The organism is Alphaproteobacteria bacterium, assembly GCA_019635875.1.
Lineage (GTDB): Bacteria > Pseudomonadota > Alphaproteobacteria > Reyranellales > Reyranellaceae > JAFAZJ01.
This window is the reverse complement of record JAHBYP010000006.1, coordinates 1-109,621: the sequence shown is the minus strand read 5'-3', so window position 1 is coordinate 109,621 and position 109,621 is coordinate 1. Positions and strand designations below refer to the sequence as shown.

The 109,621-nt window shown below is 69.0% G+C and carries 118 protein-coding genes, 1 other RNA gene and 2 pseudogenes (1 of these 121 cut by a window edge); 63 read left to right on the top strand and 58 right to left on the bottom strand.

From position 1 onward, the window contains the following. From KF889_21480 to folP, 4 genes are all read left to right on the top strand, one after another. Positions 1-1,804 carry the 3' portion of a hypothetical protein gene (locus KF889_21480; protein MBX3502022.1) on the top strand. The gene continues 2 nt to the left of window position 1, outside the view, so the window shows 1,804 of its 1,806 coding nt (coding positions 3-1,806); only part of the start codon is in view: it crosses the left edge, with 1 base visible at position 1; it ends in the stop codon at positions 1,802-1,804. A 51-nt stretch (positions 1,805-1,855) separates the two neighbouring features. Next, positions 1,856-2,986 carry a TonB family protein gene (locus KF889_21475; protein ID MBX3502021.1) on the top strand — a complete coding sequence of 377 codons (1,131 nt, stop codon included), beginning with the start codon at positions 1,856-1,858 and terminating at the stop codon, positions 2,984-2,986. Positions 2,987-3,012: 26 nt separating this feature from the next. Beyond that, a complete protein-coding gene (locus tag KF889_21470) occupies positions 3,013-3,438 on the top strand; it encodes an OsmC family protein (GenBank protein ID MBX3502020.1) in 426 nt (141 codons plus the stop codon). An 85-nt stretch (positions 3,439-3,523) separates the two neighbouring features. Then, on the top strand, positions 3,524-4,330 hold the full coding sequence (gene folP, locus KF889_21465) for a dihydropteroate synthase (GenBank protein ID MBX3502019.1): 807 nt from the start codon (positions 3,524-3,526) through the stop codon (positions 4,328-4,330). Positions 4,331-4,422: 92 nt separating this feature from the next. Here the strand turns inward: folP and KF889_21460 are convergent, their stop codons facing one another. Both KF889_21460 and KF889_21455 read right to left on the bottom strand, forming a co-directional pair. Next, entirely contained in the window at positions 4,423-5,793 is a 1,371-nt protein-coding gene (locus tag KF889_21460) for a phosphoglucosamine mutase (protein MBX3502018.1), read from the bottom strand. A gap of 330 nt (positions 5,794-6,123) precedes the next feature. Continuing rightward, positions 6,124-7,002, bottom strand: a complete 879-nt coding sequence (locus tag KF889_21455) for a helix-turn-helix transcriptional regulator (protein ID MBX3502017.1) — start codon at positions 7,000-7,002, stop codon at positions 6,124-6,126. Positions 7,003-7,160: 158 nt separating this feature from the next. On the opposite strand from KF889_21455, the gene KF889_21450 reads away from it, so the two are divergent. Further along, positions 7,161-8,210: an aldo/keto reductase gene (locus KF889_21450; GenBank protein MBX3502016.1), complete on the top strand. Its 1,050-nt coding sequence runs from the start codon at positions 7,161-7,163 to the stop codon at positions 8,208-8,210. A gap of 236 nt (positions 8,211-8,446) precedes the next feature. On the opposite strand, the gene KF889_21445 is transcribed toward KF889_21450, so the two are convergent. Beyond that, a complete protein-coding gene (locus KF889_21445; GenBank protein ID MBX3502015.1) occupies positions 8,447-8,869 on the bottom strand; it encodes a hydantoinase B/oxoprolinase family protein in 423 nt (140 codons plus the stop codon). A gap of 88 nt (positions 8,870-8,957) precedes the next feature. On the opposite strand from KF889_21445, the gene thiD reads away from it, so the two are divergent. Beyond that, the gene (thiD, locus tag KF889_21440) at positions 8,958-9,770 is read left to right on the top strand and encodes a bifunctional hydroxymethylpyrimidine kinase/phosphomethylpyrimidine kinase (protein MBX3502014.1); all 813 of its coding nucleotides are present in this window, start codon (positions 8,958-8,960) and stop codon (positions 9,768-9,770) included. Between the two features lie 176 nt (positions 9,771-9,946). Here thiD and ftsH read toward each other — a convergent pair whose 3' ends face one another. From ftsH to KF889_21385, 11 genes are all read right to left on the bottom strand, one after another. Then, the gene (ftsH, locus tag KF889_21435; protein MBX3502013.1) at positions 9,947-11,896 is read right to left on the bottom strand and encodes an ATP-dependent zinc metalloprotease FtsH; all 1,950 of its coding nucleotides are present in this window, start codon (positions 11,894-11,896) and stop codon (positions 9,947-9,949) included. A 35-nt stretch (positions 11,897-11,931) separates the two neighbouring features. Next, a complete protein-coding gene (tilS, locus tag KF889_21430; GenBank protein MBX3502012.1) occupies positions 11,932-13,539 on the bottom strand; it encodes a tRNA lysidine(34) synthetase TilS in 1,608 nt (535 codons plus the stop codon). A 79-nt stretch (positions 13,540-13,618) separates the two neighbouring features. Next, complete coding sequence (gene ybgF / locus KF889_21425) at positions 13,619-14,395, bottom strand: tol-pal system protein YbgF (protein MBX3502011.1); 777 nt, start codon at positions 14,393-14,395, stop codon at positions 13,619-13,621. Positions 14,396-14,624: 229 nt separating this feature from the next. After that, on the bottom strand, positions 14,625-15,080 hold the full coding sequence (pal, locus tag KF889_21420) for a peptidoglycan-associated lipoprotein Pal (GenBank protein MBX3502010.1): 456 nt from the start codon (positions 15,078-15,080) through the stop codon (positions 14,625-14,627). A 197-nt stretch (positions 15,081-15,277) separates the two neighbouring features. Further along, positions 15,278-16,612 carry a Tol-Pal system protein TolB gene (tolB, locus tag KF889_21415; GenBank protein MBX3502009.1) on the bottom strand — a complete coding sequence of 445 codons (1,335 nt, stop codon included), beginning with the start codon at positions 16,610-16,612 and terminating at the stop codon, positions 15,278-15,280. A 124-nt stretch (positions 16,613-16,736) separates the two neighbouring features. Beyond that, the gene (locus KF889_21410; GenBank protein MBX3502008.1) at positions 16,737-17,807 is read right to left on the bottom strand and encodes a hypothetical protein; all 1,071 of its coding nucleotides are present in this window, start codon (positions 17,805-17,807) and stop codon (positions 16,737-16,739) included. A 22-nt stretch (positions 17,808-17,829) separates the two neighbouring features. Then, positions 17,830-18,375, bottom strand: a complete 546-nt coding sequence (gene tolR / locus KF889_21405; protein ID MBX3502007.1) for a protein TolR — start codon at positions 18,373-18,375, stop codon at positions 17,830-17,832. Next, entirely contained in the window at positions 18,375-19,178 is an 804-nt protein-coding gene (gene tolQ, locus KF889_21400) for a protein TolQ (GenBank protein ID MBX3502006.1), read from the bottom strand. Before tolQ ends, tolR begins: the two co-directional genes overlap by 1 nt. Before the next feature lie 96 nt (positions 19,179-19,274). After that, the gene (ybgC, locus tag KF889_21395; protein MBX3502005.1) at positions 19,275-19,712 is read right to left on the bottom strand and encodes a tol-pal system-associated acyl-CoA thioesterase; all 438 of its coding nucleotides are present in this window, start codon (positions 19,710-19,712) and stop codon (positions 19,275-19,277) included. A gap of 154 nt (positions 19,713-19,866) precedes the next feature. Continuing rightward, the gene (ruvB, locus tag KF889_21390) at positions 19,867-20,919 is read right to left on the bottom strand and encodes a Holliday junction branch migration DNA helicase RuvB (protein MBX3502004.1); all 1,053 of its coding nucleotides are present in this window, start codon (positions 20,917-20,919) and stop codon (positions 19,867-19,869) included. Positions 20,920-21,004: 85 nt separating this feature from the next. Beyond that, complete coding sequence (locus tag KF889_21385; GenBank protein MBX3502003.1) at positions 21,005-21,910, bottom strand: LysR family transcriptional regulator; 906 nt, start codon at positions 21,908-21,910, stop codon at positions 21,005-21,007. Positions 21,911-22,015: 105 nt separating this feature from the next. Here KF889_21385 and KF889_21380 point away from each other — a divergent pair, with 105 nt between their 5' ends. Continuing rightward, the gene (locus tag KF889_21380) at positions 22,016-23,185 is read left to right on the top strand and encodes a hypothetical protein (GenBank protein MBX3502002.1); all 1,170 of its coding nucleotides are present in this window, start codon (positions 22,016-22,018) and stop codon (positions 23,183-23,185) included. 5 nt (positions 23,186-23,190) lie between these two features. Here KF889_21380 and ruvA read toward each other — a convergent pair whose 3' ends face one another. From ruvA to KF889_21365, 3 genes are read right to left on the bottom strand one after another with little or no spacing between them, the layout of a single operon-like run. Then, complete coding sequence (gene ruvA, locus KF889_21375) at positions 23,191-23,808, bottom strand: Holliday junction branch migration protein RuvA (GenBank protein ID MBX3502001.1); 618 nt, start codon at positions 23,806-23,808, stop codon at positions 23,191-23,193. Beyond that, positions 23,805-24,431, bottom strand: a complete 627-nt coding sequence (gene ruvC / locus KF889_21370) for a crossover junction endodeoxyribonuclease RuvC (GenBank protein MBX3502000.1) — start codon at positions 24,429-24,431, stop codon at positions 23,805-23,807. Before ruvC ends, ruvA begins: the two co-directional genes overlap by 4 nt. 9 nt (positions 24,432-24,440) lie before the next feature. After that, positions 24,441-25,199: a YebC/PmpR family DNA-binding transcriptional regulator gene (locus KF889_21365; GenBank protein ID MBX3501999.1), complete on the bottom strand. Its 759-nt coding sequence runs from the start codon at positions 25,197-25,199 to the stop codon at positions 24,441-24,443. A 64-nt stretch (positions 25,200-25,263) separates the two neighbouring features. Between KF889_21365 and KF889_21360 the strand changes: the two genes are divergently transcribed. Both KF889_21360 and KF889_21355 read left to right on the top strand, forming a co-directional pair. After that, positions 25,264-25,896 (top strand): DJ-1/PfpI family protein, encoded by a 633-nt coding sequence (locus KF889_21360; GenBank protein ID MBX3501998.1) that lies wholly within the window; start codon positions 25,264-25,266, stop codon positions 25,894-25,896. Then, entirely contained in the window at positions 25,893-26,873 is a 981-nt protein-coding gene (locus KF889_21355; protein MBX3501997.1) for an NADPH:quinone reductase, read from the top strand. The genes KF889_21360 and KF889_21355 overlap by 4 nt, the downstream gene beginning before the upstream one ends. A 295-nt stretch (positions 26,874-27,168) precedes the next feature. Here the strand turns inward: KF889_21355 and KF889_21350 are convergent, their stop codons facing one another. Next, entirely contained in the window at positions 27,169-27,987 is an 819-nt protein-coding gene (locus KF889_21350; protein ID MBX3501996.1) for a YmdB family metallophosphoesterase, read from the bottom strand. 82 nt (positions 27,988-28,069) lie between these two features. Between KF889_21350 and KF889_21345 the strand changes: the two genes are divergently transcribed. After that, positions 28,070-29,224 (top strand): aromatic ring-hydroxylating dioxygenase subunit alpha, encoded by a 1,155-nt coding sequence (locus KF889_21345; GenBank protein MBX3501995.1) that lies wholly within the window; start codon positions 28,070-28,072, stop codon positions 29,222-29,224. Here KF889_21345 and KF889_21340 read toward each other — a convergent pair whose 3' ends face one another. The 7 genes from KF889_21340 to KF889_21310 form a co-directional block, all read right to left on the bottom strand. After that, positions 29,225-29,749 carry a hypothetical protein gene (locus KF889_21340; GenBank protein ID MBX3501994.1) on the bottom strand — a complete coding sequence of 175 codons (525 nt, stop codon included), beginning with the start codon at positions 29,747-29,749 and terminating at the stop codon, positions 29,225-29,227. After that, entirely contained in the window at positions 29,746-30,618 is an 873-nt protein-coding gene (locus tag KF889_21335) for a methyltransferase domain-containing protein (GenBank protein ID MBX3501993.1), read from the bottom strand. The genes KF889_21340 and KF889_21335 overlap by 4 nt, the downstream gene beginning before the upstream one ends. Continuing rightward, positions 30,615-31,199: a glutathione S-transferase family protein gene (locus KF889_21330; protein ID MBX3501992.1), complete on the bottom strand. Its 585-nt coding sequence runs from the start codon at positions 31,197-31,199 to the stop codon at positions 30,615-30,617. Before KF889_21330 ends, KF889_21335 begins: the two co-directional genes overlap by 4 nt. A gap of 96 nt (positions 31,200-31,295) precedes the next feature. Further along, positions 31,296-32,318 (bottom strand): ATP-grasp domain-containing protein, encoded by a 1,023-nt coding sequence (locus KF889_21325; protein MBX3501991.1) that lies wholly within the window; start codon positions 32,316-32,318, stop codon positions 31,296-31,298. Positions 32,319-32,508: 190 nt separating this feature from the next. Continuing rightward, positions 32,509-33,537, bottom strand: coding sequence for a putative zinc-binding metallopeptidase (locus KF889_21320; protein ID MBX3501990.1), 1,029 nt, complete (start codon positions 33,535-33,537; stop codon positions 32,509-32,511). A gap of 10 nt (positions 33,538-33,547) precedes the next feature. After that, the gene (locus tag KF889_21315; GenBank protein MBX3501989.1) at positions 33,548-33,961 is read right to left on the bottom strand and encodes a hypothetical protein; all 414 of its coding nucleotides are present in this window, start codon (positions 33,959-33,961) and stop codon (positions 33,548-33,550) included. A 20-nt stretch (positions 33,962-33,981) separates the two neighbouring features. Further along, on the bottom strand, positions 33,982-34,872 hold the full coding sequence (locus KF889_21310; GenBank protein ID MBX3501988.1) for a TauD/TfdA family dioxygenase: 891 nt from the start codon (positions 34,870-34,872) through the stop codon (positions 33,982-33,984). 105 nt (positions 34,873-34,977) lie between these two features. Between KF889_21310 and KF889_21305 the strand changes: the two genes are divergently transcribed. Further along, on the top strand, positions 34,978-35,544 hold the full coding sequence (locus KF889_21305; protein MBX3501987.1) for a TIGR00645 family protein: 567 nt from the start codon (positions 34,978-34,980) through the stop codon (positions 35,542-35,544). A gap of 85 nt (positions 35,545-35,629) precedes the next feature. Here the strand turns inward: KF889_21305 and KF889_21300 are convergent, their stop codons facing one another. From KF889_21300 to KF889_21270, 7 genes are all read right to left on the bottom strand, one after another. Continuing rightward, a complete protein-coding gene (locus KF889_21300; protein MBX3501986.1) occupies positions 35,630-35,959 on the bottom strand; it encodes an NIPSNAP family protein in 330 nt (109 codons plus the stop codon). A gap of 73 nt (positions 35,960-36,032) precedes the next feature. Further along, on the bottom strand, positions 36,033-36,431 hold the full coding sequence (locus KF889_21295; protein ID MBX3501985.1) for a DUF302 domain-containing protein: 399 nt from the start codon (positions 36,429-36,431) through the stop codon (positions 36,033-36,035). A gap of 143 nt (positions 36,432-36,574) precedes the next feature. Then, positions 36,575-37,621 carry an amidohydrolase family protein gene (locus tag KF889_21290; protein MBX3501984.1) on the bottom strand — a complete coding sequence of 349 codons (1,047 nt, stop codon included), beginning with the start codon at positions 37,619-37,621 and terminating at the stop codon, positions 36,575-36,577. Between the two features lie 141 nt (positions 37,622-37,762). Further along, the gene (locus KF889_21285; protein ID MBX3501983.1) at positions 37,763-38,365 is read right to left on the bottom strand and encodes a 5-formyltetrahydrofolate cyclo-ligase; all 603 of its coding nucleotides are present in this window, start codon (positions 38,363-38,365) and stop codon (positions 37,763-37,765) included. Between the two features lie 23 nt (positions 38,366-38,388). Continuing rightward, positions 38,389-38,548: non-coding RNA, 6S RNA (gene ssrS / locus KF889_21280), on the bottom strand. A gap of 68 nt (positions 38,549-38,616) precedes the next feature. Then, a complete protein-coding gene (locus tag KF889_21275; protein MBX3501982.1) occupies positions 38,617-39,012 on the bottom strand; it encodes a cell division protein ZapA in 396 nt (131 codons plus the stop codon). A gap of 78 nt (positions 39,013-39,090) precedes the next feature. Then, positions 39,091-39,345, bottom strand: a complete 255-nt coding sequence (locus KF889_21270) for a hypothetical protein (protein ID MBX3501981.1) — start codon at positions 39,343-39,345, stop codon at positions 39,091-39,093. Positions 39,346-39,677: 332 nt separating this feature from the next. Between KF889_21270 and tkt the strand changes: the two genes are divergently transcribed. The 8 genes from tkt to KF889_21230 all read left to right on the top strand — a co-directional run bounded on the left by tkt (position 39,678) and on the right by KF889_21230 (position 47,034). Then, the gene (gene tkt / locus KF889_21265) at positions 39,678-41,699 is read left to right on the top strand and encodes a transketolase (protein MBX3501980.1); all 2,022 of its coding nucleotides are present in this window, start codon (positions 39,678-39,680) and stop codon (positions 41,697-41,699) included. A gap of 24 nt (positions 41,700-41,723) precedes the next feature. Then, on the top strand, positions 41,724-42,731 hold the full coding sequence (gene gap / locus KF889_21260; protein ID MBX3501979.1) for a type I glyceraldehyde-3-phosphate dehydrogenase: 1,008 nt from the start codon (positions 41,724-41,726) through the stop codon (positions 42,729-42,731). 87 nt (positions 42,732-42,818) lie between these two features. Then, positions 42,819-43,343, top strand: coding sequence for a hypothetical protein (locus KF889_21255; GenBank protein MBX3501978.1), 525 nt, complete (start codon positions 42,819-42,821; stop codon positions 43,341-43,343). 5 nt (positions 43,344-43,348) lie between these two features. Then, positions 43,349-43,825 (top strand): ureidoglycolate lyase, encoded by a 477-nt coding sequence (locus KF889_21250; GenBank protein MBX3501977.1) that lies wholly within the window; start codon positions 43,349-43,351, stop codon positions 43,823-43,825. A 56-nt stretch (positions 43,826-43,881) separates the two neighbouring features. Next, on the top strand, positions 43,882-44,805 hold the full coding sequence (locus KF889_21245; protein ID MBX3501976.1) for an allantoinase PuuE: 924 nt from the start codon (positions 43,882-43,884) through the stop codon (positions 44,803-44,805). Between the two features lie 212 nt (positions 44,806-45,017). Next, positions 45,018-45,938 (top strand): class I fructose-bisphosphate aldolase, encoded by a 921-nt coding sequence (locus tag KF889_21240; GenBank protein MBX3501975.1) that lies wholly within the window; start codon positions 45,018-45,020, stop codon positions 45,936-45,938. Next, positions 45,935-46,582: a thiamine phosphate synthase gene (gene thiE, locus KF889_21235; protein ID MBX3501974.1), complete on the top strand. Its 648-nt coding sequence runs from the start codon at positions 45,935-45,937 to the stop codon at positions 46,580-46,582. The genes KF889_21240 and thiE overlap by 4 nt, the downstream gene beginning before the upstream one ends. Beyond that, entirely contained in the window at positions 46,579-47,034 is a 456-nt protein-coding gene (locus KF889_21230) for an OmpA family protein (GenBank protein ID MBX3501973.1), read from the top strand. Before thiE ends, KF889_21230 begins: the two co-directional genes overlap by 4 nt. Positions 47,035-47,098: 64 nt before the next feature. On the opposite strand, the gene genX is transcribed toward KF889_21230, so the two are convergent. Further along, positions 47,099-48,154: an EF-P lysine aminoacylase GenX gene (genX, locus tag KF889_21225; protein MBX3501972.1), complete on the bottom strand. Its 1,056-nt coding sequence runs from the start codon at positions 48,152-48,154 to the stop codon at positions 47,099-47,101. A gap of 85 nt (positions 48,155-48,239) precedes the next feature. Between genX and KF889_21220 the strand changes: the two genes are divergently transcribed. The 10 genes and pseudogenes from KF889_21220 to KF889_21175 all read left to right on the top strand — a co-directional run bounded on the left by KF889_21220 (position 48,240) and on the right by KF889_21175 (position 58,487). Next, positions 48,240-48,644 carry an MmcQ/YjbR family DNA-binding protein gene (locus tag KF889_21220; protein MBX3501971.1) on the top strand — a complete coding sequence of 135 codons (405 nt, stop codon included), beginning with the start codon at positions 48,240-48,242 and terminating at the stop codon, positions 48,642-48,644. A 122-nt stretch (positions 48,645-48,766) separates the two neighbouring features. Continuing rightward, the gene (locus KF889_21215) at positions 48,767-50,128 is read left to right on the top strand and encodes a phosphatidylserine/phosphatidylglycerophosphate/cardiolipin synthase family protein (GenBank protein MBX3501970.1); all 1,362 of its coding nucleotides are present in this window, start codon (positions 48,767-48,769) and stop codon (positions 50,126-50,128) included. Between the two features lie 37 nt (positions 50,129-50,165). Continuing rightward, entirely contained in the window at positions 50,166-50,747 is a 582-nt protein-coding gene (locus KF889_21210; protein MBX3501969.1) for a malonic semialdehyde reductase, read from the top strand. Positions 50,748-50,774: 27 nt separating this feature from the next. After that, positions 50,775-51,602 carry an intradiol ring-cleavage dioxygenase gene (locus tag KF889_21205; GenBank protein ID MBX3501968.1) on the top strand — a complete coding sequence of 276 codons (828 nt, stop codon included), beginning with the start codon at positions 50,775-50,777 and terminating at the stop codon, positions 51,600-51,602. Between the two features lie 46 nt (positions 51,603-51,648). Then, the gene (locus tag KF889_21200; protein MBX3501967.1) at positions 51,649-52,590 is read left to right on the top strand and encodes an ABC transporter substrate-binding protein; all 942 of its coding nucleotides are present in this window, start codon (positions 51,649-51,651) and stop codon (positions 52,588-52,590) included. A gap of 148 nt (positions 52,591-52,738) precedes the next feature. Then, on the top strand, positions 52,739-53,308 hold the full coding sequence (efp, locus tag KF889_21195) for an elongation factor P (protein ID MBX3501966.1): 570 nt from the start codon (positions 52,739-52,741) through the stop codon (positions 53,306-53,308). 92 nt (positions 53,309-53,400) lie between these two features. Beyond that, a complete protein-coding gene (locus KF889_21190) occupies positions 53,401-54,312 on the top strand; it encodes an inositol monophosphatase (GenBank protein ID MBX3501965.1) in 912 nt (303 codons plus the stop codon). Between the two features lie 110 nt (positions 54,313-54,422). Further along, positions 54,423-55,568, top strand: coding sequence for a hypothetical protein (locus tag KF889_21185; protein MBX3501964.1), 1,146 nt, complete (start codon positions 54,423-54,425; stop codon positions 55,566-55,568). 75 nt (positions 55,569-55,643) lie between these two features. Further along, positions 55,644-56,759: pseudogene (locus KF889_21180) on the top strand (flagellar motor protein MotA). 93 nt (positions 56,760-56,852) lie between these two features. Then, positions 56,853-58,487, top strand: a complete 1,635-nt coding sequence (locus tag KF889_21175; protein ID MBX3501963.1) for an OmpA family protein — start codon at positions 56,853-56,855, stop codon at positions 58,485-58,487. 131 nt (positions 58,488-58,618) lie between these two features. Here the strand turns inward: KF889_21175 and KF889_21170 are convergent, their stop codons facing one another. The 5 genes from KF889_21170 to KF889_21150 all read right to left on the bottom strand — a co-directional run bounded on the left by KF889_21170 (position 58,619) and on the right by KF889_21150 (position 62,116). Continuing rightward, positions 58,619-59,029, bottom strand: a complete 411-nt coding sequence (locus KF889_21170) for a PaaI family thioesterase (protein MBX3501962.1) — start codon at positions 59,027-59,029, stop codon at positions 58,619-58,621. A 152-nt stretch (positions 59,030-59,181) separates the two neighbouring features. After that, complete coding sequence (locus tag KF889_21165; GenBank protein ID MBX3501961.1) at positions 59,182-60,960, bottom strand: ATP-binding cassette domain-containing protein; 1,779 nt, start codon at positions 60,958-60,960, stop codon at positions 59,182-59,184. Positions 60,961-60,967: 7 nt separating this feature from the next. Beyond that, on the bottom strand, positions 60,968-61,288 hold the full coding sequence (gene cyaY / locus KF889_21160; GenBank protein ID MBX3501960.1) for an iron donor protein CyaY: 321 nt from the start codon (positions 61,286-61,288) through the stop codon (positions 60,968-60,970). Between the two features lie 150 nt (positions 61,289-61,438). After that, positions 61,439-61,804 carry a hypothetical protein gene (locus tag KF889_21155; protein MBX3501959.1) on the bottom strand — a complete coding sequence of 122 codons (366 nt, stop codon included), beginning with the start codon at positions 61,802-61,804 and terminating at the stop codon, positions 61,439-61,441. Between the two features lie 57 nt (positions 61,805-61,861). After that, positions 61,862-62,116 carry an addiction module antitoxin gene (locus KF889_21150; GenBank protein MBX3501958.1) on the bottom strand — a complete coding sequence of 85 codons (255 nt, stop codon included), beginning with the start codon at positions 62,114-62,116 and terminating at the stop codon, positions 61,862-61,864. Between the two features lie 528 nt (positions 62,117-62,644). On the opposite strand from KF889_21150, the gene KF889_21145 reads away from it, so the two are divergent. From KF889_21145 to KF889_21100, 10 genes and pseudogenes are all read left to right on the top strand, one after another. Continuing rightward, positions 62,645-63,034, top strand: a complete 390-nt coding sequence (locus KF889_21145; GenBank protein MBX3501957.1) for an MAPEG family protein — start codon at positions 62,645-62,647, stop codon at positions 63,032-63,034. A gap of 133 nt (positions 63,035-63,167) precedes the next feature. Then, positions 63,168-63,407 carry a 50S ribosomal protein L31 gene (gene rpmE, locus KF889_21140; GenBank protein MBX3501956.1) on the top strand — a complete coding sequence of 80 codons (240 nt, stop codon included), beginning with the start codon at positions 63,168-63,170 and terminating at the stop codon, positions 63,405-63,407. Between the two features lie 84 nt (positions 63,408-63,491). After that, positions 63,492-64,349 (top strand): annotated as a pseudogene (locus KF889_21135) (GNAT family N-acetyltransferase). Positions 64,350-64,455: 106 nt separating this feature from the next. Next, positions 64,456-65,457 carry a GNAT family N-acetyltransferase gene (locus tag KF889_21130; GenBank protein MBX3501955.1) on the top strand — a complete coding sequence of 334 codons (1,002 nt, stop codon included), beginning with the start codon at positions 64,456-64,458 and terminating at the stop codon, positions 65,455-65,457. A 474-nt stretch (positions 65,458-65,931) separates the two neighbouring features. Next, positions 65,932-66,315, top strand: coding sequence for a hypothetical protein (locus tag KF889_21125; GenBank protein MBX3501954.1), 384 nt, complete (start codon positions 65,932-65,934; stop codon positions 66,313-66,315). Positions 66,316-66,376: 61 nt separating this feature from the next. After that, on the top strand, positions 66,377-66,766 hold the full coding sequence (locus tag KF889_21120) for a hypothetical protein (GenBank protein ID MBX3501953.1): 390 nt from the start codon (positions 66,377-66,379) through the stop codon (positions 66,764-66,766). A 162-nt stretch (positions 66,767-66,928) separates the two neighbouring features. After that, on the top strand, positions 66,929-67,090 hold the full coding sequence (locus tag KF889_21115; protein ID MBX3501952.1) for a DUF3309 domain-containing protein: 162 nt from the start codon (positions 66,929-66,931) through the stop codon (positions 67,088-67,090). A 200-nt stretch (positions 67,091-67,290) separates the two neighbouring features. Further along, a complete protein-coding gene (locus KF889_21110; GenBank protein ID MBX3501951.1) occupies positions 67,291-67,995 on the top strand; it encodes an SOS response-associated peptidase family protein in 705 nt (234 codons plus the stop codon). Positions 67,996-68,078: 83 nt separating this feature from the next. Further along, on the top strand, positions 68,079-68,390 hold the full coding sequence (locus KF889_21105) for a c-type cytochrome (protein MBX3501950.1): 312 nt from the start codon (positions 68,079-68,081) through the stop codon (positions 68,388-68,390). 171 nt (positions 68,391-68,561) lie between these two features. After that, positions 68,562-69,023, top strand: coding sequence for a hypothetical protein (locus KF889_21100; GenBank protein ID MBX3501949.1), 462 nt, complete (start codon positions 68,562-68,564; stop codon positions 69,021-69,023). 50 nt (positions 69,024-69,073) lie between these two features. On the opposite strand, the gene KF889_21095 is transcribed toward KF889_21100, so the two are convergent. The 3 genes from KF889_21095 to KF889_21085 all read right to left on the bottom strand — a co-directional run bounded on the left by KF889_21095 (position 69,074) and on the right by KF889_21085 (position 71,976). Then, positions 69,074-70,063, bottom strand: a complete 990-nt coding sequence (locus tag KF889_21095; protein MBX3501948.1) for an isopenicillin N synthase family oxygenase — start codon at positions 70,061-70,063, stop codon at positions 69,074-69,076. A gap of 146 nt (positions 70,064-70,209) precedes the next feature. Then, positions 70,210-71,193, bottom strand: coding sequence for a tripartite tricarboxylate transporter substrate binding protein (locus KF889_21090; protein ID MBX3501947.1), 984 nt, complete (start codon positions 71,191-71,193; stop codon positions 70,210-70,212). Between the two features lie 78 nt (positions 71,194-71,271). Continuing rightward, the gene (locus KF889_21085) at positions 71,272-71,976 is read right to left on the bottom strand and encodes a hypothetical protein (GenBank protein MBX3501946.1); all 705 of its coding nucleotides are present in this window, start codon (positions 71,974-71,976) and stop codon (positions 71,272-71,274) included. 209 nt (positions 71,977-72,185) lie between these two features. Between KF889_21085 and KF889_21080 the strand changes: the two genes are divergently transcribed. From KF889_21080 to KF889_21060, 5 genes are all read left to right on the top strand, one after another. Further along, on the top strand, positions 72,186-72,638 hold the full coding sequence (locus KF889_21080) for an Hsp20 family protein (GenBank protein MBX3501945.1): 453 nt from the start codon (positions 72,186-72,188) through the stop codon (positions 72,636-72,638). Positions 72,639-72,779: 141 nt separating this feature from the next. Next, a complete protein-coding gene (locus KF889_21075; protein MBX3501944.1) occupies positions 72,780-73,364 on the top strand; it encodes a hypothetical protein in 585 nt (194 codons plus the stop codon). A 9-nt stretch (positions 73,365-73,373) separates the two neighbouring features. Next, entirely contained in the window at positions 73,374-73,964 is a 591-nt protein-coding gene (locus KF889_21070; protein MBX3501943.1) for a hypothetical protein, read from the top strand. 92 nt (positions 73,965-74,056) lie between these two features. After that, complete coding sequence (locus KF889_21065; GenBank protein ID MBX3501942.1) at positions 74,057-75,109, top strand: alcohol dehydrogenase catalytic domain-containing protein; 1,053 nt, start codon at positions 74,057-74,059, stop codon at positions 75,107-75,109. Between the two features lie 446 nt (positions 75,110-75,555). Beyond that, positions 75,556-76,227 (top strand): DUF2974 domain-containing protein, encoded by a 672-nt coding sequence (locus KF889_21060; GenBank protein ID MBX3501941.1) that lies wholly within the window; start codon positions 75,556-75,558, stop codon positions 76,225-76,227. Between the two features lie 19 nt (positions 76,228-76,246). Here the strand turns inward: KF889_21060 and KF889_21055 are convergent, their stop codons facing one another. The 5 genes from KF889_21055 to KF889_21035 form a co-directional block, all read right to left on the bottom strand. Beyond that, positions 76,247-76,657, bottom strand: a complete 411-nt coding sequence (locus KF889_21055) for a DUF2000 family protein (protein MBX3501940.1) — start codon at positions 76,655-76,657, stop codon at positions 76,247-76,249. A gap of 206 nt (positions 76,658-76,863) precedes the next feature. Next, complete coding sequence (locus tag KF889_21050) at positions 76,864-77,484, bottom strand: 2'-5' RNA ligase family protein (GenBank protein ID MBX3501939.1); 621 nt, start codon at positions 77,482-77,484, stop codon at positions 76,864-76,866. Beyond that, the gene (locus tag KF889_21045; GenBank protein ID MBX3501938.1) at positions 77,484-78,239 is read right to left on the bottom strand and encodes a DUF169 domain-containing protein; all 756 of its coding nucleotides are present in this window, start codon (positions 78,237-78,239) and stop codon (positions 77,484-77,486) included. The genes KF889_21050 and KF889_21045 overlap by 1 nt, the downstream gene beginning before the upstream one ends. Before the next feature lie 115 nt (positions 78,240-78,354). After that, positions 78,355-79,143, bottom strand: a complete 789-nt coding sequence (locus KF889_21040; protein MBX3501937.1) for an alpha/beta hydrolase — start codon at positions 79,141-79,143, stop codon at positions 78,355-78,357. 154 nt (positions 79,144-79,297) lie between these two features. Further along, entirely contained in the window at positions 79,298-80,590 is a 1,293-nt protein-coding gene (locus KF889_21035; protein ID MBX3501936.1) for an O-acetylhomoserine aminocarboxypropyltransferase, read from the bottom strand. 171 nt (positions 80,591-80,761) lie between these two features. Between KF889_21035 and KF889_21030 the strand changes: the two genes are divergently transcribed. Further along, on the top strand, positions 80,762-81,337 hold the full coding sequence (locus tag KF889_21030) for a hypothetical protein (protein MBX3501935.1): 576 nt from the start codon (positions 80,762-80,764) through the stop codon (positions 81,335-81,337). A 36-nt stretch (positions 81,338-81,373) separates the two neighbouring features. Here the strand turns inward: KF889_21030 and KF889_21025 are convergent, their stop codons facing one another. Both KF889_21025 and KF889_21020 read right to left on the bottom strand, forming a co-directional pair. Further along, complete coding sequence (locus KF889_21025) at positions 81,374-82,159, bottom strand: 3-hydroxybutyrate dehydrogenase (protein ID MBX3501934.1); 786 nt, start codon at positions 82,157-82,159, stop codon at positions 81,374-81,376. A 50-nt stretch (positions 82,160-82,209) separates the two neighbouring features. Continuing rightward, positions 82,210-82,398 carry a DUF1192 domain-containing protein gene (locus tag KF889_21020; protein MBX3501933.1) on the bottom strand — a complete coding sequence of 63 codons (189 nt, stop codon included), beginning with the start codon at positions 82,396-82,398 and terminating at the stop codon, positions 82,210-82,212. 106 nt (positions 82,399-82,504) lie between these two features. On the opposite strand from KF889_21020, the gene KF889_21015 reads away from it, so the two are divergent. Then, entirely contained in the window at positions 82,505-83,476 is a 972-nt protein-coding gene (locus tag KF889_21015) for an NAD(P)H-quinone oxidoreductase (GenBank protein ID MBX3501932.1), read from the top strand. Positions 83,477-83,551: 75 nt separating this feature from the next. On the opposite strand, the gene KF889_21010 is transcribed toward KF889_21015, so the two are convergent. Beyond that, positions 83,552-84,292, bottom strand: coding sequence for a sulfite exporter TauE/SafE family protein (locus KF889_21010; protein MBX3501931.1), 741 nt, complete (start codon positions 84,290-84,292; stop codon positions 83,552-83,554). 74 nt (positions 84,293-84,366) lie between these two features. Here KF889_21010 and KF889_21005 point away from each other — a divergent pair, with 74 nt between their 5' ends. Both KF889_21005 and KF889_21000 read left to right on the top strand, forming a co-directional pair. After that, positions 84,367-85,251 carry a LysR family transcriptional regulator gene (locus KF889_21005; GenBank protein MBX3501930.1) on the top strand — a complete coding sequence of 295 codons (885 nt, stop codon included), beginning with the start codon at positions 84,367-84,369 and terminating at the stop codon, positions 85,249-85,251. A gap of 336 nt (positions 85,252-85,587) precedes the next feature. After that, complete coding sequence (locus tag KF889_21000) at positions 85,588-86,352, top strand: DUF1013 domain-containing protein (GenBank protein ID MBX3501929.1); 765 nt, start codon at positions 85,588-85,590, stop codon at positions 86,350-86,352. Between the two features lie 82 nt (positions 86,353-86,434). Here KF889_21000 and KF889_20995 read toward each other — a convergent pair whose 3' ends face one another. Then, positions 86,435-86,677, bottom strand: coding sequence for a hypothetical protein (locus KF889_20995; GenBank protein MBX3501928.1), 243 nt, complete (start codon positions 86,675-86,677; stop codon positions 86,435-86,437). A 380-nt stretch (positions 86,678-87,057) separates the two neighbouring features. On the opposite strand from KF889_20995, the gene KF889_20990 reads away from it, so the two are divergent. The 5 genes from KF889_20990 to KF889_20970 all read left to right on the top strand — a co-directional run bounded on the left by KF889_20990 (position 87,058) and on the right by KF889_20970 (position 92,502). Next, on the top strand, positions 87,058-89,139 hold the full coding sequence (locus KF889_20990) for an elongation factor G (GenBank protein ID MBX3501927.1): 2,082 nt from the start codon (positions 87,058-87,060) through the stop codon (positions 89,137-89,139). Positions 89,140-89,526: 387 nt separating this feature from the next. After that, positions 89,527-89,676, top strand: coding sequence for a hypothetical protein (locus KF889_20985; GenBank protein MBX3501926.1), 150 nt, complete (start codon positions 89,527-89,529; stop codon positions 89,674-89,676). Between the two features lie 91 nt (positions 89,677-89,767). Beyond that, complete coding sequence (locus KF889_20980; GenBank protein MBX3501925.1) at positions 89,768-90,295, top strand: DUF962 domain-containing protein; 528 nt, start codon at positions 89,768-89,770, stop codon at positions 90,293-90,295. A 78-nt stretch (positions 90,296-90,373) separates the two neighbouring features. Then, positions 90,374-91,309 carry a protein-methionine-sulfoxide reductase catalytic subunit MsrP gene (gene msrP, locus KF889_20975; protein MBX3501924.1) on the top strand — a complete coding sequence of 312 codons (936 nt, stop codon included), beginning with the start codon at positions 90,374-90,376 and terminating at the stop codon, positions 91,307-91,309. 221 nt (positions 91,310-91,530) lie between these two features. Further along, a complete protein-coding gene (locus KF889_20970; GenBank protein MBX3501923.1) occupies positions 91,531-92,502 on the top strand; it encodes a tripartite tricarboxylate transporter substrate binding protein in 972 nt (323 codons plus the stop codon). Between the two features lie 68 nt (positions 92,503-92,570). Here KF889_20970 and KF889_20965 read toward each other — a convergent pair whose 3' ends face one another. Then, positions 92,571-93,281: a DUF899 domain-containing protein gene (locus KF889_20965; GenBank protein MBX3501922.1), complete on the bottom strand. Its 711-nt coding sequence runs from the start codon at positions 93,279-93,281 to the stop codon at positions 92,571-92,573. Next, positions 93,278-93,520, bottom strand: coding sequence for a hypothetical protein (locus tag KF889_20960; protein MBX3501921.1), 243 nt, complete (start codon positions 93,518-93,520; stop codon positions 93,278-93,280). Before KF889_20960 ends, KF889_20965 begins: the two co-directional genes overlap by 4 nt. A 77-nt stretch (positions 93,521-93,597) precedes the next feature. Here KF889_20960 and KF889_20955 point away from each other — a divergent pair, with 77 nt between their 5' ends. From KF889_20955 to KF889_20925, 7 genes are all read left to right on the top strand, one after another. Continuing rightward, on the top strand, positions 93,598-94,818 hold the full coding sequence (locus KF889_20955; GenBank protein ID MBX3501920.1) for a helix-turn-helix domain-containing protein: 1,221 nt from the start codon (positions 93,598-93,600) through the stop codon (positions 94,816-94,818). A gap of 99 nt (positions 94,819-94,917) precedes the next feature. Next, a complete protein-coding gene (locus KF889_20950; protein MBX3501919.1) occupies positions 94,918-95,553 on the top strand; it encodes a PQQ-binding-like beta-propeller repeat protein in 636 nt (211 codons plus the stop codon). A 176-nt stretch (positions 95,554-95,729) separates the two neighbouring features. Continuing rightward, positions 95,730-96,458, top strand: coding sequence for a hypothetical protein (locus KF889_20945; GenBank protein ID MBX3501918.1), 729 nt, complete (start codon positions 95,730-95,732; stop codon positions 96,456-96,458). A 111-nt stretch (positions 96,459-96,569) separates the two neighbouring features. Beyond that, positions 96,570-97,331 (top strand): enoyl-CoA hydratase/isomerase family protein, encoded by a 762-nt coding sequence (locus KF889_20940; protein MBX3501917.1) that lies wholly within the window; start codon positions 96,570-96,572, stop codon positions 97,329-97,331. A gap of 2 nt (positions 97,332-97,333) precedes the next feature. Continuing rightward, positions 97,334-97,669, top strand: a complete 336-nt coding sequence (locus tag KF889_20935; GenBank protein ID MBX3501916.1) for a hypothetical protein — start codon at positions 97,334-97,336, stop codon at positions 97,667-97,669. 89 nt (positions 97,670-97,758) lie between these two features. After that, on the top strand, positions 97,759-98,925 hold the full coding sequence (locus tag KF889_20930; GenBank protein MBX3501915.1) for an acyl-CoA dehydrogenase family protein: 1,167 nt from the start codon (positions 97,759-97,761) through the stop codon (positions 98,923-98,925). 85 nt (positions 98,926-99,010) lie between these two features. Continuing rightward, complete coding sequence (locus KF889_20925) at positions 99,011-100,132, top strand: CoA transferase (GenBank protein MBX3501914.1); 1,122 nt, start codon at positions 99,011-99,013, stop codon at positions 100,130-100,132. A 34-nt stretch (positions 100,133-100,166) separates the two neighbouring features. On the opposite strand, the gene ligD is transcribed toward KF889_20925, so the two are convergent. Beyond that, positions 100,167-102,764: a DNA ligase D gene (gene ligD / locus KF889_20920; GenBank protein MBX3501913.1), complete on the bottom strand. Its 2,598-nt coding sequence runs from the start codon at positions 102,762-102,764 to the stop codon at positions 100,167-100,169. A gap of 172 nt (positions 102,765-102,936) precedes the next feature. On the opposite strand from ligD, the gene KF889_20915 reads away from it, so the two are divergent. Next, positions 102,937-103,593 (top strand): hypothetical protein, encoded by a 657-nt coding sequence (locus KF889_20915; protein ID MBX3501912.1) that lies wholly within the window; start codon positions 102,937-102,939, stop codon positions 103,591-103,593. Between the two features lie 366 nt (positions 103,594-103,959). On the opposite strand, the gene KF889_20910 is transcribed toward KF889_20915, so the two are convergent. Both KF889_20910 and trxB read right to left on the bottom strand, forming a co-directional pair. Further along, positions 103,960-104,850, bottom strand: coding sequence for a LysR family transcriptional regulator (locus KF889_20910; GenBank protein ID MBX3501911.1), 891 nt, complete (start codon positions 104,848-104,850; stop codon positions 103,960-103,962). 86 nt (positions 104,851-104,936) lie between these two features. After that, on the bottom strand, positions 104,937-105,908 hold the full coding sequence (gene trxB, locus KF889_20905; protein ID MBX3501910.1) for a thioredoxin-disulfide reductase: 972 nt from the start codon (positions 105,906-105,908) through the stop codon (positions 104,937-104,939). Positions 105,909-106,164: 256 nt separating this feature from the next. Here trxB and KF889_20900 point away from each other — a divergent pair, with 256 nt between their 5' ends. Both KF889_20900 and KF889_20895 read left to right on the top strand, forming a co-directional pair. Beyond that, positions 106,165-106,644 carry an Lrp/AsnC family transcriptional regulator gene (locus KF889_20900; protein ID MBX3501909.1) on the top strand — a complete coding sequence of 160 codons (480 nt, stop codon included), beginning with the start codon at positions 106,165-106,167 and terminating at the stop codon, positions 106,642-106,644. A 9-nt stretch (positions 106,645-106,653) separates the two neighbouring features. Continuing rightward, entirely contained in the window at positions 106,654-106,959 is a 306-nt protein-coding gene (locus KF889_20895; protein MBX3501908.1) for a hypothetical protein, read from the top strand. On the opposite strand, the gene KF889_20890 is transcribed toward KF889_20895, so the two are convergent. From KF889_20890 to greA, 3 genes are all read right to left on the bottom strand, one after another. Next, positions 106,960-107,754 carry an enoyl-CoA hydratase/isomerase family protein gene (locus tag KF889_20890; GenBank protein MBX3501907.1) on the bottom strand — a complete coding sequence of 265 codons (795 nt, stop codon included), beginning with the start codon at positions 107,752-107,754 and terminating at the stop codon, positions 106,960-106,962. 11 nt (positions 107,755-107,765) lie between these two features. Next, a complete protein-coding gene (locus tag KF889_20885; protein MBX3501906.1) occupies positions 107,766-108,944 on the bottom strand; it encodes a CoA transferase in 1,179 nt (392 codons plus the stop codon). 62 nt (positions 108,945-109,006) lie between these two features. Further along, on the bottom strand, positions 109,007-109,480 hold the full coding sequence (greA, locus tag KF889_20880) for a transcription elongation factor GreA (protein MBX3501905.1): 474 nt from the start codon (positions 109,478-109,480) through the stop codon (positions 109,007-109,009). Positions 109,481-109,621: the final 141 nt, after the last annotated feature.

Below are 109,621 nucleotides of genomic sequence, written 5' to 3'. Positions count from 1 at the left end.
GCGCTGCAGTCCATTCGCGTCGATCATCGCCGCTCTCGCACTCCTGACGCTGGCGGCCTGCGCGCATCTGCCAAGCACCGCCTACAGCGAGGACCACGCCGCCGCCTTCGCCGCCAACGAGCCGTGGAAGCTGTCGCCCGCCGCACCGCTGCCCACCGTCATCCGCGCCCACGGCGTCGAGCCGCTTGATCCCGCCGCGCGCCGGCCGCTGCTCGAGCAGGTGGTCGACCAGCTGCGCAGGACCGATCCCTGGCAACGCCTGCACGGCGTCACCTACCGGCTGTCGCAACGCAATGCGCTCGATCCCGGCTGGCTGATCCAGACTCCCGATCGCTGGGGCAGGAGCGCCGCCGATCTGCCGGTGTACCAGCCGGGCTGCGCCGGCTGCCTGCCCGACATCGATCTGCCGCTGTGCGAGAGCGACGCCGACTGCGCCGGCGGCGGCCAGTGCCGCAAGCTCGCCATGCTCGACGCCTCGCCCGTGCATGCCGGCAAGCGCGCCTGCCTGGGCCATTCCGACGCCATGGCCGACCGCCTCTACCAGGTGATCGCCGGGGCGCGTGCGCGCGTCGACATCGCGACCCTGCAATGGATCCCCGACCGCCGCTTCCTCGCCGCCCTGCGCAACGCCGTCACGACGCTGGCGCGACGCGGCGAGCGCGTGAGCGTGCGCGTGATGGTCGGCCAGTATCCGCCGCTCGAGACCAATGCGCGCGCGCTGCTCGACGAGCTCGTGCGCGATCTCGACGAGGTCGAGGGCTCGCGGCTCGACGTGCATGTCGCGGCGATGCGCAGCTGCACCGGACAGCCGACCTGCGGCACCTTCTCCTGGCCGCACGCCAAGATCATCGCCGTCGACGGCCGCGTCGCGATCACCGGCGGCCACAATCTGTGGACGCGCGACTACCTCCTCGACCAGCCGACCCACGACCTGTCGATGCAGGTGCGTGGACCGGCGGCGGCCGACGCGACCGCGTTCCTCGATGGCCTGTGGCAATTCACCTGCCGGCGCAAGGGGCTGCCGAGCGAGCCGATCGCCGTGCACAGCTACGATTCGCAGGCCAGGCGCTTCGCCCGCGATTGCGCGGCGCCGCGCATCCTGCCGCGCTTCGAGCGCCTGGCGCAGTCGGGCAACGTGCCGATCCTGTCGGTCGGCCGGCTGGGCGCCGGCATCACCCCCGCCTTCGCCAACCAGAGCGACCTGGCGCGCGACCTGCTGCTGGGCGCGGCGCGGCGCTCCATCGTCATCGTCCAGCAGGATCTCGGCTTCACCTTCGCCCAACCGCGGCCGGTCTGGCCCGAGAGCACCCTGGAGCGCATCGCCGACTTCCTGCTGGGGCAGAAGGGCGACGTCCATATCGTGCTGAGCAACCTCGACGCCGTCGGCAAGAGCGGCGCGACCTACAGCAATCGCGTGCCGCTGGAGGTGACGGCGCGGCGCCTGCGCGACGTGGTGCGCCGGCGCGGCCAGATGCCGGACGGCGATCTCGACGCGATGCTGTGCCGCCGGCTGCACATCGCGCCCTTCCGTTTCGGGCCCGACGCGACCTGGCCCGGCAACGTGCCGGTCGGCAACCACGCCAAGTTCTGGATGGTCGACGGGCGCTACTTCTACATCGGCTCGGACAATTTCTACCCGGTCGATCTCCAGGAGCACGGCTTCATCGTCGATTCCCGCGCTGCCGCCGCCGAGCTGCGCCGCCAGTACTGGGACAAGCTGTGGCGCTGGTCGGCGCCGGCGGCGATCTCGGGCGCCGGCGCACCCCGCTGCGTCTTCACCGGGCCCGTGACAACGCGCCGCTAAGCCGAGGCGCAACGCCCTGTTTTTGGCCCCCGGGACGGCCTATCTTGGGCCATGGCCTCCGCCTCCCAGGAGCGGGTCGACCCGGTCATGTCGCTGGCGCCCGCGCCGGCCGCCGACGAGACGCCGCTGAGTCCCGCCCTGTCTTCCGCCGACGGCCCTGGCGCCGCGCCGGCGGGTGTCGACGCGGTCGAGGTCGGGGCCGCGTCCGCCGCGCCCACTGCGCCCTCGGGCTTCCCCGTCCTGGGACTGATCGCCGCCGTCGGCGCACATGCCCTGGTCGCGGCCGCCTTCTACGCCCTGATGCTGCACGAGCCGCCGCAGGAGGCGAAGGCGCCCGTCGACCTGTTCGAGATCGTGCTGGCCGAGGACATGGCGGGCCGCGCCGACGGCACCGCCCTGCAGGCACCCGATGGCGCCCCCATGCCCGACGTGATCCAGGATCCCGACGCGCGCGCGCCGACCCAGCCGGCCGACGAGCCGACCAACGACCCGGTGAGCGCGCCGCACCGGCCGACCCAGCCGCCGTCCTTCGACGCCATGCCGACGCCCCCGGCCTCACCCTCGGTGCCGGATACCGCCGATGCCTGGACGCCGCGCGTCAGTCCCGCGCTCATGCTGCCGCTGGCCGCCACCGAGCCGCAGGCGGCAGACCTGGCAACCCAGCCCAAGACTGAGACGGCCAAGCCTGCTCCAGCCCCGAAGCCGGCCGCGGCTCCGGCCAAGCCGCCGGCGCCGGCACCGACTCCCCCCGCGCCGCCACTCTCGACGCGGGCCGCCGCGCCGCCAGTGCCGCCCCGCCCCTCGATGCAGCGCTCCGTCGATCTGCGCGAAGTCGCGGGCCTGGCTCCCAGCCGAGCCGCAGCGGCCGGCTCCTCCAGCGGCAGCGCGCTGGAGGCCAACTACGCCAGCCTGCTGTTCCGCGCCATCGACCGGGTGCGCTTCTACCCGATCGGCGCGCGCGACCGCGGCGAGGAGGGACGCGTCGTCCTGCGCGTCACCATCGCCGCCGACGGCCGCCTGCTCGATGCCTTCATCGTCCGCGGCAGCGGCTTCCCCGATCTCGACGCCGCGACCATCGAGATGGCTCGCCGCGCCGCGCCCTATCCGCCGCTGCCGCGCGCGCTGGGCGCCGAGCGCGCCTCCTTCAACGTGCCGGTGAACTTCGGCATCCGCCGGCTCTGATCGTCCCTCCCTCCGAGAGTCTCCGCATGGCTACCACCGCCCGCATCACCTGGGTCCAGGACGCGCTGTTCGTCGGCGAGTCGGGCAGCGGCCACAGCATCACCATGGACGGCTCGCCCGATGTCGGCGGCCGCAACCTCGCGGCGAGGCCGATGGAGATGGTGCTGATCGGCATGGGCGGCTGCACCGCCATCGACGTCGCCTCGATGCTGCGCAAGCAGCGTCAGGACGTGCGCGACATCATCGTCGAGCTCGAGGCCGAGCGCGCCGAGGATCATCCAAAGGTCTTCACCTCGGTGAAGGTGATCTACCGCGTGCGCGGCAGGAAGCTGAACCGCGCCCTGGTCGAACGGGCGGTGTCGCTGAGCGACGAGAAATACTGCTCGGCCACGGCGATGATCCGCCAATCGGCCAACGTCACGCACGAGCTCGTGCTGGAAGAGGTCGCCTGAGGGCGCCGCGCCGATGACCGCAGCGCCGCACCGCTCCTATCCGCCCTTCGCCGGCGTCTCGGCGCACGCGGACCGGCCGTGGGTGATGGGCGTGATCAACGCGACGCCCGACTCCTTCTCCGACGGCGGCCTGCGGCTCGACCCGGCGCGCGCCATCGCCGACGCGCTGCGGATGGTCGAGGACGGCGCCGACTTCATCGATGTCGGCGGCGAGTCGACGCGGCCGGGCGCCGACGAGGTTTCGATCGACGAGGAGATCGGCCGCATCCTGCCGATCGTCGGCGGCCTGGCGCGGCAGGCGGTGCCGGTCTCGATCGACACGCGCCGCGCCGCGGTGATGGCCGCCGCCATCGACGCCGGCGCGCGCATCGTCAACGACACCTCCGCGCTGCGCGACGATCGCGACTCGCTGCGCCTGGTCGCCGAACGGCGCTGCGGCGTGATCCTGATGCATCGCCGCGGCACGGCGGCCGACCGCTATCGCGGCCCGGCCTATGCCGAGGTGGTGGCCGACGTGCGCGACTTCCTCGCCGGCCGCGTTGCCGACTGCCTCGAGGCCGGCGTCGCGCCGAGGAACATCGCCATCGATCCCGGAATCGGCTTCGGCAAGCTGCCGCCCGGTCGCTACGATCCCGACCAGAATCTGCGGCTGATCGCCGGCATTCCCGCCCTTCTGGCGCTGGGCCATCCGGTGATGATCGGCGCCTCGCGCAAGCAATTCGTCGGCCACATCAGCGGCGAGCCTGATCCGGCCCGCCGGCTGGGTGGTTCGCTGGCGCTGGCGCTGGAGGCGGCGCGCCGCGGCGCGGCGATCCTGCGCGTGCACGACGTGCGCGAGACGGTCCAGGCACTGAAGGCCGTCGCCGCGCTCGCCGCGGCCGACGACGCGTAGGGGGTGAAGCCCTGTCATCCCGAGCGCAGCGAGGGATCCAGGCCGGCCGTAGATCCCTCGCTGCGCTCGGGATGACAGGACGACTTCGGCACCTACTCCGCGGCGACCGGTGCGGCGGCGGTGATGGTCTCGCACAGGCCGGTGACCGTGCGCTCGACCTGCTGGGCGTCGTCGCCCTCGGCCATGACGCGGATCAGGGGCTCGGTGCCCGACGGCCGCACCAGCACGCGCCCGCCTTCGCCCAGCGCGGCGTCGGCCTCGAGGATGGCGCGCACGACCGGCGAGAGATCGAGCACGCGCCGCGCGCTGGCGCCCGGCGGCAGGCGCACGTTGCGCAAGAGCTGCGGCACCGGATCGAAGCGGCGGCAGACCTCCGACACCGGCTTCTGCGCGCGGATCACCGCGGCCAGCACCTGCAGCGCCGCCACCAGCCCGTCGCCGGTGGTCATGATGTCGGTCATGATCAGGTGGCCCGACTGCTCGCCGCCGAAATTGTAGCCGGCCACGCGCATGCGCTCGAGCACGTAGCGGTCGCCGACCGATGTGCGCTCGAGCCGCAGCCCGCGGCCGCCGAGGAAGCGCTCCAGCCCGAGATTGGACATCACCGTGCTGACCACGCCGCCGCCGGTCAGCTTGCCCTCGTCGTGCCAGGTCGCCGCGATGGTCGCCATGATCTGGTCGCCGTCGACCAGCGCGCCGCGCTCGTCGATCAGCACCAGGCGATCGGCGTCGCCGTCGAGCGCGATGCCGAGATGCGCGCCGTGCTCGCGCACCGCCTCGATCGCCGCCTGCGGATGGGTCGAGCCGCAACCGTCGTTGATGTTCAGGCCGTCCGGCGCGACGCCGAGCGCGATCACCGTGGCGCCCAGCTCCATCAGCACGCGCGGCGCCACGCGATAGGCCGCGCCATGGGCGCAGTCGACGACGATCCTCAGCCCGTCGAGCGTCAGGCCGCGCGGCACGGTCGACTTCACCGCCTCGATGTAGCGGCCGCCGGCGTCGTCGATGCGCCGCGCGCGGCCGACCAGCTCCGACGATGCGCGATGCGTCGCCGGATCGGCCTCCATGATGGCCTCGATCTCGCTCTCGATCGCGTCGCTGAGCTTGAAGCCGTCGGGGCCGAAGAATTTCACGCCGTTGTCGTGGAAGGGATTGTGCGAGGCCGAGATCACCACGCCGAGGTCCGCCCGCATCGAGCGCGTCAGGTGGCCGACGGCCGGCGTCGGCAGCGGGCCGACCAGCAGCACGTCCATGCCGATCGACAGGAAGCCGGCGGTCAGCGCCTGCTCGATCATGTAGCCGCTCAGACGCGTGTCCTTGCCGATCAGCACGATGTGGCGGTGATCGCCGCGCACGAAGCGCGCGCCGGCCGCCATGCCCAGGCGCAGCGCCGTCTCCACTGTCATCGGCTCGAAATTGGCGCGCCCGCGCACGCCGTCGGTCCCGAATAGCTTTCGCCCCATGGCCCGCACGGTACGCCAGCCGGCGCGGCAAGCCAATGCGGCATCTGGAGCCGCAACCGCGTTTGTCCTAACTTTGCCGATCCGTTGATTCTGGTGGCTTGCGGCGAAGTCGAGGATGCCCCTCAGCTCGCCGCGTAGCTCGGCCTCGATCTGCCCGCGCTTGGGGTCGGGCCTGAGGACGACATCGCCGATCAGGGAGCGGATCGCTGCGGCCGCGGTCTCGCCGCCGTCCGGTTCGTCCAACACTTCCGCGAAGGTTGACACGGCTGAGGCGACGGCATCGACCTCGCTGTCGCGGCCACCGCCGACAACTCTGACACGCCCGACCCATCACGGGCACGTCGTGAGCGCGCGGTACTTTGACGGATTGATACCAACCACCGCCCGAAACGTGCGCGTGAAGTGGCTCGGACTCATGAAGCCGATGCTGAGCGCTACCTCGATCATCGAGATGCGCTCGGTTTCCAGCAGATGCATGGCGCGGCAGATGCGGCGTTCATTGACGTAGGCGAGCGGTGTGCGGCCGGTAGAGACGCGGAAGGCACGGTGGAAGTAGCCAGCAGAGACGCCGACCAATGCCGCAAGTTCGGCGATACGGATTTCGCCGTCGAGATGTTCTTCGACATAGTCGGCGACGCGGCGCAGCCGCCACGCTGGCAGCCGCCAAGCGTGCGTGCGGTCCTCCAATACCGAGGTGCGGCCGTACCGGCGCACAAGGTAGTGGGCGAGCGTCCATGACATCTCATCGCAGTAGGTCGGGTCGAGTATGCCATCGGCGTGGAACAGATGCGTGCACTCGCGCAGCATACCGGCCAGGAAGCGATCGGGTGCGTTGGTGAAGGCGCTCGCTTCAAGCGACCTGGCTGCGGGTCCGCGCAACGCGTCGTCGTCGAACAGGGCAGGGTCGAGGGCGATCGATGCCCACTCGCTTTCGATGCCGCGCATCTTGAGTTGGCGCGGGCAATGCGCCGGCACGAAGGAAACGGCGCCGGCGCGGTCGGGACCGGCGAAGCGATGGCCACAGGCAGCAGCCACTTCCTGGTGCTGTGCGCCACCCTTGAGCGTCACCAACATTAGATGCTGAGGCGTGCAGAACGTGCCCTCGGCCGCCTCGGTGTAGGGCCGGCTCGCCGTGTCGAAGCTGCCGCTCGACCAGGTGAAGCGGCGCCAGTTGCTCGCGACTGGCTCGACCCTGCGTTCGTAGGCCACGGTCTGGCTCATCCTTCAGGAAATAGCGACGTCGGCCCGCCATGTCAGCACCGGGACCAATCACAAGGTCAGGATCGAGCAAGCCTGGTCAGGATCCGGCGCGCGGGCAGCCCCGGCTCGGCCTAGATGAAGAACTCTCCATCGACGAGGGAGCAGCCATGCCACATCCTTCGAGCACCCGCCGCCGCACCATGATCGCCGGAGCCCTTGGCCTCGGCGTGCTGGGCGCACTTCCGGCTCGCGCCCAGCAGACCCCGGCGCGTCCGCCGGCCGACATCCTGACACGCCCCGTCCCGCCCACCGGCGAGACACTGCCGGCCATCGGTTTGGGCACCTTCCTGACCTTCGACGCCATTCCGGGCCAGAAACGCGACCACTTGCGCGAAGTCATGAGCCGCTATTGGGCGGGCGGCGCGCGCGTGATCGATACTTCGCCCCTCTACGGCACAGCAGAGCTCACGGTTGGCGACTATGCGACGGCGCTCGGCATCTCCGACCAGCTGTTCATTGCCAACAAGATCTGGGCGACCGGCGACTACCTCGCCGACGAAAGCCATCTGCTGCAGAGCCTGCGGCTTTCGGAGGGCCGGCTGTGGCGCGAGCGCATCGACCTCATGCAATGCCACAGCCTGGTAAACGTGGACTTCGTGGTGCCCTATCTGCGAGCCTGGAAGAAGGAAGGGCGCATCCGCTTCCTGGGGGTCACCCACTTCGAGAACCGGTACCATGCTCCGCTCAGCGACTGGATCGAGCGTGGCCATCTCGACTTCGTGCAGATTAACTACTCGATCTTCAATCGCAGTGCCGAGGATCGCATCCTGCGCGCCGCCGCCGCCCGCGGCATTGCCGTGCTGACTAACATGCCGTTCGAGAAGGCGCGGCTGTTCAAGATCGTCGAGGGAAGGCAGCTGCCTGACTTCGCTCGCGAGATCAGCGTCGAGAACTGGGCGCAGTTCTTCCTTAAATGGGTGGTCTCGCATCCAGCGGTGACCTGCGCGCTGCCTTCGACGGCCGATCCCCAGCATGCAGCGCAGAACGTGAGCGCTTTGCGTGGGCCGTTGCCTGACTCGGCGATGCGCCAGCGCATGGTGCGCCACATGGAGAGCATTCCGGGCTTCGATCGCCTGGCGGAGATGCAATGGTATCCAGGCAAGCGCTATCCCGGCATCATCGGCCGCGCACAGGCGCAGCTGCGCGCCCGTACGTAGCGACCGAGCAGCGGCCCGATGGCCGCGCCGGCGTCTCGGTCGTCGAGCCCACGGGCCGCACCGCCTCACGCCGCGCCATCAGCGGCGCCCGAGGCGAGGACTAGCGGGATGACGCCCTCGAACGCGCGCTGAGGCCGCGCTCGTGCGCTGGCAGCAGGGGCACCGCGTGCCTGACGAGCACGGCGCGCACGCCTATGCTGAGTCTGTGCAGCCGGCCGGCACGCATATCAGCCTCTTTACAGGGGCGACAATGACGGCGGGCGGTGGAATGAATTCTTGAGCGCGCGCCGCCGTTCGGTTGCCGCCATGTCGACCGTGTCGTCGGCCGTCAGCACGACGCCGTATTCGTCGGCGGCGTCGTTGCGGTCGTAGTAGGCGCGGCGCACGTCCTGAGCGACAAGCGCCGGCTCGCGCTTGAACGGATCGCCGTAGCCGCCGCCCGGCGTGCGCACCTTGATGACGTCGCCTGCCTCGAGAACGATGTCCTGGTCCTTCGACGTGTGCGGTGGCCGGTAGAGTTCGCCTGAGCACATCATGATCTCGACTTCGTTGAAGCGCGCATCGCGGCCGCCCAGCGCACCGGGCGGACCGCAGCGGCCGTGATCCATGACGAAGGAGGCGCGGGCCTGGCCGCGGCGCAACCGGATGGCGTACTGCACGCCGAAGCCGCCGCGTCAGGCCAATACGGCATCGGCACTGGATTTCGCCCGGCCGATGGCCCATGACAGCCGCCGGAGGATCTCGCTGATGAAGGGACGCGTGCTGATCATCGCCGGCTCGGATTCCGGCGGCGGCGCCGGCATTCAGGCCGACATCAAGGCGGTCACGGCGCTCGACGGCTTCGCCATGACGGCGATCACCGCGCTGACGGCGCAGAACACGCTGGGCGTGCACGGCGTGCTCGGCGTCGAGCCGGCATTCGTGGCGCAGCAGATGGAAGTCGTGCTGAGCGACCTCGGCGCCGACGCCCTGAAGACCGGCATGCTGGCCTCGCCCGAAATCATCGTGACCGTGGCCGAAGCGATCGCGCGCCATGCGCCCGAGCGACCGCTGGTGGTCGACCCGGTCATGGTCGCCAAGGGCGGCCATCGCCTGCTGCAGGAAGCGGCCGAGCGCACGCTGGTCGCCCAGCTGCTGCCGCTCGCCACCGTGGTGACGCCCAACACGCCGGAGGCCGAGGTCCTCGTCGGCTTTCCCATCAGGAACGAGGGGGACATGCGCTCAGCCGGCGCCGCGCTGATCGCCATGGGTCCGCGCGCGGCGCTGCTGAAGGGCGGCCATATGGACCGGGGCGGCAGCGAGGTCGTCGACCTGCTGGTCACGTCGGATGGCGTGCAGCGCTTCGCCCATCCGCGCATCGCCACCCAGCATACCCACGGCACCGGCTGCACGCTGGCCTCGGCGATCGCCTGCGGCCTGGCGCAGGGCATGACGCTGGCCGACGCGGTGGCCCGCGCACGCGACTTCGTGCGCCGCGCCATCGAGACCGCGCCCGGCTTCGGCGCCGGCCACGGTCCGCTCAACCACGCCGTCACGCTCGATCCGCACTGGCGGCGCTGAAGCCTTCTTGTCGTCGCGAGCGCAGCGAGGGATCCAGGCCAACCCTGGATCCCTCGCTGCGCTCGGGATGACAGACATGACTCGGAAAGAAAAGCGGCGCCGGATGCTCTCCGGCGCCGCTTGCGTTCGATCGCGCTACCGCGAGGTCCTTCGCTGCGCTCAGGACGACAGGTGCGTCACGCCCCCGCCTGGGGCGCCGGATCGCCGGCGTCGCGCGGCGGCGTCGGGCCGCTGCTCGGCACGGAGGCGCGGCGCGGCTTGGCCCCGGACGCGCTGCTGGACGAGCTGGGATCGTCGCGCACGATCTTCTCGCCGCGCAGCAGGGAGTTGACCTCCTCGCCGGAGAGCGACTCGTACTCGAGCAGCCCCTTGGCCAGCATCTCGAGATCGTCGGCGCGCTCGGTGAGGATGGTGCGCGCCTTGGTCTCGGCCTCCTCGATCAGGCGGCGCACCTCGTCGTCGATGATCTGCGCCGTGGCCTCCGAGATGTTCTGCGTCTGCGTCACCGAGTGGCCGAGGAAGACCTCCTGCTCGTTGGCCTGGTAGCGCACGCGGCCCAGCTTGTCGGACATGCCGTAGGCGGTGATCATCGCCCGCGCCATCTGCGTGGCCTGCTGGATGTCGGAGGCGGCGCCGGTGGTGACGTTCTCCTCGCCGAAGATGATCTGCTCGGCGACGCGGCCGCCGAACATGATCGCCAGCCGCGATTCCATGAACAGCTTGCTGTAGCTGAGCGAGTCGCGCTCCGGCAGCTGCATGGTCACGCCCAGCGCGCGGCCGCGCGGGATGATCGTCACCTTGTGCAGCGGATCGGCCTTGGGCACGTTGAGCGCGATGATGGCATGGCCGGCCTCGTGGTAGGCGGTCAGCCGCTTCTCCTCCTCGGTCATCGCCATCGAGCGGCGCTCGGTGCCCATCAGCACCTTGTCCTTGGCGTATTCGAGGTCGATCATCGTCACCAGGCGCTTGCCCAGGCGCGCCGCGCGCAACGCCGCCTCGTTGACCAGGTTGGCGAGATCGGCGCCGGAGAAACCGGGCGTGCCGCGCGCCACCACGCGAGGATCGACGTCGGGCGCGATCGGCACCTTGCGCAGATGGACCTTCAGGATCTTCTCGCGGCCGCCGATGTCGGGGTTGGGCACGATGACCTGGCGGTCGAAGCGGCCGGGGCGCAGCAGCGCCGGATCGAGCACGTCGGGCCGGTTGGTGGCGGCGATCAGGATCACGCCCTCGTTGGCTTCGAAGCCGTCCATCTCGACAAGCAGCTGGTTCAGCGTCTGCTCGCGCTCGTCGTTGCCGCCACCGAGGCCGGCGCCGCGATGACGGCCGACGGCGTCGATCTCGTCGATGAAGATGATGCAGGGCGCGTTCTTCTTGGCCTGCTCGAACATGTCGCGCACGCGCGAGGCGCCGACGCCGACGAACATCTCGACGAAGTCGGAGCCCGAGATGGTGAAGAACGGCACGTTGGCTTCGCCGGCGATGGCGCGCGCCAGCAAGGTCTTGCCGGTGCCCGGCGGACCGACCAGCAGGCAGCCCTTGGGGATCTTGCCGCCCAGGCGCTGGAACTTCTGCGGATCCTTCAGGAAGTCGACGATCTCCTCGAGCTCGCCCTTGGCCTCGTCGATGCCGGCGACGTCGTCGAAGGTGACGCGGCCGTGCTTCTCGGTCAGCAGCCGTGCGCGGCTCTTGCCGAAGCCCATCGCGCCGCCGCGGCCATTGCCCTGCATCTGACGCATGAAGAAGATGTAGACGCCGACGAGAATCAGCAGCGGCAGCCAGTTCACCAGCATGCCGCCGAGATTGACCGTCTCCTCGGCCGGGCCGGCGTCGATGCGGTCGACCTTGCCCTCGAGGCGCTCGATCAGGCGGCCATCGGTCGGCGCGTAGCTCGTGAACCCGCCCGAGCCGCGCGCGGCGTCGCGGAAGCTGCCGGTGATGGTGGCACCGTTCTGGCCGCTCAGGATCTTGACCGAGGCGACCTGTCCGGCGTCGACCGCCTTGAGGAACTCGGAATAGGAGATCTGCGACATGCCGCTGCGGCCCACACCGCCCTGGAAGACGGTGTAGAGCAGCACCAGCAGCAGCGCGATCACGACCCAAAGGGCCGCATTGCGATTGAACATGGGTTCGACGTTCGTCCTTGGTTCGGGATGTCCCGCTATCGCCTCACTAATTGGGCTTCGTCGGCGGCAAAACAAGGAAAAAACGGTGCGCCCAGGAGCGGCCGGCGGGGGCGAAATACCGCAACCGGCAGGAACCGGGACAGCGCGATCGGCGCCACCGCCGCGTTCTCGCCGCCGCCCGGCAGGACCGGCTGCACCAGGCTGGCCGCGGCGCCGCGCAGCACCAGGGGCACCACCCGCTCATCCCAGCGCACGGCCGGGGAGCCGGCGAGGATCAACGACAGCCCCTTGGTGGCCGGCCAGGCGGCCTCGGCGGCCAGCCGCCAGCGCGCCACGTCGGGCTCCGGCAGCGGGATCAGGGGATAGGCGTTGGCGATCACCGAGGGCAACTGGGCGCGCCGCAGATTCTGGCTCACCGACAGCGGGTAGAGCCGCAGGATCGCCTCCGTCTGCCAGCCCCTGCCCGGCACGCCGTGCCGGCCGGTCCACTCGTCGGTCAATACGCCGCGGCCGCCGGCAGGGATACGCTCGCCGACCAGGAAGCGGCCATCCCATTCGACCGAGGAATCACCCCGCCAGTCGGCGTGGTCCTGGATCGAGGCCGCCTCGCGCACCACCAACCACTGGTTGCCGCGCCAGACGATGCGACAGCCGCCCACCGTCGTGCCGGGCGGCGGCTCGGCCGGCGTCTTGCCGGACGCCTTGCCAGACGACTTGGGCGTGCGCGCGCGCAGGTGGTGGAGCGCCGCGGCCAGGCGCTCGGCGCGAGGCTCGTGCTCGCCGCCCGACACCGTGGCGACGATGCGCGACAGCGCCCGCGCCGCCACCGCCTTGGGCAGGCTGCGCAACGCCTGGGGCTCGACATAGACCGCGCCCAGCGGATGCGGCTGGGCCAGCTCGACCAGCGCCTCGGCCACGGCCCGCTCGCTGGCCACGCGCTTCGCCGCCGCCTGGTCGACCCGGCGCAGCAGCGATTCGCGCGGCGACGGCAGGCCTTCGAGCCGCAGCCGCGCACGGCGATAGGCCGGATCCTGGTTGGTCGGATCGTCGATCCACGGCTGGCGCCGCGCCTTGAGCGTCGCCGACAGGCGGGCGCGCGGCACCGGCAGCAGCGGGCGCAGCACGCGCACCTCGGGGAACTCGACGCAGGCCGACATGCCGGCCAGCCCGTCGGGGCCGCTGTCGCGCTCCTGGCGCAGCACATAGGTCTCGGCCTGGTCGTCGGCCTGGTGCGCCAGCAGCAGGTGCAGCACGCCCTGCTCGCCGCACCAGTCGCGCAGGATGCGATAGCGCCGCGCGCGCGCCGCCTCCTGCAGGCCGGAGCTCGGCCGGCGCTGCCAGCGCAGCCGGAAGACATGGGCCTCGATGCCGCACGACGTCAGGGTCAGGCGCACCTGCTCGGCTTCCGCGGCGCTTTCGTGACGCAACGCATGGTCGACGACCAGCGCCACCAGCTCGCCGCCGCGCTGGCGCACCCATTCGCGCGCGAGCAGCGCCAGCGCCAGCGAGTCGCGCCCGCCCGAGACCGCCACGGCCAGGCGCGGGCGGCCCTCGAACGGCTCGAACGGCCGCATCAGCGCGGCGAACTCGACCGCGCCGACAGGCGGCTCGTCGTCGTCGATCCTGGTCTTTCCCCCGGCCATCGCCGCATCATGCGGGACGGATGCTCCGGCGCCAAGGCTAGCGTTGCCTTCCCCCCTGCGGGGGAAGGCAAGACTCAGATCACCCGCACTGGCTGCGCTGACGTTCGGCGGCGACGCGGCGCTTGATGATCTCGGCCGAGTTGGGGAAGAGCTGGCCGAGCTGGGCGTAGACCGTGCAGGCCTGCTGGGGCTTGCCCTGGGCCTGCAGCGACATGCCGAGCTTCAGCAGGCTGTCGGGCGCCTTGGGGCTGCGCGGGTAGGACTTGTAGGAGACGGCGAAGGCCGAGGCCGCGCCGTTGAAGTCCCTGCGCGCGTAGTAGGTCTCGCCCAGCCAGTAGTGCGCGTTGCCGATCAGGGCGTGCTGGGGATAGCGCTGGATGAAGCCGCGCAGCGCGCGCTCGGCGCCGGCATAGTCGTTGCGTCCCATCAGGTCGAGCGCCTCGTTGTAGGCGGTTTCCGGGCCGCCCATCGCCGGTGGCTTGAGCGGCACGCCCGCCGGCGGCGCCGCGCCGGCCTGCGGGCCGGGAGGCGCCAGGTTGCGGGGAGCGCCGGGCTCAGCGCCCGGCGGCTGGCTTGCCGCCGGGCGTGCGGCGGGGGGGCGGGCGCCGCCCTTGCCACTCTCGACCTGCTGCAGGCGGAAATCGTAGTCGGCCTGCATCTTCTCGATCGCCTGGTTGAGCTGCTGGATCTGGTGCTGCAGCCGCTCGATCTGCCCGGTCTGCTGGGTGATCGTGCGCTCCATCTCGTTGAGCCGGTCGTCGTAATACTGGCCACGGCTGCCCTGTGCCGCGGCCGGGCCGGCGACGCCGACCATCAGCGGCAGGGCGAGCACGCCTGCCGCAAGCCACCTCGACATCCGATCGCTCCGTCGCGAGAGGCCGCGCCCGGGGGATCGGCGCGCCGTATCGATGCCCGAACTATCCATGTCAGGACGCTCGCAGGCAACTGCGCCGAAAGCGTGGCGCGGGGCTGCCCATCTCGTGGCCCTGCCGTTCGGGCCGCGTCGCTGGAGCGGCGCGGTCCCAGGACGAACAACGCCGGCTGGCGCGAGCCAGCCGGCGTGATACGTGCCCGCCGTTTGTCGGCTACTGCAGGGCGGTGACGCCGCGGCGGTTGCGCGACCACGCGCCTTCGTCGGAGCCGACCACCTCGGGCCGCTCCTTGCCGTAGCTGATGGTCTTCATGCGCGTGGGCGGCACGCCCTGGGCGGCGAGGTAGCTTTGCACCGTCTGGGCACGGCGGGCGCCCAGCGCCAGGTTGTATTCGCGCGTGCCGCGCTCGTCGGCGTGGCCTTCCACGGTAATGGCGTAGTTGGTGTACTGCCTCAGCCAGCCGGCCTGCTTGTTCAGCGTGTCGCGGCCATCGGGGCGAAGCTGCGAGCTGTCGAGGTCGAAGAACACGCGATCGCCGACCACCTGCTGGAATTCGGCGACCGAACCGGGCGCCGCGCGGCCCGTGGCCGTGGTGTCGGGCTGATCGGCCGAGCTGCACGCGGCGGCAAGCAGGATGACGCCGAGGGCGCCGAACATCTTCAGTCGCATTGTCTTCTCTCCTTCGCGACAGCGGGGGTGCCGCCGCGTCATTTCAACTCAGGACGGTCAGTTGCAATGGGCAACCGTCATACCCAGAGCTTCCTCGTACTACGCACTACGCGCCACACCCCGTTGAACTGCATCTAGACTGGGGCGGGTTCCGTTTCAAGGCGCCACGACTTCGCCATAATTGCCGCGATCCCGCCCTATTGCGGAATCAATGGTGACCAGGCGGGGTCCGAGGCGTCGCCTGCGGTCGGTACCGGCCGCAGGTTCTGGCCGGTGATGTCGACCATGTGCAGGCGCACGGCGCCGGCCTGGCCACGCGCGTTGGGCGCCTGGCGGAAGAACATCAGGTAGCGGCCATTGGGTGCCCAGGTCGGGCCCTCGTCGAGATAGGAAGTGGCCAGCACGCGCTCGCCGCTGCCGTCGGGACGCATGACGCCGATCGAGAAGCTGCCGCCATCCTGCTTGGTGAAGGCGATGTAGTCGCCGCGCGGCGACCACACCGGCGTGGTGTAGCGCCCGGTGCCGAAGCTGATGCGCGTGGGCTCGCCGCCGCCGGCGCTCATGACGTAGATCTGCTGGCTGCCGCCGCGATCGGAGTTGAAGACGATCTTGTCGCCCTCGGGCGAGAAGCTCGGCGAGGTGTCGATCGCCGGATGATTGGTCAGCCGGTTGATCGAGCGCGAACGCACGTCCATGACGTAGATGTCGGAGTTGCCGTCGCGCTCAAGGCTCATCACCACGCGGTTGCCGTCGGGCGAGAAGCGCGGCGCGAAGGTCATGCCGGGGAAGTTGCCCAGGAGCTCCTGACGCGCGCTGTCGACGTTCATGATGTACACGCGCGGCTGTCCGCCCTGGTAGGACATGTAGACGATCTCCTGCAGCGTCGGCGAGAAGCGCGGCGTCAGCACGAGCGTGCGGCCATCGGTGAGGAAGCGGTTGTTGGCGCCGTCCTGGTCCATGATCGCCAGGCGTTTGACGCGCGCATTGCCCGGGCCGCTTTCGGCGACGTAGACGACGCGCGTATCGAAGAATCCCTCCTCGCCGGTGATGGTCTTGAAGATCTGATCGGCGATGATGTGCGCAACGCGGCGCCAGTGCTGCGGTTGCGTGAAGTAGCTCAGCCCCGCGGCCTGGGTGCCGGCGGCGACGTCCCACAGGCGGAACGCGACCTGCAGGCGACCATCGGCGGTGGTGTTGGCCGAGCCGACGACCAGCGCGTCGGCGCCGATCTGTCGCCAGTCGGCGAAGCGCGGCGCGCGGTTGGGATCGGTGATCCGCTCGATGAAGGCGCCCCGGTCGATGATGCGGAACAGACCGGAGCGCTCGAGGTCGGCGGCGATCACCTGCGAGATCTGCGCGCCGGCCGGATCGCCGACGAAGTCGGCGATGGCGATCGGCATCGGCGGTGGATTGGCGCCGGGCGTGATGCGCAGGCGCAACTCGGCGGCGGCCGGCACGGCGATCAGCAGCGCCAGCATCGCCGTCAGCAGGGTGCGAAGCGTCGTTCGGGGGCTCATCGCGCTCCTCATCATCTCAGGTCGCATTGTCTTCAAGACTAGCCTCTGTCATCCCGAGCGCAGCGAGGGATCCTTGTGCTGCTGGAAGATCCCTCGCTGCGCTCGGGATGACAGAGGGATCAATAGCGCCACACACGCTTCAGAAAAACCGCGGATCGAAGGTGAAGCGGAAGGTCTTCCACGTCTCGTACTTCTCGGGCGGCAGCGGCCAGGGCTGGCAGCGCGGGTTGAGCGTCGCGCGCAGCGCGGCGTTCGCGGCGGCGGCGTAGAAACTGTCGCGCATGCGCCCCTGCTCGACGATCCTGGCCTCGATGACGCGCCCGTCGCGGCCGATCGAGCCCGTGATCTCGATGGCGAGCTTGTCGGCGTCCTTGCCGCCCAGCGGCGGGTTCCAGCACGGGCGGATCTTCTGGATCACCGCCCATTCCTCGCTCTGCGTCAGCTTGGGCGCGTTGACGGCGGCCGTCTGCGGCCCGCGCGCTGCCTGCTGCGTCGGCTTGGATTGCGGGTCCGACTTGCCGATCGGCGCATTGCGCCGGTCGATGGTGGGCGTGGGCGGCGCCGGCTTCTTCGAGGCGTCGGCGAGGATGTCGTCGAGCGTCTGCGCCTTGGGCTTCGGCTTGGGCTGAGGCGGCGGCGGCTTGGGCGGCGCCGGAGGCTTGGGCGGCTCGGGCGGCTTGGGCGGTTCCGGCGGCTTGGGTGGCTGCAGCGGCGCCTTGGGCGGATCCGGCTTGGGCTCGGGCTTGGGCGGCTCCGGTGGCTTGGGCTTCAGCGGCTCGGCGTCGGCCACCTTGGGCGGCTCGGGCGGCTTGGGCGGTTCCGGCGGCTTGGGCGTCTCGACCTTGGGGAACACCGGCGGCGGCGGCGGCGGTGGCGGCGGCGGCAGCGCGTCGGCGAGGTCCGGCTTGGGCGGCGCGGGTGGCGGCGGCGCCGGCGCCGGCTCCGGCGACTTCATCGGCGGCGCCGGCTTGGCCTCGTCCTTCTCCGGCAGGCTCTTGTCCTGCGGCGTGGGCGGCGCGACCTTCGGCGCGGCGCTGTGCTTGCCGATCTCCGAGGCGTCGATGATCTCGACCTCGGGAGGAGAATCGTCGCGCGGCTTGGTCAGGCCCGGCAGCCCGAAGATCGCCAGCGCCAGCACGACGACATGCAGGCTCGCCGACACGATGGCCGGTGCTCCGATATCGCCGCCGCTGCTGCCGCGTCCGTTCATCGCCGGGCCTCACCTCGCGCGATCACTTCTTGGCCGGTGCCGGTGCCGGTGCCGGTGCCGGTGCCGGCGGCCTGGCCGGTGCTGCCGCAGGCGGTGCGCCGGCGGCCGGCGCGCCCGATGGCGGCGTCGACAGGTCGCCGACCAGGCCGGCCTTGGGGAAGCCGGCGGCGCGCAGCATGCCCAGCACCTCCATCACCTTGCCGTAGTTGATCGCCTTGTCGCCGCGCACGAAGACGCGCTGGTCGGGCTTCTCCTTCTGCACCGCGCGCAGCTTGGCGACGAGCTCCTCGCCGTTGAACTGGCTCTCGCCGAGATAGATGTCGCCCTTGGCGTCGACCGTGACCACCAGCGGCTCGTCCTGGCCGGTGATCGGATCGGCGCTGGTCTTGGGCAGGTCGACCGGCACGCCGACATTCATCAGCGGCGCCGCCACCATGAAGATGATCAGCAGCACCAGCATGACGTCGACGAAGGGCGTGACGTTGATCTCCGACATCGGCGTGTACATGCGCCGGCGCATCTTGCTGCCGCGCATGCCGCCATTGCCGCCGGACATCGAGATCGCCATCAGGCGGCCTCCTCGAGCTGGCGCGAGAGGATGGTGCCGAACTCGACGGCAAAATTCTCGAGTCGTTGGCCGAAACGCCCGATGTCGCTGCTGATCTTGTTGTAGGCGAGCACCGCGGGGATCGCCGCCACGAGTCCCAGCGCAGTGGCGAACAGCGCCTCGGCGATGCCCGGCGCCACGACGGCGAGCGAGGTGTTCTTGGAGATCGCGATGCCCTGGAAGGCGGTCATGATGCCCCACACCGTGCCGAACAGGCCGACGAAGGGCGCCGCCGCGCCGGTCGAGGCGAGGAACGTCATGCGCTTCTCGATCGCCTCCATCTCGCGCTGCACGGTGACGGTCATCACCTGCTCGATGCGCGCGCGCAGGTTGGCGCGCGTCGCGCCCGATTGCGCCAGCCCCTTCGACAGGGTCCGGCGCCACTCGCGCATCGCCGAGGCGAAGACCGAAGCCAGCGGATCATTGGGCTTGGTGCCGACGCGGTCGTAGAGATCGTCGAGAGACACGCCGGACCAGAAGGTGTTCTCGAAATTGTCGGCCTTCTTGCGCAGCGCGCGCAGCCGCATCGTCTTCTCGAAGATGATCGCCCAGCACCACACCGAGGCCAGCAGCAGCATCACGATCACGATCTGTACGACGACGTGGGCGTTGATGAACATGCCGACGAAGCTGACATCGATCGCCTGCCCGCCGAACGCGGTGACGGCGCCGCCGGTGCCGGGCGGAGGAGCGAGCGGTGCCGAGGGTACGGGCGCAGGCGCGGGTGCCGGGGCCACCTGCGCAAGAAAGATCACCGGATCCATGCGATCTCCAAGAGGGATAGAGGGGTTAGCGTCAGAATATGGCACCTTGGCGGCGTCGCCCGTTGCATTTCGGCAACACCGCCTTGTTTTTGTTGATCAATCCGGCGTCACTTCGCCGCTGCGGGACGTGATCGCTCGCTCGCCCAGCGCCGTGCGCGCATCCGACGGCAGACGAACCGGACGGCCCGCCGCGTTCATGCAGACGAGAGTCAGGGTCGAATCGGTCAACATCGTGTCGCCGCGCTTTACTTGCTGGCGCAAATCGACCGACGCGCCGCGCAGAACCTCGACTGTCGTTACCACCTGCAGCGCCTCGTCGAGCCGTCCCGGCGCGATGTACTCGATGGCAAGCCGCTTCACCGCCCAGTTAATTCCGATCTCCGATCTCATCGCCGCAAGATCGTGCCCGAGCTCGCGCAGGAACTCGGTGCGCCCGCGCTCCATGAAGCGCAGGTAGTTGGCGTGATAGACGATGCCGGCGGCGTCGGTGTCCTCGTAGTACACGCGCAGCGGAAGGACGTGGGCACGGGTCATGATGAACACTGCTCCCTTCCCCCGGAGGAGGAAGGTGCCCGAAGGGCGGAAGGGGGATGTCGAAGACGAACAGAGGAGGCCGTCTTCAACATCCCCCTTCCGTCGCGCTGACGCGCGCCACCTTCCCCCTCCGGGGGAAGGGAAGGAGCCGAGATCACGACCCGTTCTCGCCGTCGAGCAGGTCGAGCTGGGCGCGCGTCGATTTGGGCACCGGCAGGCCGATATGCTTCCAGCCGCCTTCGGCCAGCATGCGTCCGCGCGGCGTGCGCATCAGCAGGCCGAGCTGCATCAGGTAGGGCTCGATCACGTCCTCGATGACGTCGCGTTCCTCCGACAGCGCCGCCGACAGGGTCTCCACGCCCACCGGCCCGCCGCCGTATTTCTCGGCGATGCAGCCGAGGTAGCGGCGGTCCATCAGGTCGAGGCCCAGCGCATCGACCTCGAGCCGCTTCAGCGCCGCGTCGGCGATCGTCGCGGTGACGAGGCCGTGGTCGGCGACCGAGGCGAAGTCGCGCACGCGACGCAGCAGGCGGTTGGCGACGCGCGGCGTGCCGCGGCTGCGCTTGGCGATCTCGGCCGCGCCGTCGTCGGTCATCTCGATCCTCAGCACGCGCGCGGCACGGCGCACGATCGTCTCGAGCTCCTCGGCGGTGTAGAAATCCATGCGCATGGGAATGCCGAAGCGCTCGCGCAGCGGCGTCGTCATCAGGCCCGAGCGCGTGGTGGCGCCGACCAGGGTGAACGGCGGCAGGTCGATGCGCACCGAGCGCGCCGCCGGCCCCTCGCCGATCATGATGTCGAGCTGGAAGTCCTCCATCGCCGAATAGAGGATCTCCTCGACGGCGGGATTGAGGCGATGAATCTCGTCGATGAAGAAGACGTCGCCGCGCTCGAGGTTGGTCAGCATCGAGGCGAGGTCGCCGGCCTTGGCGATCACCGGCCCCGAGGTGGCGCGGAAGCCCGCGCCCATCTCCTTGGCGACGATCTGCGACAGCGTCGTCTTGCCCAGGCCCGGCGGGCCGTGGAACAGCGTGTGGTCGAGCGGCTCGCCGCGCGCGCGGGCGGCCGAGATGAACACCTTGAGGTTCTCGCGCACCTGCTTCTGGCCGACGAAATCGTCGAGCGCCTGCGGCCTGAGCTTCAGCTCGGCGGCATCCTCCTCGCCCTTCGCGCGGGAGATCAGGCGGTCGGAATCCTTGGCGGTCATCGGCTGCGGTCTTTATCGACGCGATTGGCTCCGCGGCAGGCGGAACGGAGGGTTGGCGTTGTTTAGCATGCGCGGCCACCGGGGCCTAGCCCGCCGCCTGCGCCCACGCCAGGAATGTCTTGATCGAGCGCGCTTTCGGATGGTCAGCGCGATACGCGACATAAAAGCCATACCCCGGCAGGGTGACGTCGGTGAGCTGATACAGTTTGCCGTCGCGCAGTTCGCGGCCGACCAGCACGTCGCTGCAGATCGCCACGCCCTGCCCGGCCAGGACGGCTTCGATAGCGTGAAGTTCTTCACGGAAGCTCAGGCCCGCCGAACCGGCCAGGGCGGGCACGTCATGGCCGAGCTTGCGCGCCGCCTGCTCCCACTGCCGCCAGCTCGGCGCATCGATCGCCGTCGGCGGCCATTCGGCCTCGATCAGCGGAAAGCGCGCGAGATCGCGCGGAGCCAGGGGCTTCTTTAGACGGCCCGTCAATGAGGGGCTGGCGACGACGCGAAAGGTGTCGCGCACGAGCTCGACGCTGGTGGCGTCAGCGGGCTTCTCCCGCGCATAGCGAATGGCGATGTCCGTTTCGCCCGCCCTGAGGTTGAGGACGGCGTCGGTGCCGACGATGTCGAGACGCAGACCGGGATGCGATTGCCGCCAGGTCGGCAGGCGCGGCACCAGCCAGCGCGCGGCGAAGGCGTTGGTCGTGGTGATGCGCAGGCGTCCGGTCGCCGCGCCCGACCGAATCGCCGTCAACGTCTCGCTGAAGAGATCGAGGCCGTCGCGCACGACCGGGAACAGCTGCTCGCCGGCCCATGTAAGCGACATGGGGCGCGGCTCGCGGCGAAAGAGCGGCTGCCCGCAGTAACGTTCGAGCGACCGAATCTGATGACTGATCGCCGTCGGCGTGACGCCGAGCTCGGCCGCTGCCGCCTTGAAGCTCAGAAGCCGCGCGGCGGCCTCGAAGGCCCGCAAACCAGGTAGTGGTGGCAACGGCCTCATGGCTCGACTCTAGATGAACAGGATCGCACCGCACCTGAATTCTACGAATTTGCCGCGTACCGCCGGATGATCGGAGAGTTGACCCGCCATGGGAGGCGGTAAGTCATGCCGGACAGCTGGATGAGCGCACATGAAGTCGACCAAGTCGATCGCCTGGTCGAACAGCTCGGCCGCCTGCGGCCGCTGATCGAGAAGCATCGCGGTTCCTTCGACGAGGCGCGGCGACTGCCGAAGCGGGTGTTCGAGGCCCTGTGCGACATCGGCGCGTTCCGGCTCTTCCTGCCAAGGGCATTGGGCGGACTGGAACTGTCGCCGCACGGGTTCATGCGCGTCGTCGAGGCCGCGAGCGAGCTCGACGGATCGGTTGGTTGGCTGGTCGGCAACGGTGGCGGCATGAGCCGGGTTGGCGGCTATCTCGCGCCGGAAGTCGCCGGTGACTGGTTCGCAGACCGGCGGGCCTTTGTCGCTTCGTCGACAGGAGCGGTCGGCGAAGCCGTGCCGGTCGACGGCGGGTATCGCGTCACCGGGCGCTGGCCGTTCGGCAGCGGAATTCACCACGCGACCTGGGCGATGGGTCTGTGCGCCGTGGCGCCGGCGGCCACTTCGTCTGAACTGGTCTGCTGCCATCTCCCTGCCGGGAGCGTATCCATCGTCGACAACTGGTTCGTTTCGGGCATGCGTGGCACCGGCAGCTGCGATTTCGAGGCGCGCGACGTTTTCGTCCCTGCCGCCCATGCGCACCGCTTCATGGATCCGCCGCCGACTCAATCAAATGTCCTCTACCGGTTGCCGGTGGCATCGATCTATCCGCTGACCGTTTCGGTTGTGCCGTTGGGCATCGCTCGCGCGACAATCTCCAGCTTCATTGGGCTGGCGGCCACGACGTCGCGCAGGGGCATGTCGGCCGCCTTGCGCGATCGCGAGATCGTCCAAGCCGAGGTCGGTCGTGCCGAAGCGCTCCATCACGCAGCGCGCGCTTTTCTGGTCGAGGCCATCACCGAGCTGATGATGGCCACCGACATGGGCGGCGACCGGCTGATCCGTGCGCGCGCCCTTTTTCGGGCAGCCTGCGCCCATGCGGCGGAAAGCGCCGTGCGCATTGTCGACATGCTGTCGACCGTGTCGGGGAGCATCTCGATCTTCGAGAGTGCGCCATTGGAGCGCTGCGCGCGCGACGTCCATGCCGCCGTGAAGCACGTCGCGATGTCGCCGAACAATTATGTCATAGCCGGACGGATCTGCATGGGCTTGGACGCCGGCGTGGCGCGGTTCTAGGTCGGCTAGCGTGCGAGTTCCCTGAGGCCCTCGCGGATCAGCGCGTCGATCCTGGCGTCGGCGCCCAGGCGGGCCGAGACGCGGGCGATGGCGCCGAAGGCTTCCATGCGCTTGTAGCCGAGGTTGACCAGGGCGGAGATCGCGTCCTCGTTGGCGGAGGGCACAGCGGCCGGTGCGTCGGCCTTCGGTGCGGTGGATGCGCGCGCGCCGGGTATGGCGCCCCATTGCGTCGCCTTGTCCTTGAGCTCGGTGGCGAGCCGCGCGGCGAGCTTGGGGCCGACGCCCGATGCGCGGTTCAGCGAGGCCTTGTCCTGCGCCACGATCGCCGAGGCGAGCTCGTCGGGTGCGAGCGTGGAGAGAAGTGAGAGTGCGACCTTGGCGCCGACGCCCTGCACCGTGGTGAGGATACGGAACCAGTCGCGCTCGGCGGCGGCGATGAAGCCGTAGAGCAGGATCGCGTCCTCGCGCACCACGGTCTCGACCAGGAGCCGCGCCTCGACGCCCGGCGACAGCTCGCGCAGGGTACGCGCCGAGGCGTGCACGACATAGCCCACGCCGTTGACGTCGACGACGCAGGAATCTTCGTCGACCTGCTCGATGCTGCCGCGCAATCTGCCGATCATCTCTTGGTCGCCCTCGCCAGCATGGCGCGCTCCCACTCGGCCTGCGATCCGCGCACGCCGCTCTTGCCGCGGCCCGCGCCGACGCGACCGCCGCGCACGGCGCCGATCTCGCCGCCCTCGGCGCCGGCCTGCACCTTGCCCTCAACCCATTTGTGGCCGGTGCGGCGGTGATGGGCGTGGCAGATCGCGACGGCCAGCGCATCGGCGGCGTCGGCGGTGGCGGTGACGCCGGGCAGCAGGCGCGACACCATCAGCTCGACCTGCTGCTTCTCGGCGTGGCCGACGCCGACCACGGATTTCTTGATGTGGTTGGCGCCGTACTCGATCACCGCCAGCCCCAGCTTGGCCGGCGCCATCAGCACCGCGCCGCGCGCCTGGCCGAGCTTGAGCGTCGAGTTCGGGTTCTTGTTGACGAAGGTCTCCTCGACCGCGGCCTCGCTCGGTTGCCACTCGCGGATCACGTCGCTGACGCCATCGAAGAGCTGGCACAGTCGCTCGGCCAGCGACAGCGCCTCGTCGGAGCGCACGACACCGCAGGCGATGAAGCGCAGATGGCTGCCCTCCGACTCGATCACGCCCCAGCCGGTGTTGCGCAGCCCGGGATCGAGGCCGATCAGGCGCATGCGGTGTCCCTACCCCGCCAGGCTCGCCATGGTGGCGTCGGACATCTCGAAATTGGCGTAGACGTTCTGCACGTCGTCGTTGTCCTCGAGCTGCTCGATCAGCTTGAAGAGGGTCTGCGCCTGCTCGCCCTCGATCGGCGCCGTGGTCTTGGGCCGCCAGACGATCCTGGCGCTGCTCGGCTGGCCCAGCGACTTCTCGAGCGCCTCGCGCACAGCGGCGAAATCGTCCTGGGCGCAGACGATCTCGTGGTAGCCCTCCTCGCCCTCGACACTCTGCACGTCGTCGGCGCCGGCCTCGATCGCCTTCTCCATCACCTCGTCGGCGCTGCCGACCGAACGCGGAAAGCGGAACTCGCCGACGCGGTCGAACATGAAGGAGACGCTGTTGCTCTCGCCCATGTTGCCGCCGTACTTGGTGAAGGTCGAGCGCACGTCGGACGCGGTGCGGTTGCGGTTGTCGGTCAGCGCCTCGACGATCACCGCGACGCCGCCCGGGCCGTAGCCCTCGTAGCGCATCTCGACGTAGTCGGCCTCGCCGCCAACGCCCGAGGCGCGCTTGATGGCGCGCTCGATCGTGTCACGCGTCATGTTGCCGGCGCGCGCGGCGATCACGGCGGCGCGCAGCCGCGGATTAGCCGCCGGATCGGGCAGTCCCTGCTTGGCCGCCGTGGTGATCTCGCGCAGCAGCTTGGTGAAGATCTTCGCCCGCTTGGCGTCCTGCGCGCCCTTGCGGTGCATGATGTTCTTGAACTGTGAATGGCCAGCCATGGTTCGGGGGATGCGTTGCCTGGTTGGTTGCCTGTCGGCGCTTTCTAGCATATCGGAGGCGGCCATGCGCATCGCCTTCCTGTTCTACGACGACATGACCACGCTCGACGCCGTCGGGCCGTGGGAGGTGCTGGCCCGTCTGCCCGGCGCCCAGGCCGTCACCGCCAGCCGCGACGGCGGGCCGATCCGCACCGATACCGGCCTGGTGTTCGACAAGACCGCAAAGTTCGCCGATATCGCCGCGGCCGACGTGATGGTCGTGCCGGGCACCGGCAATTTCGCGCAGCTCGGCGATCCGGCCGCGATCGACTGGGCGCGCCGCCTGCATGCGACGACGACGTGGACCACCTCGGTCTGCACCGGCGCGATGATCCTGGGCGCGGCAGGCATCCTGCAGGGCAAGCGCGCCGCGACCCACTGGGCAGCCGCCAGGGCCCTGACCAAGCACGGCGCGACCTACGCGCCCGAGCGCGTGGTGATCGAGGGCAAGGTGATCACCGCCGCCGGCGTTTCCTCCGGCATCGACATGGCGCTGTCCCTGGCCGCCCGTCTCGTCGATGAGCCGACGGCGCGCGCCCTGCAGCTCGCCATCGAGTACGATCCGCAGCCGCCTTTCGACAGCGGCAACGCGGTCAGCGCGGATGAAGCAACGCGAGCCAAGGCGCTGGCCCTGCTCGCCGCGGGAGCGCAGCGATGAAGGCGTGCTGGTACGAGCGCAATGGGCCGGCCGACGAGGTGCTGGTGGTCGGCGACATGGCCGATCCGTCACCGGGACCCGGCGAGGTCGTGGTGCGCATGAGGAGCTCGGCGGTCAATCCGTCCGACGTGAAGAGCCGCATGGGCTTGCGCGCCAGGATGACGCTGAAGCGCCAGGTGCCGCACAGCGACGGCGCCGGCGAGGTCGTCGCGGTCGGCGCGGGCGTGCCGGCATCGCGCATCGGCGAGCGGGTGTGGGTGTTCAACGCGGCCTATCTGCGCGCAGGCGGAACGGCGGCCGAGCTCTGCGCGCTGCCGGCAGAGTTCGCAGTGCCGTTGCCCCAGGGACTCGACGATGCGCAGGGCGCCTGCCTGGGCATTCCCGTGATGACCGCGCATCGCTGCCTGTTCGCCGACTTCTCGCCCACCGGGCAGACGGTGCTGGTGTCGGGCGGCGCCGGTGTCGTCGGGCACTACGCCGTGCAGCTCGCGCGCTGGGCCGGCGCCGAGGTGATCGCCACGGTGAGCGGCGAGGCCAAGGCGGCGCATGCGCGGGCCGCGGGCGCGCATCACGTGATCAATTATCGCGGCGAGAATGTCGCGGAGCGGGTCAATGAGATCACGCGCGGTCGTGGGCTGGACCGCATCGTCGAGGTCGAGCTGGGCGAGAACCTGGCGAACGATCTGGCAATGCTGAAGCCCGAGGGCGTGCTCGCCTATTACGGCTCGAAGACGCCGACCGCCGAGCTGCCGTTCTATGCCTCGATCGTGAAGAACGTCGTCCTGCGGCCGGTGCTGGTCTACACCATCACGCCGCAGCAGCGCGCGCAGTGCTTCCGCGACATAGAGCGCTGGGTGGCGGACAGCCACGCGCTGTTCAACATCGCCGCGCGACTGCCGCTGGCGAGGACCGCCGAGGCCCATCGCACCGTCGAGGACGGCAGCAAGATCGGCCACGTCGTGGTGGATATCCCCTAGGTTTGTCCACAGCCGGGCTGCGGAAAAAAAAGGGCGGGGGTCGGAGACCCCCGCCTAAAAAACGTCGGAACCTTGGTTCCGACGCCCCCTCTAACCGGGAAATTCGGCGAACGGATTTAAGAAAAAACCGTTCAATAACAAGGACTTTTGAATCTTTTTCGGAAGCCGTCAACAAGAGTCTGGTTCATACCGGATGTAGTGATAAGGCCACCCCATCACCCACAACCGGTGGAGAATCTGGAACGAATCGGCACCGAAGTGCCCGCTCATTTCACGATGCCAGCCTAAGCCCCGATCATGGCGCCCCGATGACGGTCGCCGGCAGCCGCCCACCGATGCGGATCGGCTGGATCGAACGGGCCAGGCCCGAACTGTCGTCGCTCTCGATCAGCACGCCGCACAGCGTGCCCTCGCCCTCCGCCGGCGCCAAACGCTCGCCCGGGATCTTGCGGATGAAGCGCTGCACGGCGATCTCCTTCTTCATGCCGATCACCGAGTCGTAGTCGCCGCACATGCCGGCGTCGGTCTGGTAGGCCGTACCGCCAGGCAGAATCCAGGAATCGGCCGTCGGGATATGGCTGTGCGTGCCGATCACCGCCGAGACGCGGCCGTCGAGGAAGTGGCCGATCGACTGCTTCTCGCTGGTCGCCTCGCCATGGACGTCGACCAGGATGAAATCCGCCGTGCCCTTCAGCCGGTGCCTGGCCAGCTCGGCGTCGAGCGCGCGGAAAGGATCGTCGAGTGCGTCCATGAACAGCCGGCACATGACGTTGATCACCAGCACCTTCTGGCGCCGGGCCGCGTCGTAGACGTTGGAACCCCAGCCCGGCGTGCCCGGCGGATAGTTGATCGGCCGCAGCAGGCGCTTGTCCTGCGCGATATGCGCCATGACCTCCTTCTGGTCCCAGGAATGGTTGCCGCCGGTGATCACGTCGACGCCGGCGGCATGCAGATCGGCGCAGATCCTCGCCGTGATGCCGAAGCCGGCGGCCGCGTTCTCGCCGTTGACCACGACGAAGTCGAGGCCGAGCGCCTGGCGCAGCCGCGGCACCTCGCGCAGCACCACGTCGCGCCCGCTGCGCCCGACGATATCGCCGCAGAACAACACCTTCATCACGCCACCTGCCCTTCCGTACCAGCCATATTGCCCCGCCGGGGCGGGCTGCGTCATCATGCGGCCATCAGAGGAGAGTGCCATGGACGTCGCGACCGAACGCCGGCTGGGCGACCAGATCGCCGCTCTGCTCGCGGCCAACACGACGATGATGGCGGACAGCGAGTACCGCCAGCCGGTGGCGCACTACATCGACGCCGGGCACCTGCAGCGCGAGCGCGACCTCCTGTTCCGCCGCCAGCCGCTGATCGTCGCCGCCTCTTCCGAGCTGGCGCGCGCCGGCGATTTCCGCACCGTCGACATCGACGGCGTCTCCGCCCTGATCGTGCGCCAGGCCGATGGAAGCCTGGCCGCCTTCCACAATGTCTGCCGCCACCGCGGCTGCCGCGTCGTCGACGAGGAGGCCGGCCACAAGGCCACGTTCACCTGCAAGTTCCATTCCTGGGTCTACGGCGGCGACGGCAGCCTGCGTCATATCCCGCAGCAGGAAGCCTTCGCCGGCATCGACCGCTCGAGTCGCGCGCTGGTGAGGCTGCCCGTCGCCGAGCGCCATGGCCTGGTGTGGCTCGGCCCGATCGAGGGCGGCGCGGTCGATATCGAGGCCTTTCTCGGGCCGATGAACGCGGTGCTGGCCGAGATGAAGATCGCCGAGGGCGGCGTGTTCCGCTTCGAAAGGTATCCCGAACAGCTCAACTGGAAGCTCGTGGTCGACACCTTCCTCGAGCTCTATCACGTGCCGCACCTGCACAACAAAACCGTAGGCCGTTTCATCGAGGGCCGCGGCGGCATCTACGAGCAGCTCGGCCGGCATGGCCGCTTCATCGCGCCGCGCAAGAGCTACGAGGCGGTACGCCATCTGCCCGCCGATCAGCGTCAGTTCGGCGACCACATCGTCGGCATCCACCGCGTCTTCCCCAACGCCATTGTCGTGTGGCAGCGCGACCACGTCGAGTTCTGGACCGCCGTGCCCGACGGCGCCGATCCCAATCGCTGCGTCGTGCGCACCTGGCTGATCAGCCCCGAGCGCGAGGTGCGCCCGGCCGATCGCGAGAAATGGGAGAAGAACTGGCAGATCCTGCGCGGCACCGTGCAGGTCGAGGACTTCCCGATGGCGCGCACCATCCAGCAGGGCTTCCACAGCGGCGCGCAGGACCACGTGGTCTTCGGCCGCAACGAGCCGGGGCTGCACGACTTCCATGCCTCGCTGGTCAAGGCGATGGCCAACGGCGCGCGCTGATCAGTCGGGCTTCATCGTTTCCAGCGCCCGCCGCAGCGCTGCCTCACGCTGCTGAAACACGCGCGTCACCGCCTTGGCCGAAACGACAACGAAGTATTGCTTCTGTAAGCCTACCCGAGTCAGGAACTCGACCGGCTCACCGGCCGCTTGCGAACTGAATTCGATGGCGTACCACCGGGTGCGCCCGATAGCGACCAGCCCATGGCGACGCACCGTCATCCCGACCCGCAGCGCGACGCCATGCTGCATCATCTGACCGATGGCAGTGAGATCGCTGGCCGAGAGCCCCGGTCGCAGCGCGCGCATCGCCGCGATCATCGTGAGCCCGTCGCTGTCGGCGAAGCCATCGTGCTGCGCGCCGTACAATAGCCATGGGAACGGCGACGCTGCCGTGATCTCCGCCTCGGTCATCCGGCGAAACCCGGGTGGCAGATCGAACGACAACGCGCCGTCAAACAAGCGCGCAGGTTCTGCCGCCGCAGGCATTGCCACGAGCAGCAGCAGGAATAGCAGAACGCGCCTCATGTCGGGACCGATGATCTCTCGAGCCAGAAGCCCGGTCCGGCGTACCAGACGCGCGGGCGACCGCCGGTCGGCGGCTCGCCGCGATGCAGCGCCGTGATCGGTGTCTTGTTGCTCGTCAGCCCGTCGAGCGCGGTCTGCAGCCTGCCCTCGGCCGCCGTGTCGCGGTTGCCGGCGCAGGGATAGATCCCGACGCCACACACCGACGACGCGGCGAACGATGCGCCGCGCCGCTCGACGCGCAGCATGATGCCCCAGCCGTAGCGGCCGGTCAGCGGCATCACCAGCACGCCGCCGTCGGCGAGACGGTCGAGCCACAGCTTCGCGGGATGGGTCGAGCCGGCGCAGACGACGATGCAATCGACATCGAAGCCGGGATCGTGCGTGCAGCCGTCGCCGTGCACCAGTGTGACCTGCGGCCACGGTTCGAGATTGGCGCGCGCAAGTTCGGTGAGGTCGGCCTCGTACTCGACGGCGACGACGCGGCCCGTCGGTCCGACCGTCTCGGCGAGGATGGCGCTGTAGTAGCCGGTGCCTGCCGCGACATGCAGCACGCGCGCGCCCGCCTTCAATCCGAGCCGGTCGAACGCCCGCGCCCACAGGCTGGGCTGCCCGTTGTTGATGCCGCGCGACGCGTCGATGGTGACCAGCACGTCGCGACAAAGATGCGCGGGATCTGCGTCGGGCGAAGTGAAGACCTCGTTGCCGTTCCTGTGCGGCACGATGATTCGCCATGGCCCGGGGCCGAGGAACCGCTCGCGCGGCACCGAGGCGAAGGCCGTCGTCAGCTCGGGCGTGTGGGTGATCGGGCCAAGCCGTGCGAGCTCGTCGGCATAGACGCGGCGGGCAACGGCTGCATCGGCCTCCGTCACGGCGGCAGCTCGTAGCCGACCGCCGATTCGACTTCGATCGTCTTCCTCACCGCCGGCCGCGCCATCATGCGATCGTAGTGCGCGACGAGGTTGGGAAACGCGCCGGGCTCGGGGTTGAGCGAGTTGCGGAAGCGCCAGAACAGGCGGAAGAGATGGATGTCGGCGATCGAGAAGCGATCGCCCAGCGCCCAGCTGCGATCGCCCAGCCGCCTGTCGACGACGGCGTAGACGGTGCGCGCGTGCTCCAGGCCCTGGCGGCGCGCGGGGTGCACGGTCGCGGCGATGAACGACATCCACGACACCGCCTGCGCCTCGGCCTCGAGGTCGTCCTTGGGCAGCAGGTTCGCCTCGGGGAAGCGCCTGGCGAGATAGAACAGGATCGCCGCGACCTCGGTCAGCGGCATTCCGTCGACCAGCAGGGTCGGCACCTTGCCCTCGGGATTGATCGCCAGATACTCCGGCGTGCGGTTGGTCTTCTGGCGCAGCGAGATCACCTGGGTCTCGAACGGCGCGCCGACCTCGTGCAGCGCTATGTGCGGCGCCATCGAACTGGTGCCCGGGCAGAAATAGAGCGTGAGCATGGTTGCTCCTGAAGTCATCCCTGTCATCCCGAGCGTAGCGAGGGATCCAGGGCTGTCATAGATCCCTCGCTACGCTCGGGATGACAGGAGACTGGGTCAGCCCACCGCGATACCGCGACGCATGCCGAGCGCGACGATGCGCTGCAGCAGCACCGGATACGCCATGCCGCCGTGCAGTGCCGCCTCGGCGAATTCCTCGCCGAGCGCGATCTCGGGGTTGGGGTTGGCCTCGATGAAGTACGGCACGCCCTCGGCGCTCAGCCGGAAGTCGATGCGCACGTAGCCGTCGAGCACCAGCACGCGGCAGATGCGCTTGACGATGCGCTGGATGCGCAGCGTCTGCTCGGGCGTCAGGTCCTTGGCCGGTCCCTGCACGATGCCGCGGCGCTGCTGGTACTTGGGATCGAACTTCACCTTGGCGGTGGCGATGTTGATGGCGCCGGCCGGCAGGTCGCCGAACTCCATCTCCCACACCGGCAGCACGTGCAGGCGGCCGGCGCCGCCCAGCACGCCGACATAGAGCTCGCGGCCCTCGATGTACTGCTCGGCGATGGCGTCGGTGCCGATGCGCTCGTGGATGAAGGCGACGCGCTCGGCCAGCTTCTCGTCGCTGTCGACCACCGAGGCCTGGGCGATGCCGACCGAGGCGTCCTCGCTCAGGCTCTTGACGATCAGCGGCAGCTGCAGCCGCTTGGGCCGCTTGACCTTGCGATTGCGCGGGAAGACGGCGAAGGCCGGCACCGGGATGCGATGATAGGTCAGCAGCTTCTTCGACAGGTCCTTGCCGCGCGCGATCATCAGGCCGCGCGGGTTGCAACCGGTATAGGGCACGCGTGCCAGCTCGAGATACGAGGCGACGTTCTGGTCGTAGGCGGTCTCGCCGTGGAACTGCTCCAGCAGGTTGAAGACGACGTGCGGCTTGAACGAGTCGGTGGCCTCGCGGATCGGCCGCAGCTCGTGCTGCACGCCCAGCGCCTGCACATCGTGGCCGGCCGCGCGCAGCGTGCTGACGACATCGTACTCGGTCTTCCACGGCGCCGTTTCCCGGTCGATGCCGTCGAGCTTCTCCGGCGGTACCAGGTCGGGGTGCATCAGAACGATGATGCGCAGGCGTTTCATGATCCGCCCCTACCTTCCCCCGCTCCGCGGGGGAAGGTGTCCGAAGGGCGGATGGGAGTGGCGGTATGGCGGTCAGCCGCATCCGGTGGAGTTGTGGCACCCCGGGGCCGTCCGCGGCCCCTGTCCACCCCCATCCGGCGCTTCGCGCCAACTTCCCCCGCCAGCGGGGGAAGGTATGTCTCGGTCGTCGTCACATCGCGATCCATTCGCGGCGGGAGGGGCTGTAGAGCGAGTGCACGGCACGCGCAGTGAGCAGCACGGTGAAGTCGGTCTTGAGCTGGCGCTTGGAGCCCACCGCGCGCAGCCTGAGCTCGCGGCAGCGATCGATCATGGCGTCGAGCACGGCGTCGAGCGTGAGCTGGTACTCGCCGGTCCATTTGGCGACCAGCTGGCGGATCTCGGCGCGGTGGTGGCGGATGAAGCTCGACGCCGCCTCGGAGCGCGCGTGCCGGGGATCGCTCGAGAAGATGCGCGTGAGGTCGCGGTCGTAGGTCTTGGGCGTGTCGACGACATAGAGCGCCTGCTTGTTGCGGTAGTGCTCCTCCAGCGTGCGCGTGTTGCGGCTCAGCGGCTCGACCTTGAGCCGCTTGGTCAGGATCGGCCGTTCGTCGGCGATCATCGTCATCAGCTCGTCGACGTATTCCAGCTTCCTGAGCGCCGGCCAGTCGGCGTAGCGCCGCCGCCAGTCCGAGCGCGGCCGCAGCCACACCGCGAAGGTCTCGGCGAAATCCTCATCGGGATGGCTCTGCGCGTACCACAGGCGCAGATGCTGGACGTAGTTCTTGCTCGCCGGATTGGGCCGGTAATATTTCGGGTAGCGCGTGGTCGAGGGCCCGAACAGCTCCTGCCAGCGGCGGCGGCGGTTGAGCTGGTAGGCGTGGCGCACGACGTGGCCCGCCTCGTGGCGCAGGATCTTCATGCACTCCGGGATGGTGCCGCCCTCGACGTCGATGATCTTGCGCCGCTCCAGCCGCATCAGACGGGGATGGGCGAGGTAGAACGGGATGGCGATGCCCGGCGTGGTGTCCGGGCTGAACCACTCGTCGGAGATCCAGGCATGCGGCCTGATGCCGATGCCGCGCTGCTCGAGCTCGCCGTGCAGCTCGTTCAGGCAGTACTCCAGCCAGGTGCCTTCGATACGGACCTTGAGGTCCTTGAGGCGGAGCTTCAGCAGCTCATCGTCGGGCAGGCGCGCCCAGGGAAAATGACGACGAGCCACCCCAGCGATCCTACTTCGCCTGCCGTTCCCAGCGCTCGGTCTCCGACATGAAGACGCCGGCGCTGACCGGTGTGAGGTTGTAGTTCACCACCATCGGCGGCGAGCGACTGGCGCAACGCGCTCCGTTGTCCTCGCAGCTGCGGGTGATGTTGAGATGCAGGCCGGCGCCGCTGGCGCTGTAGCTGCCGTGGTGCTGCAGGCCGTTGGTCAGGTTGTGGAAGAAGAATCCGCCGCCCGGTTCGAAGCGCATCATCACCGTCTGGCGCGGTTCCTGCCGCTCCCACTTCCATGAGCCGACGATGAACGCGCCCGGCGAGGCGAAGCTGCCGTCAGGGAAGTTCAGGGCCTGCGCCGCCGCCGGCGCCGGCAGGGCAAGCGGCCACAGCGCCAGCAGGGCGAGAACGACGAAGCGGACGGAGCGCATGGCGATGCTCCTGCGACTCGTCACGGGCCCGGCTGCGCCAGCGTCGGCGCGCTGTCGGCGTTGGTGGTACGGTGCAGGTCGCGCACCTTGGTGGCGTCGTAACGCCGCGCACGATGCATCGTCGCGCGATTGTCCCACATCACCAGGTCGTGCGGCCGCCAGACATGGGTGTAGACGAACTGGCGCTGCGTGGCGTGCTCGGTCAGGTCGCGAATCAGCGCGCGCGCCTCGGGCACCGGCCAGCCCTCGATGCCGCCGATATGCGCCGAGAGATAGAGCGACAGCCGGCCGCTCGACTCGTGACGGCGCACCAGGCGCTGGCGCACCGGCGCCCACTTCACCCGCTCCTCCTCGGTAAAGTCGGTGAAGCCCAGGATGCCGCGCGAGAAGATCTGGCTGTGCACCGTCACCATGTCGCGCACCAGCTCCCTGGTCTCCTGGTCGAGCGCGTCCCACGCCGCGCGCATGTCGGCAAACTCGGTGTCGCCGCCGCTTTCGGGAATCACCCGCGCCGACAGCGCCGAATACTTCGCCGGCGTCGCCTTGAACGAGGAATCGGAGTGCCAGAGCATGTTGCCGAGGCTGAACAGCCGCTTGCGGTCGTCGCGCGCCAAGACGTTGCCGTGCTTGTCGAGGTTGGAGATGTCGTTGACGTCCATGCTCAGCCGGCGATCCTCGGCCCTGGCGATGTCGCCGGTCGCCGTCTCCATCGGCCCGAAATTGCGGCTGAAGGCGAGCTGCTGCTCGTCGTCGATGTCCTGGCCGCGGAACACCAGCACGGCGTAACGGTCCATGCCGGCGGAAACCGCCGCGACCTCTTCGGGCGTCAGCTTCCTGCGCAGGTCGATGCCTCGGACTTCACCGGCGAAGTCCGGGCGGGCGGGGTCGCGGGGAATGATGCTGAGCGTCATATCCCAAGGCTCGCGCGTTCATGGCCCGAAGACAAGCCACTCGCGCCTTGAAATTGCCCGCGCCGCCCCTGATGTTGCGCCGCAACCAACCCCTCGACGGACTCCATGGCCGACCCGCAACACGACCGCCCCCGCCTCGCCATCCTGCCGGCGCTGATCTTCAGCTCGCGCTGGCTGCAGCTGCCGCTCTATCTCGGGCTGATCGTCGCCCAGGGCGTCTACGTGTTCCTGTTCGTCAAGGAACTGTGGCACCTGGTGGCCACGGCAATGACCATCAACGAGCAGCAGATCATGCTGGTCGTGCTGGGCCTGATCGACGTGGTGATGATCTCCAACCTGCTGATCATGGTGATCGTCGGCGGCTATGAGACCTTCGTCTCGCGCCTGCGGCTGCAGGGTCATCCCGACCAGCCGGAATGGCTGAGCCACGTCAACGCCAGCGTGCTGAAGATCAAGCTGGCGATGGCGATCATCGGCATCTCCTCGATCCATCTGCTGCGCACCTTCATCGAGGCCGGCGCCCTGGGCGGGCCCAAGGCGAACTTCACCGAGCAGGCGGTGATGTGGCAGACGCTGATCCACCTCGCCTTCATCGCCTCGGCGATCGGCATCGCCTATGTCGACCGGCTGACCTACACCCCGCCGGCCGCAGGCAAGGTGACGGGGCACTGAGCTGGGCTTCTCCGTCATTCTGAGCGCAGCGAGGAGTCTCCTCGCTATAGGAGATCCCTCGCTTAACTCGGGATGACCCTTCGGGTCACTTCACCGATGAGAAGCTGGTCGGCGCCAGGAACTGGTTGCTGACATTGGCGACGATCGCGCCGTCCTTCTCGGTCTCGGCGCGCTTGGCGAGCCACTCCGGATCGGACGCGAACTTGTTCCACCTGGTTTCTCGGTCCGCCAGCGAATCCCACTCCAGCAGGTAGAAGAGATCCTGGTTGGATTCGCCCACCAGCACTGTCCAGAAGCCGGCCTGCCTGATGCCGTGCTTCTCCCACAGCTTCAGCGTGATGGTGTCGAAGCGCTTCAGCAGCGCCGGCAGGCGGCCGGGCACGCAGCGATAGACGCGCAGCTCGTAGATGCTCATGGCGATGATCCCTCGACCGTTGTTGCGGCGAACGGCGCGCACTTCACCACCACATCCGGCACGACGGAAGCGCTTACTTGAGCGCCACCGCGATCAGGCCGCCCACCGCCCCCAGCGGCTTGGCCTGCTCCTCGCTCAGCCCGTGGCGTTGCTTCAGCATCGCGGGATCGTTGTAGCCGGCCCAGACCGTGCCGGCGGCGTCCTGCCAGACGAGGATCTTGAGCGGCAGGTCGATGGCCAGCGACGGCCTGGCCTGCATCAGGGGCGTGCCGCCCTTGGGATTGCCGAGCACGATCAGCTGCGTCGGCCGCATCTCGAGGCCGGCCTTCTTCGCCTCGCCCGAATGGTCGATGCGCGCGAAGATCGTCAGCCCGCGCGCCTTGGCGGCCGCCTCGATCCTGCTCACCGAGTCGGCGACGCTGTGCTGGCTGGGCACGGCGACGATGCCGTTCTCCGACGCGACCGCCGCCAGCGGCGCGAGCAGCAGCGCGAAAAGCAGAGAGATTCTCGGCATCGTCACCTCCCTCGTCGAGGAGGCGATGCCAGCCCGCCGGCGGCCGCACGATCAACTCAAGCCGGTTCACCATCGCGGCACCGGCCTCGCGACGCTGGCCGTCAGTCGAGACGATAGACGCGGGCGGCGGTGCCGCTGAAAAGCGCCGTCTTCTCGGCCGCCGAGGCGCCCGAAGCGAGGCGCTTGAAGGCGTTCCACAGCACGGCGTAGCCAGTCGATACCTTGTCGACCGGAAAATTGCTCTCGAACATGCAGCGAGCCTCGCCGAATCGATCGATGCAGTATTCGATCCACGGGCTCCAGTCGTCAGCGATGTCGCGCGAGGTCGGCGGCACCGGGCGGTCGTAATGGTCGAGGACGCCGACCTTCATGCCCAGCCCGCCGAGCTTCACGGTGACGTTCTGGCACTTTGCCAGCTCGGCGATGTCCTTGCGCCATTGCGCATAAACCTCTGCGGTCCGCCCGGCGTAGGGCCCGATGCCGAGCGGTCCGCCGCAGTGGTTGAGGATGATCGAGGTATCGGGAAAGGCGCGCGCCAGGTCGGTCACCTCGGACAGTTGCGGATGGTACTGCCAGGCCTCGAACGAGACGCCGAGCGGCGCCAGCTGGGCGAAGCCTTCACGGAAGGCCTTGTCGGCGTAGAGGCCCTTGGGCGGGTTGGTGTGGCTGTTGCGGATCTGCGGGCTTTCGTCCCAGCCGGCGGCGTGGCGGATGCCGCGGAAGCGGCCATTGCCGGCGGTGATCTGCGCCTCCAGCACCGCGCGCGCTCCGGCGCCCAGGGTGAGATCGGCATGGCTGACGATGGCGGCGCAGGCACGGGTGTCGCCGTAGATGCCGCTGGCGCTCATCGCCGCCACGCCGTTGGCGAACTCGGTCTCGCCGACCGGACGCATCTCGCGCGGGCCGTCCTTGCGGTAGTAGGCCATGCAGTCGACGAACACGGTGGCGACGACATTGTGGCCCGAGCCGGTGTCGGCCAGCAGCTCGTCGAGCAGGTAGCGGTGGTTGGCGCGATCCCACAGGTGGTGGTGCGGATCGACGATCGGCAGGTCAGGCTCGAGGATCTCTTCCCTGGCCTGCTTGGACAGCCACTCGTCGAGCGGCGCCACGACGTTGCCCAGCGGCGCGGCGGGTTTGCCTGATGCCATGCGCGTCTCTCCCACGATCCTTCGCGTTGGCAACTTAGAGCGCATCCCGCCTGGACGAAATGACTCTGTCACTCCGAGCACAGCGAGGAATCCAGTGATTGCATCTGGATTCTTCGCTGCGCTCGGAATGACGGGAGCGCTTCAGGCGAAGGCGAGCAGCGCACGCTCCGTCAACAGGAAGTCCAGCCTTGCATCATTGGGACCTGTCGGCACGCGCGCGACGCGCTGGACCTCGAAGGCGACGCCGATCGCCGTGATGGCGCGGCGTGCGCGCAGGTGCGCCAGCGTGCGATCGAAATAGCCGCCGCCATAGCCCAGCCGGAAGCCGGCGGGATCGACGGCCAGCAGCGGCACGATCAGCGCATCGGGCTCGATGACGGGCGCTGCGGCCGGCGGCTGCGAGGTGCCCACCGGTCCGCGTTCCAGCGGATCGCCCGGCCGCCAGGCATGGAAGGTCAGCGGCTCGCCGCGCCGGGGCGTGCGCGGCAGGCTGAGCGCATGGCCATCGTCGTGCAGGGCCTGCAGCAGCGGGCGGATGTCGATCTCCTCGCCCATCGGCCAGAAGGCGGAGATCGCCGGCACCGTGCCGATACCCTCGCGCGCCGGCACCGGCCGCTCGCGCCGCCAGATGCGCACCAGTGCCGCACGCGCCTGCGCGCGCACATCGTCGGCGATCGCCGCTCGCCGGGCGATCATGTCGACACGCAGGTCGCGCTTGAGCTGGAGGAGAGGTTCGTCGGTCATTGCCCGCGACGAGCAAGGGGTGGGGCGGCGCCACGGTGGCCGTGAAGGCCCGGCTTAACCTCTGTGGCCTGCAAACGCAGGTGGGCGCCGTGTGGTCGAGACCAGGGTCAAGACCAGGAACAGCTCCCTAGAGGAGAGCATTGGCCCCAGGGTTCTTGCGGCCCACGCACCGCGCAGCACTCCGCCCCGTTGCCAATGTAGGGACGAAGGCGCGGCGCGACAACGTCTTCCGCGAGCGCCCGCCCTCCCGATCAGGCGGCGGCAACCTTGCGGGCGAGCCCCTCGATGCGCGTCTCGAGGCCGGAGAACAGATCCTCCAGCCGCACCTCCGGCTCGGCCGCGGCGCGCCGGCTCGCCTCGGCGCGCACGCTGGCGAGCTCCTCGCGCAGCACCTGAAGCTCGCCGCGGGCGCGTGCGGCTTCCATCTCGGCCTGCTCGACGCGGCCCGCGACCTCGCGCGCCTTGTCGGCCATCATCAGGGCACCGAGCACCAGCAGCTTGATCTCCGGTGCGCCGGCGATCTGCTTGCGCAGGTCGATCACGCATTCGTCGAGGTCGGCGGCGAGCGCCAGAAGGCGCTCTTCCTCGCCCTCGGCGCAGGCGATCTCGTACTGGCGATTATTGATACGGACGGACACGTGCGGCATGGCCGGCACTCACATTCGTTCTTGGAGGGGGTCGATCGTTGTTATTGGTCGCCAGTGTGGAGCAGGCGACGGAGACGGTCAACGCTGGTCGGCCGTCAGGAGATTGCGGATATGCGTCATCGCCCGTTCGAGCCGTGCCTCGACATCGGAGGCGACGCGCTTGAGCTCTTCGTGCTGGCTTTCGAGCGCAGAGAGCTTGGCCGCCAGTTCGTCGGCCCGCGCGGTCTCCTCGCGCAGGCGCTGCTCGATCATCTTCTCGAGCCGGCTGAGCGCGTTGTTGACCTTGCCCTTGGCCTCGTCGATGCCCTTGGCTTCGTCGAGCTTCGTCGTCATCGGCAATTCTTTCTCGTGGGGCTCGCCCGGGGCCTGTTGCAGCATTGGCCTAGAATGGGCGCATGCAGCGATACCGTCAATATCTCGCGGGCTATGAGCAATCCACACGCAATATCTGGTCGTCTTCCACAAAACCGTCATTGAACCACTGATTCAGACAAGTACGCCGAAAGCGCTTGCGCCTCAAGGGGCTGGCGGCCGCCGGCGATCGTTTCGCGTCGCCGGGCAAGCGGCACATGGCGCGCATTGACGCCGCGCGGACCCCTCGGCATGGTGCGCGCCCTCAGGCAAACCGGCCGATTCCCGCCCTCGCGCCCGCAGAAATCCCGATCATGACCGTTTCGACCGCCGCTGCTCCGACATCAGCCGTCATCGCCCACAATGACATGGCGAACGCCATCCGGGCGCTGGCGATGGACGCGGTGCAGCAGGCCGATTCGGGCCATCCCGGCATGCCGATGGGCATGGCCGACGTGGCCACGGTGCTGTTCTCGAAGTTCCTGAAATTCGACGCCGCTGATCCCAGCTGGCCCGACCGCGACCGTTTCGTGCTGTCGGCCGGCCACGGCTCGATGCTGCTGTATTCCCTGCTCCATCTCACCGGCTACCCCGACATGCCCCTGGAGGAGCTCAAGCACTTCCGCCAGGTCGGCTCGCGCACCGCCGGCCATCCGGAATACGGCCATGCCGCCGGCATCGAGACCACGACCGGCCCGCTCGGCCAGGGGCTGGGCAACGCCGTGGGCATGGCGATCGCCGAGCGCTCGCTGGCGGCGCATTTCGGCGACGCCGTGGTCGATCACTACACGTGGGCCATCGCGGGTGATGGCTGCCTGATGGAAGGCATCGGCCAGGAGGCGATCACGCTGGCCGGCCATCTCGGGCTGGGCCGCCTGATCGTGCTGTTCGACGACAACGGCATCTCGATCGACGGCGCGACGTCGCTGTCGACCTCGGAAGATCACCTGATGCGCTTCTCCGCCGCCGGCTGGCACGTGCAGCGCGTCGACGGCCACGACCCGGATCAAATCGAGCGGGCGATGACCCTCGCCAAGGCCGTCGCCGACAAGCCCTCGATGATCGCCTGCCGCACCGTGATCGGCTACGGCGCGCCGAAGAAGGCCGGCACCGCCGCCACGCACGGCGCGCCTCTGGGCAAGGAGGAGATCGAGGGCGCGCGCGCCAAGCTCGGCTGGCCGCATCCGCCGTTCGTGATCCCCGACAATATCCTCGCCGCCTGGCGCGCGCTGGGTACGCGCGGCGCCGCCGCGCACAAGGCCTGGCAGGCGCGCCTCGGCGCGCTGGCCGCGGCCGACCGGCTGGAATGGGATCGAAGGCAGTCCGGCGCGCTGCCCGCCGCGCTCGACGGCGCGCTGGCCACGTTCAAGGCCAAGGTCTCGAGCGAGAAGCCGTCCTGGGCGACGCGCAAGTCGAGCCAGGAAGTGCTCGAGGTGATCAACCCGCTGCTGCCCGAGACCATCGGCGGCTCGGCCGACCTCACCGGCTCGAACAACACCCGCACCGCCACGCTGAAGCCGCTGCAGAAGGGCCAGTGGGACGGCCGTTACGTCTTCTACGGCATCCGCGAGCATGCCATGGCCGCGGCGATGAACGGCATCGCCCTGCATGGCGGCGTGATCCCCTATGGCGGCACCTTCCTGGTCTTCACCGACTATTGCCGGCCCTCGATCCGGCTGTCGGCGCTGATGGGCCTGCGCGTAATTTACGTCATGACGCACGACTCGATCGGCCTGGGCGAGGATGGCCCGACGCACCAGCCGGTCGAGCATCTCGCCGCCCTGCGCGCGATCCCCAACCTGCAGGTGTTCCGCCCCGCCGACGTGGTCGAGACGGCGGAATGCTGGGAACTGGCATTGCGTTCGCCGGAGACGCCCAGCGTCATCGCGCTGACGCGACAGAACGTGCCGACGATCTGCGGTGGCATCGCCGAGAACCGCTCGGCCAGGGGCGCCTATATCCTCGCCGGCTCGGCCGCCGACTCCGCGCGCCTGATCGCCTCGGGCTCGGAAGTCGCGCTGGCGCTCGCCGCGCGCGAGCTGCTGGCCAGCGACGGGATCAGCGCCGCCGTGGTCTCGATGCCGTCCTGGGAGCTCTTCGCGCAGCAGTCCGAGGAGTATCGCGTCGAGATCCTCGGTCGGCACGGCACGGTGCGCGTCGCGTGCGAGGCGGCAACATCGTTCGGCTGGGAGCGTTGGCTGGGCAGGCGCGGCCGCTTCGTCGGCATGAGCGGCTTCGGCGCCTCGGGCAAGGCGGCCGATCTCTACAAGCACTTCGGCATCACGCCGGAAGCCATCGCCTCAGCGGCGCGCGACGCGCTCGCCGCCAGGGCCTGACTGAAGCAAGACGGAGGGATTACCATGGCAGTCCGTGTCGGCATCAACGGCTTCGGCCGCATCGGCCGCAACATCCTGCGCGCCATCATCGAGTCGGGCCGCAAGGACATCGAGGTCGTCGGCGTCAACGATCTGGGCCCGGTCGAGACCAACGCCCACCTCTTCCGCTTCGACTCGGTGCACGGCCGCTTCCCGGGCGACGTCAAGGTCGAGGGCGACACGATCGATGTCGGGCGCGGCAAGATCAAGGTCACGGCCGAGCGCGACCCCTCGAAGCTGCCGTGGAAGGAGCTCGGTGTCGAAATCGCCATGGAGTCGACCGGCATCTTTACGGCGAAGGACAAGGCCTCGGCGCACCTGACCGCCGGCGCCAGGCGCGTGCTGATCTCGGCGCCGGGCGAGAATTCCGACCTGACGGTGGTCTACGGCGTCAACCACGACAAGCTGACCAGGGACCACGTCATCGTCTCCAACGCCTCGTGCACGACGAACTGCCTGGCCCCGGTCGCCAAGGTCCTCAACGACGCCATCGGCATCGAGAAGGGCTTCATGACGACGATCCACGCCTATACCGGCGACCAGCCGACGCTCGACACGATGCACAAGGACCTCTACCGCGCGCGCGCCGCCAACCTGTCGATGATTCCGACCTCGACCGGCGCGGCGAAGGCCGTCGGCCTGGTGCTGCCCGAGCTCAACGGCAAGCTCGACGGCGTGGCGATCCGTGTGCCCACCCCCAACGTATCGGTCGTCGACTTCAAGTTCGTGGCCAAGAAGAAGACCGACGCCAAGGAGGTCAACGAGGCGATCAAGCGCGCCGCCGCCAACCAGCTCAAGGGTATCCTCGGCTGGACCGACGCGCCCAACGTCTCGGTCGACTTCAACCACGATCCGCATTCTTCGGTCTTCCACATCGACCAGACCAAGGTGATGGACGGCACGCTGGTGCGCGTCATGAGCTGGTACGACAACGAGTGGGGCTTCTCCAACCGCATGAGCGACACCGCCGTCGCCATGGGCAAGCTGGGCTGAGGCGCAGCAAGTCCTACCTTCCCCGGAGGGGGGAAGGGCAAAAGCATCCCCCTTCCCCTTGCGCCGAAACCGCTCCATCGTAGGCGCATGAAGAGCAAGCAGCCCGCCCGCGCCAAGGCCGCTGCGGCAGCTAAGCCGCGCGTGGTGGTGTCCAACACATCGCAGCGCGTCGCGATCACGGCATGGCGCGGCGAGGCGCCGCGCCGCACGGTGATCGTGGTGCACGGCTGGAAGCACGTCTCGGCGGCGCTGCAGGCGGCGGGCGAGGCCAGGGCGAACATCACCCTGATCAGCCCGGCCGGCGCCTCCTATACGCATGGCGCGGCGTTCTGGGCGGCGATCGTCAAGCGCGCGCAGGCGCTGTTCCCGACCGCCGACGCCGAGATCGTGCTCGATTGCGACGGCGCGCCGGGCCATGCGCTGGCAGCCTTCCGCGTCGGGCTGAAGACCGTCGCCTTCGCCGGCAACGCGGCGGCCGCCGCGAGGCTGATGGACATCGCCCAGCGCCACGATGCGCGGCTGATCGAGCGGCCGCCGACCCATCTCGACCTGATCCACAGCCGCGATCCACTGGCCGCCTGCCAGGCCTTGCTCGCCGGCCGCGAGGGCTGAAGCCCATGCGGCTGCTCGCACGCCCGCTGACAGCCGAGGCGTTCGCGCCCTACGGCGAGGTGCTGACACCGCCCAAGGATCCGGGCCGCGCCTATTTCGAGAGCGCGCTCGCCAACAGTCGCGCGAATGCGCGGCCCAGCGTCTCGCTCTCGCATCGCGTGCCGCTCGAGCGGCCGGTGCTGGAGAGCGATCTGCTGGAGCGCCACGAATTCTCCTCGCAGACCTTCGTGCCGCTCGACGTGTCGCGCTGGCTGGTCGTGGTCTGCCCGCATGCCCCAGGCGGCGGACCCGACGCGGCGAAGGCCATCGCCTTCGTCGCCGGCCCCGGCCAGGGCGTGACCTATCGCGCCGACACCTGGCATCACGGGCTCACCGTGCTCGACCGCGCCGCGCGCTTCGCCATCTTCATGTGGCGCGACGGCGGGCCGACCGACGAGGAATTCGTCAGGGTGCCGCCGTTCACCGTCACGGTGGATGAGTGAGCCCGAGCGCATGAAGATGCCGGCGGGACGCCGGCGCTCCCAAGGAGGAGAGCCCGATGGCCTGGGAATCGAAGCGCGACTTCATCGGTTACGCTGGCAAGCCGCCCAACCCGCAATGGCCCAACGGGGCGCGGCTGGCGATCAACTTCGTCGTCAACTTCGAGGAGGGCTCGGAAGCCTCGATGCAGGACGGCGAGGGCTACACCGAGACGGCGCTGACCGAAGCCAGCACCTCGGCCTCCGACGTGCGCGGCCGCGACCTCGGCGGCGAGGCCATGTTCGAGTACGGCAGCCGCGTCGGCTTCTGGCGCCTGCATCGCCTGTTCCAGGAGCGCAGCCTGCCGATCACCGTCTATGGCTGCGGGCTGGCGCTGGAGCGCAACCCGCCAGCGGCGGCCGCAATCCGGGAGGCCGGCTACGACGTGTGCAGCCATGGCTGGCGCTGGGTGAAGCACTTCCTGCTGAGCGAGGCGGAGGAGCGCGAGCACATCCGCAAGGCCGTCGAGTCGATCGCGCGCATGACCGGCGAGCGGCCCTATGGCTGGTATTCGCGCTACGCGCCCAGCGTCAACACGCGGCGCCTGCTGGTCGAGGAAGGCGGCTTCCTCTACGACTCCGAGACCTACAACGACGAGCTGCCCTACTGGACCACGGTCACGGAAAAGCCACACCTGGTGATCCCCTACTCGATCACCAACAACGATACCAAGCTGCTGGGCAATATCGGCGCCACATCGGAGTGGCTGGCCTACATCCAGGGCGCCTTCGACCTGCTCTACGCCGAGGGCGCGACGGCGCCCAAGATGATGAATGTCGGCCTGCACATGCGCATCATGGGCCACCCGGCGCGCGCCTGGGCGCTGCAGCGCTTCCTCGACCACGTGATGAAGCACAAGGACGTCTGGGTGGCACGCCGCGTCGACATCGCGCGCCACTGGATCAAGACCCATCCCTATCCGGGCAAGGGGCTGAACGAATGATCCTCCCTTCCCCCGGAGGTGGAAGGTGGCGCGAAGCGACGGAAGGGGGATGTCGAAGACGGACTCCTGCGTTCGTCTTCGACATCCCCCATCCGCCCTGCGGGCACCTTCCCCCTCCGGGGGAAGGGAACGGACCCCGCGTTTACAAGCAAGTCGGCCCTCGCTAGAAACGCCGCGACCGGCGCCCCCGCAGGCGCCCCAGGAGGGAAGCCGTGAAGATCACCCGTACCGTCAAAAAGATCCTCGACAACTACGAGAGCGACAATCCCGGCACCAAGGGCAACCTCGCGCGCATGCTGATGCACGGCAAGCTGGGCGGCTCGGGCAGGATGGTGATCCTGCCCGTCGACCAGGGCTTCGAGCATGGCCCGGCGCGTTCCTTCGCGCCCAACCCCGACGCCTACGACCCGCACTACCACTACCAGCTCGCGGTCGACGCGGGGCTCAACGCCTATGCGGCACCACTGGGGCCGCTCGAGGCCGGCGCCGACTCCTTCGCCGGCGCGATCCCGACCATCCTCAAGGTCAACAGCGCCAACTCGCTGTCGACCAACAAGGACCAGGCGGTCACCGCCTCGGTGAAGGACGCGCTGCGAATCGGCTGCTCGGCGATCGGCTTCACCATCTATCCCGGCTCGGAAGACCAGTATGAGATGATGGAGGAGATCCGCGAGATGGCCGCCGAGGCCAAGTCATACGGCCTCGCCGTCGTCATGTGGTCCTATCCGCGCGGCGGCAAGCTCGACAAGGCGGGCGAGACCGCGCTCGACGTCTGCGCCTACGCCGCTCACATCGCCGCGCTGCTCGGCGCGCACATCATCAAGGTCAAGCCGCCGACCGACGTGCTGTGGCAGCCCGAGGCCAAGGCCGCCTACGAGAAGGCCAAGGTCGACGGCTCGACGCTCGCCAAGCGCATCGAGCACGTGATGAAGGCGACCTTCAACGGAAGGCGCATCGTCGTGTTCTCCGGCGGCGAGGCCAAGGATCTCGACGGCCTCTACAACGAGATCCGTGGATTGCGCGACGGCGGCGCCAACGGCTCGATCATCGGCCGCAACACCTTCCAGCGCCCGCGCGCCGAGGCGATCGACATGCTCGATAAGATCATCGCCATCTACCAGGGCAAGATGTGAGCAACCAGGCGCAGCGCTGCCGGCTCTACCTGATCACGCCACCGGCGCTGCCGCATCCGCAGATCTTCGCCGACGAGCTGCGCGCGGCGCTCGAGGGCGGCGACGTGGCGGTGCTGCAGCTGAGACTGAAGGATGTCGGCGACGACCACATCGCGCGCGCCGCCGACGTGCTGCGGCCGATCTGCCAGCTGCGCGACGTGGCGCTGATCATGAACGACCGGCCCGACCTGGCGCTGAAGCTCGACTGCGACGGCGTGCATGTCGGCCAGGAGGATACGCCCTACGCCGAGGCGCGCCGGCTGCTGGGGCCCGATCGCATCGTCGGCGTCACCTGCAAGGCCTCGCGCCACCTGGCGATGGAGGCCGCCGAGGCCGGCGCCGACTACGTCGCCTTCGGCGCCTTCTTCACCTCGTCGACCAAGAGCGCCACGACGCCGGCGCCGCTCGACATCCTCGAGTGGTGGGACGAGATGATGACCGTGCCGTCGGTCGCCATCGGCGGCATCACCACGGAGAATTGCCGCCCCCTGGTCGAGGCCGGGGCCGATTTTCTCGCTGTCGCCAACGGCGTGTGGGGTCATCCCGAGGGGCCGACCGCTGCGGTGCGGGCCTTCGAAACGATCTTCGGCGAGCTGGCGCGGTGAGCGCCGTGCGCGCGCCGCTGCTGCTGCTGTGCGCGCTGGCGACGGGATGCATCGCCGGCGATTCCGGCGAGGCGGGATCGTCGCGCCTGCTGCTCAGCCGCGTCACCTTCGATCGCACCAGCGCGCTGGGCTATCGCGCGCATGTCGAGACGGCGCATCGCTTCGCGCGTGACGTCGCGCTGCTGCGCGGCGAGAGCCGCGGCCGGCCGGTGATGATCGAGTGCCATACCGACGCCAAGGGCAGCCCGCAATTCAATCAGGGCCTGAGCCAGCGCCGTGCCCGCACCATGCGCGACATCCTGATCAACGCCGGCATCGATCCGGGGCGGCTGCGCACCGGCACGCCCGGCGCCACGCGGCTGGGCACGCCGGCCGGCGCCACGACTGTCAGCGCGCGCCCAGGCGACATGCCGCTGACGCACAACAGGTACTGCGATCTGTACGTGATCTGACTGGGAGCGCCGGCGTCCCGTCGGCTCTTCTCATGATGCCGGCGGGACGCCGGCGCTCCCATGATCACCGCGCCACCGGCAGCCACAGCACGTCCTCGATGCGCTCGGCGCCGAGGCAGAGCATTGCCAGGCGATCGAAGCCCAGCGCGATGCCTGCGCAGTCCGGCAGGCCGTGCTCCAGCGCGGCGAGGAAGTCCTCGTCGATCGGATAGCGCTCGCCATAGAGCGCCTGCTTCAGGGCCATGTCCGCCTCGAAGCGCTCGCGCTGCTGGGCGGCGTCGGTGAGCTCGCCGAAGGCGTTGGCCAGCTCCACGCCGCAGGCATAGAGCTCGAAGCGCTCGGCCAGGCGCGGATCGTCGGGCCTGGGCCGCGACAGCGCCGCCATCGACACCGGGTAGTCGCACAGGATAGTCGGCCGGCCGAAGCCCAGCCTGCCCTCGACGCGCTCCAGCATGACGCGGAAGAACACGTCCTCCCAGGTGTCGCCGTCCGACGTGCGGATGCCGATCGAGCGCGCGGCGCGCGACAGCAGCGCGACGTCGGGCGCGTGCGGATCGGGCGCCGTGGCCAAGAGGTCGATGCCGGCATATTGGTGGAAGGCCTCAGCCACGCTCAGCCGCTCGAACGGGCCGCTGACGTCGCATCCCGCGCCGCGCCATGCCAGGCGCCCTGTGCCGGCGGCCCTGGTCGCCGCGCGAAGCAGCGTCTCGCAATCGTCCATCAGGTCGCGATAGGTCGCGCCGGCACGGTACCATTCGAGCATGGTGAACTCTGGATGGTGCAGGTCCGAGCGCTCGCCGTTGCGAAAGACGCGGGCGAACTGGAACAGGCGCGGCACGCCGCCGGCCAGCAGCTTCTTCATCGCGAATTCGGGCGAGGTGTGGAGATAGAGCTTCCTGCGCGAATCGTCGGGACCGACCAGCTCGCTGGCGAAGGCGCGCAGGTGCACCTCCATGCCGGGGGAGACCTGCAGGACCGGCGTCTCGATCTCGACGAAACCCTCTCCCGCGAACCAGGCGCGCAGGGCCGCCAGGATGCGGCCGCGTGCCAGCAGCGCGGGCAGCCTGCGCCCCAGCCGGTCGGGCCGCCAATCCGGCGCGCCTGCGATATCCGCACTCATGGTCGCGAGGCTAGCACGCCGCGCTCGACGGCAGGTGCGAATCGAACCATTCTCCCGCCGGTTCTCGCCAGACGGATGGCATGGAATGGACGGCGCGACGATCGATCGCTTCTGCCGCAGGCTGCCCAGGGCCACGCGCGTGGTGCAGTGGGAAGGCGTCATCGTCTTCAAGGTCGGCGGCAGGATGTTCTGCATGCTGCCACCGCGCGAGAAGAAGCGACGCGAGGCGTGGTTCAAGGCCGACGACGCGCACTACGACTCGCTGAAGGAGGCGCCCGGCTTCCGGCCCTGCCCCTATCTCGCGCGCGCCCGCTGGGTGGCGGTGGAGCATCCCGAGAAGCTCGAGGAGGAGATGCTGAAGGCCTATCTGCGCCGCGCCCACCAGGTCATCGCCGCCAGGCTGCCGCGCAAGACGCAGCTGTCGCTCGGCTTCGCCCCGCCGCCGCGGCCGACGACGAAGCGACGCTCCGCCTTCGACGAGCCGTTCTAGAACATGGTCCCGACAGGTCGAGCCGCCACTGTCATCCCGAGCGCAGCGAGGGATCTTGAGACCAGCGAAAGATCCCTCGCGATGTTCGGGATGACAGCAGAGCATTTCGAGCACGGAATTCCATGAGCCACGTCCCCTTCGTCGAGTCGGGCTCCTACCCCGTCCGCCCCGGCAATGCGCTGCGTCCGCTGATCGACGGCACGCCGGTGTTCCGCCGCATCTGCGAGGCGGTCGAGAGCGCGCGGCACAGCGTGTGGATCTGCGCCGCCTTCGCCACCATCGACTTCCGCATGCCCGACGCGCGCGGCTCGTTCTTCGACGTGCTCGATCGCGCCGCCGCGCGCGGCCTCGACGTGCGGGTGATCTTCTGGCGGCCCAACAGCCACGAGGGCAATGCTACCGCCTTCCGCGGCACGGCGCTCGACCGCGAGTTCCTGGGCGCGCGCGGCACAGGCTGGCGCATCCGCTGGGATCGCACGCACGACGCCTATTGCCAGCACCAGAAGAGCTGGCTGATCGACGCCGGCCACGACCGCGAGATCGCGTTCGTCGGCGGCGTCAACATGACCCTGCGCGGCGAGTCCGTGCCGGGCCATCCCGGGCCCGGCGAGCGCCACGATCTCTATCTCGAGATCGCCGGCCCCGCTTCCACCGACGTGCACCACAATTTTGTGCAGCGCTGGAACGAGGCCAGCGAGCGCGACGTCGAGGACGGCCATTGGGGCCATACCGGCGACGACCAGCTGCCCTTTCCGACCAGGCTCTCGCCGCCGCGCGGCACGGCGCCGGTGCAGATCCAGCGCACTGTCCATGCCGGCCGCTATCGCGACGGCACCGCGACGCCGGGCGGACGGGTCTTCGACATCGCCGGCGGCGAGCGCTCGATCCTCGACCAGTACCTGCGCGCCATCGATGCCGCCCGGCGCACGATCTACATCGAGAACCAGTCGGTGCCGATCGTCGCCGTGGCCGGACGGCTCGAGGCGGCGCTGCAACGCGGCGTCGATGTCGTCATGCTGGTGCCGGCCGAGGTCGAGCCCTTCGTGCGCGAAGCGCGCCGGCGCGGCGAGCGGCAGGCGCTGTTTCAGCAGCTGGGCGTGCTCGATCGCTACGTGAACTTCCGCATGGCCGGCATCCAGGGCCACACCGCCAGGGGCGAACCCTACGGCATCTACGTCCACGACAAGGTGATGATCGTCGACGATGCCTGGGCGACCATCGGCTCGTGCAACCTGCACGCCTTCTCGCTCGAAGGCAGCACCGAGCTCAATGCCGCGTTCCACGACCCCGACATCGCGCGCCGGCTGCGCTGCGATCTGATGGCCGAGCATCTAGGCCGCGACGTCGAGGCGCTCGACGAGCGCGCGGCGATGGCGCTGTACCGCGAGATCGTCGACGCCAACCGTTACCGGCTCGATACCGGCGCACGGGACTGGCAGGGACTCGCCTTTCGGCTCGACGCGGCGACCTACGGCATGGATTAATCGCGTCGACTCACCGCATTCGGAGCCCGGCGTTCACATGCTCGACGACAAATCCCTCGACCTGCTCTTCCGCACGGCGCGCACGCAGAACGGCTGGCTGCCGAAGCCGGTGACTGACGAGCAGATCCGCGCCATCTACGAGATCGTCAAGATGGGCCCGACCTCGGCCAACTCGCAGCCGGCGCGCTTCCTCTTCATCCGCACCAGGGAGGGCAAGGAGAAGCTCAGGCCGGCGCTGTCGGAGGGCAACACGGCCAAGACCATGGAAGCGCCGGTGACCGTGCTCGTCGCCTACGACACGCAGTTCTACGAGAACCTGCCGCGCCAGTTTCCGCACAACCAGGACGCCATCAACTGGTTCAAGGGCACGCCGGCAGCGATGCCCACCGCGGTGCGCAACGGCACGCTGCAGGGCGCCTACCTGATCATCGCCGCGCGCGCGCTGGGCCTCGACATCGGCGCCATGAGCGGCTTCAACAACGCACTGGTCGACGAGACCTTCTTCCCCGACGGCCGCTTCAAGTCGAACTTCCTGTGCAATATCGGCTACGGTGATCCGACGAAGCTCTTCGCGCGCAGCCCGCGCCTCGCCTTCGAGGACGCCTGCACGCTGATGTGAGCCATGGATCCTGAGGGAGGGATCGCGATGCGCAACTTCACCGAGGCCAACCTCACCGAGGAAGTCGTCGCCCGCATGGGCGAGGATTGCGATCCGCGCCTGCGCGAGGTGATGAGCGGCCTGATCCGCCACGTGCACGCCTTCGTGCGCGAGACGCGGCTGACGCCGGAGGAATGGATGAAGGGCATCCAGTTCCTCACCGAGGTCGGCAAATGGTGCGACGACAAGCGCCAGGAGTACATCCTGCTGTCCGACACCATGGGCGTGTCGATGCTGGTCGACGCCATCGCCAATCCCAGCGCCGGCAACACCACCGAGTCGACGGTGCTCGGCCCGTTCTTCCGCGAGAACCCGCCGATCATCGCCAATGGCGGCGATATTTCTCCCGGGATTGCGGGTAAGCGCATCGACGTCGATTGCCGCGTGCTGTCGGAGGACGGCACGCCGATTTCGGGTGCGCAGATCGATTGCTGGCAGGCCTCGCCCGACGGCGGCTACGATTCGCAGATGGGCGACGGCTCGAAGCACAATCTGCGCGGCCGGCTGAAGAGCGACGCCGCGGGCCGCTTCTGGTTCGAGACCACGCTGCCCGCCTGCTACCCGATCCCCGACGACGGCCCGGTGGGCGAGCTCCTGCGCGCCATGGGCCGCCACCCGTGGCGGCCGGGCCACCTGCATTTCTGGGTCCAGGCCCCGGGCCACCGCCAGGTCATCACCCACCTCTTCGTGCGCGGCGATCAGTACCTCGACAGCGACGTGGTATTCGGCGTCAAGGAAGCGCTGATCAGCGACTTTGGCGCCGCCAACGACCGCGGCAGGTTGAGCTACGACTTCCGGCTGAAGAAAGCGGCGTGAAGTGTCCGGCCTGCGGACACTAGGCACGCTGTGGCTGGCAGTCGTCATGCTGGCGTCTGCCGCGGGCAGTGTCGCCCACGCGCAGGACCGGATGCCGCCGCAGATCGGCTACCTGATCGACCGCACTGGCCCCGGCCTGCTCGATGCCGCGTTCCTCCGCGGCTTGCGCGAGCACGGTTATATTCTCGGCCAGACCATCAGCGTCGAATACCGCTGGACCGACGGCCATACGGAACGTCTTTCGGCCTTCGCCGCCGACCTGGTAGCGCGCCGCGTGAAGCTGATCGTCACGCAGGGCGCAGCGGCCACTCGCGCCGCCATGGCGGAAACCAAGACCATTCCCATCGTGATGGCCAGTACGCAGGACGCGGTGGCAGACGGACTGGTCGCCAGCCTGGCGCGTCCCGGCGGCAACGTCACAGGCCGCAGCGTCTACGCGCGCGAGCTGACGGCAAAGCGCCTCGAGCTTCTCAAGGAAGCCATCCCCGGCCTGTCACGCGTGGCGGTGTTGTGGAACGCCGCGGCGGCGGGTGTTCCAGGCCAGTTGCGCGAAGCCGAAGCGGCGGCTGCTGCGCTGCGCCTTGCCGTCGTGCCAGTCGAAGTCCGTATCCCGCAGGGACTCGACGAGGGCGTGCGCGGCGCCAAAGCCGCGGGTGCCGGCGCGGTGCTGATCCTCTCCGACAGCATCACGATTCAGAATCGATACGAAATCGGCGAAGCGGCCCTGCGCCACCGTTTGCCGTCGATGTTCGCCAACAAGATTTATGTCGAAGGGGGCGGCCTGCTGAGCTACGGACCCGATCTCGCGGAAAGCTTTCGCCTGGCGGCCGCTCACGTCGACAAGATTCTCAAGGGCGCCAATCCCGCCGACCTGCCGGTCGAGCAGCCGACACGCTTCGACCTAACCATCAATCTCAAGACGGAGAAGGCATTAGGCCTCACCCTGCCGGAAAGGTTCAGGGCACGAGCGGACGAGATGATGCAGTAATCGGCGCCCGGGCAGGGCTGCTAAAGCTGGATATCGTGGCTAATTCGCCCGGTTGCCCCCCCTCACCCGCTCTGATAGGTTCCGCGCGCTTTCCGGGGGCGGCATTCGCCCCCGGCCGTGTTTTTAGCCTCCGAGCCTCGGTCGACCCATGAAAGTGCCCATCAACACCATCCGTGCCGGCAACGTCATCGACGTCAATGGCCGCCTCTACGCCGCGATGAAGGTGCAGCACGTCAATCCTGGCAAGGGCGGCGCCTTCGTCACCCTGGAAGCCCGCGCGCTGAAGGAAGGCAACAAGCTGCAGGAGCGCTACCGCTCCGGCGAGACCGTCGAGCTGGTGCGCATCGACGCGCATGATTGCAGCTTCCTCTACAAGGACGCCGACGGCTTCCACTTCATGAACAAGGAAAACTACGAGCAGTTCACCATGACCGAGGAGATGATCGGCGCTGAGCGCGCGCCCTTCCTCCAGGACGGCATGGAAGTGGTCGTCTCGATGCACGAGACCACGCCGGTCGGCATCGAGATCCCCAAATCGGTGACCCTCAGGATCGTCGAGGCCGACGCGGTGGTGAAGGGCCAGACGGCCTCGTCGTCCTACAAGCCGGCGGTGCTGGAGAACGGCGTGCGCGTCATGGTGCCGCCGCATGTCGGCGCCGGCACGCGCATCGTGGTCAACACCGAGACCGGCGAGTACATGGAACGCGCCAAGGATTGACGGTGCAGCCGTCATCCCGAGCGTAGCGAGGGATCCAGGCTGCCACTAGATCCCTCGCTGCGCTCGGGATGACAGAGAGATTGGAGCATGCAATGACACGGCCACCGAGCAAGGGCGGCGACCGGCCGGTGGCGCGTGTCGGCCGCGCGCCGGCAGGGCCGATCCGCGAGCGCTCCGCGCCGCTGCCGCGCGCCAGCCAGGCGGCCAAGTCGCCGCTGATGACCATCATGCAGCGCGCCGCCTTCGCCGCCGGCAAGGGGCTGAAGCGCGACTTCGGCGAGGTCGAGCACCTGCAGTTCAGCGAGAAGGGCCCGGGCGACTTCGTCAGCCACGCCGACCTGCGCGCCGAGCAGGTGCTGCGCGAGCATCTGCTGCACGGCCGCCCGAGCTTCGGCTTCCTCGGCGAGGAAGGCGGCGAGACCAGGGGCGCGGGCGAGTATCGCTGGATCGTCGATCCGCTCGACGGCACCACCAACTTCATGCACGGCGTGCCGCACTTCGCCATCTCGATCGCCCTGGAGCGCGCGGGCGAGGTGGTCGCCGGCCTGATCTACAACCCGGCCAACGACGATCTGTTCTACGCCGAGAAAGGCTTCGGCGCCTTCCTCGAGACGCCTTTCGCGCGCTCGCGAAGGCTGCGCGTCTCGGGCCGCCGCCAGCTCGGCAGCGCGCTGATGGCCACCGGCATCCCGTTCCAGGAGCGCGGCGACCACGAGCGCTTCACCGAGAGCCTGCGCGCGGTGATGTCGAAGACCGCCGGCGTGCGCCGCTTCGGCGCCGCGGCGCTGGATCTCGCCTGGGTGGCGGCGGCGCGCTTCGACGGCTTCTGGGAGTTCGACCTCTCGCCATGGGACGTCGCGGCCGGCACGCTGATCGTGCGCGAGGCCGGCGGCGTGATCTCCGACATCGGCGGAAAACCCTACGTGCTGGGCGGCCCGACCATTCTCGCCATCAACCCGCTGCTGCGCGATCCCGTCGTCGAGCTGCTGGCGCCTTCGGCCTGAGAGTTATGCGACCGCCTCGCCGTTGAGGCGCGCAATTCGACGCGGTAGAGTGCGGCGACACTGGGGCCAGTCGCCGCGATCTGCAGCGGCGACTCAACATGGCGACGCTCATGACCTCTTCGCTCCCGGCGCGCCGTCGCGTCGCCCTGCCGATCCTTGCGGGCCTCGCCATGGTGTCGCTGCCGGCCGCGGCCCAGCAATCCTATTACGGCGGCGCCGGCTACGGCACGAGCATGGTCGGCGCCTACAATCCCTATACCCAGGGCGGCCGCGCCTATGGTGCGCCGCCCCGCCAGCCGGCCTACGGCCAGCCCGTGCCCCACCAGCCGTCCGCCGGCCAGGTCGGCGCCTACAATCCCTGGCGGCAAACCGGCGGTGGCTATTCGCCGCCCGCCGGGGGACCGCCCCCGGCTCCGGCCGCGCCCTACGCCGCCCGTGGCGACGCCGATCCGCGTGGCAGCCTGCCGCCGCCACCGTCCGGTCCGATCCGCAGCCGCCTGCTGTCGGTTCCCGAGGTCGGCACGCCGAAGGGTCCGACGGGGCCGTTCAGCAGCGTGCCCTATGCGCCGCGCCGCTCCGGTGCCGTTCGGCCGCCGGCCCCGCCCCGCCCGACGGCTGCCGCTCCGAAGCCCGCGCCGCGGCTCGCCAAGGCCGTCGCCTCGCCGCCGCCTGCCGTAGCCAAACCGACCCCGACACCCATCGCTGCGCCAATGCCGGCCACGCCCGCCGTCGCGCCTTCTACCGTGCCCGCGACGCCACCCGAGCCGCCGAGGTTGGCGCCGGTTGCGGCTGCGAAACCATCGGCACCGCCCAATCCCGCGTCGCCGCCGGCCGCTTCCGCCAAGCCGCCGGAGCCGTCGAAGTCCGCCGCCGTCGTGATCGAGCGTCCGACACCAAGCACCGCGGCCCCGGCGGTCGCGCCAGCCCTGCCTGCGGCCAGGCCGGCCTCCGTCGCCCCGACGCGCGTGACGTTCGAGACCAACTCGCCGGCCCTGTCGGCGGCTGCGCGCGCCGCGCTCGACAGGCTCGCGGCCCAGCTGGTCGCCAACCCGGCTCAGCGCACGATCCTGAAGATCTACGCCGCCAACAGCGGCCCCGAGACCCGGCGCCTGCTGCTGGCGCGCGGCCTGGCGGTGCGCGCCTACCTGATCGACAAGGGAGTCGCGAGGGACAGGCTGAACCTGCAGCCGCTGGGCGCGTCGGCCGATGGCGGGCCGGCCGACCGGGTCGATGCGGTGAGCGGCACCGGAACGTGATTTCGCCACAACATCTGCCTATATGTCGCCGAGCCGCGTCGTGAGGCCCGGCCTGCGGTTTCCAGGGATCCGGCGATGACCCGCCCCCGCGGCTTTCTTCTGCGCATGTTCGTCTTCCTGCTCGCCGTCGGCGCCGGCGCCTGGCTGCTGCGCGTCGAGCTGATCCGCATCTTCCATCACAACATGCTGGTCAACGGCGCCATCCTGCTCGTGCTGGTGCTGGGCATCCTCTACGTCGTCTACCAGGTCTGGATGCTGGGCCCCGAGGTGCGCTGGCTCGACAGCCTGCAGCGCGACGAATTGCCGGCCTCCGACGGCTCCGACCTGCGCCTGCTGGCGCCGATGGCGGCGATGCTGCGCGAACGCAGCGACCGGCGCCTCGCCCTGTCGCCGGTGGCCATGCGCTCGATGCTCGAGGGCATCGGCGCGCGCCTCGACGAATCGCGCGAGACCTCGCGCTACGCCATCGGCCTGCTGATCTTCCTCGGCCTGCTCGGCACCTTCTGGGGCCTGCTGGAAACCATCAGCTCGGTCGGCGACGCGATCGCCAACCTGCAGGTCTCCAGCGGCGACGCCTCGCAGATGTTCGCGCGCCTGAAGGCCGGCATCGAGGGACCATTGAGGGGCATGGGCACGGCCTTCGGCGCCTCGCTGTTCGGCCTGTCCGGCTCGCTGGTGGTCGGCTTCCTCGAGCTGCAGGCCGGCCAGGCCAACAATCGCTTCTACCGCGAGCTCGAGGACTGGCTCTCGACGCATACCCGCGTCGGCGGCGGCGCGCTGTCGGTCGACGGCGACGCGACCATTCCCGCCTATGTCGAGGCGCTGCTCGAGCAGAGCGCAGAGAACATCGACAAGCTGCAGCGCACGCTGGTGCGCTCCGAGGAGAACCGCGAGAACACCGGCGCCGCCGTCACCCAGCTCATCGAGCGGCTGTCGACCCTGTCGGAAACGCTGCGTCAGCAGCAGCAGCTCCTCGCACGGCTGGCCGAGAACGCGGTCGAGCTGCGCGGGCTCACCACCAGGCTGGCCGAGCAGTCGCTGGCCCAGGCAGCCGACGATCCGGTGCGCGGGCATCTGCGCAACCTCGAAGCCTACATGGCGCGCCTGCTCGAGGAGGCGGTGCGCGGCCGCACGGCGCTGGCCGATGAGCTGCGCGGCGAGTTCAAGCTGTTGGCCCGCACGCTGGCCTCGACGCGCGGCGGCGCGGCGCCGCCCGCCGACCAGCCGCGGCCGCTGACCGCCGGCGAGCGCCTCGTGCCGCCGGCCGACAGGACCTGAGCCGCCATGGCCAGCATCGGCGGCCGTCATCGCGGCAGCGCCCATGCCGAGTACACCTGGCCGGGCTACGTCGACGCGCTGGCCAGCCTGCTGATGGCCTTCGTCTTCCTGCTGTCGTTCTACGCCGTGGGCCAGATGGCGCTGAGCTCCGCCGTCTCGGACCGCGACAGCGCCATCGACAAGCTCAACGCCCAGCTCGCCGCCCTGGGCGACGTCCTCAACATCGAGCGCGCCAAGTCGGCCGACCTCGACCGACGGCTGAGCGCGCTGGGCACGCAGCTGCGCGACACCACGACGGCGCGCGACCGGCTGGCCGGGCAATTGCGCGACGCCGAGGCGCGCATCGCCGGCCTGCTGCGCGAGCGCGACGATCTCGGCGGCCGCCTCGCCGCCGCCGGACGCGAGCGCGACCAGCTGCAGGTCCAGCTCGGCGGCGCGATCCGGGAGCGCGACCAGCTGCAGACCAGCGTCGAGGGCTTCGTGCGCGAGCGCGATGCCGCGGCCGCGGCGGCCAGCAAGGCGCGCGGCGAAGCCGACGAGCTGCAGCGTCGCCTCGATGCGGCGGGCACCGCGGCGGTCAAGTCACAGGGCGAGATCGACGAGCTCAAGCGCCGGCTCGACGCGGCGACGACCGCGGCCGCCAAATCGCGGGGCGAGGCCGACGAGCTGCAGCGACGCCTCGACGCGGCGGGCGCGGCGGCAGCCAAGTCGCAGCTCGAGATCGAGGAGATGCAGCGGCTTATTGCCGGCATGACGACCGACCGCGAGAAGCTGCAGCGCGACCTGGCGGTCCTGCTGGAGGAGCGCGAGCGGCTGGCCGGCCGGCTGAAGGACGTCGAGGATCGCGCCAAGGCCCAGGTGCTCGACGACAAGAAGATGGCGGATGCGCTGAAGGCGGAGATCGAGCGGCAGAAGCTCGAGCTCACCCGGATCTCGGCGGCGATGGCGGCGGCCAACGACGAGAAGGGCAGGCTGTGGGACGACCTGAGCGCCGAGCAGAAGCTCACCGCCGAGCAGAAGGCGGCCATCGTGCGGCTCACCGCCGAGCTCAACGCGCTCAAGCGGGAGCTGGCCAAGCTCGGCACCCTGCTCGACGCCGCCGACACGAAAGCCAGGGAGCAGCAGGCGCAGATCGTCGATCTCGGCACGCGGCTCAACCGGGCGCTGGCCAGCAAGGTCGAGGAGCTGTCGCGCTACCGCTCGGAGTTCTTCGGCAGGTTGCGCGAGGCCCTGGCCGGGCGCGGCGATGTCACCGTGGTCGGCGACCGCTTCGTCTTCCAGTCCGAGGTGCTGTTCGACCCGGCGCAGGCGGCGCTGCGCGAGGATGGCGAGCGCCAGCTGGTCGATCTCGCCCAGCGTCTGCGCGACATCGCCCAGCGCATCCCGCCGGACGTCGACTGGGTGCTGCAGGTCGACGGCCACACCGACGCGATTCCGATCAACACGCCGCAGTTCCGCTCCAATTGGGAGCTGTCGACGGCGCGCGCCATCGCCGTGGTCCGGGTGCTGGAGGCTGCCGGCCTGCCGCCCAACCGCCTGGTGGCGGCCGGCCACGCTGAGCACAAGCCGCTGGTCGCCGGCACCGACCCCGCCAGCCGCGCCAAGAACCGCCGCATCGAGCTGAAATTGACCTCACGCTGAATACCTTCCCCCGGAGGGGGAAGGTGGCGCGCAGCGACGGAAGGGGAATGTCGAAGACGAACTCCGGCATTCGTCTTCGACATCCCCCTTCCGCCCTTCGGGCACCTTCCCCCTCCGGGAGAAGGCAAGACCTACGACGGCAGCAGCACCATCTGCGTCTGGATCGTCTGCGTCAGCATGCGGCCGCTCTCGTCGTACAGCCGGGTCTGCCAGACGCTGGTACGGCGCCCGGCGTGCAGGCGATCGCACACGGCGCGGATCTTGCCCGCCTTGCAGCCGGCGAAGAAATTGGTCTTCGACTCCAGGGTCGTGGTGCCGGCGCCGTCGGGCAGGTTCAGCACCGCGCCCATCGCGCCGACGGTATCGGCCACCGCCATCAGGGTGCCGCCATGCACGGTGCCGCCGAGCGTGGTCAGCTCGGGCTTCACCGTGAACTCGCCGACGACGCGCTCGGGCGATGCCTCGACCACGACGAGGCCGAGCGTCGTGGACAGGGTGCCCTGCATGCGGGCGTTGAGGTCGGCGGCGGACAGCACGGGCATGGACGGTTCCTCTTCGAGCGATGGGCGCAGATGACCATGCGGGGCGTGGCTCGCACAATTACCTCCGGCGTCATGTGAGGTAGTTGTCATCCCGAGCGCAGCGAGGGATCCAGGCCGGCCGTAGATCCCTCGCTGCGCTCGGGAAGACAGGGTCACTCCGCGGCGCGGTCGAACTGCAGCTCGGCCAGGCGCGCGTACAGCCCGCCGCGGGCGGCGAGCTCGCGGTGCGTGCCCATGTCGATGACGCGGCCGTGCTCCATGACGGCGATGCGATCGGCCTTCAGCACGGTGGCGAGACGATGCGCCACGATCAGCGTCGTGCGCTGCTTCGTCAGACGATCCAAAGCGCTCTGTACCGCCAGCTCGTTCTCGGCATCGAGCGAGGAGGTCGCCTCATCGAGCAGCAGGATCGCCGGATCGCGCAGGATGGCGCGCGCGATGGCGACGCGCTGGCGCTGGCCGCCACTCAGCCGCACGCCGCGCTCACCGAGGAAGGTGTCGTAGCCCTGCGGCAGCGCCTCGAGGAAGGACGCGGCTTGCGCCGCCTCGGCCGCTTCGCGCACCTCTGCGTCGCTCGCCTCGGGCCTGCCGTAGCGGATGTTGTCCATGGCGCTGGCCGAGAACAGCACCGGCTCCTGCGGCACGATGGCGAGGCGCGAGCGCAGCGCCGCGCGCGTCACCGTGCGGATGTCGGTGCCGTCGAGCCGGATCGTGCCCATCTGCGGGTCGTAGAAGCGCAGCAGCAGGCTGAACACCGTGGTCTTGCCGGCGCCCGAGGGGCCGACCAGCGCCACCGTCTCGCCCGGCGCGACGTCGAGATCGAAGCCGTGCAATGCGGAGGTCTCGGGCCGCGCCGGATAGCGGAAGGTGACGTCGCTGAAGCTCACCGCGCCGCGCGCCGGCGAGGGCAGCGGCAGCGGCGAAACCGGATCCTCGACCGGCGAGCGCTCGGCCAGCAGCTCGGCCAGCCGCTCGGCCGCGCCGGCGGCGCGCTGCAGGTCGCCGATCACCTCGGAGATCGCGCCGGCGGAGGCGGCGACGACGACGGCATAGAACACGAAGGCCGAGAGATCGCCCGCCGTGATACGGCCCGAGAGCACGTCGTGGCCGCCGATCCACAGCAGGATGCCGACGGCGCCGAAGACCAGGAAGATCACGATCGAGGTCAGCGTGGCGCGTTGCAGGATGCGCGCCTTGGCCGTGCCGAAGGCGGCCTCGACCAGCAGGGCGAAGCGCGAGGTCTCGCGTTCCTCGTGGGCGAAGGCCTGCACCGTGCGCACCGCATCGACGCGCTCGCCGGCGAACGACAGCACGTCGGCGATGCGCTCCTGGCTCTGCCGCGAGAGCCGGCGCACGCGCCGGCCCAGCACGATGATCGGCACTACCGCCAGCGGCACCACCAGCAGCGCCAGCAGCGTCAGGCGCGGGCTGGTGATCAGGAGCATCGCCAGGCCGCCGACGAACATCAGCGAATTGCGGATCGCCACCGAGACGGTCGAGCCCACCACCTGGTCGATCAGCGTGGTGTCGGCCGACAGCCGGCTCATGACGTCGCCGGTGCGCGCGGTCTCGAACCAGGCCGGGCTGAGCTTCACGACATGGGCGAAGGCCGCGCGGCGGATATCGGCGACGACCCGCTCGCCCAGCCACGAGACGAAGTAGAAGCGCGCCGCCGAGGCGATCGCCAGCACGACCACGGCGGCGAGCAACGAGGCCAGCGCGTAGTCGAGCACCTCGGGCCGGCCGGCGGCGAAGCCGCGGTCGATCAGCGCGCGCAGGCAGGCGCCGAAGGCCAGCACGGTGGCGGCGGCGACGAACAGCGCCACCAGCGCGCAGGCCACGCGGCCGCGATGGGGCCTCAGGAAAGGCCACAGGAAGCGCAGTGGCTTGAGGTCGCGGCTCGCCGGCGGCGGGTTCGACGTGTCGGCCATGGCGCGATCAGCCCAGCGCCAGGTCGGCGCCGGTGGCGGCGCGGATCTCGTCGCGCAGCATGCGCGCCAGGTCGCGCCCGCCGCGCGTGTCGATCCAGCGGTCCGAGCTCTGGTCGCGCGCGAAATGCGTCGCCCCGGAAGCCGGCGAGGACACCCAGATCTGCCGCGTCGGTGCGTGCTTGTTGATCACGTAGGTGCCGCCGTCCTCGAGCTCGACCGTCAGCACGCCGCCCTCGAGGTCGACCTCGGCGCCGGGCAACGCATCCTCGAAGGCGGTGGTGAGCGCCGACAGGAAGCGGTTGGCGTAGCTGTCGAAGGCGGTGTCCATGCTGCGGCGGGCCTGGCGGGCAAGGCGTTGAAATCAAACGGTTGGCCGGCCTATAGCAGGCGCCCCGGCGGGCAACAAGCCGGGCTGGGGTCGCGGCCCGTATCGGCGCGCCTTGCGGCCATTGGTGGATCGTGTTCTCCCAATTCCAGCTTATTGCATTGCTGCGCCATCGGCCCTTGCGTCGACCCATCGACGTGCCTCGACCGCGTTGGCGAACAGCGGCAGCTTCGTGTCGACCAGCGCCGCAGCGACTTCACCGTGCGCGACGATCGCGAAAGGCCCACCTGACACTGCCGCGGCATGGCGCCCCGCCACAGCGACGGCGGCACGGATGATGGCGGGCCGAGAGGCACCGCCGATGGCGATGTCGACGATCCAGCGCGAGCGGCCGCCGCGATGCGCCCGGGACAGCTCCAGACAGCCGTGCTGGACCGGGCTCAGCGCCGCCACGCGGCCGATGGCGGCCTGGGTGGCGTGCAGGCGCGCATGCATATGCAGGCGGCTGGCCGCTGTCATGCCGCCGGTGCCAGATCGAGAAGGCGAGGACCGGCTCGCCGCGCATCGGATCTCGGCTCAAGCCTGGTTGCGCGCGATCACCTCGGCCGCGGTCAGCGGCTTGTAGGACGACTCCGGCGCGGCGAACGCGCGCACCAACTCGGCCTTCAGCCGCTCGAAGGCTTCGTCCTCCACCCGCTCCCTGTCGCGGCGGATCCGATCGCGGATGTACTTTCTGACGTTCTCATAGGAGCCGTTCTCGCCGGCATTCGCCGCGACGAACTCGGCCAGGGCGCCACTGCGGCGGACAGTCAGGGTGGTCGTGTCGGACATGGACGGCTCCCTCTGTTGGTATTCAATAGGATCAACATTGAATACGGCACAATGGGACAACCTCGGCACCCAGTTCGCTGCGCGCGACCATCGTCAGGTCCCCCGGCAGAGCCGCGCGGAACCCTCGTGACCGCTCTGGGCCAAAATCAGGTTATTGCGTTGTGCCTCGATTAGGTTTTCGTGTCGACCGCGTCGGCGAACAGCCGCCGCGACAGGCTCCGACCTCATGCTGAGGAGGCCGCCCTCGTATCCCCCGCGGCCGTCTCGAGCATGGGGTTGTGGGCTGCGCCTGCAGCCCACGCCTCGAGACACACCCTTGCGGGCGCCCCTCAGGATGAGGTCGGAGCCTGCCGTCCCCGGGGACGAGCTTGCCGGGGCGATGTCGCGCGCTGATGTCGCGATCGGCCGATAATTGTAATGTCTGCAACGCGGCATTCGGGATACGGCGCACCGACGCCGCTGGTCAGCCGCGGCGATCGGGGCAATCTTCCTGCCCGGGCCGGATTCGCGGCCGCGCGGGAGACCAGGATGACGTGGGAACTCTATGCCCTGCTGGCGGCGACCGCCCTGGGCCTGGTTCATCTCTCGGCGGCCTCGTTCGCCTTCAAGGCGCAGGTCGGCAACCGCTACAGCGTCGGGCCGCGCGACGAGGGGCTGCAGCCGACCGGCGTCGCCGCCCGCCTGGCGCGCGCCAATGCGAACTTCCTCGAGACCTTCGGCTATTTCGCCGCCGCTGCGCTGATCGTGCAGCTCACCGGGACGTCCGGGCTGCTGAGCCAGATCGGCTGCGCGCTCTACCTCGGCGGGCGGGTCGCGTTCCTGCCGCTCTACGCCGCCGGCACGCCGTGGATCCGCACCTTCAGCTGGAACGCCGCCACGCTGGGCCTGGTGCTGGTGGGCATCCAGAGCCTGGTGTGAGCCGAGGTCGTCCCTGACCCGACGAATCGCCGGATTCCCGGCCATTTCAGCTGTATATCTGCCCCTGCCCTGCCCGCTTGCCCCCGCCGGACGTCTCCTATATAAGGCGCCGCTCGCGCCCGGAGACCCGCCCGTGAAAGAGAAGATTCACCCTGCTTACCACGAGATCACCGTGGTGATGACCGACGGCAGCTCGTTCAAGACCAAGTCCACCTATGGTGAACCTGGCGCGACGATGCGCCTGGACATCGACCCCAAGACCCACCCGGCGTGGACCGGCGTCAGCAAGATGGTCGATCGCGGCGGTCGCGTCTCGCGATTCAATCAGAAATTCGGTGCACTCGGGCGTTCGGGCGGCAACAACAAGCAGTAGCCCCCCGACGAGAGGATCCCCCGGCGGGGGAGTTCCACAAACGCCCGGCCACTCGCCGGGCGTTCGCATTTTGCGACACCGGCGATGGCCTCCAACCGCAAAGGGGAGACCATCATGACCACCATCAGGATCCTCGGCGCCGGCGACGAGCGGCTGCTGGCCGCCTTCTTCGAGAGCGCACCCGACCGCACGCTGATGCAGCGCTCCAACCTGGCGCGCGCCGGCGCCGCCTGGCACGGCCAGCGCTATGGCGGCGTGTTCGCCGGCGCCTTCGACGGCGAGCGGCTGAGCGGCGTCGTCGGCCATTACTGGAACGGCTTCCTGCTGCCATTGGTGCAGGACGTCGCGCGCGACTTCCGGCCGCTGCTCGATGGCCTGCTCGACGTCACGCCGCTGCCGGTCAACGGCGCGGTCGGCGACTGGGACCAGGTGACCGCGACCTTGATGCATCCGCGCATCGCCGGCCGCGCGGTGCGGCGCTGCGCGCGCGAGATCCTCTACGGCCTGCCGCTCGAGGCGCTGCGGGTGCCGGCGCCGCTGCGCCACGGCGAGGTCAGCGTGCGGGCGATCGCGGCCGACGACGTGCCCATGCTCACCGCCTGGCGCATGGAGTTCCTCGTCGACACCTTCAAGCTGGGGCGCAGCGGCGCAACCTTCGACGAGGCCGCGCACGAGCTGGGCACGGCGCTCGCGGAGAAGCGCGGCTGGGTGGTCGAGCTCGACGGCAGGCCGCTGGCCTATAGCGGCTTCAACGCCGCGCTGCCCGACGTTGTGCAGGTCGGCGGCGTCTACACGCCGCCCTTCGCGCGCGCCCGCGGCCTGGCGCGCGCGGCGGTCGCCGGCAGCCTGCTGAAGGCGCGCGACGCCGGCGCCCGCCGCGCCGTGCTGTTCACCGACGTCGCCAACGTCGCCGCGCAGCGCGCCTACGCGGCGCTGGGCTTCAGCGCCATCGGCGACTGGGGACTGGCGCGGCCCAGACGGCGCAAGACTTCCTTGATCCGTCGCGTGGATCGGTCACCATGGCGTGCCGCGTCGAGGGGAGATCCGCATGGCCGACGAGAAGGAATCCAAGCCCAAGATCGAGACCGCGGTGCGCTTCGGCATGCCCGACGCGGTCGCCGGCGCCAGGCCGATCGCCGACGACGAGGCCAGCGAGCCGGCGCCGAAGGAGGTGCGCTGCCGCATGCTGCGCGAGGGCGACGAGGAGATGCTCGACGCCTTCCTCGCGGCGCGGGCCGACACCCATCTTTTCCTGCGCTTCAACCTGCGCCAGGGCGGGCTGACCGACGAAGGCCGCACCTACCAGGGCACCTGGGTGGGCGCGATCGAGGACGATCCCGCGACCGACACGCAGCGCGTGCTGGCCGCCGCGGCGATCTTCTGGAACGGCCGCGTGCTCCTGCAGCTGCCCGAGCGCGCCAGCGACGTGCTCGACGTGCTGGCCGCCGCCGCGCCGCGCGATTTCGTCGAGGTCTCGGGCCCGACGGCGCAGGTCGAGCGGTCGCTGATGCATCTGTGGCTGCGCGACCGGCCGATCGTCTCGCGGCACGACTGCAGCCTCATGACGCTCGGCGCCGAGAGCTTCCGCGCGCCCGACGTGCTGGGCTCAGCCGGCATCGATTTCCGCCCGCCGATGGGCGAGGAGCTGGCGCTGCTGGGCGACTGGCACGCCGCCTTCCGCGAGGAACTGTGGGGCGTGCCGCGCAGCGAGGAGAACGACCTGGACGCGCGCCAGTGGGTGCGCCGCGCGCACGATCTGCGCCAGGGCATGGTGGTGACGGTGAACGACAAGCCGGTGGCCTACGCCGCCGCCACCGCGAAGCTCGACGACTGGGTCAATATCGGCGCGGTCTACGTGCCGCCCGAGATGCGCGGCCGCGACTACGCCAAGTGCGCCGTCGCCGGCATCGTGCGCGACGCGCAGCGCGACGGCGTCACCCACGCCTGTCTCACGGCCGAGAAGGAAATGCCGGCCTCGATCGGCGCCTACACCGCGGTGGGCTTCCAGCGCGCCTTCGACTGGACGATCGTGCGCTACTACGGGGCGTAAACTCCCTTCCCCCGGCAGGGAAAGGGACGGAAAAAGGGCCTTGATAAATTCCTTAATTGGGTAAATAAGGAATTACCAAGCACAGCCCAGTGGTCCTTCAATCATGACACCCGGTGCGGGGTGCGACAGACCGAGCACGAAGAGATGGCGCCGACCGGTCGATGGCGGCGCCAAGGGCGGGCGCGCGACGGGCGCCCGCCGGGCCAGGGCAGCATCGGAAATGCCGAGGGAAGTGAGCGCCGATGCCGACGTTCCAACGGTCTTCCAACGGGGTTCCCACCCCTTCCAGCGCCTTCCGACGGAGTACCAACGGGTGCTTCCAACGGGTTCCACCCCCCCCCTTCCAACGGGGTTCCAACGTCCCCTGCTTCCCCCACCCCCTTAAGGGGGGTGGGGGAAGCCAAGGATCAAGACGCGCCGCTGTCGCTTCGCGCCTTGATCCCCGCAAACCTCGAAGCCAGCGAGCGTCCCCAGATGCACCACCACCCCCGTCCGCGCGATCCGCATGCGCCGGTGCCGGAGCGCGATTTCCTGCAGGCCTACGAGCTGGTCTACGAGCTCGTGTGGGAGTCCGGCGACGACAGGCGCCGACGCCTGCAGATCCTCGAGCGGCTCGACACCGCCTTCCCGTTCCACCCGGCGATGCCCCGGCGCATCCTGCTGCGCCTGGGCGCGCTGGCCGAGATATGGCGCCATCCGCTGATGCAGGCCTGGCGCGCCATGCCCACCGCCGGCGGGCTGGGCGACATCGCCCTGCACGTCGCTGCGACGCATCCGCTGTCGGAGCAGGGCTGGTTCATCCCGCAGAGCTTCTTCGCCGAGATGCTGCGGCGCATGGACGACGCGGGCCGGGCGTGAGCCGGCACTGGCCGGACGGCGCGACGTTGATACAGTACCGAACGGAACAGCGAGACCGCCCGTGCTTTCCTTCCTGTTCGAGCATCGCTACCGCGTGCTGCTCAGCCGCTTCTCGGGCAGCGTCGGCGACGAGGATCTGCTGAGCCAGGTCCGCCTGGCCAAGGCGATCGGCGCGCGCCGCACGGTGAGCGGCGCGATCATGGATTTCACCGACGTCGCGTCCTTCGACGTCAGCCCCGGCGTCGTCTCCTCGCTGGCCCGGCTGGCCAACCGCAAGAGCCGCGTTTTCGTCGTGCCGACGCCCGAGATGTTCGGCCTGGCGCGGCTCTACGCCACGATCAACGGCCTGTCCTCGGTACGGCCGCCCATCCTCGCGAAGACGCGCGAGGAGGCCTACCGATGCCTCGACCTCGTGTCCCCGACATTCGAGCCGCTCGAGGTCGAGCCCTAGCCGCCCGAGCCAGGGCGATCGCATGCCTTCCCCCCGCTGGCGCGGGAAGGCAGTCAGCCCTGGCGGCCACAGTTCCGCCCCAGATCTCGGCGCATCCCGGGCGGCACATCGCGCCGTCGGCGGCGTTACCTCCTGCAAAGCTAGGAGGTCCCCCTCATGAGCATCCTCGGCATCATCCTGCTGCTCTTCCTGCTTCTGCTCGTGATCGGCGCACTGCCCAACTGGGGCTACATGACCACCCGGGGCTACGGCTACTGGCCCAGTGGCGGGCTGGGCCTGGTGCTGATCATCGTGCTGGTGCTGGCGCTGATGGGCCGGTTCTGACGCGCCGGCCCGTCGGAAGAAGCGGCCCCGCACCCCCCAAGGCAGGGCCGCTTCCGGCACCGCAGGTGCGCCGGCGATCGCAACCGCCGGCCACTTCGGTATCCGGCAGCATCGATAGTCGAGGCCGGCATCGAGCGCCTTGACGTGCGTCAAGCATCGGCCGCTGGTGTCGCCAAGGACGGCGATGCTAGCGTCGCGCCATGTGCGGCAAGTTCACCGCCATGTCGTCCTGGGCCGAGGTCGTCGCCTTCTCCGAACCGCTGATCGCGCGCGCCGGTGACGGCGGCGACGCGGGCGGCGGCAACGACGCGGTACTCGTCTATCGCGTCAACACGCTGGTGCCGGTGATCGTGTGGCACGCCGAAGCACGCGCGCGCCGCGTCGTGCGCATGCGCTGGGGCTTTCCCTCGCCCAGGGACTGGCGCCGGCCGCAGCCGATCCACGCGCGCGCCGAGACCATCGATGCGCGCGAGCCGTTCCGCACGCCGTTCCACGCCGGCCAGCGCGGCATCGTCGTCTTCCGCACCTTCAACGAGGGCGAGGAGGTGGCCAAGCCCAGCGGCAAGGTCGATGTCCGGCAATGGACCATCGATCCGCAGGACGGCCGGCCGCGCGGCTTTGCCTTCGTCTGGCGGCGCTTCGACATCGCCGAGCTGCCGGCGCCGATGCTGGCCTGCGTCATGGCGACGGTGCCGGCCAACGCGCTGATCCGCGACACGATCATGGCCAACCAGGACGACCCGCGCATGCCGGCGATCCTCGAGGACGACGCGTGGAGCACCTGGCTGGGCGAGGATGGCGCCACGCCGGCGGCGGCCAAGGCGGTGCTGAAGACCATGGAAGGCGTCAACTGGCAGGCCGCGCCCGAGCCCAAGGCGCCCCGGCCGCCGCGCAAGCCGAAATAGGCCCACGCGCTTGACCTGCATCAAGCCGCGCCGACGGCCGGCGCGTCATCATGCCCGCGATGTCGACGGCGATGGTGACGCGCATGAACCGGCTGTTGTGTCTGGGCGTGGCGGCGATCGCGATGGCGCTTGCGAGCGCGCCGGCGCTGGCCGGCGATCCGCTCAACGGCGAGCGCCTGGCGCGCCGCTGGTGCGCCGCCTGCCACGTCGTGTCGGAGAAGCAGACCGGCGCGGTGAGCGAGGCGACGCCGTTCCCCGTCATCGCGCGGCGCGCCGATTTCAGCGAGCGCACGGTCGCATTCTTCCTGCTCGACCCGCACCCCAGGATGCCCGACATGTCGCTGACCCGCGCCGAGGCCTCGGACATTGCGGCGTACATCGCGACGTTGAAGTAGCGCCGCGCTCTCGGCAGGTGCCGTCAGCAGCGCGCTGACGCGCGAAGCCTCCGGACCCGACCACTTCGCCATTGGCCCGCACGCTCGGTCGGGCAACCCTGGCGCAAGGATGCCGACTCAATGGACACCACCGACCCGCCGGGATAGCGTTGGTGCTTTGGGAGATGTCCGATGGCAGCCCCTCCAGCGCAATTGACACGCCTCAACGAGTTGCTGGCCAAATGGAAGGCGTATCGATCGGCGCTTCCCGAACCCGACAAATATTGCCAGATCAAGTCCGACCTGTATCAGGTGCGCAATGCGGGCTGGAATGGCAATCCGCCAGTCTCTTTCTGGCCTGCCGACCTGGTCGATTCCGACGACGCCATGAACGCGGCCGTTGAACACTACTTCCTGTGCCGCTGCTGGATCGGCACCGGCAAGTATCCTTCGTGGCAATTGCGCACCATGAACAACATCTACGATCTCGGAAAAATGATCGGCATCACACCGGCCCATAACCCGAACAAGCCGCCATCCAAGCTGACGCTGTTGCAGATGGCGGCGAAGGAAGCGGGCATCCGCGACGGTGAAGCCGACCTGAAGAAATCGGGCGGCAGCGCTCCATGGATTGCCAAGCCGCCGACGTATTGAGGGTAGAAGCCCGGCATCGTCAGGATCCCGCGGTACCGCGTGCGTAAGTCTCACGCCCCCTGCAGCTCCAGCTTCTTCCCGTCGACCTGCGCGTGGTGGAAGTTGGCCTGCTGGTAGGTGGTCATGAACTCGGCATAGGTGAAGGGCGGCTCGCGGCCGGGGCTGCCGTCGGCGGTGATCGGCGTCATCACGGCGCGGTAGTTGCAGTCGAAGAAGAACGGGATGGCGTAGCGCTCTAGGCCGGAGCGGTTGATCACGCGGTGCGGCGTGGCGAGGAAGCGGCCGTCGGTCCAGCGCCGCAGCATCATGCCGCCGTTGACCAGCAGCGCGCCCTCGAGCGCCGGTGCGTCGATCCAGCGTCCGTCGGGCAGGCGCAGCGACAGGCCGGGGATCCTGTTCTGCGCCAGGATGGTCATGAAGCTGGTGTCGAGATGCGGCGCGATGCCGAACTCGTTGTTGGGCGCCGTCGGTTCCTGCTGCGGGTAGTGCGACATGCGCAGCGTGTACATCGGATCGACGAAGAAGCGCGCGAAATAGTCGGCCGGCAGCTCGAGCGCGCGGGCGTAGATCGGCAGCAGGCTGAGCGCCAGCCGCTCGAAGGCGTCGCAGGTGGCGAGGATCTGGCCGCGGAAGCCCGGCAGGTCAGGCCAGCGGTTGGCGCCGCGGAAGCGCGCCCTGGCCAGCACGTCGACATGGTCGGCCGGCAGCTCGCGCTTGAAGAACACCGCCTCGTTGACGTTGGGCAGCACTGGTGTGTCGCCGACCAGGTTGTAGCGCGCGGTGGCGCCGCGCATCGGCATGTAGCCGATATTGTGCTCGTCGATCTTCATCGCTTCCTTGGCCGCGAGCGGCTGGGCGTGGAAGCGCTCGGCCTCGGCGAAGGTGGCGTCGAGCAGCGACTGCGGCACGCCGTGGCCCTTCACGAAGTAGAAGCCGATTTCGGTGAAGGCGTGGCGCAATTCGGCGCCGAGCCTGTCCAGCGCGCCGGGCTCGCCCGCGCGCAGCGGCGCGAGATCGAGGATGGGAATCGTGTCGGTCATGGAGATGTCCTCACTCTCTCTTGCCTTCCCCCGGAGGGGGAAGGTGGCGCGCAGCGACGTAAGCGGGATGCCTCAACAGACGCGGTGTTCGTCTTCGACATCCCCCTTCCGCCCTTCGGGCACCTTCCCCCTCCGGGGGAAGGGATTCAAGCCGGCAGCAGGTTGAGCTTGCGCAGAAGCGCGCGCTCCTCGTCGTAGGTCCTCGCCATGTAGTCGCGATACTCGGGGCCGTCCTTGAGCAGGAGCGGCTGGTCGACCTTCTCGAGGAAGTCGAGATGCGCCTTCTCCTGCGCCGCCGCCTTGAAGGCGTCGCCGAGGATCCTCACCACGCCCGCGTCCATGCCCTTCGGGCCGATCAGGCCGCCGGGCGATTCGACGGTGACGTCGATGCCCAGCTCCTTCACCGTCGGCACGTCGGGGAAGCGCCTGGCGCGGGTGGCGGTGAACACCGCCAGCAGGCGCAGCTGGCCGGCATTGACCATCGGCGCCCAGCCCGACGACTCCGAGGCGAAATCGATCTCGCCGCCGAGCAGCGCGCGCAGGGTGTCCGATGTGCCGCGATAGGGCGCATGCGTCCAGCTCAGCCCGCCCTGCGCCGCGCCGACGCGCTCCATCGCCAGATGCTGCGTCGAGCCGATGCCCAGGGTGCCCCAGTTCAGCTTGCCCGGGTTGGCCTTGGCATGGGCAAGCAGCTCGGGCAGCGTCTTCCACGGCGCGTCGGCCTTGACGACGATGCCCATGACGAAGCCGGTGATCTGCAGGATGTAGGTCAGGTCGTTGATCGGATGATACGTGAGCTGCCTGTTGAGCAGCGGCTGGCGCAGCACGCTCATGTGCATCTGCGACACGACATGGCCGTCGGGCTTCTCGTTCTGCAGCGCCATGGCGCCGAGGATGCCCGAAGCGCCGGCCTTGTTTTCGATCACCACAGACTGGCCGAGCTTCTTGGCCACCGACTCGCCCAGGATGCGAAAGCCGATATCGGCCGGTCCGCCCGGCGCCCAGGGCACGATCAGGCGGATGGTGCGTTCCGGGAACCTGGTCTGGGCGATGGCAGGCGCCGCGAGCGCCAGGGTGGCGGTGGTGGTGGCGGCCCCGATCAGGGCGGTACGACGCGTGATGCCGGTCATGGTCCTCAACTCCCCTGCGCCGCGATGATGGTCGCGGCACCCGAGACCGGCAAGGCTGCGCCGGTCAAGTCCGGGCAGCTATGCGTGGATCGAGGCGATCACGGCCAGCACCAAGGCCGCCAGCGCGATGAGCGCGGCGCGCCTGGTGTTGCGCCGCCGCTCGGCCAGCGCATTGAGCGGCCCACCCGCCGCGATGCGCAAGGCATGGCTGCCGCCGGTGCGGATCAGCCCGCGCATGTCAGGCCCGTAGCCGGGCCCGGGTGCCTCGACGCGGCCGCTGACGACGCAATCCATGCCCGGCGGCAACCAGCGCTCGGTGCTATGCAGCGACTCGGCGTCGATCGCCGACAGGCTGCCCCGCAGCGCCTCGTCCATGGTGTCCGGGTAATCGCCATCCCACGTCGTCTTGCCCGCGTCGCGCACCTCGGCGCCCATCGGCCACACCAGCACGCGGTTGCCGGCATCGTCGACGATGGCGAAGGGCTCCTGCGAGCGGCCGGCCGCCTCTGTGATCCAGCGTCCCGCCGAAATGAGCGACGCATCGTCGAGTCGTTGGATCTTCCAGTCGAACCACACCGCGGGCTCGGCGCCGAGCAGGCTCGTGCGCTCGACACCGTGGAACGCCAGGCGGCCGCGCACGCTCGCCTCCATGCCCGGCCGCAGCCGCGCCATCGCCACCGTCGTCGTGTCGCCGTCCTCGCGCAGGCGACGCCAGCTGGTGAAGACGATGAAGGCGATCCCGACCCAGAGCAGGTGCAGGATGACGGCAAGGAACCCGATCAAGCGCCTGACGCCTCCCCCCCCGGCTGCGACTGAACGATCGCTCAGGCGGCGATCATAAGGCGAATCCGGCCCCCTTGAAGCAGGGTCCGGCCCACCTATCTCACGGTTATCGCCGGGCCCATAGCGGGGCGGCGAGCAACGGCCCGCCACGGGTGGCTGACACCCAGGGGGCCACTGACTGTCACATCGCTCACCTGGAGGGTGTTTCCATGCGTGCTTATGACTTTTCGCCGCTGTTCCGTTCGACCGTCGGCTTCGACCGCGTCTTCCAGCTTCTGGACTCCGTGAACAGCGACATGGGTGGCAACGGCTACCCGCCCTACAACATCGAGAAGGTCGGCGACAACGGGTACCGCATCACACTCGCGGTGGCGGGCTTCACCGACAAGGACATCGAGATCGTCCAGCAGGAGAACGCGCTGAAGGTCTCCGGCAAGATCGCCGCCAGGGACGAGCAGAACGCCTACCTGCATCGCGGCATCGCCGCCCGCGCCTTCGAGCGCCGCTTCGAGGTCGCCGACCATGTGCGCGTGACCGACGCGAAGCTGGAGAACGGCCTGCTGCACATCGAGCTGGTGCGCGAGATCCCCGAGGAGAAGAAGCCTCGCGTGATCCCGGTCAGCACCCAGCCGGCGCGTCCGCAGCTGCAGGCTGCCGAGTAGTTCTTCTCCCCTTCCTATTCGGACAGCCGAGGAGGGGCGTCGCGGGCAACCGCGGCGCCTCTTTCGGCGCGCCTGTGTCCCGGGGAACAGACGCGCCTGAGGCCGCCGTCCATCCTGTCGCACGTGGCAGGAGGAATGCCCATGGCCGATATCCGGCAGACGGTAATGAACGTGCTGAGCTCGCCCTCGGCGAGACGCATCGACTTTCACCTGGGAACGATCAACGTCGACGCCGCGGGCATCGCCGCAATCCACAACCTGGTTGCGGTCAATGCGATCCCAATCAAGGTCGTCTCCATGGTCGCGGGCGTGGCGGCGCAGTACCGCAACGACACGAACGGCCTGGAATTTCCCCGCGACACCTACGGGGCGAACGCCAAGGAGCGTTCCGACATCCTGCATGAATGCATCCACGCGCTGCACGACATGTACGGCGGCGGGACCTATTTCCCCCAGAAAGGCGGGTCGAAATTCACGCCGCGCAGCGAGAACGAGGCGGCGGCGTACGTCGCGGACGCGCTGTTCTACGCCTACGAAACCGGCGGCGGCGTGCAGGGCCACGGCGATCCGATCTTCGACATCGCCGCCATGATCGCCAAGCGAATCATGAACAAGCGCGGAGCCTTCGTGACGGTCGAAGAAGCCAGGGCGCTGCGCATCGCGATCGTCAGCGACTCCACCTACAAGTACCGCTACGACACCCTGACCGTCGCCGACGGTCCGTAGGAGCACGCCATGGCCGACCTCCTGCAGACAGTCATGGGCGTCCTCACCTCGCCGTCGGCGAAGCGGATCGACTTCCACCTCGGCCTGATCCACGTCGACGCCATCGGTCTTGCGGCGGTCAAGAGCCTCGTCTCGGTCAGCGCCGTCGGCGGCGTGCGGATCGACATCGTCAAGTATCTCCCGAAGGGCGTGGCGGCCCAGTACGACAACGCCACCAACACGCTCCAGTTTACCCGGAAGGATTACGGCGCAATCGCGGGGGAAAGGGCCGTCATCCTGCATGAATGCGTGCACGCGCTGCACGACGTCTACGGCGGCGGATACTATCACCCTCGCGGCGGCTCACGCTTCATGACGGCGAGCGAGAACGAGGCGGCCGCCTACGTCGCAGGCTGCCTCTACCACCTGTACGAGACGGGCAAGACGCTGAAGGGAGACTCCACCATCTTCTATCACGCAGCCGAGATCGCGAAGCGGATCATGCACCAGCGCGGCGCCTACGTGACGACGGATGAGGCGACGAACCTGCGCAGCGTCATCGTCGACGATGGCACCTACAATATCGGCGTCGAGACCCCGACCACCGCGAACGGTCTATAGGCGCCGCTGTTCCGCGCGCCGGTTGCGCGGCATTTGCGCTGACGGCGGAAGCTCCTACACTCGCCCGCGACGCAATCGAGGGAACGGGTCTCATGAAGAGCTACAAGGTCGTCGAGTTCGGCCAGCCGATGCAGAAGGTCGAGGAGCCGACGCCGGCGCCGCAGGGCAGCGAGGTGCTGGTGCGCATCACGGCGGCCGGTGTCTGCCACAGCGACGTGCATCTGTGGGAAGGCTATTTCGACATGGGCGGCGGCAACAGGTACTCGACCGCCAAGACCATGAACCCGCCGCGCATCATGGGCCACGAGATCGTCGGCGTGGTCGAGGCCGTGGGGCCGGATGCGAAAGGCGCGGCGGTGGGCCAGAAGGCGGTGGTCTATCCCTGGATCGGCTGCGGCAAATGCTGGCACTGCGCCAACGGGCTGGAGAATCTCTGCGGCAATCCGCGGGCGATGGGCGTCAACGCCGATGGCGGCTTCGCCACGCACGCGCTGGTGCCGCACCCGAAGTACCTGTTCGACTACGGTTCGGTGCCCACCGAGCTCGCCTGCCTCTACGCCTGCTCGGGCATCACCGCCTTCGGCGCGGTGAAGAAGGCGCAAGGCCACGACATCGGCAAGCCGATCCTGATCATCGGCGCGGGTGGTGTGGGTCTGATGGGCGTGCAGCTGGCGCGCGCCGTCATGGGCCGCGATCCCATCGTCGCCGACATCGATCCGAAGAAGCGCGAGCTGGCGCTCAAACACGGCGCATCAGCGGTGCTCGATCCGCGCGAGAAGGAGGCGCGCAAGCAGATCATGGACCTCACCGGCGGCACCGGTGTGGGCGCGGCGATCGATTTCGTCGGCGCAGAATCCTCGGCGCAGTTCGGCCAGCGCGCGCTGGCGCGCGGCGGGCGGCTGATCATCGTCGGGCTGTTCGGCGGCACGTTCGCCACGCCGCTGCCGATGTTCGCCTTCACCGGTGCCGCCTTCATGGGCTCGGTCACCGGCACGCCGGCCGAGATGGCCGAGATGATGGCCCTGGTGCGCGACGGCAAAGTCAGCCCCGTGCCGGTCACCACGCGCGGCCTCGACGAGGCCAACGACGCCCTGCAGGACCTGCGCAAGGGCCTGATCATGGGCCGCGCGGTGCTGGTGCCGTAGGCGACCCGTCGCGCGATGCAATGGCTTCATCGAGCCGAGGGAGGTTAAGATGGCCGAAATGAAGCGCTGCCTGCGGAGATGCCCGTGACCGCCATCTCGAAGCGATTGCAGAAGGCACTCGAGGCCGTCAAGACGTGGCCCGCGGATTGACAGGACGCGGCGGCGGAAGTGCTCGAGCGCATGGACAGCCTCGAGACGAAGCCATACGCGCTGAGCAGCAGGAGCGCGCGGATCTCGAACGTTCGCGCGCCACGGCCTGTGAGGATCCGCTACACGCGAAAGGCGTTGGACCCACTCGACGAGCTCTACTCGTTCATTGAAGGACACAATCCCGCAGCCGCCGGCATCACGGGATGAAGCCGACGGGACGCCTGCGCCCCCAAAGAAGTGTTCACACGCGACATAAGCTGATATCTTCCAGCCTCAATGATTGGGGGGTTCGCATCATGGCGTTCACGACGGTTCTCGACTGCGCGAAGGGTGTCAAAGCAATTTACAAGAACGAGAACTTCGAGGGCTACGAACTGCTGCGCGGCTTCTACGACGGCAAGAACAAGGACATCGGCATGAAGGCCTACTCGGTGGGCCTGTACAAGCATCTGGCGGGCCTCAACACCTACATGCTGAGCATGCGCGGCAGCGCCGGTGCGCTCAACACCAAGGACTGGGTGGACGACGACGTGTCGATCGGGCTGGGCCGGCTGCCGGATCGCACGACCGACGCGCTGAAGTACACGCGCAAGATCCAGCAGGCCTATCCGGGCGCGGTGATCATCATCGTCGGCCATTCGCTCGGCGGCCACCTGGCGCAGTATTGCGGCGTGCAGTGCAACCTGCCGTTCGTCACCTTCAACGCGCCGCCGGCGCTGGGCGTCTTCACCGGCAAGCTGCCCGACGGCACGAAGGTGAACGGTTTCAAGCTGGGGCTGAACTTCCGCGTCAACTACGATCCGGTGAGCAGGATCTCCGGCAGCCATGTCGGGCCGCTCGTGACCTTGCCGCTCAACGGCCAGAAGCACGCCGCCGCGCACACCTCGCAGGTCGTCATCAACTCGGTCGTCGCCTCGGGCCTGGGCGGCCACGGCGCGATGGCGGAGATCGCGGTGCGCAACCGATAGCGGCGGGCGGCGCTCCCAGTCACGGATGGAACTTCAGCCCGTCGAGGATCTTGTCGGCGAGCTTGCGTTCGGCGCGCAGCGCCAGGCCCACCAGGTCGAGCTTCGGGCGCTCCACCGCCCTGACCGCAGCGCGGTTGGCGGCGTCGTGGCCGGTGGCGAACATCTCCCTGGTGTAGATCGCCGGCTCGACGCCGCGCGACAGCGCGCGGTCGAGCGCACGCGACAGCGCGGCGCCGTCGGCGCCGTAGACCAGGATCGGCTGGCCGATCAGCGGGCGATAGCGCGTGGCGCTGCCGTCCTCGTAGGGCTCGCCGATGCATTCGGGAAACGAGGCGGCGATGCCGCCGCTGAGGAACGCCGTCACGTTGAGCTTCTGCCAGACCTCGAGATCGGATCGCACGACGACAGCGATCTTGGTGTCGAAGCGGATGGGCGGGAGGGCAGCGTCGGTCATGGCAGCACTCGCGGGTGGCGTGGCATCTACGCGCTCGATATCGGGCAAGGGCGTCGAATGTCTTGAACGATCGTGCGAGCCCCTCGAGCGGCGCGCGGCGGATCAAGTGCGCCTGTCATTCCGAGCGCAGCGAGGGATCCACGACCGGCCTGAATCCCTCGCTACGTTCGGGGTGACAGGGCCTAATCGCTCCGAAAGCGGTGCATGGCGATCTCGATCAGCGTCCGCCGGTCGGTCTCGACAAGACGCAGCGACTCGATGCGGCCGTGCATCGGCACGGTCTGGCGTTCGGCGATCTGCGCCACGCGTTCGGCGTCGATGCCGTTGGCGAACATGCCAAGCGTCAGGTGCGGCTCGAAGGCCGGCGCGCCCGCGACCTTGGGTAACGACTGCGTCAGCATGTCGTGCAGCGCGCCCAGCTCCTCGGCGCCGTCGTCCGGCTCGGCGTAGAGCCAGGCGCGGCCCGAGCGCGGCGGCGCGTCGACGCGCAGGCGCTGGAGCACGAACCAGAACGGCCGTACGGATGACGCGACGCGCTCGACCGCTTCGGCCAGCGCATCGCGCGCGTCGGGATCGACGCCGAACACTAGGGTGAAGTGCGGACCGATCAGGTTGGCTTCGGCGTGATACTGTGCGCGCAGATTCACCAGCCGCGCGCGATCCTCGGGCAGCAGCACCGGTTCGGCGACGACGTAGAGCCGGCTGGGCGCCTCGACCTGGTTCTCGTTGGTGTGCGGCGAGGACGGTGCCGATGGCGCGGGCGCGTCCCCTCTCCGGGCGCGGGGAAAGGGGACGACCGCCATCAGCCGTAGCTCTTGGCCATGCCGGCGGCGGGATCGACCTGCGGGCTGAACGGCGGGAACGGATAGCGCAGCCCGTTCTTGGCCAGCTGGCTCATGCCCTCGACCGCGCGCAGCAATTCATCCGGCGGGCAGGCCATCAGCAGCTCGTCGTCGGCGACGCCGCCGTATCGGCGCTCGGCGTAGCACGGCAGCGACAGCGAGGTCTGGCGCGTCGACAGCGCCCGGCCCCACGAATCCGAGCAGGCGCTCTCGCCGGTCACGGTGAAGTCGTAGCGCTTGTAGCGATGGAACTGCAGGCCGTTGATGAAATAGATCATCTGTCCGGGCGTGCCGTAGAACAGGCAGACATCGGGCGGATCCAACCGTGCGGCGCGCAGCGGCGCCACGACCAGGCCATTGTAGCGGCCATGCGGCACGCGCGGCATGGTCGCCTGGTGCTGGCGCGCCGCCTCCTTGTTGCCGAACCACACGCCGTTCATGTGATCGCCCGACAGGAAGCCCTCGCCGGGATGGTTGAGCCCGATGACGCCACCGCAATTGCCGCCGCGCGTGTTGTCGACGGTGATGCCGAGCGTGAAGCCGTGCCAGCGCGACTGGGTCACCATCTGGCACATGGTGAACTTGTAGCCCTCGGTCGGGCTGCGCAGGCCCTTGATCTTCGCCATGTCGTCGGGGTTCTCGAACAGCTTCATGCCGATCGGCAGCGTGCGCAGGCGCAGTTGCTCGCTGAGCGTCTGCGTCGCCTCGGCCAGCATCGCGCCGGTGATCTGCTCCGGTGGCGACCACGGCTTGACCTTGTAACCCGGCGGCAATGCTTCGGCGGTGGCGGTCGACATGGGTGTTCCTCCTACGGGGTCTTGTCTCGGCGATTCATACCACTGTCTTGAGCGCCACGAGCGTCTCGTCGGGGCGCTCGATCATCATGAAGTGACCGCTGTCCCTGATGATCTCGGTGCGGCTGCCGGCGATGGCCTCCGACAGCGCCTTGGCGTTGCGCGCCGGCGTCATAAGGTCGCCGTCGCCCAGCACCAGCAGCGACGGGCACGTCACCGATTTGCCGGCCTCGGCCAGCGCCTTGTGCGCGTTGCAGGCCTCGAGGTCGTTGGCGATCACGCCCGGCCGGTTGCGCTCGAGGATCGCCAGCGCGGTGCGCGTCAGCCACAGGCCGGGCACGCTCATGCCGCTCAGCTGCAGCGAACGGCCGACGCCCCAGAAGGTCATCAGTTCGCGCACCTTCGCCGTGCCCGCCTTCGCCGACTCCAGCATTTCGGGATGCACCGGCATCGCCGCCGCCACGCCGCACAGCGCCAGCGCCCGCACGCGGGCCGGATGCCGCGCCGCTGTCTGCACCGCGATCATCGCGCCCATCGAGTGGCCGACCAATGCCGCCTGCTGCACCCCGGCGGCATCGAGCAGCTTCGGTACCCAATCGGCCATCGCCTCGATGGTGGCAAGCGGCGCGCCCTCGGACTCGCCGTGGCCCGGCAGGTCGACCGCCAGCACCGAGCGCCCGTGATGGGCGAAGTAGCGCGTCTGCAGGTTCCAGCAGGTACGGTCGAAGCCGGCGCCGTGGATGAACAGCACGACCGGCTTCGATGGATCGAAGGGCCGCCCGCCCGTGGTGGCGTTGATGCGCTGACCGTCGACAATGAAGTGCATGATGAGCCTCTCTACCTTCCCCAGGAGGGGGAAGGTGGCGCGCAGCGCCGGATGGGGGATGTCGAAGACGAATGCAGGAGGCCGGCTTCGACATCCCCCTTCCGCCCTTCGGGCACCTTCCCCCTCCGGGGGAAGGTAAGGCCGCTCAATCCGCTCATCGTTGCGAAGCCTTGAGCGCCTGGCCGAGGTCCTCGATCAGGTCGTCGACGTCCTCCAGCCCGACCGAGAGCCGGATCATGCCCTCGCCGATACCCGCGCCCTCGAGCTGCTGCGCGGTGAGCTGCGCGTGCGTGGTCGAGGCGGGATGGATCACCAGCGATTTCGCGTCGCCGACATTGGCGAGGTGCGAGAAGAGCTTCAGCCGCTCGATGAACTTCTTGCCGGCCTCGCGCCCGCCCTTGATGTCGAAGGCGAAGATCGCGCCGCTGCCCCGGGGCAGCAGCTTCTGCGCCAGCGCGTGGTCGGGATGGTTGGGCAGGTCGGGATAGAGCACGCGCTCGACGCCCGGCTGCGTGGCGAGCCACGACGCGACCTTGCGCGTGTTCTCGACATGCTGGCGCATGCGCAGTGGCAGGGTCTCCAGGCCCTGCAGCAGGTAGAACGCGTTCTGCGGCGAGAGCGCCGGCCCGAAATCGCGCAGACCCTCGGCGCGGGCGCGCATGATGAAGGCCTGCGGGCCGAACTCGTCCCAGAAATCGATGCCGTGGTAGCCCGCGTATGGCTCGGTCAAGGTCGGGAACTTGCCCGACCTCTCCCAGTCGAAGCGGCCGCCATCGACCAGCACGCCGGCGATCGCAATGCCGTGGCCGCCGATGAACTTGGTGGCGGAGTGCATGACGATGTCGGCGCCGTGCGCGATCGGGTTGCACAGGTAGGGCGAGGCGAACGTGCTGTCGATCATCAGCGGCAGGCCGGCCTCGTGCGCGATCGACGCGACGCGCGGGATGTCGAGCACCTCGCCGCCGGGATTGCCGATGGTCTCGCCGAAGATCAGCCGCGTCGCCGGCGTGATCTCCTTGGCGAACGCATCGACGTCGCGCGGATCGACGAAGGTCGTGGTGATGCCGAAGCGCGGCAAGGTCAGGCCCATCATGTTGCGGCTGCCGCCATAGATCGAGGCCGAGGCGACGATGTGGCCGCCCTGCCCCATCAGGGTGGCGATGGCGATATGCAGCGCCGCCTGGCCGCTGGCCACCGCCAGCGCGCCGACGCCGCCCTCGAGCGCGGCCAGCCGCTCCTCGAGCACGGCGACGGTGGGGTTGGAGATGCGGCTGTAGATGTGGCCGCCGACCTCGAGGTTGAACAGAGAGGCTGCGTGCTCGACGTCGCGGAAGACGTAGGAGGTCGACTGGTAGATCGGCACCGCGCGGGCGCCCGTGACCGGATCGGGCCGCTGGCCGGCATGCAGCGCCAGCGTATCGAACTTCAGGAAATTGGCGTCGGCCATGAGAGCGCTCCCGGTGTCACGACCCGACACTAACCGGCTGAGTCGCCTCATTGAACTTCGGATTTCGCCAAATCAGGCGTATGATTCGCATCGTTCCGCCCGGTGCGACGTTTGTTGGGGCGGCAAGGCGCTGAAAGCGCCGTGACAATAAAGTACGGAGGGCCCCCCTCTATGTCCCTGATCGGCCGAACAGGTCCGGTCGCGCTGGCGCTGCTGGTGGCGACCGTCTCCCCCTCTCCCGCACAGCAGGTCGCCGCGCGCGGCGATGCCGAGGGCGGCACGCCGGTGCGCCTCTTGTGCACGCCCAAGGCGCTGGGCCTGGTGTGCAGCGCCACCAACGTGCGCGCCGCGGTCGAAGCCGGAGTCGGCGGCCGCTCGCAGACGCTCACCATCGCGCCCTACCAGCCCTTCGCCACGCCGCGCGGCCGCACGCTGCAGGGCTTCGACGTCACGGTGACGGCCTATGTCAGCCGCAGCGACGGCGGCCGCGTGCTGCTGATCGCGGATGTCGGCGGCGACGCGCGCAGCCTCGACCTCTCGGATCAGGTCACGCCCGGCCGCGGCGGCATCCGCACCATCCGCTTCGCCACCGACGCCGGCTGGATCAGCGAGACCTTCAACGAGGACGGCGCGGCATCGATGCGCCTGCCGATGCACCTGATGCTGACCGCGCAGACCCGCACCGCGGCCGACACCGCGCGGCTGGATCTGATCGAGGTCGAGCTGAAGCCGGTGTTCCGAGAGTAGTTCTTGGGAGCGCCGGCGAGACGCCGGCGCTCCCAGCTACTGCGCCGTCCAGCCGCCGTCGCTCACCAACTGCGTGCCCTGCATGTTGGACGCGGCGTCGGAGCACAGGAACACCGCCAGCGCGGCGATCTGCTCAGGGGTGGTGAATTGCAGCTGCGGCTGCTTCTCGCCGAGCAGCTCGTCGTTGGCCTGCTGCACCGTCTTGCCCTGCGCCTTGGCGCGCGCGTCGATCTGCTGCTGCACCAAAGGCGTGAGCACCCAGCCCGGGCAGATCGCGTTGCAGGTCACGCCGGTGTTCGCCGCCTCCAGGGCCACCGACTTGGTCAGGCCGAGGATGCCGTGCTTGGCCGCGACATAGGCCGTCTTCTCGGCCGAGGCGACCAGGCCGTGGGCGCTGGAGACGTTGACGATGCGGCCCCATTTGCGCGCCTTCATCAGCGGCAGCGCGTGATGGATGGTGTGGAAGGCGCTCGACAGGTTGATGGCGATGATCGCGTCCCATTTCTCGGTCGGGAACTTCTCGACCGGCGCCACGAACTGGATGCCGGCGTTGTTGACCACGATGTCGACCGAGCCGAAGGTCGCATTGGCCCTGGCGACGAGGTCGGCGATCTCGTCCGGCTTGCTCATGTCGGCGCCGTGGTAGTCGACGCGACCGGCATTGGCGACGCCGATCTCGGCCTTGACGTTGGCGATCGCGGCGGGATCGCCGAAGCCATTGAGCATGACGTTGGCGCCCTCGTTGCCGAGCGCACGGGCGATGGCGAGCCCGATTCCGCTGGTCGAGCCGGTGACGATGGCGGTCTTGCCGGAAAGCGACATGTTCCAATCTCCAGACGAACGGTCCGGACGTTTCCCCTGATGCAGGCGGCCTATTTCTTGAAGAACAGCGCCGCCGCCGAGGCGTGGCTCTGCTTGGCCTTGATGGTCTCCTCGGCGCGCACGATCTCCGCCTTCATCTCGGCGATGTAGCCGCGCAGCTCCTCGACCGACCAGCCGGAAAGGTCCTTCGGCTTGGGCTTGCGATTGCGTGGTTCGAGATCCTCGTCCTCGCGCGCCATGACGACCTCCGGCCGATTGTCCGCCGCTTCCGGCCCCGCTATAGCAGGCGTCCCCTCTGACTGGAACCCGCGCGGAGCGCCGCAGATGAACCCCCTGCCCCAGACCATGAATTGCGTCGAGATCAGCACACCCGGGGGCCCGGAGGTGCTGAAGCCCACGACGCGGCCGGTGCCTGTGCCGGCCGACGGCGAGGTGCTGATCAAGATCGCGGCCGCCGGCGTCAACCGCCCCGATATCGCCCAGCGCGCCGGGCTCTATCCGCCGCCGCCGGGCGCCTCGGACCTGCCGGGCCTGGAGTGTGCGGGCACCATCGCCGCGCTCGGCAAGGGCGTCAGCGGCTGGAGCGTCGGCGATCCGGTCTGCGCGCTCACGCCGGGGGGCGGCTATGCCGAGTACGTGGCCGTGCCGGCGCCGCAATGCCTGCCGCCGCCCAAGGGCTTCGACCTGCTGCACGCCGGCGCACTGCCGGAGACCTACTTCACGGTCTGGCACAACGTCTTCGAGCGCGGGCAGCTCAAGGCCGGCGAGACGCTATTGGTGCATGGCGGCGCCAGCGGCATCGGCACCACGGCGATCCAGCTCGCCAAGGCGCTGGGCTGCACCGTCGTGACCACTGTGCGCAACGCCGAGAAGGCCGCGGCTGTGAAGGCGCTCGGCGCCGACCACGCCATCCTCTACAGGGACAATGACTGGGCGGCCGAGGCGAAAGCCAAGGTGAAGGGCGTCGACGTCGTGCTCGACATGGTCGGCGGCGACTACATCGGCAAGGACATCGAGCTGCTCAAGCCCGACGGCCGCCTGGTGATCATCGCCACCCAGATCGGCGCCATGTCGACGATCAATGGCGCGCTCTTGATGATGAAGCGGCTGACGGTCACCGGATCGACGCTCAGGCCGCAAAGCGTCGAAGCCAAGGGCCGCATGGCCGCCGGCCTGCTCGACAAGGCCTGGCCGCTGCTCGCTTCGGGCAGCATCAAGCCGGTGATCCACAAGACCTTCCCGCTCGCCCAGGCCGCCCAAGCGCACGCCGAGCTCGAGCGCGCCGATCACGTCGGCAAGGTGATGCTTACGGTGTGAAAGTCGATTGTCGTCCTGGGCGAAGCGAAGGACCCTGCGGTGCGACTTGCACCAACGCTGGATCCTTCGCGTCGTTCAGGATGACAAGGAACGGATGATCAGCCATGCGCCGAGCAGCAGCAGGCCGGCGAAGAAGCAGCGGCGGAAGGTCGTCGGGCTGAGGCGGTCGCGCACGACCTGGCCGAGCCACATGCCGAGCAGCGCGACGCCGAGCGCCAGCAGCGTCGGCACGGCCATGCCCGGCACGAACACGCCGGCGGCGGCGAGTGAGGCCGCGAGCGCAAGGGTCGAGACGGTGAACGACAGGCCGAGCGCCTGCACCAGCTCGTCCCTTTCCAGGCCGATGCCCTGCAGGTAGGGCACGGCGGGAATGACGAAGACGCCCGTCGCGGCGGTGATCGCGCCGGTGATGGCGCCGATGATCGGCGCGAGGGCCGGCTCGAGCGCCGCGCGCACGCTGAAGCGCAACGCGGTGAGACCGGCGATGGCGTAGAGCATCAGCGCCGCGCCCAGCCCGATCGTGGCGTAGCGCGCCGACAGCCCCGTCATCAGGCCGGCGCCGGCCCAGGTGCCGAGGCAGACGCCCAGCATCATCGGCCACAGGCGGCGCGTGATCGCAGCCAGCCGCGCGCCGGCCAGCATCTGGCAGACATTGGTGACCAGCGACGGGAGCGCCAGCACGGCAGCCGCTTCGGCCGGGCTCATCAGCAGCGCCAGCAGGCCCATGCCGATGGTCGGCAGGCCCAGGCCGATCACGCCCTTCACCATTCCGGCGGGCAGGAAGATCGCGGCGATCCAGATCAGCGTGAAGTCCATCGCCGCCGGACCTTGATCCGGCCGCCGGTCGCCGACAATCTGGAAGCTACGGATTTTGCCTTCGGAGATGCCGAATGCGCTTCGACCTCGCCGATCTGCGCCTGTTCCTGCACGTCGCCGATGCCGGCAGCCTGACGCACGGCGCCCAGCGCGCCGGCCTGGCGCTGGCCTCGGCCAGCGAACGCCTGAAGGCGATGGAGGAGTCCCTGGGCGTGCCGTTGCTGCGGCGCGAGCGGCGCGGCGCGCTGCCCACGGCGGCGGGGCTGGCGCTGCTCGACCACGCGCGGCTGATGCTGGCGCAGTTCGAGCGCATGAAGGGCGATCTCGGCGCCCATGCGCGCGGGCTGAAGGGCCGCATCCGCGTGCTGTCGAACACCGCGGCGATCTCTGAGCACCTGCCGCGGAGCCTGGCCGCCTTCCTCGCCGCCCATCCCGCGCTCGACATCGAGCTGGAGGAGCGCGAAAGCCCGGACATCGTCGAGGCCATCGCCGGCGGCCTGGCCGATATCGGCATCGTCGCCGATCCGCCCGAGGCGCCAGGCCTGGAGATCCACCCCTTCCGCGAGGACCGGCTGGTGCTGGTGGTGCCCGCCCGGCATCCCCTCGCCGGCCGGCGGCAGGTCTGGTTCGCCGACGCGCTCGAGCACGACCTCGTCGGCCTGAGCCACGGCAGCGCGCTGCAGGCCCACCTCGCCCGCCACGCCGCCCGTCTGGGCAAGCGCATGCGGCTCAGGGTGCGCCTGACCGGCTTCGACGCCCAATGCCGCCTCGTCGAGCACGGCGCCGGGCTGGCGATCGTGCCGGAAACCGCCGCCGCGCGCTGCCGGCGCTCGATGGCTATCAAGACGGTCCGGCTGCGCGACGAATGGGCGGTGCGCCAGCTCAGGATCTGCGTGCGCCGCCCCGCCGCCCTGCCGGTTCACGCCCGCCGGCTGCTCGAGCACCTGAGGCCTTTCTAGGGAGCGGCGGCAGCGGCTCCGGTGGCGACACGGGATCGTCGAATTCTGGAAAGGTGCCATACACCGGCAGCAATGTCAGAAGACCTGGTTTGCCCAGTGGTTCCGGCTTGGCCATCCCATCCCCTGCAAATGTCGGGGATGCATACCGCCATGTGACCGTCGCGCACCGCAAATAATTTGTCGGATAACCCGCGATTCACGGCCCGACCGGCCGCGATCCGGCTTTACCCGCGCCCGCCCTATCCCTATATAACCGGTGGAATTTCTTACATTTCTGGTGGGTGGTGCCGTGCGGACGCGGGCGCCGTCCGGGACCGGAACCGCAGAGGATCCGTCATGGCTACGCCCCTGATGCCCAAGGCCACCGCCGTCTGGCTGGTCGACAACACGACACTTTCGTTCACCCAGATCTCGGAGTTCTGCGGCCTGCACGACCTCGAAGTCCAGGCGATTGCCGACGGCGAGGTGGCGATCGGCATGGTCGGTCGCGACCCGATCGCCAACGGCGAGCTGACCAAGGAGGAGATCGCGCGCTGCGAGGCCGACCCCGCCGCCCATCTTCGCCTGCAGGTGCATAACAGGCCGCAGCCGGTGACCCGCGCCGGCGGCCCGCGCTACACGCCCGTGGCCAAGCGCCAGGACCGGCCCGACGCCATTGCCTGGCTGCTGAAGAACCATCCCGAGCTGCAGGATTCGCAGATCGCCAAGCTGATCGGCTCGACCAAGAGCACCATCCAGGCGATCCGCGACCGCACGCACTGGAACAGCGCCAACATCAAGCAGCGCGATCCGATCACGCTCGGTCTGTGCAGCCTGCGCGACCTGAACGCGGCGGTCGAGAAGGCGCGCCAGAAGGCGGCGCGCGAAGCATCGGCAAAGAAGCGCGCCCAGGCGCTGGCCGGCCAGGACAGCTCCACCGTGCCGACCGCCGAGTTGGAGCCGCTCGAATCCGCGCCGCAGGATCCGCTTGACGAAGCCGACGAGGTCGATCCGGCGCAGGCCGATCAGCCCGACCTCGCCGACGCCGAGCAGCCTGACATCGACGCGACGCCCGACGTCGCGAACGACGATCAGCCAGATACCGACGAGCAGCCGCGCTGAGCCCCGCTTCAGGGGGTGGAAGGACACGCACAAAGGGCCTCGCGGCGCGCGTCGCGAGGCCCTTGGCTTTTGCGCCGGTCGGCTAGCGCCAGGCCGGCCGACCCATGTTGACCTGATCCGGCGTGGTCAGCGCGCCGACCGCGGCGCCGCCCACGGCGCCGATCGCCATGCCCGCCACCGGCGCGCCCAGCAGCGCGCCACCGACCAGGCCGGTGCCGGCGCCGATGGCGCCACCGCTCAGCGCGCGATCGCCGGGGGTGTTGCCGCAGGCGCCCAGCGCCAGGACGGACATGGTCAGACCGGCTGCAAGAATGAGCTTACGCATGGAACCCTCCTGGCCTCGGAATCTCGTGTGAGCCAAACGCTGCAGGCCGGCCGGGGATGCGGCGCCCGACGGGTAATCTCGGAAATGCCCTACTCATGGCAGAGGCCGGTCCGCTTCGCGGAAATGTGATCCACCGGCCGCCGCGTTGACACGGAACCGAAACCAAGCGCAGCATTCCCGGGTCAGGTCGCCCCGACGTCGGCGCAGCGGGTCTCTTCCGCGTTCGCGACGCGCCGGTTTCCACCACGACGTAGCGTGGCGTCATCGACGCGCACGGACGCGGGGCTGATAGCGGGCCTTGTGCAGGGCCCTCCCGCCCGGTTCCGACCGGGAAGACACGGGTGAGCATCCCGCTCACCTCGCGCTGGGAGGGCTTTAACATGGCGGCAACCACGACATCAGACACCGGCAGAGAACGCGCGGGCGGCGGCGCGCAGCGCGTCGTCGCCCTGGTGGGTCCCTATCTCTCCGGCAAGACGACCCTGCTGGAGAACCTGCTCTTCGCCACCGGCGCCATCGCGCGCAAGGGCTCGACGCGCGACGGCACGTCGATCGGCGACAGCAGCCCGGAGGCGCGCAAGCGCAGCATGGGCACCGAGATCAACAGCGTCACCTTCGAGTACGCCGGCGACACCTGGACCGTCCTCGACTGTCCCGGCTCGATCGAGTTCCGCCAGGACGCACTGGCCGCGCTTTCCGTGTGCGACGCCGCCGTCGTGGTGTGCGAGCCGCAGCCCGAGCGCGCCGTCGCGCTGGCGCCGATCTTCAAGGCGCTCGAGGACCGGCAGATCCCGCACATCCTGTTCGTCAACAAGATGGACGCCGCGCAGATCCGCGTGCGCGACCTGCTCGCCGCGCTGCAGAGCGTCTCGCCACGCAAGCTGGTGCTGCGCCAGGTGCCGATCCGCCGGGCCATTCCCGGCGGTGGCGAGGAGACGGTGGGTTACGTCGATCTCGTAAGCGAGCGCGCTTATCGCTACAAGTCGAGCGCCGCGTCGGACCTGATCGAGATGCCGGCCGAGGTGCTGCCGCGCGAGGCCGAGGCGCGGCGCGAGATGCTCGAAGCGCTGGCCGAGTACGACGACACGCTGCTCGAGCAGCTGATCGAGGACGTGGCGCCGGAGAAGTCGCTGGTCTATCGCGACCTGCACGACGAGTTTGGCGCAGCCCTGATCGCACCGGTGCTGCTGGGTGCCGGCGAGCGCGAGCACGGTGTGCGCCGCCTGCTGAAGGCGTTGCGCCACGACACGCCCTTCGCGCCCGCCACCGCCAAGCGCCGCGGCATGGAGCTCAACGGCGGCACGGTGGCGGAGTGCTTCAAGGCGCTGCACCAGGGCCATGCCGGCAAGCTCTCGCTCTGCCGCGTCTGGTCGGGCACGCTCTCCGACGGCCAGACGATCGGCGGTCACCGCGTCGGCGGCCTGTTCAGGCCGGCCGGGCAGAAATACGAGAAGATCGCCCAGGCCCAGGTCGGCGACGTCGTCGCCATCGCCAAAATCGACGCGCTGTCGGCTGGCCAGGTGCTGTCCAATGCCGGCATCGCCGAGTCGGCCGACCGCCCGGTGCCGGAGCCGGCGGTCTACGCCTTCGCGGTCAAGGCCAAGAACCGCAACGACGAGGTCAAGCTCTCGGCGGCACTGCACAAGCTCACCGACGAGGACCCCTCGCTGTCGATCGAGCATCGCGCCGCGACGGCGGAGTACGTGCTGCTGGGCCAGGGCGAGATGCACCTGAAGGTGGCGCTCGACAAGCTCGCGGGGCGCTACAACCTGCCGCTCGACACCGCGCCGCCCGCGGTCGCCTACAAGGAGACCATCCGCAAGGGCACGCAGCAGCACGCGCGCTACAAGCGCCAGACCGGCGGCCACGGCCAGTTCGCCGACATCAAGGTCGAGATCCACGCCTTGCCGCGCGGCTCGGGCTTCCAGTTCATCGACAAGGTGGTGGGCGGCGCGGTGCCGCGCAACTTCATCCCCGCGGTCGAGGAAGGCGTCATCGACGCGATCAAGCACGGACCGATGGGTCATCAGGTCGTCGACATGTCGGTGACGCTCTACGACGGCGGCTTCCACGCCGTCGACAGCTCGGAAATGTCGTTCAAGACCGCGGCGCGCATGGCGATGCAGGAAGGCCTGCCGAAATGCGACCCGGTGCTGCTCGAGCCGATCCTCAAGGTCACCATCGCCGCGCCCAACGAAGCCACCGCGCGCATGCAGCGCATCCTCTCGGGAAGGCGCGGGCAGATCCTGGGCTTCGACGCGCGCGACGGCTGGACCGGCTGGGACGAGGTCACCGCCCTGGTGCCCGAGGCCGAGATGGACGGGCTGATCATCGACATCCGCTCGCAGACCCAGGGCGTCGGCACGTACAGGGCCGAGTTCGACCATCTGCAGGAAGTCAGCGGCCGCTCGGCCGACAAGGCGATCGAGCAGGCCAAGGCGCGCGCCGGCGCGCGCGGTTGACATCGGCTCACGACCTCGCGAGGCGCGCCCGCCCGGGCTGGCGCGCCTTCGCCTTGTCGGGGAGTATCGCGCCGCTTCATCCCCGGCTGAAGGAGTTCGCGCATGTTCACTCGTCGACTGCTCGTGAAGGGCGGTCTTGTGTTGGCCACCTTGCCGGCGCTCGCAAGGACAACCGGCGCCCAGGCGTCGAAGCTGGAATTCGCCTTCGTCGGCCACGAGCTTTGAGGCGGCTGCAAGATCTGGCGTGCCCAGTCTGAACCCGGCTTCAAGCAATCGGCGGCGTTCAAGAAGCTCACCTATCACGTCGTCCATCCTGCCAACGGCTCGCTGCTCCTCAAGGAGGAGAGCTGGCCGGCCGAGGCGCGCTGGCTGCTCACCGAGTTCCTGATGAGCGACGAAGGCGCCCAGCGCGGCAATGTCACGCCGCGCTTCATTCTCGCTCAGGACCAGAAGATCGTCTTCACCGCCACCGGCAATGCCGGCTGGCGGGACAAGATGTGGCCGAAGATCCTCGAGATCACTGGCACGGCGGCGTGAGTCTGACGTCTTGGGGCCGCGCCGCTCCAGCGGCGCTCATCGTGGAAGAGTGCCGCTGGAGCGGCGCGGCCCCAAGAGTTAAGATACCCCCATGGCCGCCCGCTTCTTCCATCGCCAGCTCGCGATCTACGCCGCCTACCATCGCGACTCGCGCAACCGGGCGACGCACTTCATCGGCATCCCCGCGATCGTGTTCTCGCTGCTGATCGCGCTGGCGCTGTGGCGGCTGCGCATCGGCGGCGTCGCGGTGTCGGGCGCCCTGCTCGTGGGCGCGGCCGCGCTGCTGGGATGGATCGCGCTGGATGTCGGCGTCGGGCTGGCGATGGTGCTGATCGTCGTGCCGATGTGGCTGCTCGCCGAATGGCTGGCGCGTGCCACCGGCGCCAGCGTCGTCTGGATCGTGTTCGCCGTCTTGTTCGTCGGCGGCTGGGTCTTCCAGTTCGTCGGTCACGCCTATGAGGGCCGCCGCCCGGCGCTGGTGGACAATCTCTTCCAGGCCTTCATCGGGCCGATGTTCCTGGTCGCCGAGACCTTCATCGCGCTGGGCCTGCGCACCGACCTGCGCCGCGCCGTGGAGGGTCCGCACGTCGCCGAGCGGGCCGCGGTCACGCCGAAATGAGCCGTCGTGGCTGGAGGCCGCCGCCCGCCGGCCGGTAGAGTACGTGTAGCGAACCGAGGGCCAGGACGGAGCCGTTTCATGCTGATCAAGCGCAGACGCGGATGGGAGCTGCCGGAGAGCGCCACCACGCCGGAATCGGTCTATCTCAACCGCCGCGCGCTGCTTGCCGGCATGGGCATGGCCGGCATTGGGCTGGCCCTGCCGTCGGCCGTCCACGCCCAGCAGGGCGCCCCGCGCAACGCGCGCTACACGCTCGACCGGCCGATCACCCCGGAGAAGCTGGCGACGACCTACAACAATTTCTACGAGTTCGGCGACAGCAAGAACATCTGGCAGACTGCGCAGAGCCGGCTGAAGGCGCGGCCGTGGACGGTGAAGATCGAGGGTATGGTCGAGAAGCCGATCGAGATCGGCATCGACGATCTGATCGCCAGGATGCCGATCGAGGAACGGCTCTATCGCCATCGCTGCGTCGAGACCTGGTCGATGAACGTGCCCTATACCGGCTTCGCGCTCTCGGCGCTCATCGACCTCGCCAAGCCACTGTCAGGCGCGAAGTACCTGGTGATGCAGACGCTGGCCGATCCGCGCATGTTCCCGGGACAGCGCGAGTTCTACTACCCCTGGCCCTACACCGAGGGGCTGAGCATGGCCGAGGCGCGCCACGAGCTGTCGTTCATCGCCACCGGCCTTTACGGCAAGCCGCTGCCGGCGCAGAACGGCGCGCCCTTGCGCCTGGCGACGCCGTGGAAGTACGGCTTCAAGCACGTCAAGTCGATCAACCGCTTCGAGCTCAGCGACAAGCGGCCGGTGTCGTTCTGGGAAAAGCTGGGGCCGGACGAATACGGCTTCTGGGCCAACGTCAATCCCAACGTGGCGCATCCGCGCTGGAGCCAGGCGACCGAGAAGCCGCTGGGCAGCGAGGAGCGCATCCCGACCCTGATGTACAACGGCTACGCCGAGTTCGTGACGGCGCTCTATACCGACATGAAGAACGAGAATCTCTACAAGTAGTCTTCCCTTCCCCTGGAGGGGGAAGGTGGCGCGCGCAGCGCGACGGAAGGGGGATGTCGAAGACGAACATAGGAGTCCGTCTTCGGCATCCCCCTTCCGCCCTTCGGGCACCTTCCCCCTCCGGGGGAAGGAAACAGCCATGCCTGCACGACAAGACCCGTATCTTGTTTCGTTCCGCCGGTCCGGTATGTATCCGGCCCGGCAGAACAGCAGGAGTAGTCATGAGCCGTCTTTCCCGTCGCCACGCGCTGGCGCTTGGCACCGCCGCGCTGGCGGCCCCATCGGTCGTGCGCTCGCAGGGCACCTATCCCGCCAAGACCATCCGCATCGTCGTGCCCTTCGCCGCCGGCAGCGCCACCGACCTGACGGCGCGCGGCCTGGGCGCCAAGCTGCAGGAGCTCACGAGCCAGTCGGTGATCATCGAGAACAAGCCGGGCGCCGGCGGCCAGCTCGGCGCGCAGACGGTGGCGGCCGCGCCGGCCGATGGCTACACGCTGCTGATGGGCACCAACTCGACCAACGCCGCCAACGTCTCGCTGTACAAGAAGCTGATCTACGACCCCGCCAAGGATTTCGCGCCGATCGCCCGCGTGGTGATGGGCGTCAACGTGCTGGTGGTGAACCCCGACGTGCCGGCGAAGACCACCGCCGAACTGATAGCCTACGCCAAGGCCAATCCGGGCAAGCTGAACTACGCCGAGGCCAGCTCCTCGCAGCGGCTCTCGGCCGAGCAGTTCAACCAGCTCGCCGGGGTGAAGATCGAGCGCGTGCCCTACAAGTCGAGCCCCGAGGCGGTGCGCGACGTGATCGCCGGCCAGGTGCAGGTGATGTTCCCCGACCTGCCGCAGGGACTGACCCAGATCCGCGCCGACAAGCTGCGCGGCCTGGGCGTCACCGGCGCCAAGCGCACCAAGATCGCGCCCGACCTGCCGGCGATCGCCGAGACCGTGCCGGGCTACGAGCTGACCTACTGGCTGGCCGTCTTCGCGCCCGCCGCGACGCCGGCGCCGATCCAGAAGGCGCTGCACGATCTCGTCGTCGAAGCGATGAAGGACGAGAAGACCGGCCAGACCATGACCCAGGGCCGCATGGAAGTCTCGGTGCTGGGCCTGCAGCAGTTCGACGCCTTCGTGAAGGCCGAGACCGCCAAGTGGGCGAAGATGATCAAGGACGCCGGCATCCAGCCGGAGTGATGTCCTTGGGAGCGCTCGCGTCCCGCCGGCTCATCTCCTGGGGCCGGCGGGACGCGAGCGCTGCCGTCTCAGCGCTCGCCGCGTTCGTACTCGTCGTGCAGCCTCAGCCAGCTCATGGTGCCGTTCTCGTTGCGGCCCTTGGGCGTCAGGTCGAGCCACGCGAAGGCGCCCATCAGCACTTCGTCGCCGCGATGGTAGGTCGAGTAGGTGTGGAACACCTCGCCTCGCTCGTTCTTCGCGAAGATACTGGTGCCGTGCATATCCTCGCTGCCCTTGATCGTCGTCACGCCGTAGTTGTACTGCGCGCGGCCGGCCTCGATGTCCTCGCGCCTGAACGAGACGCCGAAGTCGAAGTTGAAATCGCCGCCGAATGAGCTGACCCACGGGAACGTCCAGCCCATGCGCCGCCTGACCTCCTCGATGCGCGCAAGCGGCGCGCGCGAGATCGCGGCGAAGGCGAGATCGGCGTGCTCGAAATGCTGCCGGGCGGCGTCGATGTGATCGGCGATGAAGCTGCAGCCCTTGCACTGGTGGTCGGAGCCGGGCGTCAGCATGAAGTGGTAGACCGCGAGCTGGCTGCGGTCGCGGAACAGGTCGGCCAGCGCACGCTTGCCTTCGGGCCCGTCGAATACATAGGGCTTGTCGATCTTCACCCAGGGCAGCGCGCGGCGCTGGGCGCGTAGCGCGTCGAGCTCGTGCGTCATGGCACGCTCGCGCGCCAGCAGCGCCTTGCGCGCCTCGAGCCATTCGTCACGGGTGGCGATGGTATGCGTGGTCATGGTCGTGTCTCCTCTCGGCGGTGGTTCGAGATCAGCTTCAGCCAGGGCGCCAGGTGGAAGGCGCCCATCAGCCCGTACATCGCGGCCATGCCGGTCAGCGACGATGCGGAGCCACAGAGCATGTCCGGCGCGCCGGACACCGCCGTGAGCAGCGCCATGCCGGCGAAGGTCGGCGCGGCCGCGAGCGACAGCCAATCGGCGGCGCTACGGACAGCGACTTCCTGAACCTGATTGCCCATGATGGCCTCCTGTCGGGTGCGACAGATCTAGGTCCTGACGGCGATCGGGTGGGAGTTACATCAGTGACGGGATTCCGATGGACTCGCTGATCACTGCTGCGGCGCGGGCGCTTGCCATGGGCGACGCGCTGGGCGCGCTCAAGCGGGTCGCGCTGCGCGACGATGCGCCGGCCCTGGCGCTGCGCGGCATCGCCATGGCGCAGCTCGGCGATCTCGCCCGCGCCAAGGCCCTGCTGAAGCGCGCGGCGCGTGCCTTCGGGACGAGGGAGTCCGTGGCCCGCGCGCGCTGCATCGTCGCCGAGGCCGAGATCGCGCTGGCTTCGCGCGAGCTGAGCTGGCCGACCAGGACGCTCGCGGCGGCACGCACGACGCTCGAGGCCCAGGGCGACCGCGTCAACGCCGCGCACGCCAGCACGCTGCAGATCCGTCGCCTGCTGCTGATCGGCCGACTCGAGGAAGCCGAGCGGGCCCTCGACGGATTCGATTCCACGAGCCTGCCGCCGGCCCTGCGGGCCGCCCACGAGCTGGCGGTCGCCGGCATCGCCATCCGCCACCTGCGCACCGGGGCGGCGCGCAGCGCGCTCGAGCGCGCGCGCGAGGCGGCGCGCGCGGCCGGCGTGCCGGCGCTGGCGGCGGAGGTCGAGAACGCCGCGCGCACGCTCGACCTGCCGGCGGCGCGCCTGATCACGCGCAGCGAGGAGCGGCCGCTGATGCTGCACGAGGTCGAGGCGCTGCTGGCGTCGGGCAACCTCGTGGTCGACGCCTGCCGCAACGTCGTGCGCGTATCAGGCACGGTGGTCTCGCTGGCGAGCCGCCCGGTGCTGTTCGCGCTCGTCCGCGCGCTGGCCGAGGCCTGGCCCGGCGACGCGTCGCGCGCCCAGCTGCTGCTGCGGGCGTTCCGGGCAAGGCACGCCGACGAATCGCATCGCGCGCGCCTGCGGGTCGAGATCGGCCGCCTGCGCAAGGCACTGAAGCCGATGGCCGGGATCAGCGCGACGCCCGGGGGATTCGCGCTGGCGTCGCTGCGCGCCCGCGAGATCGTCGTGCTGGCGCCGCTCGTGGACGAGAAGCACGCGGCGGTACTGGCCTTCCTCGCCGATGGCGAGTCGTGGTCGAGCTCGGCGCTGGCGATCGCGCTCGATGCCAGCCCGCGCACCGTGCAGCGTGCGCTCGAGGAATTGGCGGCGTCGGGCAAGGCGCAATCCTTCGGCCGCGGCCGCGCACGCCGCTGGATGTGCCCGCCGGTGCTCGGATTCCCGACCGTCTTGTTACTCCCCGGTCCGCTCCCGGGCGGCTAGATGACGATCGTCATCCCGAGCGACGCGAGGGATCCAGGCTGGCAACGAGTTCCCTCGCTGCGCTCGGGATGACAGGTGAAGATGCGCCAGGAGGTCCACATGAAACGCTCAGCCGCTGAAGTCGTCCGCGAGTACGCCTTTGCCGATGTCGAGAATATCGGCGGCGTCACCTTCGATGGTCAGCGCGTCTGGTTCGCCGCCGGCAACGGGCTGAAGGCCTTCGATCCCGCGAGCGGCAAGATCGAGCGCACGATCGACGTCGCGGCGCACGCCGGCACGGCGTTCGACGGCAAGCACCTGTTCCAGATCGCCGAGGATCGCATCTACAAGATCGATCCCGCGACCGGCAAGATCGTGCACACCATCCCGTCGCCGGGCGCCGGCGGCGACTCGGGCATGGCCTGGGCCGAGGGCACGCTGTGGGTCGGCCAGCATCGCGGCCGCAAGATCCACCAGATCGATCCCGAGACCGGCGCGATCCTGCGCACCATCGAGTCCAACCGCTTCGTCACCGGTGTAACCTGGACCGACGGCGAGCTCTGGCACGCCACCTGGGAGAACGACGAGAGTGAGCTGCGCCGCATCGATCCCGCGAGCGGCGAGGTGCTGGAGCAGCTCGACATGCCCAAGGGCGCCAACATCTCGGGGCTCGAGTCGGATGGCCTCGAATGGTTCTATTGCGGCGGCGGTACCACTGGCACGGTGCGGGCCGTGCGCCGGCCGCGGCGCGGTTGAGCTCTCGCAGGTGCATGCGCGGCGGACTGGCCACGCGCCCGCCAATCCGCTAAAACCCGCGCCATGACATGGACGGTGCGTCAGGTCGGACGAGGTCGATAGGCCGCTCCCGCGGGAGCGGTCCCATCGTCACGCCTGTTTCACGCACTCTGCCTTGTGCCCGAGAGGGGGCATCCATGTCCTTTGCGCTTTACGACGATCTTGCCGGCCTGCGCTTCTGGCGCCAGTCCGAGCTTCACCTGCGCCGCCGCATGCGCGACCAGATTCTCGACTGCGTGCGCGATACCCTGCTCGATATCAATCAGATGTGGGCGATCGAGGAGGTCGAGACGCCGCCGATGATGCCGCTGGCGCGCATGTCGTCGGCCTACGACCGCACCGACGTCTTCGTGCTCGCCGATCCGCCGGGCGGCGAGCGGCCCTTCGCGCTGCGCGCCGAGACCACTGACGGCAGCTATGCGATCGCCGAGCGCATCCTGCGCGCCACCAGGCTGCGGCCGCCGCTCTGCGTCTGGCAGATGGGCACCTCGCACCGGCGCGAGACGCGCGACGGCGCCACCGCGGCGAAGCTCAGGCTCAACGCCTTCACCCAGCTTGAGCTGCAGCTGATCCACGCCGAGGACACCAGGGCGGAGATCGCCCGGCCGCTGCGCGAAGCGCTGGTGCCGGTTGTGGCACGGATGACGGGACTGTCGACGCGGCTGGTGCCGTCCGATCGCTTGCCGGCCTACGCCAGCGAGACGGTCGACATCGAATGCCGCCAGCCCGACGGCGAGTGGCGCGAGGTCGCAAGCACGTCGCGCCGCACCGACTTCCCGCCGGTGCCGGGCTTCAAGCCGTGCAGGGTGATCGAGCTCGCCTTCGGCATGGACCGCCTGGTGGCGCTGGCCAATGGCGGCCTGTGAGGTGGCATAGCCGCCATGCGGCATGCCGGCTGAGGCCGGCCCCTCGACGAGGGCTTCGGCGCTGCTATCCTCGCGGCCAAGCAACAAGGGCCCGAGGGAGCAGCGTCCGAAATGCAGCGCCTGATCATCGAGAAGAGCGGACCGGTCACCACCATCTGGATGAACCGTCCCGAGAAGAAGAACGCGCTCGACAGCGTCATGCTCGACGAGCTGCGCACGGTGCTCTCGGCGCCGGTGGCGCCCGAGGATCGCGTGCTGGTGATCCGCGGCAAAGGCGACGTGTTCTGCGCCGGCCTCGACATGAGCGAGCGGCGCGAGACGATCGGCTCGGGCAGCGCCAGCGGCATCGAGACCATGCTGCGCGCCATCGAGCTCACGCCGCTGCCGGTGGTCGCCGTGGTGCACGGCGACGCCATCGCCGGCGGCAACGAGCTGGCATTGCATTGCGATCTGGTGGTCGCCTCGAGCAGGGCGCGCTTCGGCATGTCGCTGGCCCAGGTCGGCCTGGCGCCGAATTGGTTCCTCGCCAAGAAGCTGATGGAGGTGCTGGGCCCGGTGACGACGCGCGAGATGCTGCTGCTGGGCGATCCGCTGCCGGCGCCCAAGCTGCATGCGCTGGGCCTGATCGCGCGCTGCGTCGGACCGGACGAGCTCGAAGGCGAAGCGGGCAAGATCATCGATCGCCTCGCCAACAATGCGCCCTTGTCGCTGAAGGCGATGAAGGCGCTGACCGTGCGTCAGCTGCAGCTGCGCGACAGCATCCCGCACGACGATATCGATGCGCTGGTGCAGGCGGCGATGAAGAGCCAGGACGCGCAGGAAGGCATGAAGGCGCGGCTGGAGAAGCGCAAGGCTTCGTTCAAGGGGCGCTGACCATGGAGCTGCGTCCCAGCAAGCCATTCCTCGACTTGACTGAGGCGGCGATCAGGAAGCTGCCCGGCCAGCTCGGCGTGTTCCAGATCGCCGACGCAGAGGGCACGATCGTGAAGATCGGCTTCGCCGGCGGTCGCGCGCCCTTCGGCCTGCGCAGCGAGCTGTTGAAGGAGCTTGAGGCGCTGGGCCCCGGCCATCGCTTCCGCGTCGAGATCAACATGCAGTACACGACGCGCTATCAGGAACTGCTGATGCTGCATCAGGCGGATTTCGGCGGCCTGCCGCGCGAGAACGCCAAGGACCCGCCGCCACGGCTTGGCCGCCTGAGCCCTCGATGAGCATGACAATCAACCCTGTCATTCCGAGCGCAGCGAGGAATCCAGATCCCTCGCTGCGCTCGGGATGACAGCATAAACGGACACACACCATGGATTTCGAACCGTCATCCGAACAGCAGATGCTGATCGACATGGTGCGCCGCTTCGTGCGCACCGAGATCATCCCGCTGGAGGCCAAGCTCGATCCCGACGCCTCGGAGCTGGCGCCCGAGGACCACGCGCGGCTGGTGCAGAAGACCAAGGCGATGGGGCTGTACGGCATCGACATCCCGGTCGAGTTCGGCGGCCCCGACATCGACATCGTCACCCGCACGCTTCTGGCGATCGAGATGTCGCAGCATCGCGCCGGCCTCTACGTGCCCTGCTACGGCACCTTCGGCGGCGCCGGTCTGGCGCAGATATTCGAGGCCAACGACGACCAGAAGGAGCGCTACCTCTATCCCACCCTGCGCGGCGAGAAGAAGCCGTTCTTCGGCCTGACCGAGCCGTCGGGCGGCAGCGACCCGGCGCGCGCGATCAAGACCAGGGCCGAACGCAGAGACCAGGGCTGGGTGATCAACGGCTCCAAGATCTTCATATCGGGGGCCGACCGGGCGCAGTACGGCATCGTCTTCGCCCGCACCGATGCCTCCAAGGGCCGCGGCGGCATCACCTGCTTCATCGTCGATGCTGACACGCCGGGCTTCCACGTGCGCCGCGTCGTGCACACCCTGCGCTCCTCGAGCTACGCCACCGAGCTGGAGTTCAAGGATTGCTGGGTGTCGGATGCGCAGGTGCTGGGCCAGGTCAATGGCGGCTTCGCCGTCGCCAATGACCGCCTGACACGCCAGCGCATCCCCTACGCCGCCGCCTGCATCGGCGTCGCCATCGCCGCGCACGAGATGGCGGTCGAATGGTCGAAGATGCGCGAGACCTTCGGCTCGCGCCTGTCGGACCGCCAGGCCATCCAGTGGATGCTGGTCGACAACGAGATCGACATCCGCACGGCACGCTACTTCACCCTGGAAGCCGCCGAGCGTGCCCGCCGCGGCATTCCGTTCCGCACCGAGGCGGCCTTGTGCAAGCTGATCGCCTCGGAGAGCGGCGGCCGCGTCGTCGACCGCTCGATGCAGATCCATGGCGGCATGGGCATGACCAAGGACCTGCCGCTGGAGCGCTGGTACCGCGAGATGCGCATCCGCCGCATCGGCGAAGGCCCCAGCGAGGTCCAGCGCATGCTGGTCGCGCGCGAGATTCTCGGCGCGAGCGTGCGATAACGGCTGTCATCCCGAGCGCAGCGAGGGATCTCGGAATGCCTGGATCCCTCGCTGCGCTCGGGATGACAAACATCACGGAGTCCTCATGATCCCCGGCGTGCTCAACGGCGTGAAGGTAATCGAGTTCGGCCAGAACCTCGCCGGTCCCTATTGCGGCCAGATCCTCGCCTTCATGGGCGCCGAGGTGATCAAGGTCGAAAAGCCCGAGGGCGACGACGCGCGCAAGTGGGGGCCGCCCTTCATCGCCGGCGAGGGCGTGAACTTCGTCGGCCTCAACCGCGGCAAGAAGTCGATCACCGTCGACCTCAACGATCAGGCGCAGAAGCAGAGGCTGATCGACCTGATCGGCTCGGCCGACGCCTTCGTGCACAACCTGCGCGCCGGCGTGACCGAGAAGTTCGGCATCGACGGCAAGACGATGACCGCGAAGTTCCCCGGCCTGGTCTACGCCGATCTCAGCGCCTTCGGCCACACCGGCCCATGGAAGCTGCGCCCGGGATACGAACCGCTGATCCAGGCCGAGGCGGGACTGGTCAGCGTCAACGGCGATCCGTCGGGACCGGCCTCGCGCATCGGCGTGTCGATCATCGATCTCAGCACCGGCATGTGGACGGCGATCGGCATCCTCGGTGCGCTCTTGCAGAAGGCGCGCACCGGCAAGGGCGCGATCGTCAGCACCTCGCTGTTCGAGAGCGGGCTGATGTGGGTGTCGACGCATGTCGCCTCGTTCTCGACCACCGGCAACGTGCCGCCGCGCCAGAGCACCGGCCACATCACGCTCACCCCCTACCAGGCGTTCGAGACCAGCAACGGCCTCTTGATGGTGACGCCCGGCAACGACCGGCTATGGGCGAAGTTCGCCGAGACCCTGGGCAAGGCCGAATGGGTCAGCGATCCGCGCTTCCTCACCAACAAGGAGCGCTCGGCGCATCGCCAGATGCTGCTCGACATGATCGGCGAGATCATGAAGCGCGACACCAAGGAGAGCTGGGCGGCGAAGCTGCAGGCCGTCGGCGTACCGTGCGGGCCGATCAACGCCATCCCCGAGGTCGTGGCGCTGGAGCACACAAGGGCGCTGGGCATGTACCTGCAGCCCTACAGCGAGCTGCCCTCGCTGCTGCACGCGCTGCCGGTGTCGTTCGACGGCCAGCGCGCCGGCTTCCCTGCGCAGGTGCCGAAGATCGGCGAGCACGACGACGACATTTGAAGTCCTTCTCCCCGCGAAGGCGGGGAGAAGGAAATCAGCCGAGCTTCCTGATCGCCGCCGCGAGCGAGCGGGCGCCATCGGCGTAATCCGCCCACGGCCTGGCCGATTTCAGCAGCCTGGGCGCGGTGCGGATCGTGTAGCGCTTCGGATCGAGGCCGCCGCGCACCTGCGTCCAGTTCAGCGGCATCGACACCGTGGCACCGTCACGCGCGCGCGGCGACAGCGGCGCCACCGCGGTCGATGTGCGGTCGTTGCGCAGATAGTCGAGGAAGATGCGGCCCTTGCGCTGCTTCTTCGCCATGTTCAGCACGTAGCGCTCGGGCTCGTCCTCGGCCAGACGGCGGCAGACCTCGCGCGCGAAGCCCTTGGCGACGTCCCAGTCGAGGCCGCTGCTGTCGGAGAGCGGCGTGACGACGTGCAGCCCCTTGCCGCCGGTGGTCTTGCAGAAGCTGACCAGGCCCAGCGCCTCAAGGCGTTCCCGCAATGCGTTGGCGGCGTCGACGATGGCCTTGAAGTCGACGTCGGGGCCGGGATCGAGATCGAACACCAGCCGGCCGGGCATCTCCGGATCGCCCGGCCGGCAGTTCCAAGGGTGCAGCTCGGTGGCGCCCATCTGCGCCACGGCGGCCAGCCCTTCGACACGGTCGATCTGCAGGTAGGGCTTCTTGTCGCCGGCGACCTTCGTCAGCGTCAGCAGGTGCGAGGTGCCGGGCGCGCCGTGGCGCTGGAAGAAGGTCTGGACATGGATGCCATCGGGCGTGCGCACGAGAGAGCAGGGCCTTCCCCTGATGTGCCCGATCATCCACGCGCCGACAGCCTCCAGGTACTGCGCCAGTTCGAGCTTGCTGACCGGCGGATCCTCGTCCGGCCACAGCTGCTTGTCGGGATGGGAGATCGACACGCCCATCACCATGGCGCGCCCGGATGCGGTCGCCGCCTCGGGCTTCGGCCGGGCCATCCTTGTCGTCGCGGCCTTCGCGGGCTTCTCCGCCATGACCTCCCGGGCCGGCTTGTCCTCGCGCAGCCCCTTGAAGGCAGCCTGCCGCACGTTGCCGGCGCCGGTCCACCCCGCGAACTCGATCTCCGCCACCAGCGCCGGCCGGGCCCAGTGCATGTCGGCCTCGCGCGGCGGGCTGGCGTCGACATCGAACGGGCTGCGCTCGCTCTCCACCGCTTCGAGCTTGCGCAGCAGCGATCGCCGGGTCGCTGCGTTGAAGCCGGTGCCGACGCGCCCGACATAGACCAGCTTGCCCCGGCCGCGATGCACGCCCGCGAGCAGCGCGCGCAGGTCGCCCTGCTCGCTGGTCCAACCGCCGATCACCACCTCGTGCCCGGTGCGGCACTTCGCCTTGGTCCAGGCGCTGCCGCGACCGGTCTGATAGGGCGCATCGATGCGCTTGGACACGATGCCCTCGAAATGCATGCTGCAGGCCGAGCGCAGCACGGCGTCGCCCGCCGTCTCCAGGTGATCGACGTAACGGATGGTGCGTTTGGGCACCTTGGCCGCACTCAACAGCTCGCGCAGCCTGTCCTTGCGGTCGACCAGCGGCAGCTTGCGCAGGTCCTCGCCTTCGGCGAACAGCAGATCGAAGGCGAAGAACACGAGCTGCTTCGACGTGCCTTCCGACAGCGCCACCTGCAGCGCGGAGAAATCCGGCGCGCCGTCATGATCCAGCGCGCAGACCTCGCCGTCGATCATGCAGTCGGGCAGGCCCGAGGCGGCCTCGCCGATCGCGTCGAATCTTTCGGTCCAGTCCAGGCCCTTGCGCGTGCGCAGGACCGCCTCGCCGTCCTCGACGCGCAGCTGAACGCGATAGCCGTCGAACTTCACCTCGTGCGCCCAGCCCGGCCCGGACGGCGCGCGGTCGACCAGCTTGCAGAGCTGCGGCGCCACGAAACGGGGCATCGCCGAGACCTTGCGTGGCCTCGCCGCCCGCTTCGGCTGTGCGGCCGACATGCCGCCGTTCGACTGATTGGCGTGCCACACCGCGCCGGCCGTTGCCCTGCGCCTGGTCATGAAGGGCGTCGGCCGCTTGCCCGTGCCGGCGGCGATCTGCTTCAGGGTGCGGCCGGAGGCGACTGAGTCGTCGTAGCGCTTCAGCCATCGCTCGGAGTCGCCCTCGCGCGCCGCCATGTCGCGATGCTTGATCAGCAGCCAGTTGCTGCGCTTGCCGCCCGCGCGATCGCGCTTCATGCGCACCAGGACCCAGCCGCCGCTCATCCGTTCGCCGTCGAGGGTGAATTTGAGGTCGCCCTTCTTCAGCCCGGCATGCGGATCGCCCTCGGGCAGCCAGTAACCGCGATCCCACAGCTGCACCGTGCCGCCGCCGTACTCCCCCTTGGGGATCGTGCCCTCGAAGTCGCCGTAGTCGAGCGGATGGTCTTCGGTCTCGACCGCCAGGCGCTTGTCCCCGGGATCGCGCGAGGGCCCGCGCGTCACCGCCCAGGACTTGAAGACGCCGTCGAGCTCGAGCCGGAAATCGTAGTGCAGTCGGGTGGCGTCGTGGCGCTGCACGACGAAGCGCAGGCCGCTCGCCGGCCGCGTCGCGCCACCGCGCGGCTCGGGCGTCCTGGCGAAATCGCGCTTCGCCCGATACGTCGCGAGTTTCCTGGAGGGTTTGCCGGAGGCCACGCCACCAAACGCCAGCCTGGCGGCGCTGGTTCCGGTCGTCGCGGCGGCGCACCAGGCTCCTCATCGTCGCGTGGCGGTCGCCGCCATGCGGCCGACAGGGCACAAAGCCACGATGGCGTTCCAGATCAGTCCGTGATAGAGTGAGCGCTCATTTCTATAGGAGATACGTTCGATGGCCGGCCTCAACATCAGCCCCGCGGGGCTGGGTGACCTGGCGCGCCGCAAGGCGTACCAGGCCAAGGAAGCCGGCGCCGACGGATTGGACCTCGTGCTGATGGAGCAGTCGGGCGTCGATGCGCGCGACATCATGAATCTGCGCAAGTTCACGGCGGCGCAGAACCTGCTGGTCATCTTCCGCTGCCCCAAGGCCTGGGCGCGCGCCTTCCACGGCACCCTGCCGGCGAAGACCTTCGCCACCAAGGCCAAGACCAACGAGACCGGCACCGTGCGCAGCGGGACCGGACACCTCATGGTCTCGGACTACGACATGATGAGCGTCTGGCGCTTCAACGGTACGGGCTTCTCGAAGATCTACATATCGGCGATGGAGCCCGGCGCGCCGCGCGGCCGCTGGTCGCCGGAGGCGCGCGATCTGGTGAAGGCGATGAACGCTTTCCTGGTTTCCAAGCTGCAGCACGGTTGCCAGGACGACTTCCTGTCGGCGGAGAAAAACCCCGGCGTGAAGATGGCCGACCACTTCCTCGCCATCCGCATGGGCGACGGCATCTACCTGCGCGATCCGATCTACTGCGAGAACTTCTACCGCGCCCATGCGCTGTACTGGCCGTACCTGTCGAACGGCAAGCACAACGGCCGGGGCCTGGGTTGAGCGTGACCGGCTTGTCCCTTCGCTATCAGGGGACAAGCCACAACCATCGCGGCAGTCGGCGACGGCACCTGCAGGCAAAAAAAATCGGCCCGCGCGTGAGCGCGGGCCGAAAGTCAAACAGGGAGGCTTCACGTCTGGGAGACGTAGGATCCGAAGATCCCTGCCCGAAGCGAGGCTCCAGGCCCATGTCCGGAAGGCACTACCAACTCAACGCCGCAACACCCTTTGGACATGGTCAGAACATAGGCGATCCGGCTGGTTTACGTATGGGGAAATTGGTCAAGCCAGCCATGCGGGGTCCGCAGTACTTTAGACAAAAGTCGTAGCTCGGGACCCCTGATCTGACGCGAACAATCGCGACAAGTCCTATTGCCGCATCTCGGCGACCTTGCGCAGCAGGAAGTCACGGAACACCGCGATGCGCTTTGAGTGCCGCAGCTCCTCCGGATACGTGAAGAAGACGTCGGTCGAACGCTTGTCGAGTTCGGGCAATACCGGCACCAGCTTGGTCGACTGGCGCGCCAGGTAGTCAGGCAGCGAGGCGATGCCCAGGCCGCTCTCGACAGCGCGGTAGATGCCGTAGGTATTGTTGACCCGCAGCACGACCCGGCGCGGATTCCCGTCAGGGTTGCCCCACTGCAGCAGCCAGTTCACGTCCTGCACCGGCGCGCGCGCATCCTCGCCGAAGATGATCAGGCGATGCTTGTCGAGATCCGCCGCCTTCTCCGGCTTGCCGTATTTCTGCACGTAGGATTCGGAGGCGTAGACGTGCGCCTGCACGGTCATCAGATGGCGCTGGATCAGGCCGGGCTGGCGCGGAGCCGTCAGGCGCAGGCCGACATCGGCCTCGCGCATGCCGAGGTCGAGCTCGTTGTCGCTCAGCACCAGCGACACGTCGATCTCGGGATAGGCCTCGATGAACTCGTGCATGTGGCCGGTAAGCCAGGTCGAGCCGAAACCGACCGCCGAGGTGATCTTCAGGCGCCCCGCGGGCTTGTCCTGGTTGGCGCGCAACAGGCCTTCGGCGGTGTTGACCTTGCCGGCCATCTCGCGCGCCGTGCGATAGAGCAGCTCACCCTGTTCGGTGAGGATCAGGCCGCGCGCATGACGATGGAACAGCATCACGCCGAGCTGCTCCTCGAGCGCGCCGATCTGGCGGCTGATCGCCGACTGGCTGAGCTTCAGCTGGTCGCCCGCATGCGTGAAGCTTCCCGCATCGGCCACCGCGTGGAAGATGCGCAGCTTGTCCCAGTCCATCACGGTCCCGTCTCCGTCCGCTCCCTGTGCGCTTCATTGAGGGCGCCGGTTCTTCCGGCGCCCCACTTACCCGTTTCCCTGGCCGATCATTCGGCCGCCTGTGCCGCCGGCATCTCGTGTGCCGCCAGGAATTTCTCCGCCTCCAGTGCCGCCATGCAGCCGGTGCCGGCCGCGGTCACGGCCTGGCGATAGATCTTGTCCTGCACGTCGCCGGCGGCGTAAACGCCCGCGACCTTGGTCGCCGTCGAGCCGGGCTGGGTCAGCAGGTAGCCGTCGCCGTCCATGTCGAGCTGGCCCTTGAACAACTCGGTGTTCGGCGTGTGGCCGATGGCGACGAAGACGCCGTCCGTCGGCAGGATCTTTGTGGCGCCGGACTTCACGTCGCGCACGCGCACGCCGGTGACCAGCGGATGCGGCTTGGTCTCGCCCAGAATCTCCTCGACCACGTGGTTCCACAGCGGCACGATCTTCGGATTCCGGAACAGCCGCTCCTGCATGATCTTCTCGGCGCGCAGCGAATCGCGGCGATGGATCAGCGTCACCTTGATGGCGTGGTTGGTAAGGTAGATCGCCTCCTCGACCGCGGTGTTGCCGCCGCCGACGATCACCACCTCCTTGCCTCGGAAGAAGAAGCCGTCACAGGTCGCGCAGGCCGAAACGCCGCCGCCGCGGAAGGTCAGCTCCGATTCGAGGCCGAGCCAGCGGGCCGAGGCGCCGGTGCAGATGATCAGCGTCTCGCCGACATAGGTGTCCCCGGAGTCGCCGGTGCAGACAAATGGACGGCGCGACAGATCGACCTTCACGATGGTGTCGAAGACCATCTGCGTGCCGACATGCTCGGCCTGCTTCTGCATCTGCTCCATCAGCCAGGGACCCTGGATGACTTCGGCGAAGCCGGGATAGTTCTCGACGTCGGTCGTGATGGTCATCTGACCGCCGGGCTGCATGCCCTGGACCAGCAGCGGCTTGAGGTTGGCGCGCGCCGCATAGACCGCCGCCGTATAGCCAGCCGGCCCCGACCCGAGGATGAGAACCTTGCTGTGATGGGTCGTGGACATTCTACGGCCCCTGCCTCCCATGCATAGGTTATTAGATGAGTGCAAAGCACGCGGCGTCAAGTGACGAGCGTATGCGCTGTCCAAGACCCACCTTCTAACCGCATGACTCCCTGATGACTACCGATCCGAGGCGCATTCGGGCGAGGAATCCTTGTGCAAAAGCGAGAAAAATACGAGTTCCGGAAAAAGGTGGTAATTTTATTGCCTATCCTGGGCCTTCTGCCCTAGAACCCCGGCCAACGGGAGACAGATAGCGATGCCCAACCGCGCCAAGCTCGACAAGATCGATCGTCATATCCTGTCGGACCTGCAGGCCGACGGGCGCATGACGAATGTCGACCTCGCCAAGCGCGCCGGCATCTCCGCACCGCCCTGCCTGCGCCGCGTACGGGCGCTCGAGAAGGCCGGTGTGATCCGCGGCTACCACGCCGATATCGCGCCGGAGGCATTGGGCTTCACCGTCACCGTCTTCGCCCTGGTCGGGCTCAACAGCCAGGCCGAGGCCGACCTCAAGGCCTTCGAGACCCTGATGGGCAGCTGGCCCAATGTGCGCGAGTGCCACATGCTCGCCGGCGAGGCCGACTTCCTGGTGAAGATCGTCGCCGAGGACTGGGACCACTATCAGCGATTCCTGACCACGCAGCTCACCTCGGCGCCCAATGTCAGCCACGTGAAGTCGTTGATGGTCTTCCGCACCGCCAAGTACCAGCCCGGCGTGCCGATCGCCGGCGAATAGAGGGCGCCGATGCTGGCCGCCATCAAGGCCTTCGGCCGGCGCAACCTCGCCTACCTGATCTTTACCGGCCTGGTCGTCCTGTTCGCGATCTGGCTGGAATCGACCAGCAAGGCGCACGGTCCCGATCGCGGCGGCGGCTACATGGCCGGCATGGCGATCTGGGCGCTGGCCTCGGGGGCTTCTGTCATCGTCAATGCAATCCTGCTGATCGTCGGCCTGGCCAACAAACGACCGGTGGTGAAGGAAGCGGTCGCGGTGTCGCTGCCCTTCCTCGTCGTCGCCCTGGTGCTCGGCCTCGAGCCCCTGTTCGTCTGATCAGCGTCCCTGGAACGCCGGCTTGCGCTTCTCCATGAAGGCGCGGCGGCCTTCCTTGTAGTCCTCGCTGGCAAAGCATCTGTCGACGGCGGCATCGATCGCCGCAAAGTCGCGCTTGTCCGGATCCTTCACCGTGGCGTTGATCGCCATCTTCGCCGCCTTCACGGTGAGCGGCGCGTTGGCCGCGATGATGCCGGCGTAGTCGGTGACGTACCTCTCCAGCTCGGCGACCGGCACGACGCGGTTCACCAGGCCCATCATCCGCGCCTCCTCGCAGGAGAACAGCCGGCCGGTGAAGAAGATCTCCTTGGCGAAGGACAGGCCCACGACATCCGACAGCCGCTTGATGCCGGGATAGGCGTAGCCCAGCCCGAGCTTGGCCGCGGGTACGCCGAATCGCGAATCGTCGGCGCAAATGCGCAGGTCGGTGGTCAGCGCCGTCGCCAGCCCGCCGCCGACGCAGAAGCCGCGGATCATCGACATGGTCGGCTTGGTGGCGCCGATCAGGGCTGCGTTCGCCTTGTCGCCGGCGGCATTGTAGACGGCGATGGCGTCGGGCGTGCCGCGCTTCTCCTCGAACTCCGAGATGTCGGCGCCCGATATGAACGCCTTGTCGCCCGCGCCGGTCAGCACGATCACGCGCACGGCCGGATCCGCCTCGAAATCGGCCATGATGCGCGGGATCGCCACCCACATGTCGTAGGACACGGCGTTGCGCTTCTCCGGCTGGTTGAACACCATCCAGCCGATGCCGTTTCCCTTGCGCGCGATCATCTTGGGCGTGCCGGTATCCATCTGTCGTCTCCTCACACCACCTTGCGGGCGCGCAGATCGGCGATCTTCGCGGCGTCGTAGCCGAGACCCTCGAGGATCTCGTCGGTATGCGCGCCCTGCTCCACCGTCGGACGGTCGACGACGCTGGGCGTGCGCGAAAGCGACATCGCCTGGTTCACCACGTGGACGTCGCCGCGCGTGGGATGCTTCAGCGGCGTCGCCATCTTCACGTGCTGCACCTGCGGGTCGGCGAACATCTCGCCGATGTCGTAGATCGGCCCGCACGGCACGCTCGCCTTGCTGAGCTTCTCGATCAGCTCCTCGCTGGTGAACTTGCTCGTATACGTCGCCAACTCGGCGTTGAGCTTGGCGCGGTTCTTCGAGCGCGCCTCGGCGTTGGCGTAGTCGGGATTGTCGAGCAACCCCTTGGCGTCCATGCATTCGCACAGCCGCTTCCAGATGTGCTGGCCGGCGGAGGCGATGTTGATGTTGCCGTCGCTGGTCGGGAACACGCCGGTCGGAATGCCGGTCGGGTGATCGTTGCCCGCCTGCTTGGGGACCTCCCCCGCCACCAGCCAGCGCGCCGCCTGGAAGTCGAGCATGGCGATCTGCGCCTGCAGGAGCGACGTCTGCACCCACTGCCCCTCGCCCGAGACCTCGCGCTCGAGCAGCGCGATCAGGATGCCCATGGCGGCGTAGTTGCCGGCCGACAGATCGGCGATCGGCACGCCGGCGCGCACCGGACCCTGACCCGGCAGGCCGGTGATCGACATCAACCCGCCCATGCCCTGCGCCACCTGGTCGAATCCCGGCAGCAGCGCCTTGGGCCCGTCCTGGCCGAAGCCGGAGATGCTGGCGTAGACCAGCCGCTTGTTGACCTTGCTCAGCGTCTCGTAGTCGATGCCCAGGCGATGTTTCACGTCGGGCCGGTAATTCTCGACCACGACGTCTGTCTCGGCGACCAGCTGCCTGAAAATCTCGACCGCCTCCGGCTCCTTGAGGTTGAGCGTGAGGCTGCGCTTGTTGCGGTGCAGGTTCCAGAAATCGGGGCCATGCCGCGGCCCACCCATGTCGCTGTCGGCGACGCCCGGCGGCATCTCGACCTTGATGACGTCGGCGCCCCAGTCCGCGAGATGGCGCACACAGGTCGGGCCGGCGCGCACGCGCGTCAGATCGAGCACCTTGAAGCGTGCAAGCGCACCGCGGCTCATGAGCGATCCCCTCCCGAAGCTGTCGGTCGGCCGGCAGCTTACGGGGGCGCGCGAAGCCCGCGCTACTTGAACTTCACCGTGACGACTTCGTAGGACTTTGTCCCGCTGGGCGTCTGGACCTCGACTGAATCGCCCACGCCCTTGCCGATCAGGGCCCGGCCCAGCGGCGCGGTGATCGAGATCTTGCCCTTCGACAGGTCGGCCTCGAAGGGGCCGACGATCTGGTAGCGGACCTCCTCGTCGGTGTCCTCGTCGGCCAGCTTCACCGTGGCGCCGAACTTGGCAGTCTTGCCCGAGAGCTTGCTGATGTCGATGACCTCGGCACGCGCGATCACGTCCTCGATCTCGCTGATGCGTCCCTCGATGAAGCCCTGGCGCTCACGGGCGGCCGAATACTCGGCATTTTCCGACAGGTCGCCGTGCGAACGCGCCTCCGAGATCGCCTTGATAATGCTCGGGCGTTCAGTGGATTTGAGGTTCTTGAGCTCCTCCTCGAGGGCCTTGAACCCGTTGGGCGTCATCGGGACCTTTTCCATCGCTTCCCTGCCAAAAAGAAACGGCCGGCTGCGGGAGCCGGCTGGGGAGATCATATAGCCATTTGGGGTCCCGGCCAACCCGCGACAAGGGGCCGCCGCTCCCGCTGCCCGCCTGCGGGAGGGTTGGGACGGTGGTCTAGT

What these genes read in the sequence shown, in the direction of transcription:
- efp (MBX3501966.1), top strand. Translation starts at nt 52,739, where the DNA reads ATGAAAGTGCCCATCAACACCATCCGTGCCGGCAACGTCATCGACGTC.
- KF889_21300 (MBX3501986.1), bottom strand. Translation starts at nt 35,959, where the DNA reads ATGAGCATCTACGAGCTGCGCGTCTATCGCTGCGTGCCCGGCCGCCTG.
- KF889_21090 (MBX3501947.1), bottom strand. Translation starts at nt 71,193, where the DNA reads ATGACCGGCATCACGCGTCGTACCGCCCTGATCGGGGCCGCCACCACC.
- cyaY (MBX3501960.1), bottom strand. Translation starts at nt 61,288, where the DNA reads ATGGACACCGCCTTCGACAGCTACGCCAACCGCTTCCTGTCGGCGCTC.
- KF889_21095 (MBX3501948.1), bottom strand. Translation starts at nt 70,063, where the DNA reads ATGACCGACACGATTCCCATCCTCGATCTCGCGCCGCTGCGCGCGGGC.
- KF889_21285 (MBX3501983.1), bottom strand. Translation starts at nt 38,365, where the DNA reads ATGACCGACGAACCTCTCCTCCAGCTCAAGCGCGACCTGCGTGTCGAC.
- KF889_21270 (MBX3501981.1), bottom strand. Translation starts at nt 39,345, where the DNA reads ATGACGACGAAGCTCGACGAAGCCAAGGGCATCGACGAGGCCAAGGGC.
- KF889_21310 (MBX3501988.1), bottom strand. Translation starts at nt 34,872, where the DNA reads ATGACGCTCAGCATCATTCCCCGCGACCCCGCCCGCCCGGACTTCGCC.
- KF889_20885 (MBX3501906.1), bottom strand. Translation starts at nt 108,944, where the DNA reads ATGAGCCGCGGTGCGCTTGCACGCTTCAAGGTGCTCGATCTGACGCGC.
- KF889_21460 (MBX3502018.1), bottom strand. Translation starts at nt 5,793, where the DNA reads ATGGGGCGAAAGCTATTCGGGACCGACGGCGTGCGCGGGCGCGCCAAT.
- KF889_20960 (MBX3501921.1), bottom strand. Translation starts at nt 93,520, where the DNA reads ATGGGCAATCAGGTTCAGGAAGTCGCTGTCCGTAGCGCCGCCGATTGG.
- KF889_21065 (MBX3501942.1), top strand. Translation starts at nt 74,057, where the DNA reads ATGAAGAGCTACAAGGTCGTCGAGTTCGGCCAGCCGATGCAGAAGGTC.
- KF889_21165 (MBX3501961.1), bottom strand. Translation starts at nt 60,960, where the DNA reads ATGGCCGACACGTCGAACCCGCCGCCGGCGAGCCGCGACCTCAAGCCA.
- KF889_21025 (MBX3501934.1), bottom strand. Translation starts at nt 82,159, where the DNA reads ATGTCGCTTTCCGGCAAGACCGCCATCGTCACCGGCTCGACCAGCGGA.
- KF889_21315 (MBX3501989.1), bottom strand. Translation starts at nt 33,961, where the DNA reads ATGCGCTCCGTCCGCTTCGTCGTTCTCGCCCTGCTGGCGCTGTGGCCG.
- KF889_21035 (MBX3501936.1), bottom strand. Translation starts at nt 80,590, where the DNA reads ATGGCCGACGCCAATTTCCTGAAGTTCGATACGCTGGCGCTGCATGCC.
- folP (MBX3502019.1), top strand. Translation starts at nt 3,524, where the DNA reads ATGGGCGTGATCAACGCGACGCCCGACTCCTTCTCCGACGGCGGCCTG.
- tilS (MBX3502012.1), bottom strand. Translation starts at nt 13,539, where the DNA reads ATGGCCGGGGGAAAGACCAGGATCGACGACGACGAGCCGCCTGTCGGC.
- KF889_21275 (MBX3501982.1), bottom strand. Translation starts at nt 39,012, where the DNA reads ATGCCGCACGTGTCCGTCCGTATCAATAATCGCCAGTACGAGATCGCC.
- KF889_21030 (MBX3501935.1), top strand. Translation starts at nt 80,762, where the DNA reads ATGTCCCTGATCGGCCGAACAGGTCCGGTCGCGCTGGCGCTGCTGGTG.
- KF889_21105 (MBX3501950.1), top strand. Translation starts at nt 68,079, where the DNA reads ATGAACCGGCTGTTGTGTCTGGGCGTGGCGGCGATCGCGATGGCGCTT.
- msrP (MBX3501924.1), top strand. Translation starts at nt 90,374, where the DNA reads ATGCTGATCAAGCGCAGACGCGGATGGGAGCTGCCGGAGAGCGCCACC.
- greA (MBX3501905.1), bottom strand. Translation starts at nt 109,480, where the DNA reads ATGGAAAAGGTCCCGATGACGCCCAACGGGTTCAAGGCCCTCGAGGAG.
- KF889_20930 (MBX3501915.1), top strand. Translation starts at nt 97,759, where the DNA reads ATGGATTTCGAACCGTCATCCGAACAGCAGATGCTGATCGACATGGTG.
- KF889_21250 (MBX3501977.1), top strand. Translation starts at nt 43,349, where the DNA reads ATGCGGCTGCTCGCACGCCCGCTGACAGCCGAGGCGTTCGCGCCCTAC.
- KF889_21020 (MBX3501933.1), bottom strand. Translation starts at nt 82,398, where the DNA reads ATGGCGCGCGAGGACGAGGATCTCGAACCACGCAATCGCAAGCCCAAG.
- KF889_21155 (MBX3501959.1), bottom strand. Translation starts at nt 61,804, where the DNA reads ATGACAGCGGCCAGCCGCCTGCATATGCATGCGCGCCTGCACGCCACC.
- KF889_20895 (MBX3501908.1), top strand. Translation starts at nt 106,654, where the DNA reads ATGCTGGCCGCCATCAAGGCCTTCGGCCGGCGCAACCTCGCCTACCTG.
- KF889_21175 (MBX3501963.1), top strand. Translation starts at nt 56,853, where the DNA reads ATGGCCAGCATCGGCGGCCGTCATCGCGGCAGCGCCCATGCCGAGTAC.
- ruvB (MBX3502004.1), bottom strand. Translation starts at nt 20,919, where the DNA reads ATGACCGCCAAGGATTCCGACCGCCTGATCTCCCGCGCGAAGGGCGAG.
- KF889_21075 (MBX3501944.1), top strand. Translation starts at nt 72,780, where the DNA reads ATGGCCGATATCCGGCAGACGGTAATGAACGTGCTGAGCTCGCCCTCG.
- KF889_21215 (MBX3501970.1), top strand. Translation starts at nt 48,767, where the DNA reads ATGAGCCACGTCCCCTTCGTCGAGTCGGGCTCCTACCCCGTCCGCCCC.
- KF889_21470 (MBX3502020.1), top strand. Translation starts at nt 3,013, where the DNA reads ATGGCTACCACCGCCCGCATCACCTGGGTCCAGGACGCGCTGTTCGTC.
- KF889_21040 (MBX3501937.1), bottom strand. Translation starts at nt 79,143, where the DNA reads ATGCACTTCATTGTCGACGGTCAGCGCATCAACGCCACCACGGGCGGG.
- KF889_21350 (MBX3501996.1), bottom strand. Translation starts at nt 27,987, where the DNA reads ATGAAGGTGTTGTTCTGCGGCGATATCGTCGGGCGCAGCGGGCGCGAC.
- KF889_20925 (MBX3501914.1), top strand. Translation starts at nt 99,011, where the DNA reads ATGATCCCCGGCGTGCTCAACGGCGTGAAGGTAATCGAGTTCGGCCAG.
- KF889_21070 (MBX3501943.1), top strand. Translation starts at nt 73,374, where the DNA reads ATGGCCGACCTCCTGCAGACAGTCATGGGCGTCCTCACCTCGCCGTCG.
- ybgC (MBX3502005.1), bottom strand. Translation starts at nt 19,712, where the DNA reads ATGACCCGTGCCCACGTCCTTCCGCTGCGCGTGTACTACGAGGACACC.
- KF889_20945 (MBX3501918.1), top strand. Translation starts at nt 95,730, where the DNA reads ATGTCCTTTGCGCTTTACGACGATCTTGCCGGCCTGCGCTTCTGGCGC.
- KF889_20915 (MBX3501912.1), top strand. Translation starts at nt 102,937, where the DNA reads ATGGCCGGCCTCAACATCAGCCCCGCGGGGCTGGGTGACCTGGCGCGC.
- ruvA (MBX3502001.1), bottom strand. Translation starts at nt 23,808, where the DNA reads ATGATCGGCAGATTGCGCGGCAGCATCGAGCAGGTCGACGAAGATTCC.
- KF889_20980 (MBX3501925.1), top strand. Translation starts at nt 89,768, where the DNA reads ATGGCCGCCCGCTTCTTCCATCGCCAGCTCGCGATCTACGCCGCCTAC.
- KF889_21450 (MBX3502016.1), top strand. Translation starts at nt 7,161, where the DNA reads ATGCCACATCCTTCGAGCACCCGCCGCCGCACCATGATCGCCGGAGCC.
- KF889_21000 (MBX3501929.1), top strand. Translation starts at nt 85,588, where the DNA reads ATGGCTACGCCCCTGATGCCCAAGGCCACCGCCGTCTGGCTGGTCGAC.
- tolR (MBX3502007.1), bottom strand. Translation starts at nt 18,375, where the DNA reads ATGGCGATCTCGATGTCCGGCGGCAATGGCGGCATGCGCGGCAGCAAG.
- KF889_21185 (MBX3501964.1), top strand. Translation starts at nt 54,423, where the DNA reads ATGACCTCTTCGCTCCCGGCGCGCCGTCGCGTCGCCCTGCCGATCCTT.
- KF889_21010 (MBX3501931.1), bottom strand. Translation starts at nt 84,292, where the DNA reads ATGGACTTCACGCTGATCTGGATCGCCGCGATCTTCCTGCCCGCCGGA.
- KF889_21015 (MBX3501932.1), top strand. Translation starts at nt 82,505, where the DNA reads ATGAATTGCGTCGAGATCAGCACACCCGGGGGCCCGGAGGTGCTGAAG.
- KF889_20950 (MBX3501919.1), top strand. Translation starts at nt 94,918, where the DNA reads ATGAAACGCTCAGCCGCTGAAGTCGTCCGCGAGTACGCCTTTGCCGAT.
- KF889_20990 (MBX3501927.1), top strand. Translation starts at nt 87,058, where the DNA reads ATGGCGGCAACCACGACATCAGACACCGGCAGAGAACGCGCGGGCGGC.
- KF889_21005 (MBX3501930.1), top strand. Translation starts at nt 84,367, where the DNA reads ATGCGCTTCGACCTCGCCGATCTGCGCCTGTTCCTGCACGTCGCCGAT.
- KF889_21410 (MBX3502008.1), bottom strand. Translation starts at nt 17,807, where the DNA reads ATGAACGGACGCGGCAGCAGCGGCGGCGATATCGGAGCACCGGCCATC.
- KF889_21190 (MBX3501965.1), top strand. Translation starts at nt 53,401, where the DNA reads ATGACACGGCCACCGAGCAAGGGCGGCGACCGGCCGGTGGCGCGTGTC.
- tolB (MBX3502009.1), bottom strand. Translation starts at nt 16,612, where the DNA reads ATGATGAGGAGCGCGATGAGCCCCCGAACGACGCTTCGCACCCTGCTG.
- KF889_21100 (MBX3501949.1), top strand. Translation starts at nt 68,562, where the DNA reads ATGGCAGCCCCTCCAGCGCAATTGACACGCCTCAACGAGTTGCTGGCC.
- KF889_21475 (MBX3502021.1), top strand. Translation starts at nt 1,856, where the DNA reads ATGGCCTCCGCCTCCCAGGAGCGGGTCGACCCGGTCATGTCGCTGGCG.
- tolQ (MBX3502006.1), bottom strand. Translation starts at nt 19,178, where the DNA reads ATGGATCCGGTGATCTTTCTTGCGCAGGTGGCCCCGGCACCCGCGCCT.
- ruvC (MBX3502000.1), bottom strand. Translation starts at nt 24,431, where the DNA reads ATGCGCCTGATCGGCCTCGATCCCGGGCTGCGCAACACCGGCTGGGGC.
- KF889_20985 (MBX3501926.1), top strand. Translation starts at nt 89,527, where the DNA reads ATGAGCGACGAAGGCGCCCAGCGCGGCAATGTCACGCCGCGCTTCATT.
- KF889_20940 (MBX3501917.1), top strand. Translation starts at nt 96,570, where the DNA reads ATGCAGCGCCTGATCATCGAGAAGAGCGGACCGGTCACCACCATCTGG.
- KF889_21255 (MBX3501978.1), top strand. Translation starts at nt 42,819, where the DNA reads ATGAAGAGCAAGCAGCCCGCCCGCGCCAAGGCCGCTGCGGCAGCTAAG.
- KF889_21365 (MBX3501999.1), bottom strand. Translation starts at nt 25,199, where the DNA reads ATGGCTGGCCATTCACAGTTCAAGAACATCATGCACCGCAAGGGCGCG.
- KF889_21305 (MBX3501987.1), top strand. Translation starts at nt 34,978, where the DNA reads ATGGCCGACCCGCAACACGACCGCCCCCGCCTCGCCATCCTGCCGGCG.
- KF889_20995 (MBX3501928.1), bottom strand. Translation starts at nt 86,677, where the DNA reads ATGCGTAAGCTCATTCTTGCAGCCGGTCTGACCATGTCCGTCCTGGCG.
- KF889_21340 (MBX3501994.1), bottom strand. Translation starts at nt 29,749, where the DNA reads ATGAGGCGCGTTCTGCTATTCCTGCTGCTGCTCGTGGCAATGCCTGCG.
- KF889_20955 (MBX3501920.1), top strand. Translation starts at nt 93,598, where the DNA reads ATGGACTCGCTGATCACTGCTGCGGCGCGGGCGCTTGCCATGGGCGAC.
- KF889_21325 (MBX3501991.1), bottom strand. Translation starts at nt 32,318, where the DNA reads ATGAAACGCCTGCGCATCATCGTTCTGATGCACCCCGACCTGGTACCG.
- KF889_21220 (MBX3501971.1), top strand. Translation starts at nt 48,240, where the DNA reads ATGGACGGCGCGACGATCGATCGCTTCTGCCGCAGGCTGCCCAGGGCC.
- KF889_20890 (MBX3501907.1), bottom strand. Translation starts at nt 107,754, where the DNA reads ATGGATACCGGCACGCCCAAGATGATCGCGCGCAAGGGAAACGGCATC.
- KF889_20900 (MBX3501909.1), top strand. Translation starts at nt 106,165, where the DNA reads ATGCCCAACCGCGCCAAGCTCGACAAGATCGATCGTCATATCCTGTCG.
- KF889_21060 (MBX3501941.1), top strand. Translation starts at nt 75,556, where the DNA reads ATGGCGTTCACGACGGTTCTCGACTGCGCGAAGGGTGTCAAAGCAATT.
- KF889_21150 (MBX3501958.1), bottom strand. Translation starts at nt 62,116, where the DNA reads ATGTCCGACACGACCACCCTGACTGTCCGCCGCAGTGGCGCCCTGGCC.
- gap (MBX3501979.1), top strand. Translation starts at nt 41,724, where the DNA reads ATGGCAGTCCGTGTCGGCATCAACGGCTTCGGCCGCATCGGCCGCAAC.
- KF889_21290 (MBX3501984.1), bottom strand. Translation starts at nt 37,621, where the DNA reads ATGGCATCAGGCAAACCCGCCGCGCCGCTGGGCAACGTCGTGGCGCCG.
- KF889_20935 (MBX3501916.1), top strand. Translation starts at nt 97,334, where the DNA reads ATGGAGCTGCGTCCCAGCAAGCCATTCCTCGACTTGACTGAGGCGGCG.
- genX (MBX3501972.1), bottom strand. Translation starts at nt 48,154, where the DNA reads ATGAGTGCGGATATCGCAGGCGCGCCGGATTGGCGGCCCGACCGGCTG.
- KF889_21380 (MBX3502002.1), top strand. Translation starts at nt 22,016, where the DNA reads ATGCCGGACAGCTGGATGAGCGCACATGAAGTCGACCAAGTCGATCGC.
- KF889_21110 (MBX3501951.1), top strand. Translation starts at nt 67,291, where the DNA reads ATGTGCGGCAAGTTCACCGCCATGTCGTCCTGGGCCGAGGTCGTCGCC.
- trxB (MBX3501910.1), bottom strand. Translation starts at nt 105,908, where the DNA reads ATGTCCACGACCCATCACAGCAAGGTTCTCATCCTCGGGTCGGGGCCG.
- KF889_21355 (MBX3501997.1), top strand. Translation starts at nt 25,893, where the DNA reads ATGAAGGCGTGCTGGTACGAGCGCAATGGGCCGGCCGACGAGGTGCTG.
- KF889_21080 (MBX3501945.1), top strand. Translation starts at nt 72,186, where the DNA reads ATGCGTGCTTATGACTTTTCGCCGCTGTTCCGTTCGACCGTCGGCTTC.
- KF889_20965 (MBX3501922.1), bottom strand. Translation starts at nt 93,281, where the DNA reads ATGACCACGCATACCATCGCCACCCGTGACGAATGGCTCGAGGCGCGC.
- KF889_21360 (MBX3501998.1), top strand. Translation starts at nt 25,264, where the DNA reads ATGCGCATCGCCTTCCTGTTCTACGACGACATGACCACGCTCGACGCC.
- pal (MBX3502010.1), bottom strand. Translation starts at nt 15,080, where the DNA reads ATGCGACTGAAGATGTTCGGCGCCCTCGGCGTCATCCTGCTTGCCGCC.
- KF889_21245 (MBX3501976.1), top strand. Translation starts at nt 43,882, where the DNA reads ATGGCCTGGGAATCGAAGCGCGACTTCATCGGTTACGCTGGCAAGCCG.
- KF889_20970 (MBX3501923.1), top strand. Translation starts at nt 91,531, where the DNA reads ATGAGCCGTCTTTCCCGTCGCCACGCGCTGGCGCTTGGCACCGCCGCG.
- KF889_21205 (MBX3501968.1), top strand. Translation starts at nt 50,775, where the DNA reads ATGCGCAACTTCACCGAGGCCAACCTCACCGAGGAAGTCGTCGCCCGC.
- KF889_21345 (MBX3501995.1), top strand. Translation starts at nt 28,070, where the DNA reads ATGGACGTCGCGACCGAACGCCGGCTGGGCGACCAGATCGCCGCTCTG.
- KF889_21145 (MBX3501957.1), top strand. Translation starts at nt 62,645, where the DNA reads ATGACGTGGGAACTCTATGCCCTGCTGGCGGCGACCGCCCTGGGCCTG.
- thiD (MBX3502014.1), top strand. Translation starts at nt 8,958, where the DNA reads ATGAAGGGACGCGTGCTGATCATCGCCGGCTCGGATTCCGGCGGCGGC.
- KF889_21050 (MBX3501939.1), bottom strand. Translation starts at nt 77,484, where the DNA reads ATGGCGGTCGTCCCCTTTCCCCGCGCCCGGAGAGGGGACGCGCCCGCG.
- KF889_21045 (MBX3501938.1), bottom strand. Translation starts at nt 78,239, where the DNA reads ATGCTGGCCGAGGCGACGCAGACGCTCAGCGAGCAACTGCGCCTGCGC.
- KF889_21125 (MBX3501954.1), top strand. Translation starts at nt 65,932, where the DNA reads ATGCACCACCACCCCCGTCCGCGCGATCCGCATGCGCCGGTGCCGGAG.
- KF889_21170 (MBX3501962.1), bottom strand. Translation starts at nt 59,029, where the DNA reads ATGCCCGTGCTGTCCGCCGCCGACCTCAACGCCCGCATGCAGGGCACC.
- KF889_21385 (MBX3502003.1), bottom strand. Translation starts at nt 21,910, where the DNA reads ATGAGGCCGTTGCCACCACTACCTGGTTTGCGGGCCTTCGAGGCCGCC.
- ybgF (MBX3502011.1), bottom strand. Translation starts at nt 14,395, where the DNA reads ATGTCGAGGTGGCTTGCGGCAGGCGTGCTCGCCCTGCCGCTGATGGTC.
- KF889_21330 (MBX3501992.1), bottom strand. Translation starts at nt 31,199, where the DNA reads ATGCTCACGCTCTATTTCTGCCCGGGCACCAGTTCGATGGCGCCGCAC.
- KF889_20910 (MBX3501911.1), bottom strand. Translation starts at nt 104,850, where the DNA reads ATGGACTGGGACAAGCTGCGCATCTTCCACGCGGTGGCCGATGCGGGA.
- ftsH (MBX3502013.1), bottom strand. Translation starts at nt 11,896, where the DNA reads ATGTTCAATCGCAATGCGGCCCTTTGGGTCGTGATCGCGCTGCTGCTG.
- KF889_21210 (MBX3501969.1), top strand. Translation starts at nt 50,166, where the DNA reads ATGCTCGACGACAAATCCCTCGACCTGCTCTTCCGCACGGCGCGCACG.
- KF889_21200 (MBX3501967.1), top strand. Translation starts at nt 51,649, where the DNA reads ATGCTGGCGTCTGCCGCGGGCAGTGTCGCCCACGCGCAGGACCGGATG.
- tkt (MBX3501980.1), top strand. Translation starts at nt 39,678, where the DNA reads ATGACCGTTTCGACCGCCGCTGCTCCGACATCAGCCGTCATCGCCCAC.
- KF889_21130 (MBX3501955.1), top strand. Translation starts at nt 64,456, where the DNA reads ATGGCCGACGAGAAGGAATCCAAGCCCAAGATCGAGACCGCGGTGCGC.